The organism is Sorangium sp. So ce176 (assembly GCF_051519835.1).
In the GTDB taxonomy this organism is placed as follows: Bacteria; Myxococcota_A; Polyangia; order Polyangiales; family Polyangiaceae; genus Sorangium; species Sorangium cellulosum_G.
In genome coordinates, this window is sequence record NZ_CP150371.1 from 1,441,006 (window position 1) to 1,553,825 (window position 112,820).

101 protein-coding genes and 3 pseudogenes (2 of these 104 only partly in view) are annotated in these 112,820 nt (G+C 72.2%); 48 read left to right on the forward strand and 56 right to left on the reverse strand.

The window, feature by feature from the left end; all coding sequences use genetic code 11:
- Positions 1-1,035, forward strand: partial view of a GuaB1 family IMP dehydrogenase-related protein gene (locus WMF42_RS05345; protein WP_434045824.1) — the 3' portion only. The gene continues 414 nt to the left of window position 1, outside the view; the window shows 1,035 of its 1,449 coding nt (coding positions 415-1,449); its start codon lies beyond the left edge, outside the window; the stop codon is at positions 1,033-1,035.
- Between the two features lie 109 nt (positions 1,036-1,144).
- Positions 1,145-1,783 (forward strand): lysophospholipid acyltransferase family protein, encoded by a 639-nt coding sequence (locus WMF42_RS05350; protein WP_061607542.1) that lies wholly within the window; start codon positions 1,145-1,147, stop codon positions 1,781-1,783.
- A gap of 140 nt (positions 1,784-1,923) precedes the next feature.
- Here WMF42_RS05350 and WMF42_RS05355 read toward each other — a convergent pair whose 3' ends face one another.
- Complete coding sequence (locus WMF42_RS05355) at positions 1,924-2,391, reverse strand: hypothetical protein (protein WP_061607541.1); 468 nt, start codon at positions 2,389-2,391, stop codon at positions 1,924-1,926.
- Between the two features lie 560 nt (positions 2,392-2,951).
- Here WMF42_RS05355 and WMF42_RS05360 point away from each other — a divergent pair.
- Positions 2,952-3,386, forward strand: a complete 435-nt coding sequence (locus WMF42_RS05360) for a hypothetical protein (RefSeq protein WP_437690616.1) — start codon at positions 2,952-2,954, stop codon at positions 3,384-3,386.
- Between the two features lie 280 nt (positions 3,387-3,666).
- On the opposite strand, the gene WMF42_RS05365 is transcribed toward WMF42_RS05360, so the two are convergent.
- The 3 genes from WMF42_RS05365 to WMF42_RS05375 form a co-directional block, all read right to left on the reverse strand.
- Positions 3,667-4,263 carry a hypothetical protein gene (locus WMF42_RS05365; RefSeq protein WP_155798433.1) on the reverse strand — a complete coding sequence of 199 codons (597 nt, stop codon included), beginning with the start codon at positions 4,261-4,263 and terminating at the stop codon, positions 3,667-3,669.
- Positions 4,264-4,519: 256 nt separating this feature from the next.
- On the reverse strand, positions 4,520-5,392 hold the full coding sequence (locus WMF42_RS05370; protein ID WP_061608638.1) for a formate/nitrite transporter family protein: 873 nt from the start codon (positions 5,390-5,392) through the stop codon (positions 4,520-4,522).
- Positions 5,393-5,579: 187 nt separating this feature from the next.
- A complete protein-coding gene (locus WMF42_RS05375) occupies positions 5,580-6,098 on the reverse strand; it encodes a hypothetical protein (protein ID WP_437690618.1) in 519 nt (172 codons plus the stop codon).
- A gap of 89 nt (positions 6,099-6,187) precedes the next feature.
- Between WMF42_RS05375 and WMF42_RS05380 the strand changes: the two genes are divergently transcribed.
- On the forward strand, positions 6,188-6,574 hold the full coding sequence (locus WMF42_RS05380) for a hypothetical protein (protein ID WP_437690620.1): 387 nt from the start codon (positions 6,188-6,190) through the stop codon (positions 6,572-6,574).
- A 464-nt stretch (positions 6,575-7,038) separates the two neighbouring features.
- On the opposite strand, the gene WMF42_RS05385 is transcribed toward WMF42_RS05380, so the two are convergent.
- Both WMF42_RS05385 and WMF42_RS05390 read right to left on the reverse strand, forming a co-directional pair.
- Positions 7,039-7,233 (reverse strand): hypothetical protein, encoded by a 195-nt coding sequence (locus WMF42_RS05385; RefSeq protein WP_199693707.1) that lies wholly within the window; start codon positions 7,231-7,233, stop codon positions 7,039-7,041.
- 41 nt (positions 7,234-7,274) lie between these two features.
- Positions 7,275-7,868 carry a hypothetical protein gene (locus tag WMF42_RS05390; protein WP_437690622.1) on the reverse strand — a complete coding sequence of 198 codons (594 nt, stop codon included), beginning with the start codon at positions 7,866-7,868 and terminating at the stop codon, positions 7,275-7,277.
- A gap of 489 nt (positions 7,869-8,357) precedes the next feature.
- On the opposite strand from WMF42_RS05390, the gene WMF42_RS05395 reads away from it, so the two are divergent.
- From WMF42_RS05395 to WMF42_RS05425, 7 genes and pseudogenes are all read left to right on the forward strand, one after another.
- The gene (locus WMF42_RS05395) at positions 8,358-8,873 is read left to right on the forward strand and encodes a hypothetical protein (protein WP_437690624.1); all 516 of its coding nucleotides are present in this window, start codon (positions 8,358-8,360) and stop codon (positions 8,871-8,873) included.
- A gap of 288 nt (positions 8,874-9,161) precedes the next feature.
- A complete protein-coding gene (locus WMF42_RS05400; RefSeq protein WP_437690626.1) occupies positions 9,162-9,422 on the forward strand; it encodes a hypothetical protein in 261 nt (86 codons plus the stop codon).
- Between the two features lie 307 nt (positions 9,423-9,729).
- Positions 9,730-14,757, forward strand: a complete 5,028-nt coding sequence (locus WMF42_RS05405; RefSeq protein ID WP_437690628.1) for an AAA family ATPase — start codon at positions 9,730-9,732, stop codon at positions 14,755-14,757.
- A gap of 279 nt (positions 14,758-15,036) precedes the next feature.
- Positions 15,037-15,160: pseudogene (locus WMF42_RS05410) on the forward strand (dihydrofolate reductase family protein); the annotation flags it as partial.
- 221 nt (positions 15,161-15,381) lie between these two features.
- A complete protein-coding gene (locus tag WMF42_RS05415; RefSeq protein WP_437690630.1) occupies positions 15,382-16,263 on the forward strand; it encodes a hypothetical protein in 882 nt (293 codons plus the stop codon).
- Between the two features lie 8 nt (positions 16,264-16,271).
- On the forward strand, positions 16,272-16,460 hold the full coding sequence (locus WMF42_RS05420) for an addiction module protein (RefSeq protein WP_437690631.1): 189 nt from the start codon (positions 16,272-16,274) through the stop codon (positions 16,458-16,460).
- Positions 16,461-16,581: 121 nt separating this feature from the next.
- Entirely contained in the window at positions 16,582-16,737 is a 156-nt protein-coding gene (locus tag WMF42_RS05425) for a hypothetical protein (protein ID WP_155798184.1), read from the forward strand.
- Between the two features lie 405 nt (positions 16,738-17,142).
- On the opposite strand, the gene WMF42_RS05430 is transcribed toward WMF42_RS05425, so the two are convergent.
- Positions 17,143-18,303 carry a glycoside hydrolase family 11 protein gene (locus WMF42_RS05430; protein WP_199693570.1) on the reverse strand — a complete coding sequence of 387 codons (1,161 nt, stop codon included), beginning with the start codon at positions 18,301-18,303 and terminating at the stop codon, positions 17,143-17,145.
- Between WMF42_RS05430 and WMF42_RS05435 the strand changes: the two genes are divergently transcribed.
- Positions 18,293-18,541, forward strand: a complete 249-nt coding sequence (locus WMF42_RS05435; protein WP_199693569.1) for a hypothetical protein — start codon at positions 18,293-18,295, stop codon at positions 18,539-18,541. The two genes, WMF42_RS05430 and WMF42_RS05435, sit on opposite strands and share 11 nt — an antisense overlap.
- Before the next feature lie 148 nt (positions 18,542-18,689).
- Here WMF42_RS05435 and WMF42_RS05440 read toward each other — a convergent pair whose 3' ends face one another.
- From WMF42_RS05440 to WMF42_RS05450, 3 genes are all read right to left on the reverse strand, one after another.
- Positions 18,690-19,361, reverse strand: a complete 672-nt coding sequence (locus WMF42_RS05440) for a hypothetical protein (protein WP_437690634.1) — start codon at positions 19,359-19,361, stop codon at positions 18,690-18,692.
- Between the two features lie 404 nt (positions 19,362-19,765).
- Positions 19,766-21,400 (reverse strand): DUF1552 domain-containing protein, encoded by a 1,635-nt coding sequence (locus WMF42_RS05445; RefSeq protein ID WP_437690636.1) that lies wholly within the window; start codon positions 21,398-21,400, stop codon positions 19,766-19,768.
- A 143-nt stretch (positions 21,401-21,543) separates the two neighbouring features.
- On the reverse strand, positions 21,544-21,966 hold the full coding sequence (locus tag WMF42_RS05450; RefSeq protein ID WP_437690638.1) for a hypothetical protein: 423 nt from the start codon (positions 21,964-21,966) through the stop codon (positions 21,544-21,546).
- An 85-nt stretch (positions 21,967-22,051) separates the two neighbouring features.
- Here WMF42_RS05450 and WMF42_RS05455 point away from each other — a divergent pair, with 85 nt between their 5' ends.
- The 3 genes from WMF42_RS05455 to WMF42_RS05465 all read left to right on the forward strand — a co-directional run bounded on the left by WMF42_RS05455 (position 22,052) and on the right by WMF42_RS05465 (position 24,706).
- Positions 22,052-23,029, forward strand: coding sequence for a hypothetical protein (locus WMF42_RS05455; protein WP_437690639.1), 978 nt, complete (start codon positions 22,052-22,054; stop codon positions 23,027-23,029).
- A gap of 376 nt (positions 23,030-23,405) precedes the next feature.
- Complete coding sequence (locus WMF42_RS05460; protein ID WP_061609544.1) at positions 23,406-24,119, forward strand: hypothetical protein; 714 nt, start codon at positions 23,406-23,408, stop codon at positions 24,117-24,119.
- Positions 24,120-24,304: 185 nt separating this feature from the next.
- Positions 24,305-24,706, forward strand: coding sequence for a hypothetical protein (locus WMF42_RS05465; RefSeq protein WP_437690641.1), 402 nt, complete (start codon positions 24,305-24,307; stop codon positions 24,704-24,706).
- A 43-nt stretch (positions 24,707-24,749) separates the two neighbouring features.
- On the opposite strand, the gene WMF42_RS05470 is transcribed toward WMF42_RS05465, so the two are convergent.
- Positions 24,750-25,712: a LysR family transcriptional regulator gene (locus WMF42_RS05470; protein WP_437690642.1), complete on the reverse strand. Its 963-nt coding sequence runs from the start codon at positions 25,710-25,712 to the stop codon at positions 24,750-24,752.
- 113 nt (positions 25,713-25,825) lie between these two features.
- Here WMF42_RS05470 and WMF42_RS05475 point away from each other — a divergent pair, with 113 nt between their 5' ends.
- Positions 25,826-26,335, forward strand: coding sequence for a DUF4260 domain-containing protein (locus WMF42_RS05475; RefSeq protein ID WP_437690644.1), 510 nt, complete (start codon positions 25,826-25,828; stop codon positions 26,333-26,335).
- A gap of 58 nt (positions 26,336-26,393) precedes the next feature.
- Here the strand turns inward: WMF42_RS05475 and WMF42_RS05480 are convergent, their stop codons facing one another.
- Together WMF42_RS05480 and WMF42_RS05485 are read right to left on the reverse strand one after the other, a co-directional pair.
- Positions 26,394-26,885, reverse strand: a complete 492-nt coding sequence (locus WMF42_RS05480; protein WP_437690646.1) for an SRPBCC family protein — start codon at positions 26,883-26,885, stop codon at positions 26,394-26,396.
- Positions 26,886-26,925: 40 nt separating this feature from the next.
- Positions 26,926-27,015: pseudogene (locus WMF42_RS05485) on the reverse strand (NmrA/HSCARG family protein); the annotation flags it as partial.
- Positions 27,016-27,065: 50 nt separating this feature from the next.
- On the opposite strand from WMF42_RS05485, the pseudogene WMF42_RS05490 reads away from it, so the two are divergent.
- Positions 27,066-27,460: pseudogene (locus WMF42_RS05490) on the forward strand (LysR substrate-binding domain-containing protein); the annotation flags it as partial.
- Positions 27,461-27,530: 70 nt separating this feature from the next.
- Here the strand turns inward: WMF42_RS05490 and WMF42_RS05495 are convergent.
- The 3 genes from WMF42_RS05495 to WMF42_RS05505 all read right to left on the reverse strand — a co-directional run bounded on the left by WMF42_RS05495 (position 27,531) and on the right by WMF42_RS05505 (position 30,535).
- Positions 27,531-28,526, reverse strand: coding sequence for a hypothetical protein (locus tag WMF42_RS05495; protein WP_437690647.1), 996 nt, complete (start codon positions 28,524-28,526; stop codon positions 27,531-27,533).
- Between the two features lie 129 nt (positions 28,527-28,655).
- Positions 28,656-29,177 (reverse strand): hypothetical protein, encoded by a 522-nt coding sequence (locus WMF42_RS05500; RefSeq protein ID WP_437690649.1) that lies wholly within the window; start codon positions 29,175-29,177, stop codon positions 28,656-28,658.
- Between the two features lie 14 nt (positions 29,178-29,191).
- A complete protein-coding gene (locus tag WMF42_RS05505; protein WP_437690651.1) occupies positions 29,192-30,535 on the reverse strand; it encodes a hypothetical protein in 1,344 nt (447 codons plus the stop codon).
- Between the two features lie 956 nt (positions 30,536-31,491).
- Here WMF42_RS05505 and WMF42_RS05510 point away from each other — a divergent pair.
- From WMF42_RS05510 to WMF42_RS05520, 3 genes are all read left to right on the forward strand, one after another.
- Positions 31,492-31,893, forward strand: coding sequence for a hypothetical protein (locus WMF42_RS05510; protein ID WP_437690652.1), 402 nt, complete (start codon positions 31,492-31,494; stop codon positions 31,891-31,893).
- Positions 31,894-32,431: 538 nt separating this feature from the next.
- The gene (locus tag WMF42_RS05515) at positions 32,432-34,303 is read left to right on the forward strand and encodes a DUF4215 domain-containing protein (protein ID WP_437690654.1); all 1,872 of its coding nucleotides are present in this window, start codon (positions 32,432-32,434) and stop codon (positions 34,301-34,303) included.
- A 242-nt stretch (positions 34,304-34,545) separates the two neighbouring features.
- Positions 34,546-35,250, forward strand: coding sequence for a ribonuclease HI (locus WMF42_RS05520; RefSeq protein WP_233561881.1), 705 nt, complete (start codon positions 34,546-34,548; stop codon positions 35,248-35,250).
- A gap of 108 nt (positions 35,251-35,358) precedes the next feature.
- Here the strand turns inward: WMF42_RS05520 and WMF42_RS05525 are convergent, their stop codons facing one another.
- On the reverse strand, positions 35,359-37,587 hold the full coding sequence (locus WMF42_RS05525) for an NADP-dependent isocitrate dehydrogenase (RefSeq protein ID WP_437690656.1): 2,229 nt from the start codon (positions 37,585-37,587) through the stop codon (positions 35,359-35,361).
- Positions 37,588-37,861: 274 nt separating this feature from the next.
- Between WMF42_RS05525 and WMF42_RS05530 the strand changes: the two genes are divergently transcribed.
- Positions 37,862-38,878 (forward strand): peptidylprolyl isomerase, encoded by a 1,017-nt coding sequence (locus WMF42_RS05530; protein ID WP_437690658.1) that lies wholly within the window; start codon positions 37,862-37,864, stop codon positions 38,876-38,878.
- Between the two features lie 29 nt (positions 38,879-38,907).
- A complete protein-coding gene (locus tag WMF42_RS05535; protein WP_233561882.1) occupies positions 38,908-39,300 on the forward strand; it encodes a YkgJ family cysteine cluster protein in 393 nt (130 codons plus the stop codon).
- 18 nt (positions 39,301-39,318) lie between these two features.
- Here WMF42_RS05535 and WMF42_RS05540 read toward each other — a convergent pair whose 3' ends face one another.
- On the reverse strand, positions 39,319-40,767 hold the full coding sequence (locus WMF42_RS05540; RefSeq protein ID WP_434045855.1) for a serine/threonine-protein kinase: 1,449 nt from the start codon (positions 40,765-40,767) through the stop codon (positions 39,319-39,321).
- Positions 40,767-42,398, reverse strand: coding sequence for a 2,3-bisphosphoglycerate-independent phosphoglycerate mutase (gene gpmI / locus WMF42_RS05545; protein ID WP_061609557.1), 1,632 nt, complete (start codon positions 42,396-42,398; stop codon positions 40,767-40,769). The genes WMF42_RS05540 and gpmI overlap by 1 nt, the downstream gene beginning before the upstream one ends.
- Before the next feature lie 238 nt (positions 42,399-42,636).
- Here gpmI and WMF42_RS05550 point away from each other — a divergent pair, with 238 nt between their 5' ends.
- Positions 42,637-43,203 carry a Uma2 family endonuclease gene (locus WMF42_RS05550; protein WP_061609558.1) on the forward strand — a complete coding sequence of 189 codons (567 nt, stop codon included), beginning with the start codon at positions 42,637-42,639 and terminating at the stop codon, positions 43,201-43,203.
- Between the two features lie 41 nt (positions 43,204-43,244).
- The gene (locus tag WMF42_RS05555; protein ID WP_437690662.1) at positions 43,245-45,305 is read left to right on the forward strand and encodes a DUF2169 domain-containing protein; all 2,061 of its coding nucleotides are present in this window, start codon (positions 43,245-43,247) and stop codon (positions 45,303-45,305) included.
- 9 nt (positions 45,306-45,314) lie between these two features.
- On the opposite strand, the gene WMF42_RS05560 is transcribed toward WMF42_RS05555, so the two are convergent.
- Complete coding sequence (locus WMF42_RS05560) at positions 45,315-45,962, reverse strand: hypothetical protein (RefSeq protein WP_437690664.1); 648 nt, start codon at positions 45,960-45,962, stop codon at positions 45,315-45,317.
- Positions 45,963-46,106: 144 nt separating this feature from the next.
- On the opposite strand from WMF42_RS05560, the gene WMF42_RS05565 reads away from it, so the two are divergent.
- Entirely contained in the window at positions 46,107-47,270 is a 1,164-nt protein-coding gene (locus tag WMF42_RS05565) for a DUF2169 family type VI secretion system accessory protein (protein ID WP_437690666.1), read from the forward strand.
- Here the strand turns inward: WMF42_RS05565 and WMF42_RS05570 are convergent, their stop codons facing one another.
- The 9 genes from WMF42_RS05570 to WMF42_RS05610 form a co-directional block, all read right to left on the reverse strand.
- Positions 47,271-47,723: a hypothetical protein gene (locus tag WMF42_RS05570; protein ID WP_437690667.1), complete on the reverse strand. Its 453-nt coding sequence runs from the start codon at positions 47,721-47,723 to the stop codon at positions 47,271-47,273. It lies immediately after the preceding gene.
- A gap of 16 nt (positions 47,724-47,739) precedes the next feature.
- On the reverse strand, positions 47,740-48,357 hold the full coding sequence (locus WMF42_RS05575; protein WP_437690668.1) for an RHS repeat-associated core domain-containing protein: 618 nt from the start codon (positions 48,355-48,357) through the stop codon (positions 47,740-47,742).
- Positions 48,358-48,414: 57 nt separating this feature from the next.
- On the reverse strand, positions 48,415-48,729 hold the full coding sequence (locus WMF42_RS05580) for an RHS domain-containing protein (RefSeq protein WP_061609803.1): 315 nt from the start codon (positions 48,727-48,729) through the stop codon (positions 48,415-48,417).
- Between the two features lie 244 nt (positions 48,730-48,973).
- Positions 48,974-49,984 carry a DUF2169 domain-containing protein gene (locus WMF42_RS05585; protein ID WP_437690670.1) on the reverse strand — a complete coding sequence of 337 codons (1,011 nt, stop codon included), beginning with the start codon at positions 49,982-49,984 and terminating at the stop codon, positions 48,974-48,976.
- An 8-nt stretch (positions 49,985-49,992) separates the two neighbouring features.
- Entirely contained in the window at positions 49,993-52,413 is a 2,421-nt protein-coding gene (locus tag WMF42_RS05590) for a type VI secretion system Vgr family protein (protein ID WP_437690672.1), read from the reverse strand.
- Positions 52,414-52,562: 149 nt separating this feature from the next.
- Positions 52,563-53,747, reverse strand: coding sequence for a Kelch repeat-containing protein (locus WMF42_RS05595; RefSeq protein ID WP_061609806.1), 1,185 nt, complete (start codon positions 53,745-53,747; stop codon positions 52,563-52,565).
- Positions 53,748-53,934: 187 nt separating this feature from the next.
- Entirely contained in the window at positions 53,935-54,402 is a 468-nt protein-coding gene (locus WMF42_RS05600) for a hypothetical protein (protein ID WP_061609807.1), read from the reverse strand.
- The gene (locus tag WMF42_RS05605; RefSeq protein ID WP_233561926.1) at positions 54,399-54,761 is read right to left on the reverse strand and encodes a c-type cytochrome; all 363 of its coding nucleotides are present in this window, start codon (positions 54,759-54,761) and stop codon (positions 54,399-54,401) included. Before WMF42_RS05605 ends, WMF42_RS05600 begins: the two co-directional genes overlap by 4 nt.
- An 88-nt stretch (positions 54,762-54,849) precedes the next feature.
- A complete protein-coding gene (locus tag WMF42_RS05610; protein WP_437690675.1) occupies positions 54,850-55,347 on the reverse strand; it encodes an SRPBCC family protein in 498 nt (165 codons plus the stop codon).
- Between the two features lie 189 nt (positions 55,348-55,536).
- Here WMF42_RS05610 and WMF42_RS05615 point away from each other — a divergent pair, with 189 nt between their 5' ends.
- Positions 55,537-55,995 (forward strand): NUDIX domain-containing protein, encoded by a 459-nt coding sequence (locus tag WMF42_RS05615; protein ID WP_061609810.1) that lies wholly within the window; start codon positions 55,537-55,539, stop codon positions 55,993-55,995.
- 157 nt (positions 55,996-56,152) lie between these two features.
- On the opposite strand, the gene WMF42_RS05620 is transcribed toward WMF42_RS05615, so the two are convergent.
- Complete coding sequence (locus tag WMF42_RS05620) at positions 56,153-56,626, reverse strand: N-acetyltransferase family protein (RefSeq protein ID WP_437690677.1); 474 nt, start codon at positions 56,624-56,626, stop codon at positions 56,153-56,155.
- A 340-nt stretch (positions 56,627-56,966) separates the two neighbouring features.
- Here WMF42_RS05620 and WMF42_RS05625 point away from each other — a divergent pair, with 340 nt between their 5' ends.
- Positions 56,967-57,920, forward strand: a complete 954-nt coding sequence (locus WMF42_RS05625; protein WP_437690678.1) for a hypothetical protein — start codon at positions 56,967-56,969, stop codon at positions 57,918-57,920.
- Positions 57,921-58,094: 174 nt separating this feature from the next.
- Here the strand turns inward: WMF42_RS05625 and mdh are convergent, their stop codons facing one another.
- Positions 58,095-59,036 (reverse strand): malate dehydrogenase, encoded by a 942-nt coding sequence (gene mdh / locus WMF42_RS05630; RefSeq protein ID WP_061609812.1) that lies wholly within the window; start codon positions 59,034-59,036, stop codon positions 58,095-58,097.
- A 128-nt stretch (positions 59,037-59,164) separates the two neighbouring features.
- Here mdh and WMF42_RS05635 point away from each other — a divergent pair, with 128 nt between their 5' ends.
- Both WMF42_RS05635 and purS read left to right on the forward strand, forming a co-directional pair.
- Positions 59,165-60,127 (forward strand): phosphoribosylaminoimidazolesuccinocarboxamide synthase, encoded by a 963-nt coding sequence (locus tag WMF42_RS05635; RefSeq protein ID WP_437690681.1) that lies wholly within the window; start codon positions 59,165-59,167, stop codon positions 60,125-60,127.
- A gap of 56 nt (positions 60,128-60,183) precedes the next feature.
- Entirely contained in the window at positions 60,184-60,432 is a 249-nt protein-coding gene (gene purS / locus WMF42_RS05640) for a phosphoribosylformylglycinamidine synthase subunit PurS (protein WP_061609813.1), read from the forward strand.
- 28 nt (positions 60,433-60,460) lie between these two features.
- On the opposite strand, the gene WMF42_RS05645 is transcribed toward purS, so the two are convergent.
- Both WMF42_RS05645 and WMF42_RS05650 read right to left on the reverse strand, forming a co-directional pair.
- Positions 60,461-61,384 carry a hypothetical protein gene (locus tag WMF42_RS05645; RefSeq protein ID WP_061609814.1) on the reverse strand — a complete coding sequence of 308 codons (924 nt, stop codon included), beginning with the start codon at positions 61,382-61,384 and terminating at the stop codon, positions 60,461-60,463.
- 130 nt (positions 61,385-61,514) lie between these two features.
- Positions 61,515-62,429 (reverse strand): hypothetical protein, encoded by a 915-nt coding sequence (locus tag WMF42_RS05650; protein ID WP_061609815.1) that lies wholly within the window; start codon positions 62,427-62,429, stop codon positions 61,515-61,517.
- Positions 62,430-62,744: 315 nt separating this feature from the next.
- On the opposite strand from WMF42_RS05650, the gene WMF42_RS05655 reads away from it, so the two are divergent.
- Positions 62,745-63,851: a hypothetical protein gene (locus WMF42_RS05655; protein ID WP_061609816.1), complete on the forward strand. Its 1,107-nt coding sequence runs from the start codon at positions 62,745-62,747 to the stop codon at positions 63,849-63,851.
- 132 nt (positions 63,852-63,983) lie between these two features.
- Positions 63,984-66,599, forward strand: coding sequence for a HEAT repeat domain-containing protein (locus WMF42_RS05660; RefSeq protein WP_437690683.1), 2,616 nt, complete (start codon positions 63,984-63,986; stop codon positions 66,597-66,599).
- A gap of 9 nt (positions 66,600-66,608) precedes the next feature.
- Here the strand turns inward: WMF42_RS05660 and WMF42_RS05665 are convergent, their stop codons facing one another.
- Together WMF42_RS05665 and WMF42_RS05670 are read right to left on the reverse strand one after the other, a co-directional pair.
- Positions 66,609-67,241: a hypothetical protein gene (locus WMF42_RS05665; RefSeq protein WP_061608521.1), complete on the reverse strand. Its 633-nt coding sequence runs from the start codon at positions 67,239-67,241 to the stop codon at positions 66,609-66,611.
- Positions 67,241-68,323 carry an AAA family ATPase gene (locus WMF42_RS05670; protein WP_437690685.1) on the reverse strand — a complete coding sequence of 361 codons (1,083 nt, stop codon included), beginning with the start codon at positions 68,321-68,323 and terminating at the stop codon, positions 67,241-67,243. Before WMF42_RS05670 ends, WMF42_RS05665 begins: the two co-directional genes overlap by 1 nt.
- A 79-nt stretch (positions 68,324-68,402) precedes the next feature.
- Between WMF42_RS05670 and WMF42_RS05675 the strand changes: the two genes are divergently transcribed.
- On the forward strand, positions 68,403-68,849 hold the full coding sequence (locus tag WMF42_RS05675) for a hypothetical protein (protein ID WP_061608519.1): 447 nt from the start codon (positions 68,403-68,405) through the stop codon (positions 68,847-68,849).
- Here the strand turns inward: WMF42_RS05675 and boxB are convergent.
- Together boxB and boxC are read right to left on the reverse strand one after the other, a co-directional pair.
- A complete protein-coding gene (gene boxB / locus WMF42_RS05680) occupies positions 68,846-70,285 on the reverse strand; it encodes a benzoyl-CoA 2,3-epoxidase subunit BoxB (RefSeq protein ID WP_434045875.1) in 1,440 nt (479 codons plus the stop codon). The two genes, WMF42_RS05675 and boxB, sit on opposite strands and share 4 nt — an antisense overlap.
- On the reverse strand, positions 70,282-72,015 hold the full coding sequence (gene boxC, locus WMF42_RS05685) for a 2,3-epoxybenzoyl-CoA dihydrolase (RefSeq protein WP_437694210.1): 1,734 nt from the start codon (positions 72,013-72,015) through the stop codon (positions 70,282-70,284). Before boxC ends, boxB begins: the two co-directional genes overlap by 4 nt.
- A gap of 133 nt (positions 72,016-72,148) precedes the next feature.
- On the opposite strand from boxC, the gene WMF42_RS05690 reads away from it, so the two are divergent.
- Entirely contained in the window at positions 72,149-73,030 is an 882-nt protein-coding gene (locus tag WMF42_RS05690; RefSeq protein WP_063815804.1) for a shikimate kinase, read from the forward strand.
- Positions 73,031-73,056: 26 nt separating this feature from the next.
- Positions 73,057-74,748, forward strand: coding sequence for a glycogen synthase (locus tag WMF42_RS05695; RefSeq protein WP_437690688.1), 1,692 nt, complete (start codon positions 73,057-73,059; stop codon positions 74,746-74,748).
- Positions 74,749-74,867: 119 nt separating this feature from the next.
- On the opposite strand, the gene WMF42_RS05700 is transcribed toward WMF42_RS05695, so the two are convergent.
- Positions 74,868-76,085: a DUF3829 domain-containing protein gene (locus tag WMF42_RS05700; protein WP_437690690.1), complete on the reverse strand. Its 1,218-nt coding sequence runs from the start codon at positions 76,083-76,085 to the stop codon at positions 74,868-74,870.
- Positions 76,086-76,282: 197 nt separating this feature from the next.
- On the opposite strand from WMF42_RS05700, the gene WMF42_RS05705 reads away from it, so the two are divergent.
- The 3 genes from WMF42_RS05705 to recN all read left to right on the forward strand — a co-directional run bounded on the left by WMF42_RS05705 (position 76,283) and on the right by recN (position 81,603).
- Positions 76,283-77,068: a hypothetical protein gene (locus tag WMF42_RS05705; protein ID WP_061613333.1), complete on the forward strand. Its 786-nt coding sequence runs from the start codon at positions 76,283-76,285 to the stop codon at positions 77,066-77,068.
- A 238-nt stretch (positions 77,069-77,306) separates the two neighbouring features.
- Positions 77,307-79,871 (forward strand): hypothetical protein, encoded by a 2,565-nt coding sequence (locus WMF42_RS05710; RefSeq protein WP_437690692.1) that lies wholly within the window; start codon positions 77,307-77,309, stop codon positions 79,869-79,871.
- Between the two features lie 34 nt (positions 79,872-79,905).
- A complete protein-coding gene (gene recN / locus WMF42_RS05715) occupies positions 79,906-81,603 on the forward strand; it encodes a DNA repair protein RecN (RefSeq protein WP_061605468.1) in 1,698 nt (565 codons plus the stop codon).
- Between the two features lie 15 nt (positions 81,604-81,618).
- Here the strand turns inward: recN and WMF42_RS05720 are convergent, their stop codons facing one another.
- The 3 genes from WMF42_RS05720 to WMF42_RS05730 all read right to left on the reverse strand — a co-directional run bounded on the left by WMF42_RS05720 (position 81,619) and on the right by WMF42_RS05730 (position 84,668).
- Entirely contained in the window at positions 81,619-83,151 is a 1,533-nt protein-coding gene (locus tag WMF42_RS05720) for an FAD-dependent thymidylate synthase (RefSeq protein ID WP_061605467.1), read from the reverse strand.
- Positions 83,152-83,304: 153 nt separating this feature from the next.
- Positions 83,305-84,123: a type I methionyl aminopeptidase gene (gene map, locus WMF42_RS05725; protein ID WP_061605466.1), complete on the reverse strand. Its 819-nt coding sequence runs from the start codon at positions 84,121-84,123 to the stop codon at positions 83,305-83,307.
- On the reverse strand, positions 84,120-84,668 hold the full coding sequence (locus tag WMF42_RS05730) for a cobalamin ABC transporter substrate-binding protein (protein ID WP_233560968.1): 549 nt from the start codon (positions 84,666-84,668) through the stop codon (positions 84,120-84,122). Before WMF42_RS05730 ends, map begins: the two co-directional genes overlap by 4 nt.
- Before the next feature lie 410 nt (positions 84,669-85,078).
- Between WMF42_RS05730 and WMF42_RS05735 the strand changes: the two genes are divergently transcribed.
- On the forward strand, positions 85,079-85,915 hold the full coding sequence (locus WMF42_RS05735; RefSeq protein WP_437690695.1) for a hypothetical protein: 837 nt from the start codon (positions 85,079-85,081) through the stop codon (positions 85,913-85,915).
- 207 nt (positions 85,916-86,122) lie between these two features.
- Here WMF42_RS05735 and WMF42_RS05740 read toward each other — a convergent pair whose 3' ends face one another.
- The 10 genes from WMF42_RS05740 to WMF42_RS05785 form a co-directional block, all read right to left on the reverse strand.
- Complete coding sequence (locus tag WMF42_RS05740) at positions 86,123-86,413, reverse strand: NifU family protein (protein WP_233562497.1); 291 nt, start codon at positions 86,411-86,413, stop codon at positions 86,123-86,125.
- Positions 86,414-86,583: 170 nt separating this feature from the next.
- Entirely contained in the window at positions 86,584-87,465 is an 882-nt protein-coding gene (locus tag WMF42_RS05745) for a hypothetical protein (RefSeq protein WP_061612281.1), read from the reverse strand.
- Between the two features lie 53 nt (positions 87,466-87,518).
- A complete protein-coding gene (locus WMF42_RS05750) occupies positions 87,519-88,766 on the reverse strand; it encodes a hypothetical protein (RefSeq protein ID WP_437690698.1) in 1,248 nt (415 codons plus the stop codon).
- Complete coding sequence (locus WMF42_RS05755; protein ID WP_437690700.1) at positions 88,763-89,593, reverse strand: hypothetical protein; 831 nt, start codon at positions 89,591-89,593, stop codon at positions 88,763-88,765. Before WMF42_RS05755 ends, WMF42_RS05750 begins: the two co-directional genes overlap by 4 nt.
- A gap of 101 nt (positions 89,594-89,694) precedes the next feature.
- Positions 89,695-90,177: a hypothetical protein gene (locus WMF42_RS05760; protein WP_061612282.1), complete on the reverse strand. Its 483-nt coding sequence runs from the start codon at positions 90,175-90,177 to the stop codon at positions 89,695-89,697.
- Between the two features lie 14 nt (positions 90,178-90,191).
- Positions 90,192-91,031, reverse strand: coding sequence for a DUF4349 domain-containing protein (locus WMF42_RS05765; protein WP_437690702.1), 840 nt, complete (start codon positions 91,029-91,031; stop codon positions 90,192-90,194).
- 224 nt (positions 91,032-91,255) lie between these two features.
- Positions 91,256-91,948 carry a CDP-alcohol phosphatidyltransferase family protein gene (locus WMF42_RS05770; protein WP_437690704.1) on the reverse strand — a complete coding sequence of 231 codons (693 nt, stop codon included), beginning with the start codon at positions 91,946-91,948 and terminating at the stop codon, positions 91,256-91,258.
- A gap of 18 nt (positions 91,949-91,966) precedes the next feature.
- Positions 91,967-92,401 carry a universal stress protein gene (locus WMF42_RS05775; protein WP_061611402.1) on the reverse strand — a complete coding sequence of 145 codons (435 nt, stop codon included), beginning with the start codon at positions 92,399-92,401 and terminating at the stop codon, positions 91,967-91,969.
- Between the two features lie 224 nt (positions 92,402-92,625).
- Positions 92,626-92,991 carry a DUF4398 domain-containing protein gene (locus tag WMF42_RS05780; RefSeq protein WP_061611403.1) on the reverse strand — a complete coding sequence of 122 codons (366 nt, stop codon included), beginning with the start codon at positions 92,989-92,991 and terminating at the stop codon, positions 92,626-92,628.
- Positions 92,991-93,347 carry a DUF4398 domain-containing protein gene (locus WMF42_RS05785; RefSeq protein ID WP_061611404.1) on the reverse strand — a complete coding sequence of 119 codons (357 nt, stop codon included), beginning with the start codon at positions 93,345-93,347 and terminating at the stop codon, positions 92,991-92,993. Before WMF42_RS05785 ends, WMF42_RS05780 begins: the two co-directional genes overlap by 1 nt.
- A 1,139-nt stretch (positions 93,348-94,486) precedes the next feature.
- Here WMF42_RS05785 and WMF42_RS05790 point away from each other — a divergent pair.
- The 6 genes from WMF42_RS05790 (at position 94,487) to WMF42_RS05815 (ending at position 102,159) form a co-directional block, all read left to right on the forward strand.
- Positions 94,487-95,416, forward strand: coding sequence for a hypothetical protein (locus WMF42_RS05790; protein WP_437690707.1), 930 nt, complete (start codon positions 94,487-94,489; stop codon positions 95,414-95,416).
- Between the two features lie 67 nt (positions 95,417-95,483).
- Complete coding sequence (locus WMF42_RS05795; RefSeq protein ID WP_437690709.1) at positions 95,484-95,717, forward strand: hypothetical protein; 234 nt, start codon at positions 95,484-95,486, stop codon at positions 95,715-95,717.
- A gap of 352 nt (positions 95,718-96,069) precedes the next feature.
- Positions 96,070-97,845 (forward strand): serine/threonine protein kinase, encoded by a 1,776-nt coding sequence (locus WMF42_RS05800; RefSeq protein ID WP_437690711.1) that lies wholly within the window; start codon positions 96,070-96,072, stop codon positions 97,843-97,845.
- 111 nt (positions 97,846-97,956) lie between these two features.
- Positions 97,957-98,949 (forward strand): DUF362 domain-containing protein, encoded by a 993-nt coding sequence (locus WMF42_RS05805; protein ID WP_061605314.1) that lies wholly within the window; start codon positions 97,957-97,959, stop codon positions 98,947-98,949.
- A gap of 5 nt (positions 98,950-98,954) precedes the next feature.
- On the forward strand, positions 98,955-100,862 hold the full coding sequence (locus WMF42_RS05810; RefSeq protein WP_437690713.1) for a 4Fe-4S binding protein: 1,908 nt from the start codon (positions 98,955-98,957) through the stop codon (positions 100,860-100,862).
- A 52-nt stretch (positions 100,863-100,914) separates the two neighbouring features.
- Positions 100,915-102,159 carry a hypothetical protein gene (locus WMF42_RS05815; RefSeq protein ID WP_437690715.1) on the forward strand — a complete coding sequence of 415 codons (1,245 nt, stop codon included), beginning with the start codon at positions 100,915-100,917 and terminating at the stop codon, positions 102,157-102,159.
- 25 nt (positions 102,160-102,184) lie between these two features.
- Here WMF42_RS05815 and WMF42_RS05820 read toward each other — a convergent pair whose 3' ends face one another.
- Positions 102,185-103,852, reverse strand: a complete 1,668-nt coding sequence (locus WMF42_RS05820; RefSeq protein WP_061610512.1) for an ABC transporter permease — start codon at positions 103,850-103,852, stop codon at positions 102,185-102,187.
- A 241-nt stretch (positions 103,853-104,093) separates the two neighbouring features.
- Between WMF42_RS05820 and WMF42_RS05825 the strand changes: the two genes are divergently transcribed.
- The 4 genes from WMF42_RS05825 (at position 104,094) to WMF42_RS05840 (ending at position 109,504) form a co-directional block, all read left to right on the forward strand.
- Positions 104,094-105,995: a protein kinase domain-containing protein gene (locus WMF42_RS05825; RefSeq protein ID WP_437690717.1), complete on the forward strand. Its 1,902-nt coding sequence runs from the start codon at positions 104,094-104,096 to the stop codon at positions 105,993-105,995.
- 52 nt (positions 105,996-106,047) lie between these two features.
- Positions 106,048-107,430 (forward strand): CCA tRNA nucleotidyltransferase, encoded by a 1,383-nt coding sequence (locus WMF42_RS05830; protein WP_434045903.1) that lies wholly within the window; start codon positions 106,048-106,050, stop codon positions 107,428-107,430.
- A gap of 334 nt (positions 107,431-107,764) precedes the next feature.
- Positions 107,765-109,147 (forward strand): hypothetical protein, encoded by a 1,383-nt coding sequence (locus WMF42_RS05835; protein ID WP_061610515.1) that lies wholly within the window; start codon positions 107,765-107,767, stop codon positions 109,145-109,147.
- A 144-nt stretch (positions 109,148-109,291) separates the two neighbouring features.
- Complete coding sequence (locus tag WMF42_RS05840) at positions 109,292-109,504, forward strand: hypothetical protein (RefSeq protein WP_233562046.1); 213 nt, start codon at positions 109,292-109,294, stop codon at positions 109,502-109,504.
- 34 nt (positions 109,505-109,538) lie between these two features.
- Here the strand turns inward: WMF42_RS05840 and WMF42_RS05845 are convergent, their stop codons facing one another.
- The 4 genes from WMF42_RS05845 to WMF42_RS05860 all read right to left on the reverse strand — a co-directional run.
- Entirely contained in the window at positions 109,539-110,810 is a 1,272-nt protein-coding gene (locus tag WMF42_RS05845) for a guanine deaminase (RefSeq protein WP_437690720.1), read from the reverse strand.
- Positions 110,807-111,424, reverse strand: coding sequence for an SH3 domain-containing protein (locus WMF42_RS05850; RefSeq protein WP_437690722.1), 618 nt, complete (start codon positions 111,422-111,424; stop codon positions 110,807-110,809). The genes WMF42_RS05845 and WMF42_RS05850 overlap by 4 nt, the downstream gene beginning before the upstream one ends.
- Before the next feature lie 74 nt (positions 111,425-111,498).
- Complete coding sequence (locus tag WMF42_RS05855) at positions 111,499-112,590, reverse strand: formylglycine-generating enzyme family protein (protein WP_437690724.1); 1,092 nt, start codon at positions 112,588-112,590, stop codon at positions 111,499-111,501.
- A 17-nt stretch (positions 112,591-112,607) separates the two neighbouring features.
- A protein-coding gene (locus tag WMF42_RS05860; protein ID WP_437690726.1) for a sulfatase-like hydrolase/transferase crosses the window boundary here: on the reverse strand, positions 112,608-112,820 show its 3' portion. 2,169 nt of this gene lie beyond the right edge of the window; 213 of the gene's 2,382 nt are visible here — the last part of the coding sequence; its start codon lies beyond the right edge, outside the window; it ends in the stop codon at positions 112,608-112,610.

The following is a 112,820-nucleotide window of genomic DNA, read 5'->3' on the forward strand; positions in this document are numbered from 1 at the left end:
CACGCCGACCTGCGCAACCGCGACCAGTACACGCCCGCGTCCGCGCTCATGTCGTCGCGGCTCATCACCATCCCGGCCGGCACGCCGAACCGGACGGCGTTCCTGTTGATGGAGGACGCGCGCGTGAAGGCGGTGCCCGTGCTCGACGGCGACGGGCGGCTCCACGGCGTGCTCACGCGCGACGACGCCGTGCGCCTGGAGCTCCTCCGGCCGACGCTCGACGACCGCGGCGAGCTCATGGTCGCCGCGGCGATCGGCATCTCGGCGCAGGCGGCGCAGAGCGCCGCCAGGCTGCTCGAGATCGGCGTCTCCGCGATCGTGCTCGACACAGCGCACGGCCACCAGCGCCGGATGCTCGAGGCGGTCCGCGCGGTGCGGGGCGCGATCGGCGGCGCCGCGCCGCTCGTGGCCGGCAACGTCTGCACGGCGGAGGGCACGCGGGAGCTCATCGAGGCGGGCGCGGACATCGTGAAGGTGAACGTCGGCCCCGGCGCGATGTGCACGACGCGCATGCAGACCGGCGCCGGCCGGCCGACGTTCACCTCGGTGCTCGCGTGCGCCCGCGAGGCCGCCCGCCACGGCAAGCGCGTCTGGGCCGACGGCGGCGTCCGGCACCCGCGCGACGTGGCGCTCTACCTCGCCGCCGGCGCCTCGCGCGTCATGGTCGGGACGACGCTCGCCGGCACGTACGAGAGCCCGGGCGACGTGATGGAGGACCGCGAGGGGCTGCTCTACAAGGAGAACTACGGCATGGCGAGCGCGCGCGCCGTCGGCGAGCGCACCGCCGATCTCGACCCGTTCGAGCGCGCCAAGAAGGGGTTCTTCCGCGAGGGCATCTCGACGTCGCGCATCTACATCCAGGAGGGGCGCGAGAGCGTCGGCGCCATCCTCATCGAGATGATCACGGGGGTGCAGTCGGCGTGCACCTACGCCGGCGCGGCGAACCTCGACGAGCTCCACGAGAAGGCCGTCATCGGGGTGCAGACGCTGGCCGGCTACGGCGAGGGCAAGCCGCACGGGCTGGAGCGGCGATGACGGCGCGGCGATGACGGTGCGGCGATGACGGCGCGGCGATGACGGAAAGGTGACGTGACATCCACCCCGGCAGCGACAAGTCTCCGGCTGCTTACCGTCGAGGTCATCCATGCCGAGCGATCCTGCCCCGCGTTTTTCAGCCCCCCGCCGCGCGATTCGCCGGTTCATCGGCCAGACCTGGCTCTCCGTGTTCGGCTGGCGCGTGGAGGGCGTGACGGATCTCCCGCCCAAGGCGGTTCTGATCGCGGCGCCTCACACCTCGAACTGGGATTTCCCGTTCACGCTCGCGGTGAGCTACGTGCTCGGCCTCGAGTTCTCCTGGCTCGGCAAGCACACCCTCTTCGAGCCGCCGTTCGGCTGGTTCTTCCGGTGGCTCGACGGCATCCCCGTCGATCGCCGCGACCGGAACAACCTCGTTGCGGCCGTGGTGGACATCCTGAAGCAGCGCGACGAGCTCATTCTGGTCGTCGCGCCCGAGGGCACGCGCTCGCGCACGAAACGTTGGAAGACGGGCTTTTATTACGTGGCGCTCGGCGCCGGCGTCCCGATCCTCCTCGGTTATCTTGATTTCCCCCGGAAACGCGGCGGGATCCTCCACGTCTTCTACCCGACGGGTGATATCGAGGCCGATATGGCGGCGATCCGCCGTCATTACGATGGCGTTGAAGGAAAGCATCCGGGCCGGATGAGCGAGATCACGCTCGGCGCCCGGAGCCCCCAGGCGAACGGGGTAGCGCAGCACCCGTGAGCTCGGGGCCGGCGGCGCCGCGGCGCCGCGGCGCGCGTTGTTGAGCGGCCCGATCGCGTGGATCGGACCCTCGGGGCGGGCCGCGGGCGGCGCGGGTCGGGCTGCTCGCGGCGCGGGTCGAACCGAGCCTGGAGACCGCGTCAGCGCAGGGAGGGCGCGCGCACCGACGAGGCGGGCCCCGCCGTGATCCGCTCCGTCAGGGCGCCGGCGAGCGTCCACTCGTACGTCGAGCGATCCGTGTAGACGACGAAGCGGCCGCCCGTGGCGAGGTTGGCGACCGTGACGCCCATGGCGACGAGCCCCGGCCGGACGAGGATATGGACCTCCTTCAGCTTGCCGGGATTCCGCAGGTGCCACGACGTGAGCTTGGCGCGGACGTCGCTGTCATAGCCGGTGCCGAGCTCGAGATCGTCGAACACGAGCGGGCGCATGCCCGACTCGATGAGCGTCTCCAGGTGCCTGACCGCCGGCTCGATGAGCTCGAGCGTCGCGTACCCCTCGAAACGCCGCGTCACGACGTCGGACGCGGGCGTGCGAACATCCAGGATCCCCCGCGACGTCGACCAGCGATCGCCCCGCGCTCCGAGCCGTGTGTGTGCCAAATCCATCTCGAATTCGAGACCTTAGTCGATGGGCGGCGCTTCGCCATGCGATCCTTGGGCTCCGCGCCGGCCGCCGATTCCGGGATCCGGCCGCGCGCGCAGCCCTCGCCGAGGACGCGCCGCCCGGCGGCCGGGACCCGCGCCGTCGCGACGCCCGGCAGGGAGAGCGCGCGGCGCCGGCGGGCGAGCGCGCCGCGCTGGTGAGGCGGGCGAGGCCGCGGGGCGGGGCGGGCGAGGCCGCGGGGGCGGGGCGGGCGAGGCCGCGGGGGCGGGGCGGGCGAGGCCGCCGGCGGGGCGGGCGAGAGGCCGCGGGGCGGGGCGGGCGAGAGGCCGCGGGGCGGGGCGGGCGAGAGGCCGCGGGGCGGGGCGGGCGAGGCCGCGGGGGCGGGGCGGGCGAGGCCGCCGGCGGGGCTGCCGGCGCGCCCGGTCGCGGTCTCGCGTCGGCGAGCGCCGTCGGCGCGGCCGAAAGCGGCTATGATGCCGCCGCTGATTTGCCGCCGGCCGGTGCCGGCGGCTCCGCGAGGCGTCCTCGCCCGCAGCAGAGCGACGAAGGAGGATCTACCGAGATGACAGGACATGTATCGAAGGTGCTGCGGCTCGCCGTCGTGGCGTTTGCGTGCGCGATGATAGCGGGCTGCGGCGGCCCGCTGCGCTACACGCCGCAGGGCATAGGGAAGGCGCCGGGCGCCGACGCCGTGATCGTGGCCGACGTCAACTTCGACGCGGCCATGACCCGCCTCGACATCACCGCGAAGAACCTTCCGCCGCCGGATCGCCTCGAGGCGACGAGCTCCGCCTACGTCGTCTGGGCGCGCCCGGACAGCGACTCGCCGTGGCAGCGGGTCGGCGCGCTCAACTTCGACGCCGACGACCGCACCGGCAAGCTCAAGGACGTGAGCGTGCCGCTCACCCGGTTCGAGCTCGTCATCAGCCTCGAGAAGAACAGCAATCCCGGGTCACCGTCCTCGGAGCTCGTCTTCAAGCAGGACGTCGAATACTGACGGGCCGCGTCTCCGCCGGACGGGCGGGGCTCGGCGGATGCCTGGTGAGGTACCGGCGGATGCCTGGCGAGGTACCGGCGGATGCCTGGCGAGGCGCCGGCGGATGCCTGGCGAGGCGCCGGCGGATGCCTGGCGAGGCATCGCCGGATGCTCCGCGCGGCGGTGCATGAACCTCGGCCTGGGGTGAACGGACGGCAGCGCTGGGAGGGAGAATGCCTGACCAGCCGCCGCCGGTGGTAGGCGTGGACGGTGGGGCTGCTCTGGGGAGCCCGCGGCGCCGTCAGATCGGCTCGGGCGCCGCCGGCTCAGGCCTCGGCGCCTCGGGCTTCTTCGCCTTGCGCGCCTGCTTGGTCATCGCCCGGAAGTCGTCGAGGACCGGCGCCAGGATGGCTCGGAAGCTCGCGTTCTGGCGGGCGATCGTGCGCGCCAGATCGAGCGCGGCGAGGCCCGGACCGATGACCATCTCGGCGGTGGCGAGGACGTCGTCGTCGAGGTGGCGCGCCAGGTCCTCGAGCGCGTCGGCGACCTTCTGCTCGGCCACGGCGCGCTTCAGGCGCCGCTCGAGCAGCTCCACCTCGAACCGCTCCGGGTCATCGCCGTCGTCCTGGTCCCCGAGCACGTGGAACGATCGCGCGAGCGCGCTGTCCTTGCCGTCCTTCGGGCGCAGGAGCGCAAACAGCTTGGCGAGCGGGGGCCCCAGCACACCGAGGCTGCGGCCGACGCTGCGCTTGCGCCGGCCCTCCTCGAGGCGCTCGAGACCAGGCCAGAGCGATCGGATGGCCTCGATGTGCTGGAGCGTCTTCTCGACGCGCTCCTCGATCTGGGCAGCCGAGAGCTGATCGACGTCCGTGGGGTCTTGCACAGGTTGCTTGGGCATGAACTGACCTCCTTGGTTGTGTGCGCGCCGAAAGCGGCGCGCGTGAATCCAGGGAAGCTACGTGGAGGTCTCTGTCAGAGGCAATCCGCTCGGCGCGACGGAGATTTGCTCAGCCGCCCGAAGGCGCGTCGCAGCAGCGGATGGAGTCATTCGCGAGATACGGCTCGGTAACCCGATCGCCGCCGGTCGCCTCGCAAGCGCCCTCTCGGTCCACCACAGCGGTCGCGCTGACGGCGGTGAGAGCCTTGCGGGCGCGTCAGGCGGCAGTGCTGGTGGAGGCGCGGAGCGGCTCGGCGGCGGGGAGCTCGCGCTCCCTGGCGGCGGGGACGAGCTTGGGGGCGGTCTTGAGGTGGGTGACGTACAGGGTGAGGCCCGTGAAGGTGATGCCGCCGAGCATGTTGCCGACGACTGTCGGGATCTCGTTCCACACGATGTAGTCCATGACCGAGAAGTTGCCGCCCATGAGCATGGCCGAGGGGAACAGGAACATGTTCACCACGGAGTGCTCGAACGTCATCGCGAAGAACAGCATGATGGGCATCCACATCGCCGTCACCTTGCCGCCGACGGTGTTGGAGATCATCGCGCCGACCACGCCTGTCGAGACCATCCAGTTGCAGAGCACGCCGCGCACGAAGAGCGTCAGCATGCCGGCGGCGCCATACTCCTTGTAGCCGAGCGTGCGCGCCTCGCCGATGCCGGAGATGGCCTTGCCGACGGCGCTCGGCTCCGTGGAGAAGCCGAAGGTGAAGACGACCGCCATCATCACGGCGACGGTGACGGCGCCGGCGAAGTTGCCCACGAAGACAAGGCCCCAGTTGCGCAGGACGCCGCCCAGGGTGACGCCCTTGCGGCGATCGATCAGCGCCAGCGGCGACAGCACGAACACACCCGTGAGCAGATCGAAGCCCAGCAGGTACAGCATGCAGAAGCCGACCGGGAACAGCATCGCGCCGATGATCGGGTAGCCCGTCTGCTGGGTGACCATCACCGCGAAGACGGCGGCGAGCGCGAGCAGCGCGCCGGCCATGTAGGCTCGGATCAACGTGTCCCGGGTCGACATGAGGACCTTGGACTCGCCCGCATCGACCATCTTGGTGACAAATTCTGTCGGCGCCAGATAGGACATAAGCTTGGCTTTCCTCCGTGAAGACGTGACTGGCGATAGGACTCGAGCTTGGCGCGCCCGCCCCTGGCAGGCCGCGCCGCGCTGGCCGGCGCTGCCTGGGCGGCAGCGCGAACGGATCGCCCCGGCGTGCGCCGGAGCGATGGAGCTCCGTCGACGTGCCGTGGAATGTAAACGTGGCTGCGTTTCGTCAGTGTTTCCGTCGACGATCGGTATCTGATTTGTCGAGAGGCGAGTCCTGGGGCCGCCCCTCGCTGTGCCCGTAGGCCGCCACGAAGCCGTCCACCAGGTTCTCGAGGAACGGTTGCATCGGCAGCGGCCGGCAGGTCGTGCCCGAGAGCCCGTGCTGGTGGAGGAGCGCCACGAGGAGCGGCGACAGGAACGCGAGCGCGGCCGTGCGCACCGACAGCTCGTCCTCGGGATCGAGGCGCGCCTCGCCGCGGTGCGCGTGCACGCGCAGGCGCTCCTCCATCGCGCGCACCATCGGCTCGAGCACCCCGTCCAGGTAGCCGGGGCCGGCGACAGCGTCGAAGAGCCCCGCCGCCATCCCGGCCGAGAAGAGCTGCCCGACCCCCGTCGGCACCCACACAGCCGCAAGGCGCGACCCGAGCCCGAGCAGCGACTCCCGCAGGCCGAGATCGCCGGGCTCCGCCACCGTCGCGATGTACTGCGCCGCGCTTGTGCGCACCGTCCGCAGCGCCTCGGCCACCGCGCCCGATCGATCGCCGAAGTAGTGCTTGATCGTCGATCGACGGCAAGGCCGAGGCCGGATCGCTCGATTTCCGCTGGCCCAACCAGATGAACCTGCACATCCCGATCCCGAACAAGCGCATGATGATGCTCGTCGCCTGCGTCCCCATCGATGGTCAGCGCACCCGCATGCTCATGACCATGGCCCGCGATTTCATGACGAGCCCACTCTTCGACTTCTTCTTCCACCGCATGAACGCGCGCATCGCCTGCGAGGATCGCGCCATCGTCGAGTCCTCCTTCCCTGTCGAGATCCCCCCGGCCGGCGAGGAACGCTCGGTCCGCACCGACGCCCCCACGCTGATCTTCCGCAAGCGCTACTTCGCCGAGCTGAAGGGCACCTCGAGCGGTACCGACGACGAGCCTTCGGGTCGCCGCGCCCTCCCCATGGTCCGCGGTCCGCTCCCGGTGTCGGGCGGATTCGCGGCTCGATGAGCAGCCTCCTGCCGAGGGCTGCGGCGATGGGATCGTGGAGGAGCTCGACCGACCCGGCTCAGGGCGGCGCCGGCGCAACCCGATTGGGCTTCAGGCCAGGCTGTGGGTCGGTTGCTTTGCGCGCTCCCGATCCTCGTGTCGAGCTCCGCACAGCTAGCTCGGACGCGCTGCTCGCACCAGACGCCTCTTCCCCCAGGAGGCCTAGCTGGAAGGGCTCCACTTCGAAGATGCGCGCACCAATCGTCGCGAGGAGACGCTCCAGTCGCACGAGCCAGGGATCCGTCTGCGCATCGAGAGGATACGAAAGCCCATATGCAGCCTCGAGCATCCCGGAGGGAATCGAGAGGTCAAGCCAATCGGAGCCCGCTTCTTCCCGAACGAACCACGACAGGCAGCCGAGCTCCACATCGTCGAACCTCAAGCACCCCAGGAGAGGCGAATGGTGAAGCACAGGCACAATCGGATCAGAGCCGAACTCGTACCCAGGTGATGCCGAAGCGATCCTCGAGCATCCCGTGGAGGGGCGTCCATCCCGACGGCGCCAGAGGCTGCGCGACGGTCGCGCCAGGAGAGAGCTTCTCCCAGCGCTCGGTGATCTCCTTGGCCGAGTCGCCGCGGACCGAGACAAAGAACGCGTTCTTGCCTTGCTCCCACGGCATGCGGGGAGATGTGACGACGGGCCCGCGCGGCGGGACGGCGATCACAGCCCTGTGTAGATGGTGGCGAAGGAGGCGGCCTCGCCGCGGAGCAGCAAGCCGATCCGCGGGTTCGGTACCTTGAATGTGTGAATCCTGGCGTTGCGCACGTCGAGCACCGCGAAGGCGCCGCCCGGGGTGCTCTCGGCGAGGCCGTTCATCAAGAGGTTCAGCACGACCGACACGCGCTTGGACGACAGCGGCTCCCCGCGAAAATACATCTTGATCACGTGAGGCGTCCCGTCGATGACGAGCCCGAGCTCCGGATTGACGTTGATCTCGAGATCGCCGAGGCGGTATGTCGCCGCGGGCGGCTCGAACCACGTCATCTTCCCGGAGGCGAGGAACTTGCGGTATCCATCGACGACCGACGGATAGATGCGGCGGCGCCGCTCGTCGTGCTGGGCGGCGAGGAAGGTGTCGAGCACGCTGGTCGGCTTTCCGCTCCTGTGCATGTCGACGATCGCCTCTGTCACCTGCCTGTAAAAGTCCGTGTGGAGCTCATCCTTCCGCTCCTTGAACTCCCTGACGCCGGTCAGCTTGGGCGCCCCGGCCTTGAGAACGAAGTCGACAAAGTACGTGAGCGAGATCTTGTCCATGAAGTCTCCTACAAAACGAAGCCGTCCAGCGCGCGCGGCTCGCGAGAGCACGCCGTCCGTCACCCCGTGTTCTTGACGTCTACCACGGATGGCCACCTTCGACCCGTCCGGAAAGGGATCGGTCGGACGGACATTGTCCCAGCTCGCCAGGGCCGGAGGGCGGGGCTCGCGGCCGGATAAACTTAGCAAATTCAACGTGTTGGATGCGCCCCTGCGCCCGGTCGCGCCGGGATCGATCCGGCCCTGCGATGCTGCGACGGAGGGGGCGCAGGCCACGCAAGGAATCGACAGAAATCATCTGTTCTTCGGGGCGCGCCGCGACGAAGAGCCGGGGGATGACCCCCCGGGATGACCCCCCAGGCGTCGCGAGCTCGTCGAGCGACAGTGGTGGAGGACGCTGCCTCCGTGCGACGATGCGTGAGTCGCCGCCCGCGCCGCAAGGCCGGCGGCGGCGTCCAGTACGGCTGGAGAGCTGGAGAGGAGGAGCAGATGACCGATTCAGCGGCGGAGGCTCGGGTCACCGAGGTGGCCAATGGCATCTATCAGCTCCACACCCCGGTGGGGGAGGGCAAAGCTGCGTTCTCGTTCAACCAGTATCTCCTGGTCGACGACGCGCCGCTGCTCTTCCACACCGGCCCGCGCCGCCTCTTCCCGGCGGTGCGCGTGGCGATCGCGCGGGTGATGCCGGTCGAGCGGCTGCGCTACGTTGCGTTCTCCCACTGCGAGTCGGACGAGTGCGGCTTCTCGCCGACGTCGACGCCGGGGTCGTCACGCCGGTCCCCTGGCCGGAAGCCCGGCGCCGCATCCTGGCGGCTGCAAACGGCCGTCGTGAAGCTCTTTATTGCGGAGGCGCCGGGCCGCTGGCCCTCTACCCGTTACGGGACGCGTCGGGTGCGTTTGACACGGTTTCCGTATCTCGTCGTGTACCGAGACGAGCCAACGCGCATTCTTGTCGTGGCCATCGCACACGCAAAACAGAGGCCGGGCTACTGGAGAAAGAGGTGATGTGAGCGCCGCATGCGGTCCCACCGACCTCTGATGGTTGGACGTCCAGTGACGAGCCAGCCCCGGCTCTGCACCCGCGGTTGTAGCGGCGGGCCGCTGCCCCCGGACCTGTGGACGCGCCGGCTTCTACCGCCGCGGTTCGCCGAGCGAGCTCCAATCCAGCGATTCAGGAAACCGGCGCATCTCCACGGCGACGCCGTCCTCGCCCGAGATCATCTCGCCCTGGTCGTCTCAGCCGATGCCGCCCTTGCCCGGCGGCCCCAGCCCGGGGGTGACCGGCCCCGCGCCGTGAAGGAGACGGCGATCGGCTGGTTCGAGGTCGAGGCGGACGAGCCGGTACTCGAGGTCGGCGAACTCGCAGGGGCGCGCCGCGTGGCGGAAGCCGGCCTCGGCGAACTCGTGGTCGTCGGGGTGGATCGTCTGCAGCAGGTCGGCGAAGCGCTTCGGCGCCTGCGTGCGCGGCCGGCGGTGGATCTGCAGGATCCCGTCGTCGAACCTCGATCTCGTCCTCGCGCACGTCCCTCGGAAGACATGGGCTTCACCGCGTGAGGTGCGCGAAGGCAGGGGTGCACGCGAGTGCGAGCGCAACCCCGCGGTGCGGTGATTGGCCGCCGGCGCGGGGGTCCTCGCGGTGAATGCCGGCGCGTGTTGCTGCGTACAGTCGGCGGTGTCCGCGCGCCTCGGGTCGCCGCGGCGGTCGGCGAGGCGGCCGGCGGGGCGGCGATGCGCTGACGCCGATGCTTTACCCGGTCGTGTCGCGTCACGTACGCTCGGGACGTACGCTGGGAAACGGTGGCGCGATCGATGATTCGCGCGGCGGCTGGGCGCGACGATCGACAGGTCACGAGGCACAATCATGGCAGAACTGGGCGCGTACACGTTCACCGCGAAGCTGCACGAGGGCGCGGGCGTGGTGATCCATCGGGCTGTCCGCGCCTGCGACGGCGCCCGCGTGGTCGTCAAGATCGGCAAGGGCGGGCCGCTCGCGCCGGCGATCCACGGCGCGCTGCGGCGGGAGTTCGCGGTGCTGCGATCGCTCGACCTGCCGGGGGTGATCAAGGCGCACGCGCTCGAGACGCTCGGCGACGAGCTCGCGCTGGTGCTCGAGGACTGCGGCGGCCGCTCGCTCGACGTGCTGTTCCACGCCGGCGCCCTCGACCTCGCGGCGGTGCTGGCGATCGGCGTCGAGGTGGCGGGCACGCTCGACCTGCTGCACCGCTATCCGCTGCTGCACCGCGACGTCAAGCCGCACAACATCGTCTACAACCCGTCGACCGGGCAGGTGAAGCTGATCGACTTCAGCCTCGCGATCGCCGGCGGCGAGGACGGGGCGCTGCGCGTCGATGCGGGCGCGGGGATGGCGGGCACTCTGGCGTACATGTCGCCCGAGCAGACCGGGCGGATGAACCGGCCGGTCGACGCGCGCTCGGACCTGTACTCGCTCGGCGTGACGCTCTACGAGCTGGTGACCGGTGTGCTGCCGTTCGACGCCGGCGACGCGATGGCGCTGGTCCACAGCCAGCTCGCGCGCGTGCCGGTCGCCCCGGCGGTGCTGATGCCGAAGGTGCCGCCGGTGCTGTCGGACATCATCATGAAGCTGCTCGCCAAGGCGGCCGAGGATCGCTACCAGAGCGCGGCCGGGCTGCGGGCCGACCTGCAGCGCTGCGCGGCCGCGTGGGCAGCGACGGGGACGATCGAGCCGTTCGCGCCCGGCAGCGCCGACCGGCCGTCGACCCCGCGGATCCCGCCGCGCCTGTACGGACGGCAGCAGGAGATCGACGTCCTGCTCGCGACCTCCGCCGCCGTCGCCGACGGCGCGCGCACGCTGCTGCTCGTGCGCGGGCCCGGCGGCGCCGGCAAGTCGGCGCTGGTCCAGACGCTGGCGGCGCCGGTCGCCCGCGGCGGCGGGTTCTTCGTCGCCGCCAAGTGCGATCAATACGAGCGCGGCGCGCCGTACGCCCCGATCGCCACGGCGCTGCGCGAGCTGTGCCGCACCCTGCTGACGGCCGCGCCCGAGGTCCTCGAGGCGTGGCGGCGCGCCATCGCGTCCGCCCTCGGCAGCAGCGGCAAGCTCCTCACCGATCTGATCCCCGAGCTCGAGCTCATCGTCGGCCCGCAGCCCGAGGTCCCGCGGCTCGGCCCGGCCGAGTCGCAGAACCGCTTCAACCTGATCTTCACCGCCCTGCTGCGGGTCTTCGCCGCCGCCGACCACCCGCTCGTGCTCGCGTTCGACGATCTGCAGTGGGTCGACCCGGCGTCGCTGCGCCTCTTGCAAGAGATGCTGCTCGACGCCGAATGCAGGCACCTGCTGGTGCTCGGCACCTACCGCGACGACGACGTCGGCCGCGGGCACCCGCTGCCGGCCGCGCTCGCCGATCTCCGCGCGGCGGGGGTCGAGGTCGGCGACGTGCCGCTCGGTCCGCTGGCGCTCGCCGACGTCGAGGAGCTGCTGGCGGACACGCTGGTGATGGAGCGGCCGCAGGTCGCCGCGCTGGCGCGGATCGTCGGCGAGAAGACCCACTGCAACCCGTTCTTCATCGGCCAGTTCCTGCTGCTGCTCGCCGAGGACGGCCTCCTGCGCTGGGACCCCGCCGCGCGCCGGTGGGTGTGGGACGAGGCGCAGGTGCAGGCGCGCGACGTCACCGACAACGTCGTCGCCCTCGTCACCAGCAAGATCCGCCGCCTGACCCCCGCGGCCCAGCGGCTGCTGCAGCGGGCCGCGTGCGTCGGCTATCGCTTCTCGTGGCGCGTGCTCGCGGCCGTCGGCGGCGACGACGGCGACGACGCGACCGCGGCGCTCGGCGAGCTGGTCCGCGAGGGCCTGGTGGTGCCGCTCGCCGGCGGCGAGGGCGACGATCTCCACCGCTTCCTCCACGACCGCGTGCAGCAGGCCGCCGACTCGCTGCTGGCGAGCGAGGTGCGGGAGGCGACGCACCTGCGCGTCGGCCGGCTGCTGCGCGACGCGTACCCGGCGGGCGTGCCCGACGAGGCGCTGTTCGAGGTCGTCGGCCACCTCGACCTGGCGCTGCCGCGGATCGGCGGCGACGAGCGGCTCGAGCTGGCGCGACTCAACCTCCGCGCGGGCCGGCGGGCGCGCGCGGCGACGGCCTACCACGCGGCGCGGCAGTACTTCCAGGCCGGCTGCGAGTGCCTCGGCGCCGACCCGTGGGCGCACTGGTTCGAGCTCGGGTTCGCGCTGCGCGTCGAGCTGGCCGAGTGCGCGTACCTGTGCGGGGCGTTCGCCGAGGCCGACGCGCTGTTCGAGGAGGCGCTCGCGCGGGCGCGCTCGCGCGAGGAGCGGGCGCAGGTCTACGACCTCCGCGTCCTCCTGCACGCGGCGATGGGCGACTTCGCGGCGGTGGTCGCGGCCGGGCGCGCGGCGCTGGCGATGTACGGCATCGGCCTGCCCGATGAGGGCCCGGCGCTGCAGGAGGCCGTCGCGGCCGCGTTCGCGGCGGCCCACGAGAACCTCGGCGAGCGGCGGATCGGCGCCCTGCTCGACGCCCCGCCGGCGCGCGACCCGGACGTCGAGGTCGTGATGCGGCTCCTGGCGTCGATGTCGGGGCCGGTGTTCGTCGGCAGGCCGGCGCTGTTCCCCCTGATCGTGCTGCACATGGTCAACCTGTCGCTGCGCCACGGCAACGTCGACGGGTCGGACTACAGCTACGCGGTGTACAGCCTCCTGCTCGCCGGCGTCACCGGCGAGCTCGGCAAGGCCTACGAGTTCGGCGAGCTCGGGGTCAAGCTCAACGAGCGCACCGGCAACCTGCGCACCCGCTGCATGGTGCACTTCTTGTTCGGCACGTCGGTCGTGTTCTACCGCCAGCCGTACGCGGCCGGCGAGGAGTACCGCGATTCGGCGCGTCGCGTCGCGCTCGAGGTCGGCAACTTCGCCTACGTGTCGTTCTACTGCCTGCAATCGGCCGCGCTGGCGCTGATCGCCGACGCCGACATCCGCGGCGCCGAGGCCCGCATCGACGACGTCACGGCGCTCCTGCGGAAGACCCGCGACGTCGCGTCGACGGCGGTGGTCGAGTTCATGCGCCGCGTGGTCGTCAACTTGATGGGCGAGTCGGCGACGAGCGCCCTCGGCGGCGACGGCTTCGATGAGGACGCGTTCGTCGCCCACATGCCGCCCGGGGGGCTCGTGCCGTGGCTCTACGCGGTCAGCAAGCTGCGCCTCGCCTACCTGTACGGCGAGTACGAGCGCGGGCTCGAGCTCGCCGTCCGCGCCCGCGAGCTGCACGAGAGCGGCGCCGGGGCCGGGCACATGTACTCGCCCGAGCAGTACTCCTATTCGGGCCTGGTCGCCGCGGCCCGCTGGGATGCGGCCGGCGAGGCGGAGCGCGAGGCGCTGGCGCAACAGCTCGAGCGCGAGCGCGCGGCCCTGCGGCCGTGGTCGACGAGCAACCCGTCGCAGTTCGTGGCGCTCCAGCACCTGCTGGACGCCGAGGCGGCGCGCCTGGCCGGCCGCGACGCCGAGGCGATCGCGGGCTACGAGCAGGCGATCGCCGAGGCGCAGGCGCGCGGGTTCGTGCTCCACGCGGCGCTGGCGAGCGAGTGCGCGGCGCGGCTGCACCTGCGCCGCAACCGTCGCGCGCTGGCCGGCGCCTACCTGCAGGACGCCCACGTCGGCTTCGCCCGCTGGGGCGCGGCCGCCAAGGCGAGCCAGCTGCTGCTCACCCGCGCCGACCTGCTCGCCCCGCCCGCGCCCGCACGCGCCGGGCACAGCACGGGCCGCTCGACGAGCACCAACCGCGTGGTCGGCGGCGGCTCGCTCGACCTCGAGGGCCTGATGCACGCCGCCCAGGCGGTCGCCGGCGAGCTGGTGCTCGACCGACTGCTCGACCGCCTGATGCGGATCGTCATGCTCCGCGCCGGCGCCCAGCGCGGCTTCCTGCTCGTGCCGCAGGGCGAGGACCTGTCGATCGCCGCCGAGATGCGCACCGCGCCCGACGAGGTCCGCGTCGGCCTCGACCAGCCGATGCGCGCCGACGCCGCCCTGGCGACGTCGGTGGTCCGCTTCGTCGCCCGCAGCCGCGAGGGCGTGCTGCTCGGCGACGCCGGCGCCGAGCCCCGCTTCGCCCGCGACCCCTACGTCGCCAGCCAGCGCCCGCGCTCGGTGCTGTGCCTGCCGCTGCTCCACCAGGGCCGGCTGTCGGGGATCCTCTACGTCGAGAACAACGCGACCCGCGACGCCTTCGCGCCCGAGCGCGTCGAGCTGCTGCAGCTGCTGTCGGCGCAGGCGGCGGTGGCGATCGAGAACGCCCGGCTGTACGCCAGCGTGCAGCAGGCCCGCGAGCAGCTCGAGCAGCAGGTCGAGGCGCGCACACACGAGCTGCAGACCGCGCTCGAGCAGCTCCAGGTGGTCAACGCCGACCTGGTGCACCAGGGCGAGGCGCTGCGTGAGGCCCACGCGCAGACGCGCCGCGAGATCGGCGAGCGCGAGCGGGCCGAGCGCGAGCGGTCGGCGGCGCAGGCGGAGATCTTGCGCGTCCAGGAGGAGCGCCTGGCGGACATGGCGGCGCCGCTGCTGCCGATCACGGAGAGCATCGTGGTGATGCCGCTGATCGGGGTGCTCGACGACGCCCGCGCGTCGCAGGTGCTGGCGACGGCCCTCGAGGGCTCGGTCCGCGCGCGCGCGCAGGTGGTGATCCTCGACATCACCGGTGTGCGCCAGCTCGATGCCGCCCCGGCGGCGATCCTCGCCCGGGCCGCGAGCGCGCTGCGCCTGGTCGGCGCCCAGGCGATCCTCACCGGGGTGCGGCCCGAGACGGCCCAGTTGCTCGTCCGTGACGCCGCCGGGCTCGACGGCCTGCTGACGCTCGGCACGCTGCAGAGCGGCATGGCCTACGCGCTCGCCCATACCCGCGGCCGCGGCTGAGGCGCCGGCGCCGCGGCCGGGGCATTTCGGCCGTTCCCTCGCGCCTCGCCGGCGGCGATCGCGCTCAAGGCCGCGAGGGCCAGGTGGGTTGTCGTGGAGGAGAGGTTCCGATGCATGAGGCCTCCGGAGGTGGCGGGCTGTTCGGCGAATGCGAGCAACAGCAAACCCAGAACGCTGTCGGGGAGTCGACGGCGCGCGGCCGAGCAAGAGCAAGGCGCGTGCGCGGGTGCGGGGGCGCGCGTCGCGCCCGGGAGGCGCGGTGTTCGGAGGTGCGGGGAGCGCTGGGCGGGCCATGGGCCGACGTTGTTCGCGGGGCTATCGAAGGTCGCCGACTTGAAGCTCGTGAGCCGGCTGGAGCTCGGCTCGGGGGGCGGTCGCGATGCGGTATGAGCCGAGAAGGTAGCCATGAGGACTGAAGTCTACGCGCCCGCAGGTCGCCTCCTGCTGTAGCCGTTCCCGCCCCTTGCCGCCCCGGCCGCCGCAGCCGCCGGCCCGGTCCGCCTCCCAGCCGGCGTCGCTGGCCGCCCCCCGTCCGCCATGGCGCCGCCACCCCCTGCGCTGGAGCTCTGCTCGCATTTGCCCGGCATTTCGTGCCGGCATGGAGCGTGCTCGAGGCCGAGCGTCATGCCGACGCTCGAGCACAACGCCCTCGTCGAGATGTTCCGCGAGCACCCGGAGCTCGCGCCCCGCTTGCTCGCGACGCTCCTCCACGTCGAGGTGCCGCCGCACGCGGCGGTCGCGGTCGTCGAGTCGTCGCTCGACCAGCTCATCCCGGTGGAGTTCCGCGCCGATCTGGTGCTCGAGCTTCGCGACGAGAGCGACGCGCTGGTGCTGGCGATGGTCATCGAGGTGCAGCGCGACGTGGACCCGGACAAGAAGTACTCGTGGCCGGCGTATGTCGCGGTCGTGCGCGCCAGAAAGCGCGTTGGCACGATCGTCCTCGTTATCGCGCCGGACGCGGGCGTGGCTACCTGGGCGGCGGAGAACATCGACCTCGGCCTGGGCCGCGGCCACGTCGCGCCGCTGGTGCTCGGTCCGGCGGTGGTCCCCGAGATCACCGACCCGGCCGACGCGGAGAAGGAGACCGAGCTCGCGGTGCTGTCGGCGGTGGCGCACGGCAACGGGCCGAGCGGGCTGACCGTGGTGCAGGCGGCGCTCGCTGCCCTCGGCCGGCTCGACCAGGAGCACGCCATGGTCTATTTTCAGCTCATCTGGAACGGGTTGCGTGAGCCGATGAGGCAGGCTCTGGAGGCATTGGTCATGGAACGGCAGATCGAAGGTGAGGCGACCTTTCCCCCGTTCGTGCAGAAGCTCGTCGATCGCGGCAAGCGTGAGGGCAGGCTCGAGGGCAAGAGGGACACGCTGCTGCGGCTGCTTGCGCGTGCAGGGATCGGGCTCACCGAGGACGAGAGCGCGCGCATCCTGGCGTGCACGGACGTCGCGACCCTCGATCGCTGGATCGAGAACGTCCTCGGGGCGAAGACGGCCACCGAAGTGCTCTCCTGACGGCGGCCGTGGCGGCCGCGCTGATCCAGAGCCTCGACGAGCCCGAGCAGACGACCGAGGAGGTCGAGGCTGCGTGGGCCGAAGAGATCCAGCAACGTCTCGCCGACGTCGACGCCGGGGTCGTCATGCCGGTCCCCTGGCCGGAGGCCCGGCGCCGCATCCTGGCGGCTGCAAACGGCCGTCGTGAAGCTCGTTGAGGTTCTGCCAGCCGCGCTCGCGGAAGCCGAGGAGGCTGCGGCGTGGTACGCGGAACGGGATGCACGCGTGGCGGCACGGTTCGCCGACGAGATCGCCTAGCTGGCCGACGTCCTCCGCGTGATGCCCTGCTGGCCGCGGGACCGCTACCTCGCGCTCGCCCCCAGGTACTGGGCGCGCACCCGCGCCCGGCTCGTTGACGACGAGATGAAGGTCGCCCTCGGGCCGACCACCGTGCCCCCTCCGCTTCCCGCGGAAGAGCAGCGCGCGACGAGCTGACCGAGCCGGCCTCATCGCCCCCATCCTGCACCAGCTGACCGAGGTTGGGGCCGACGGTGCTTCGCGCAGCGCTCACGAACATCGGTCTGTCGCCGATCCCCGGAAGGCCCTGGTCGCTACCCAGGGCCTTCGTCTTTTCGGCGCGCCGCCTGGGCGCGATCTCTACCGCCGCCCCTCGCGCGGGCGAACTTCCCGGCCGCCCGTGCTCGCGCCAGGCGTCACGACGCGAGGGTCAGAGCTCTGCGGATCGAGGTGGCCGTCTGCACGCGTGCGCTGCCCCATCCTGGTCTCCTCGTTTCGCTGGCTGTGAACACGAAGGGGCCACCGCAATACGGCGGAGTCGATGAGTCAGCGCACTTTCTATGTCCATCACCGATTCGCGACGAAGAGCCCATTCCCCTTCGATCAGGGCGTCGCGTTCCAGACGCGACCCGATGCAGTTCCATTGCTACCGGGGTTGAACACCTCGACGGCCATGACCTGATAGGTGGGATCGTCGCTCGCATCCAGATTGTTCATGTTCGGAACAATCCAGCCGGTTTCGGCCCATGCCTTCACGTGATCGGCGAATATGATCTTGTGGTCCTGTCCGAGGGCCTGCTGCTGAGCAGGCTTGCTCCAGTACTGGTAGAAAGTGGAGCGACCATTGATAGAGGGCTGCTGCTGCCGCGTTGAGCGGTACGTGGAATACGTGACCCCATCGCTCACGAAGGTCTTGCCAGAGGTAGCACCCTGGCTGGGATCATAACTCCATCGTTGCAGGATGTAATACTCCACCAGGTGTGCCGCGTTTGAGGTGGGCATACTCTTGTCGTACCCCCAGCCGTACAAAGCGATATAGCTCGCGCCGCTGTCGTTGTTGAGGCGGTAGCCGATCACCCTGCTCTCATCTCCGTAATGCCATCCTGGACCACCGACATAGTTGTAGCCACCGCCCTGCCATGTCACGCTGAATTCGCCATTCGGGTCCACAGTCAAAGATGTCGAGCCGCCATCTTTCCAGTGGGTGAAGAAGAACTCTCCAACGTGGCCCGTTGCGTGATTTGAATTGATCACGGTTTTCTCAGTGTATTGCTGAGTGTAGGCTGAGTACTTGGACAGATCGGGGATGGGTGTGGCCGTCGTGTCCAGCTCAGCATCGTTGGAATAAATGGCAAATCCTGCGATGGTGGGATTGTCTATGCCCTTGATCAGCTCGATGGTGACGCTGCCGTCATTCACCGCAATGTCCGCGAAGGTCTCCGTGTGGCCCACGTCATGACCAACTTCGGCATAAAGATCCAGATCGCTGACGACGGTGTTCCCCTCGATTGCAACGCTGAAACTGCGCGAGCCAGCGCTGTTTTTTGCGATCTCCGCAAAATGCAGTTGCACGGTGAATCTGCCGTTGGCGGTGACCGGGACTTCGTAGCTGAATGAGCCGTAACGCTCTGTTTGATAGAGCTGGCCACCAACGACAGCGTCTTGCGTGCTGTTGGGTGAACCGCCGCGAGCGTATTTGTCCGCCTGGTACTCTACGCCATCAATCGTCGCGCTCGAATTGCTGCCGGAGTTGATGGCGACCACCAGCGCGAGATCGCCGCCAGAAGAACCGGAGCTGCTCGAAGATGAGCTGGAGCTGCTCGAAGCAGAACCGGAGCTGCTCGAAGATGAGCTGGAGCTGCTCGAAGATGAGCTGGAGCTGGAGGATGAAGCGCTGCCAGACGACGATGAGCTGCTCGAGGACCCTGTGGTATTGGTGTCATCGCCACAGCCCGCCAGCGCGACTGACGCGAACGCCAGTATGAGCCAACGGGAGAGTTGATTTTGCTTCAAGTTTGTCATAGATGTTTCCAGATTGCTTGCTGACGGTTGTTGTCGTATGATGTTTTACGGCCTGTGCCGTGGCCCATTCTCTGGCAAATAATGTGTCCCGGGCCATGCTCTCTCTGGAAGAACATGTGGTCCTTCGACTAGATCCATGCGCTATGGAGCGGCCGCGGAAGTTGCCAACAGGTTTGAGGCAGGCCGGACGAGAATCCCATGAGTGGATCGCGTTGAGAGGCGCGTTCCGGCTCTGGGATGTGAGCGGTCGAGGTCGCGCCGCTGCGGAGGGGGTGGCGCAAGGGGGCCGTGGCGGTGAGCGTCGGCTTGGCATGCGTCATCGGCCCACGCTGCGCGCGCCGCTCGTCGCTCTCGCCGGACGCCGCGAGCAACCGGTACATCGTGCGGATGGAGGCGAGGTGGACGCCGCGCGACAGCAGCGTCGCGTAGACCTCCGGCGTGAGCCGCGCCGAGCGCTTCCCGAGCCCGGCGATGCGCCGGTCCTTCGCGTCCTGCTTCGGCTTCCGGCCGGGCTTGCGCCCCGCGAGAGCCTCGCTGCCGTGGAGGGCGAGCTGCTTGCGCCAGGCCGTCAGGAGGGAGCCGTAGATGCCCTCGCGGCGCAGCAGCCGCTCGATGTCTCCGCGCTGGGTGCACGCGGCCGCCTCGCGACCGATGCGCAGCTTCTCCGCCGCCGAGGACTGCCGCCGCTTGCCCGGCGTCGGCACGGTCTCGACGGCAACGCCACTCGGGCGGGAAGCAGTGCCCTGCGCCGCTGGGGCGGGGGTAAGATCGACGGATCGGAGGTGGGAAGGCGTCGGCACGGGTCAGGTCCATTCTCCGCCCTCTCACCATAGATTTCCAGGGGCAGCTTGTCTCACCCGACGTTGGCACAGAGGGAGCGGAAAATGCCACCAGGCTTGAGACAGGCCGGACGAGAGTCCTATGAGTGGATCGCGCAGAGAGGCGCGTTCCGGCTCTCGGACGTGAGCGGCAGAGGTCGAGCCGCGGCGGGCGTGGCGCCGGGCTCGGGCGCGTCACTTGTCGTACCCGTGTGCGTCGACGCCGCGGCCTCGCCGGCAGCGTCGTCCACGGACAGCGGGTTGATGGCTACCGCGGCAGGCGGCCTGCGTACGGCGGGCGGACCGTTCGGGAAGCGCTCAGGATGCGCGGCGTAGGCCGCATCGAGGGCGCCTGCGGCTGGGTACGCGCCAAGCGACGAGACCGCTCAGGAGCTCGCCCTGAGCGCGGCGAACTCGCCTGGATCGTGGATGGTGGGGGGATTGATCCCGCCACCGATGAAGTCGTCCGTCCGGTCGTACATGCCGAAGTGGGTCACCGGCTCCGAACCGCCCCGTGCCGGGAAACCATCCGCGCCTGCCTTGACCCCGAGGGCGTTCATCAAGCTGCAGAAGTACTTGTTGATCGGCGCGTTGGCGAGCGACGGATCGGTCCCCGTTTCTTGGGACATCCCGTCGACCTCGTCCGGAGTGCCGTCGGCACACGTGATCTCGCTGTTGCCGGTCGTGAGATCGGGCGAGCCGTCATCGACGTTCACGGCGCAGCCGGTCTTGAAATAGCCGCCGGCGCTGCCGACCTGGACGATCGGCAGGTTGTTGAGGTTGCGCGCGCAGCCGTCCGACACGTCCTGGAACCAGACGGCCGCGCAGTTGTCGAGGAGCGTCCCGTCGCCCTCGTCGATACCGTTCAGCTGCCCGACGAGGTGGGCGAACTTCCTCGCATAGTAGTCGTCGATCGTGAGGAGCTTGTCGATCGCACCGGGGACGCAGGTGCCGACCATGCCCGCGCTCGCCAAGCGACTCGAGAGACCCGCGCTCTCCTGCGTCAGGCCGAGCCCCTTGAAGGTGTAGTTCCCGGGGTACTTCAGGAAGATGACGGGGTTCGCGTTGCACGCCGCCGCGAGCACGGCGAGGTTTGAACAGAGGTCCGCTCCGTCCAGACTCTCCGAGATTCGCCGCGTCAGCCTGTCGTCGACGCTCGGGGCCGTGCTCGCCAGGTCGATGTTTTCCTGCGTCACACCGAGCGCCGTGGCGAGGGACGCGTCGCACTGCGCAGAAGCCATCACGTTTCCTGTCGAGTGGAGGAGCTCCTTCCAGGCTGCGAGCTTCTGCTTGTCGGCTCGGCTCATGTCGAACCGCTCGAGCGTCTGCAGATCTTCCTTCACGATGTCGAGGATGCTCTTGCCGCGCATCGCCGCATAGGTGTCCGGAGACGGCGGCATCCCCGCCTCGAGGATGCCCGTGAGGCTGCTGAAGGCCTGCGACGCGTTCAGGCCCTTGAAGAGGGTCACGGCGGCGGAGTAGGAGATCGCTGACTGAGCGTTGTCCGTCTGACCTGTCGTGTTCAAGAGCAACGGAGCGCCTTGCGGGCTGAGCTGTCGTGCGATGACGTGATCCAGCGAGGGACCGGTCGGCATGGCCTTGAACTTCGTCTCCTGGGCGAAGCTGAACGGGTCGTCGCTGTTGGGAGTGACCGGGTGGCAAGTGAAGTACGACCCGTTCACCTGCGTGTGGCGATCGTTCCCTTGTCCCCGCGCCAGCGTCGCCGTCCACTCGTTCATCGCGCGGATGCCTCGGGGCATGAGGAGCTTGTCGACGTGAGGCGCCAGGTGCTTGAGCGTCGTCGACTGGAGGTCCGCGGCGGTGAGCGGGCCGTGCGACTTCTTCGGGAACCACCGCGTCGTGATGCAGCCATAGTGCGTGTACATCACGATCAGCCGCCTCGGTGGCGTGGCCGGCTGAGCCATCACGGTGCGGTCGGAGATCGAGCCGAGGAACGGCGCCGCGACGCAAGCTCCGCCCAGCCCCCGGAGGAAAATTCTTCGGTTCATGCGCTTCGACATGGTCGCAATTCTCCTGCCTCAATGGACGCAAACGCCCAGCTGCCACTCGGAGCGCCCTCGGATGCCCGGGGTTGCCACGGCTCCATCATCCATGGAATGCCCGCGGGCCCGTGAACGTATTTCTATTTCGCTCGGCCGGGCGTTCATCGAACGGAAAGGTGCCCCGCCGAGCACGGATCGACGCGGCAACTCGGCACGTCGCGGCAGTCCTCGGAAGCGATCTCGGAACAGGGCGCCGGGGTGCCCTCGCAGTACTGCGAGGGCAAACGATTCGAGGCGCTGCTCTCCGTGGACAACCCGGGGTCGATCGTCGCGTACGCCCGGAGGCGCAGCATGAACCAGAGCACAGCGGCAGGCCGCTTGCGCGTCGCCTGGGAGGCGATGGCGCTGCCCGAGATCCTCTCGCCCTGCTCGTCCCAGCCGATGCCGCCCTTGCCCGGCGGCCCCCGCGTGAAGGTGACGCCCTCGAGTGGCCGCCGCCTCCGCCGCCCTTGCCCGGCGCGCTCCAGCCGCCGCCGGCCCGGTCCGCTTCCCAGCCGGCGTCGCTGGCCGCCTGCGTCCGCCATGGCGCCGCCACCCCCTGCGCTGGAGCTCTGCTCGCATTTGCCCGGCGTTTCGTGCCGGCATGGGGCGTGCTCGAGGCCGAGCGTCATGCCGACGCTCGAGCACAACGCCCTCGTCGAGATGTTCCGCGAGCACCCGGAGCTCGCGCCCCGCTTGCTCGCGACGCTCCTCCACGTCGAGGTGCCGCCGCACGCGGCGGTCGCGGTCGTCGAGTCGTCGCTCGACCAGCTCATCCCGGTGGAGTTCCGCGCCGATCTGGTGCTCGAGCTTCGAGACGAGCGCGACGCGCTGGTGCTGGCGATGGTCATCGAGGTGCAGCGCGACGTGGACCCGGACAAGAAGTACTCGTGGCCGGCGTATGTCGCGGTCGTGCGCGCCAGGAAGCGCTGTGGCGCGATCGTCCTCGTTGTCGCGCCGGACGCGGGCGTGGCTGCCTGGGCGGCGGAGAACATCGACCTCGGCCTGGGCCGCGGCAACGTCGCGCCGCTGGTGCTCGGTCCGGCGGTGGTCCCCGAGATCACCGACCCGGCCGACGCGGAGAAGGAGACGGAGCTCGCGGTGCTGTCGGCGGTGGCGCACGGCAACGGGCCGAGCGGGCTCACCGTGGTCCAGGCGGCGCTCGCCGGCCTCGGCCGGCTCGACCAGGAGCACGCCATGGTTTACTTTCAGCTCATCTGGAACGGGTTGCGTGAGCCGATGAGGCAGGCTCTGGAGGCATTGGTCATGGAACGGCAGATCGAAGGCGAGGCGACCTTTCCCCCGTTCGTGCAGAAGCTCGTCGATCGCGGCAAGCTCGAGGGCATGCGTGAGGGCAAGCTCGAGGGCATGCGTGAGGGCAAGCTCGAGGGCATGCGTGAGGGCAAGCTCGAGGGCATGCTCGAGGGCGTGCGTGAGGGCAAGCTCGAGGGCAAGAGGGACACGCTGCTGCGACTGCTTGCGCGTGCAGGGATCGGGCTCACCGAGAACGAGAGCGCGCGGATCCAGGCATGCACGGACGTAGCGACCCTCGACCGCTGGATCGAGAACGTCCTCGGGGCGAAGACGGCCACCGAAGTGCTCTCCTGACGGTCGATGATGCGGCCCGACAAGGCGATGAGTCAGACGGTCTTTTCCGGCTGACGATCGGCGGGAGGTTGCGCGGGCGCGAGCTCCCTCCACTCCAGCGATTCAGCAAACCGGCGCGTCTCCACGGCGACGCCGTCCTCGCGCGAGATCATCGTGCCCTGGTCGTCTCAGCCGCCGCCGCCCTGGCCCGGCGTGGCCCAGCCGACGTCGCCAGCCCGGTCCGCTCGCGCCTTCGTCCGGTGCAGGGCCCGCACGGTCCTGCGCCGGTCTCCTTGACAAGGTGGGGCAGCCTTCGGATACGCTATCTTTCCACGATGCGTGGGGGCGGCACGAGGAGGTAGGATCGGAGTTCAAGGCGCTCCGGCTCGCAGCCTGCATGCGAAAACGCGAAGAGCTGTCGCGCAGCACAGCTGATGACGACGTCAGGATTGACATGGCACTGACCGAATTCGGTCCTTTCGCGGTGGTGTTCGAGAAGGGGGAGCTGGATGTCCCCGGACACCTCGAACTGCTTCACCTCCACACCCCGGGGGCCCAGATCGTCATCGATCGCGTTGAGCGTGCGCTCTCCGCCGGCGACCCCGCCCGCTGGGTCGCCGCTCTGTTCCGCGATGCGAACTGGCGCCCGCACCTCGTCGGAGCCATCGCGCTCCTTCTGGACCAGAGCGAGACGTTGGACCGCAATTTGCTGTGGTGCGCGATCGATTCGGGGAGCTGGGTCACTCCGCAGCTCATCGTCACCGCTGTGTTCGTCGATCCGAGCTTCCCGGAGAAGGCGCGGGTCAGAGTCGACGAGCAGTGCCCGGTGCTCGTCCCCGCTGGCCTGACGCCCGCAGAGCGTCACAGCGCGACGGGGCCGGATGGCCTGCTCGGCCGCCGTGCCAAGATGTTGGCCAGTATACTCGCGGCATCAGCGTCGATCCGTAGTCTCGAGCGCTGGGCGTCAGATCTTCAGTGCGACGTCCGCATCGAACACCTTCTCAAGGAGGACGAGTGGAACGGGTCGGACAAGATCGTCGCTTCCTGGATGACCAACGTGCGGAGAGCGTTTCTTGAGCGGGGCCACATCTTGGCCCCGAAAGCAACCTGACAAGGGCATGCAGCGGGCGGCGCTTCGCACCGCCGCCGAGGGGGCGACGGCGGAGTAACCCACGCGCAAACCGTCAGGCGGATAGCCCATCCGGCAGCGCCACCACGCACCCCGCATTGGAAGATTCGACGTGCAAGCGCGAAACCACTCTAGCGTGGAGCTCGGCTGAAAAGGACAGCAGAGGGGTGGTCGATCTCGCCAGCGCGAGCTCGGTGCCGATCGTCGGCCTGCCGGACGCTCCGCTGCTCGCCGTGCGCGCGCTCGCGCCGGACTCGTTCCGCGTCGCGCTCGCCACGGGCGAGGGGAGCGGGGCAGTCGAGCTCTGGCAGATCGACGCGACAGGGGCGGCGACGCTCATCGGCTCGTATCCACCGGTGCCCGCGGGGTACACGGTGCAGTCCTTTTTTCCCCTCCGGCATCACGCGCCGGAGGCGACGGGCGCGCTGCTGCAGCTCGGACAGGGGCCGATGGTGCTTCAGGACGTGATCGTCCGACGCGAGATCGGAGGATCGAGCGTGGTGGTCTACGACGAGGCGGATGGTCCGCTCGTACAGATCCACATCTCGGGTCTCGTGACGGGGCCGTGACGCTCCGCCGAGCGCCCCGGCGTCATGAAGGGGCCCTCGCCGCTCAGCCGGAGCTGTGCCTTCGCCGCGTGCCCGGCGGCCGGGCCTTCGCCGCCGCCGGCCGTGTCTCGCGCGCCTGGGTCGCGTAGGCACCAAGCTGCGCGACGAGGTGCTCGAAGACGAGGCGGACGCGGCGCACCGCGCGCAGATCCTCGTGCATGACGACCCAGACGTCCAGGTGGAAGGCGAGCGCGGGCAGCACGCGCACGAGCGGCACCGGCCGCCGGCTGAGCGGGAGCTGGCAGACCCCGATGCCGAGGCCGGCGCGCACAGCGGCGAGCTTCGCGATGTCGCTGTCGCTGCGGAACGCATACTCGCGCCGCGTGGTGACGAGCCCGGCGGCGGCGAGCGCGTCGATGATGGCGCGGGAGCCGTCGGCGCCGATGAGGGCGTGGTCCGGCACGAGCCCCGCGAGCGACGTCGGGGCAGCGCGCGCGGCGAGGTACGCCTTGGTGGCGAAGAGGCCGAGCTCGACGCGCCCGGCGCAGCGCCTCACCAGGCCGGCCTGCGTCGGCTCCGCCATGCGCACGGCGACATCGGCGTCGCGGCGCAGGAGGTCCTCGGTGCGATTCGTGGCGACGAGCTCGATCTGAAGGCGCGGATGCGCCACGAGGAGCGCGGCGAGCATCGGGGGAAGCACCTCGACGCCGACGACCTCGCTGCACGTGACGCGCACGGTGCCGCGGTCGGCGTCGGTGGGGCTCGACACGGCGCGCACGAGGGCGCGCGCGCTCGCGGCGATGGACTCGGCGTAGGGCAGGGTGGCGAGCGCGAGCTCGGTCGGCACCAGGCCGTTCGGCGCGCGGGTGAAGAGCACGACGCCGAGCTGCGACTCGAGCTGCTCGATCTGGCGGCGCACGGTGGGCTGCGCGACGTCGAGGGCGCGCGCGGCGGCGGAGAGGCTGCCGCCGCGCATGACGGCAAGGAAGGCACCGTAGAGGTCCCACGAGGGCTCGGCTGGGCTCATCAAAAGATGATGAGCGGATGGACGCATTTGTACAATGTTCATGAGCGCCCGCAGCGACCATGCTCTCCACGTCGCCGGCACCCGCGCCGGTACGCACGACGAGGAGAACGACAATGACCACCGCCGCGACGCTCCCTGCGCTCGACCTTGCTCCTTCTGCCCGCCGCCCCGCGCCGCAGCCCACCGGCGAGGTCTCGGCGGGCGGGGCCAAGGGCATGCCGCGCGCGCTCCTGCGCCTCGAGGGCGCGCTCGTGCTCGGAGCAGCGCTGCTCGCCTACGGGCACCTGGGCGGGAGCTGGGGATGGTTCGCGGCGCTGTTCCTCCTGCCCGACCTGTCGATGCTCGGCTACCTTGCGGGCCCGCGGGTGGGCGCGGTGGCCTACAACGCGGGGCACAGCCATCTGGCCCCGGCGCTGCTCGCGGCCGCGTCGGTCGCGCTTGGCTCGCCGGCGCTGCTGCTCGGCGCGGCGATCTGGGTCGGGCACATCGGCTTCGATCGGATGCTGGGCTATGGGCTCAAGTACGGGACGGCGTTCGGCGACACGCACCTCGGCCGCGTGGGCTCTCGCGCTCTTTCGAGCAACGATGGTTTCAACGGTCGCCGACCTGAAGACGGCTGCTGAAGTAACCGACCACCCCCATGGCCGCCGCTGCACCCGGGCCCAGAGGCAGTCCCGCCGTTCATGTCCCTTGTTGTGATCGGAGCCGGCCCTCCGCGAGCAGCTCGCGGGTGCGCTTCAGCGTCGACAGCAGGGCGCCCTTGTAGCCCTTGTCGCCGTTCATCCACTCCTGCTCGGCCTGCTCCTCGGGGCCGTTCGGCTCCTTGCCGCGCAGGCCGAGGTAGCAGTAGAAGCGGAGCTGGAGCGCGCCGTCGGCGTCCTCGAACAGCTCGTTGATGATCGCGCCCTCGCGGGGACCGGTGGCCTGGAAGAAGGTGACCTTGCGCTGCGGCTCGAACGTGATGATCTCGCGCAGGTCGTCGCCACCGATCGTGGCTTCACGCACGATGTGAGAAGCGCTCTCCTCGACGACGTCGCAACGGGTGCAGAGGCCCGGCGGGAGGAACTGGCGGGCGTCGCGGGCCTTGAGGACCAGGCCCTCCCACACCTGCGCGCGGGTCAGCTCGGTCTCGCCTTGCGGGTTCACCGGGATGGTGGCTGTCGAATAGATCATGAGGATGTTCCTTGTCGTGAGAGTTGAGGTTTGCCGGCAGTCAGGCCGGGGTCGCGACCTCGGCGGCGAAGTCGCGGTAGGAGCGCAGGGGGCGCCCCAGGAGCGTTGTGAGACGTGCCGCATCGCCGGCGGTCGCGCCGGTAACGAGGATGGTCATGGGGGATCGCTCCGCCGGTAACCGCCGCGGGTGGGGACCGGCCGCGAGGCAAGCTGCGCATCAGCGCGCCTTTGCTCGTCTCGCAGATGGCGATGGGCAAGCTCGCCGCCGGGTTCGCGCTGAAATGCCCGGAGGTCCGGCTCGAGGTCACGACGGAAGATCGTACCGTCGACATGATCGAGGAAGGTTATGATCTGGTAATCCGCGTCAATCCGGCTCCGGATGAAAGCCTTGTCGGGCGGATCCTGTTGCGCGATCGGCTGGTCGTCGTCGCGAGCCGGGCCTCGCTCGACAAGCGGGCCATCTTGCGGTTCCGGCTGTCGTGCTGAGCGCTCGTGTATCCGCCTTCCTCGACCAACTGAAGGAAGCCTTTCCCCTGGGAACGCCTGACGAGCTGGCGGCCCATGTCGGGGCATGAGACGGCTGACCCCGCCGACCTCTACGCCACGGGCGCTTCCTTCCACAACGATCCACGGCAGCGCCTTGCGCTACGGCGGGCCTTTCCTCTCGTCGAGGAGCGCGGCGAGCTCGGTGATGCGCCGGTCGATCTCCTCCTCCGGCGTCGCCAGCAGCCATCCCTCGAAGTCGTCGAACGATCCCTTGAACCGCGTGATGAGCTCGCCGAGGGCCTTCCCCTCCAGCCCCGGCACGAGCCGCATCACCCGCTTGCCGCTGAACTTCGCGTCGATCTGCGCCCGCCGCGCCTCGGCCGCGCGCTCGCGCTCGATCTGCCCGCCGAGATCGGCCTCCGGGAACGCGGCGAGGATCATGGGCAGGTACGACCGCCGGTCCCCGAGGGTGGGCCGCTTGTCGATCCCCCGGTCGCTCAGGTGCTCGATGAACCGCGCCACGGTCGACCGCACGCCGGCGCGCTCCCGCAGCGGGCTCTCGCCCTCGTCGAGGTAGGGCGCCACCGAGAAATAAGGGCTCGCGATCACCCAGTCGAACACCGCCGGCAGCGACGCGAACCCCGCCCGCCACGCGCCGTGATCGAGCCCGAGGAAGCCGCAGATCCGCTCGAAATCGCGCGTCACCTCCAGGTCTGCCCGGTAATTGCCCCCCTCGCGCCGGTACACGTAGGCGAGCCCGCGCTCGCCGTACTTCAGGTCGAAGCGCCGGCAGATCCGCCCGACGAAGTTCCCCACGTCGTTGAAGCACATGAAGCTGTACGCGATGTCGAGGTAGCGCTCCGGCACCGGGAAAAAATCGGTCTGCAGCCCGCGGTACACCGTCGAGAACACGTGCCCCACGGCCCTGGTCTGCGTGACCCCGAGGTCGCGCGCGATCTCGGCGCGCACCTCGCCCCAGTCCGGCCGCGACGCGACGATCACATCCATGTCCCCGAAGTCCGGCTTGTCGCCGTAGTAGCGCGGGATGCGGTACTGCCCCGGCAGCTTGACGTCGAGGTAGCGCCGCACCTCGGCCTCGAGCGCCAGGTACTCGCCCCGGGGCATCCTCGGTAGGTTGAACAGCTTGCCGCCCATCGCCCAGCTCCGGCGTCGCAGTCTACACCGATCCCCGATCGGTCATCCGCCCGCCGCCGCCCGGGTCGCCCTCAGGCTGCCGGAGCCGCCGCCCGCGCCGCCGTGGCGGCCAGGCGCTCGCTCACTTCCTCAGGGCGGGAGCGCGGTGATGAAGTCGCGGATGCACGCGATCTCGGTGTCGCTGAGCGCCGCGCCGCCGAACGGCATCCGGCTGTTGCACGGCGGGGTCGGCGTGACCTTCGTGTAGATCGTGCTGGCGTCCGGGTCGCCCGGGACGAGCACCATGCTGCCGCCGCCGCACGTGGACGCCTGGCCCCGGACCGTGTTCTCCCACCCGGCGGCCAGCGAGAGGCCCGCCAGCTTGGAGCTGTCGTCATGGCAGCCGGCGGTGGCGCACTTCATCGTCACCAGCGCCGGCGCTTCGGCGCACCCGGTCGGCCCCCCGCCAGTCGTGGCGCCGCCGCTGCCGGTCACCGCCTCGGTGCCGGCGCCGACCCCCTGGGTGCCGGCGCCGCCGCTGCCCTGCTGCTCGTCCGGGGGGAACTCGTCGTCGTCGAGGGTCCCAGCGCAGCTCATGAGGAGCGCGCCGCCAGTCAGCAGGGCAGCCGCGGTGAGCGCGGCGCGCCCGTGAAGGGAAGTCATGAACGTCACGTGCTACCTCTCTCTCAGTAGACGTAGGCTCCGGCGAGCCGCAGTCCCAGGTACTGGTCGATGGCCCCGCCCGCGATGTAAGCGTCGCCCTGCTCGGGCTGGAACGACGAGAAGAACCGGGCGTACTCGACGAGCAGGCGCGCCTCGATGCCTGTCGCGACAGGGATCATCACCCCGGCCAGCGCGCCGATGCCCTGCACGCTCGCGCCCGTGAACCGCTCGTAGACCGGGCCCGACGAGAGCGGCAGGATGTACTCGGCGCCCAGCGCCAGCGCGACAGGGCCGACCGGAAAGCGCCCGTCGAGGCCTGCCCGGAACAGGGTGTAGGAGACGTTCGGCACCGTCCTGGCGAGGTCCGCCGGCGCGTCGACCTCGAAGGTAAGGAACCGGAGCCCGGCGGAGATCCCGAGCTGGGACGCGTCGCCGATCGACAGCCGCTCCCGGAGCCCCAGGTTGACGCGCTGGTAGGTGGTGCTGACCGGGGCGCCGCCGCCCACCGCCGAGTTGAGGCCGAGCGCCCGCGCGTACCCCGCGGTGATCCCGAGGCCCTTGAGGACCGCGATGTCCGTGGAAGCGAGCGGGTACAGCTCGCCCGAGACCGAGATCGCGGGCTGCCCGAAGACGCTGTAGGGCCGGAGGTTCTGCGTGCGAGGATCGGAGTAGTCGAACCAGCGGCCGACGAACTCGACGCCGAGCTCGACCGAGAAGAGCGCCGAGCCGGCCTCGTGCGGCACGCGCTTGCCGCCCTTCCCGCCCTCGTCGGCGTCGCTCTCCTCGCCGCCTTCGCCCTTCTCCTCGTCGCCCCCGTCGCCTTCGCCTTGACCGTCGCCCTTCGCCGCGTCCTCCTCGGCGGGCGGCGGCGCGATCTGCGCCAGCGTCGGGCCGAGCAGCTCTTCCAGCGCCTTCTTGCGGTCGTCCCGCGAGCCGCTCAGCGGCACCGCGCTGTCCACGGCGAGGTCGCCTGTGTTCTCGTCGACGTAGACGAGGTGGACCTCTTTCTTCTTCTTGTTGGTCCGCGAGACGCCGTAGATCACCCCTTCCGCCTTCGCGGCCTTGCCTGCCTTGCGGATGCGGTCGATGGCCTTCTTCCGCCGGGCCTTCGACACGAGCGCGTCCCCGACGGGCCTGGTCTGGCCGGCGCTCTTCAGCGACGTCGAGAACGCGTCAGGGTCCACGACCCCGAGCGTCTCCGGCAACAGGGCAAGGATGTCCTCGCGGATGTCATCCGCGCCGGGGCCTTCGATGCGCACCGCGATCGACTTCGACGCCTCGGGGGCGGCGAGCGCGACGGGCGCGAGCGCGAACATCGCGGCGGTCGCGGCGGAGAGCCCGAGCAGGATCCTCCCGCAGAGGCTCATGGAAAGGAGCAGCGTTGTCGTTCTGGTGGGTTTGCGCACGGGCCTCTCGCTAGCGGCAGGGACGTCAACCGGGGCTTGCACGCGTGAGCCTCCAGGGGACCTGGACGAGCTCTCGCGGGCTGCTTCGTTCAGGCGGCCCCTTCGATGCATGGATGAGTTGCTGGCATGGCGTCGCTTTCCAGGGGGATCGTATAGAAAAGTCGTCTATCAACCCAGAGCAGGTCCCGCAGTGTGACGGAACCCGGAGCACCTGATCCCGGCCGGGGCCGATGTGATGACACGGTGCACCCGAGGAGGGGCTGAGCAGCGCCAGCCGCAACATCGATCGCCCCCCACCCAACGTCGCCATCCGGCCGCCCTGCCGGATCTCGGACAACTCCGGTGGACAATACCCTGGATCTCACGACAACCGAAGTCCCGGTGCGCATGACGACCCACACGAGGCGAAGCAAAAGGATACCTGTCGAGGAGAATGTGAACGATCACATGGCCGATGTCAACGCCAATTGATGGGCCCGCGGGGGTACCCCGGGCCCGGGGGAGGGCCAGGCCGGCGGGGCTCCTCCGGCGCGACGCGTGAACAGGGGCGGATGCCGGACCGCGTTGATCGCCGGCCCGCCCGACGCGCTCCAGGCCGGGCAGCGCATCGGCGGTCGGCGCTCGGCGCTGCGAACCTGCGGGCGCCTGGGCACCGCCTCCTGTGCGCGGCGCTCTTGCGCGCGGCGACTCGAGCGCGCGGTCCAGCGCGAGCTCGCCCGCGGCTCCTGCGCTCGCCGGACCTCTCCCAGCTCGGGCGCTGAGGCCGGCCGCCGCCGCGCGCCCACCGGGATCGAGGATGGCAGCGCCTCGGTCGATTCCTGTTGACGCTTGTCATGTGAACGTTCACAATCGGATTCTCCGAGCTGCGATGGCTTGGTTGAGCTTGCTTCTCACATCACCGGAGACCTCGTATGTCCATGAGCATGAAGCTGATGAGTGCGGTGCTGATGAGCGTCGGCATTGGTTTTGCGGGCGCAGCATGGGCCGCGAGCGGGACGGCGGACGTCCCCGGTTCTGTTGCCGAGGGGAAGGATTTTGGCTGCGGTGCAAAAGGACAGAAGGCCTGTCCGATGCAGGGCTGGATGAAGACGGTGATGCAGTCGGCGACCACGAGCGGCGACGGCGCGAAGATCGCGTCGGCGCTGGAATACGTGGCGGCGAAGCCGCCGCCCGGGATGACCAAGTGGGTCGCGATCTCGAAGGATGGCGCGGAGAAGGCCAAGAAGGGCGATATCGACGGCGCCAAGGCGAGCTGCAAGGCCTGCCACGATCTGTACAAGGCGGAGTACAAGTCGAAGCTCCGCGACGCCGCCTTCTGAGGCGCCTCTCTCTGCTATCCGCCTCTTCGCACCTCGCGCCGGGCGCGCGCTCGGGAAATGGACGGCAATCGGAATCTGGCGAGAGCGCCACCATGGACGTGAGTCGAACCGTCCGGGGCGCTGTCGGAGATAAGGCATCTCCTGAGCCGTCTGGCCGCTGGCGTCCTCCCGATTCCATATCAGTCTAGTGCGCTGATCATCGACCGCCTGCGTGTCCGTCAGGCTCGAAACGGGTCCTGGAGGGACATCGCCGTTTCCGCGACACGCGGAGGAGAGCGAGGTGCCAGTGCCAGCGGACGTCTTCAGAAGCGCTCCGTTCACGAGGGGCCTGTCGCCGCTCGTCATCGCTGCTGTCGTGACGGCACACGGCTGCGGCCGTCCCGGCAGATCGTCGGGCCCGGAGGCCGCAGGCGGTGGGGACGTCGCCAGCGGCGGTGGCGGCGGGGATGTCGCCAGTGGCGGCGGGGATGTCGCCGGCAGCGGCGGTGGCGGTGGCAGCGGCGGCGTGCCTTGCGGCGCGGCGGCGGACTGTCCCGGGGTGGACAGCGAATGTCAGCGGCGCACCTGCGAGGGCGGCCGGTGCGGGCTCGACCCCGCGCCGCGAGGGAGGCCCGCGGCCGAGCAGGTCCCGGGCGACTGCAAGGCGCGCGTTTGCGACGGGCAAGGCGCCGTGATCGAGCTCGATGACGAGCGAGACGCCTTTGCCGACGGGGACCCGTGCTCTGCCGACGTCTGCGTCGCCGGCGCGCCGGAGAACCCGCCGGCGCCGGCCACCACGGTGTGCGGCGGGGCCGACGCGCCTGGAGGGCGTTATTGCGATGGATACGGCGCCTGCGTCGAGTGCCTCGCCGCGGGCGATTGCCTGAGCAACGTCTGCGTCGCGAACCGGTGCGTGGCGCCCGGCTGCGGCGACGGCGTGACGAACGGGGCCGAGACGGACGTCGACTGCGGGGGCGCCGACTGCGTGCCGTGCGCGGACCTCTCGGCCTGTCTCGCCGATCCGGACTGCCAGAGCGGGAGATGCAGGGACGGACGGTGCACGGCCTCCTCGTGCAGCGACGGCGCGAAGAACGGGGCCGAGACGGACGTCGACTGCGGCGGTCCGGCGTGCTCGCCGTGCGCCACCGGCGAGGGGTGCGCCGTGGACGGCGATTGCCTGGGCGACCGGTGCTCGGGGACGACGTGCCTCCCGTCGTGCACCGACGTCGCCCGGAACGGCGCGGAGACGGACGTCGACTGCGGCGGGCCGGCGTGCGTCGGGTGCGCCGCCGGCATGCGCTGCGCGGCCGGGCGCGACTGCCTGAGCGGCGTGTGCAGCGCCGCGGGGACCTGCGCCGCGCCCGCGTGCGGCGACGGCATCGTCAACGCCGCCGCCGAGGCGTGCGACGACGGCAACGCGAGCAACACCGACGCCTGCCTCAGGACGTGCGCCGCGGCCTCGTGCGGCGACGGGTTCGTGCAGGCGGGCGTCGAGGGCTGCGACGACGGCAACGCGATCACCACCGACGCGTGCCCGGTGGGCTGCGCGCGGGCCGCGTGCGGCGACGGGTTCCTGCGCATCGGCGTCGAGGCGTGCGACGACGGCAACCGGAGGGCCGGCGACGGGTGCAGCCCCGGGTGCCTCATCGAGGGGTGCGGCGACGGCGCGGTCCGGGCCGGCGAGGAGTGCGACGACGGCGACGCCGACAGCACCGACGGCTGCCCGATCACGTGCCGCGACGCCCGGTGCGGCGACGGCTTCGTGCGGGCCGGCGTCGAGGGCTGCGACGACGCCAACACGTCGAGCGGCGACGGCTGCAGCGCGACCTGCGTCGTGGAGGCGAGCTACACCTGCCGGGGCACGCCCAGCACGTGCACCTACGCGAAGGAGCGCAACTGCGGCGACGCCGCCGACGACGACCTCGACGGCGACACGGACTGCGACGACCCGGACTGCGCGCTGGGCTGCGACGACGCCCCGGGCGCGTGCGCGCCCGGGCAGGTGCTGTGGGTGCAATCGTCCACCGACGTTCCGAGGACCGTCGCGGATCGCTCCGTCGCGTCGAGCGTGCTCCCGGTGGCGTCGGTCGGCGCGATCCGGCGCGTGACGCTGGAGCTCGACATCACGCACGCGTTCGACGGAGATCTCGATATCTCGCTCTCGTCCCCCGCGGGCGCGACGGTCGATGTCTCGAGCGACAACGGAGGCTCCGGCGACAACTACCGCGGGACCGTCTTCGACATGGACTGCGCGACCCCGGTCGCGTCCGCGATGGCGCCCTTCCGCGGGTGCTTCCGGCCGGAGGCGTCGTTCGGAGCCTTCCTGTCCGGACCGGCGAACGGCACGTGGACCCTCCGGGTCGGGGACGACGCCGGCTCCGACGCCGGCACGCTGAACTCGTGGTCCCTCGCCCTCTGCATCGAGCGCTGAGCGTGCGCTGAATCATGCGTTGAATCATGCGTTGAATCATGCGTTGAACGAGCGCTGATGGGCGCTGGGCAAGCGCCGGCCGCCGGCCGCGCCCGCCCGGCCCGGTCCGCCGTGCTCGCCGGGCCCGGTCTGCCGTACCCCCGGCCGTCGATCCATGCCAGGGTGCGCGCGTGCCCTGGGTTCGCGCATCGCTTCGAGGCCAAACCGTCTATGCCCGCGCGGATGCCGCCGGCGCCCTGACCGTGGGGGAGGGGGGCGGCGTCGAGATCCGTTACAAGCCGCACGACGGCCGCAAGTACAAGGCGCGGCCGGACAACCTGACCATCGTCGATCCGAAGGTGCTGCCGGACGACGCCTGCGGCCCCGCCGAGGCGGTCGTGAAGGCGCGCGCCGGCGAGCAGCCCGAAGGGGCAGGGGGCGCAGGCGCCGCGGCGCCGTCCGGGCCGGCGCGCGCGCAGCGCAAGGCGCCGGCGCGGGGGGAGGAGGCCGCCGCGCCCGTGCCGGAGGGGGCCGTCATCGTCTACGCCGACGGCGCGTGCTCGGGGAACCCGGGGCCCGCGGGGCTCGGCGTGGTGATCAACGATGGCGGCCGGCGGATCGAGCTCAGCGAGTACCTCGGCACCGCGACCAACAACATCGCGGAGCTGACGGCCATCCTCCGCGCGCTCGAGGAGGTGGAGCCCGGGCGCCCCATCGTCATCCACACGGACAGCCAGTACTCGATCGGCGTGCTCCAGAAGGGGTGGAAGGCGAAGGCGAACGTCGATCTCATCGCCTCGCTGCGCGCAGCGCTCGACGCGCGGCGGCCGCGCGCGCGCCTCGTGTACGTGCGCGGGCACGCCGGCGTGCTGCTCAACGAGCGCGCCGACGCCCTCGCGCGCGAGGCCGTCCGCGAGCGCGCGTCCCGGCGGATGGTGTACCCCGGCTCCGGCGGCGCCAGCGAGTAGCCCGCCGCCGCGTCGCCCGGCCTCGTCCCTGGTGGAATGTCCCCCGTGGGCTCGCGGCGAGGGTGCGCTCGCCGCGAGCCGGGCGGCTCGGCGGGGGCCCCGCGCGGCTCAGGAGAAGCCGTCGATGGCCGCGTTCAGCGTGGCGCTCGGCCGCATCACGGCGAACGTCTTCCGGTCGTCGAAGTGGTAGTAGCCGCCGAGGTCGACGGGCTTCCCCTGCGCGCCGATCAGCTCGCCGTCGATCGTGGACTCGTTGTCCGTCAGGACCTTGGCGAGCTTGCCGAACCTGGCCGCCAGCTCCTTGTCCTCGGTCTGCCTGGCGAGGGACTGCGCCCAGTAGAGCGCGAGGTAGAAGTGGCTGCCGCGGTTGTCGATCTCGCCCACCTTGCGCGCCGGGCTCTTGTTGTTCTCGAGGAACAGGCCGATCGCCGTGTCCAGCGCCCTGGCGAGCACCTTGGCCTTGGCGTTGTTGGTCTTGCTGGCGAGGTCCTCGATCGAGACCTGCAGCGCCAGGAACTCACCGAGCGAGTCCCACCGCAGGTAGTTCTCTTTCTGGAGCTGCTGGACGTGCTTCGGCGCCGAGCCGCCGGCGCCTGTCTCGTAGAGGCCGCCGCCGGCCAGCAGCGGCACGATGGAGAGCATCTTGGCGCTGGTGCCGAGCTCCAGGATCGGGAACAGGTCCGTCAGGTAGTCGCGCAGCACGTTGCCGGTGACGCTGATGGTGTCCTTGCCCTCCTTCATGCGGCCGAGCGTGAACTTCATCGCCTCCACCGGGCTCTTGATCGGGAGCTCCAGGCCGTTGGTGTCGTGCTCGGGCAGGTAGGCCTTGACCTTGGCGATCAGGTTCCTGTCGTGGGCGCGGTTCTCGTCGAGCCAGAACACCGCCGGGGCGCCCGTGGCGCGCGCGCGGGTGACGGCCAGCTTGACCCAGTCCTTGATCGCGATGTCCTTCGTCTGGCAAGCGCGGAAGATGTCGCCCGCTTCGACCTCCTGCTCCAGCAGGGCGTTGCCGGAGGCGTCGACGACGCGCACCGTGCCGCTCTCGGCGATCTTGAAGGTCTTGTCGTGTGAGCCGTACTCCTCCGCGGCCTGCGCCATGAGCCCCACGTTCGGCGAGCTGCCCATCGTGCGCGGGTCGAACGCCCCGTGCTGCTTGTGGAACTCGAGCGTGGCCTGGTAGATGCCGGCGTAGGAGCGATCGGGGATCGTGAACTTGGCGTCGTAGAGCTTGCCGTCGGTGCCGTACATCTTGCCGCTCGAGCGGATGGCCGCCGGCATCGAGGCGTCGATGATCACGTCCGAGGGCACGTGCAGGTTGGTGATGCCGCGGTCGGAATCGACCATGGCCAGCGTCGGGCGCTGCTCGTAGAGGGCCTTGATGTCCGCCTCGATCTTCGCCTTCTCGTCTGCCGGCAAGCTCTGGATCTTGTTGTACAGGTCGCCGATGCCGTTGTTCGGGTCGAAGCCGACCTTGGCCAGCGTGGCCGCGTGCTTGTCGAGCGCCTCGGCATAAAACACGCTGACGGCGTGCCCGAAGAGGATCGGGTCGCTGACCTTCATCATCGTGGCCTTGAGGTGCAGGGAGAACAGCACACCCTGCTTCTTCGCGTCCGCCACCTGCTCGGCGTAGAACGCGCGAAGGGCCCTGGCGCTCATCACGCTGGCGTCGACGACTTCGCCCGCCTGCACCTTGACGCTCGGCTTGAGCACGGTCGTCTTGCCGCCGGCGACGAGCTCGATCTTCAGCTCCTGCGCCTTGTCCACCACGACCGACTTCTCGCTGCCGTAGAAGTCGCCGCCCGACATGTGCGCGACGTGGCTCTTCGAGTCACGGCTCCACGCGCCCATCGAGTGCGGGTGCTTCTTGGCGTACTCCTTGACGGCGGGCGAGGCGCGGCGATCGCTGTTGCCCTCGCGCAGGACGGGGTTCACCGCGCTGCCGAGCACCTTGGCGTAACGTGCCTTGATCGCCTTCTCCTCCTCCGTCTTCGCCTCGGAGGGATAGTCCGGCACGGCGTAGCCCTGCTGCTGCAGCTCCTTGATGGCGGCCACGAGCTGCGGGATGGAGGCGCTGATGTTGGGCAGCTTGATGATGTTGGCGTGTGGCGTCCTGGCCAGCTCGCCGAGCTCTGCGAGGTGGTCACCGAGCTTCTGGCTGTCCGTCAGGCGCTCGGGGAAGCTGGCGAGGATGCGGCCCGCCAGGGAGATGTCGCGCGTCTCGACCCGGACCCCGGCGGCCTTCGTGAACGCCTCGACGATCGGGAGGAGCGAATAGGTGGCCAAGGCCGGCGCCTCGTCCGTCTTCGTGTAGATGATGGTAGAGTTTTGCGTTTCCACTATTTCCTCGAGGGTTGAACATGCCCGCCGGCGAGTGGAGATCGGTTGGTCCTTGCGTGGGCTCGGGGAAGGCTGTCGTTGCGGCGCTTACCGCGCCGGGATCGCTGCGGCAACAGGCTGGACAGCGCGCGACGCGGCGCGCCGGGGAACGACGCGCGAGGGCCGCGCAGGAGCTGCGCGAGGGCCGCGCAGGGGAGGCGCGCCGCGTCATGCGCGGGCCGCGCCGGGCCGGAAACGCGTGGAACCGGACAGGGTCCAGTGGTAGAGGCGCTCGATGCGCGCACCGCTTCGCCTCGCCCTCGCCGGGCTCGTCGCCGCCGCTGGGCTCGTCGCCCCGCTCGCCCACGCGGTCGTGAGCGAGCGCATCGTCGCCGTCGTCGGCGACCGCGCCATCCTGCTCTCGGATCTGCGGCAGCGGGCCCGGCCGTTCCTCCTGCAGATCCAGGCGCGGGTCCCGCCGGGCGCGCAGCAGGCGGCGGCCGAGTCGCAGGTCCTCCGCGAGCTCATCCAGAAGATGGTGGACGAGGAGCTCCAGGGCCTGGCCGCCGAGAAGGCCAATGTCCGCGTGACCTCGGAGGAGATGGAGAACGCCTTCCGGAACATCGCGGCCGCGGAGCAGACGACGGTCGAGGAGCTGTTCCGGCTGGCGCGCACGAGCTCCGGGCTCACCGAGCAGGAGTACCGCGACGAGATCCGCCGGCAGCTCCTCGAGGGGAAGATGCTGCAGCTCCGCGTGAAGGGCCGCGTGCGCCTCACCGAGCAGGACGTGCAGTCCGCCTTCGACCGGCTCGTGCGCGAGGAGCGCCGGCGGCGCGAGTACCACCCGGCGTGGATCGTCCTGCGCATCCTGCCCGGCGCGAGCGCCGAGGCGGTCGCGGAGCGCCGCGCGCTCGCCGCGGCGCTCGCCGACCGCGCGCGCCGCGGCGAGGATTTCGCGGCGCTCGCGCGGCAGTTCTCGGACGACTCCGCGACCCGCGACGAGGGCGGCGACCTCGGGGTCCGCGCGCCCCAGGGGACGCAGGCCGCGGTGACAGGCCAGCGCGAGGTGATGGCCCCCGAGCTCGAGGCCGCGCTGATGGCGATCGAGCCCGGCGGGGTGGCCGGGCCGATGCGCGCCGGCGACGCGTTCATCGTCATGAAGCTCCTGAGCCGCCAGCCGTCCCGCTTCACGACGCTGGAGGCCGCTCGCCCGGAGATCCTGCAGCGGCTGCAGGGGGAGATCCTGCAGAAGGCGAAGCAGAAGTGGCTCGACGAGCTGAAGCGCGGGACGCACGTGGAGGTCCGGCTCTGACGCGCGCGCGCGGGGGCGGCCGCGGCGAGGTGGTCGTCCCGGAGTGCACGGCGTGCGGCACCTGCTGCTTCTCGACCCTGCCCGAGTACATCCGGGTCTTCGGGTGCGACCACGATCGCATGGACGATCGCGCCCGTGAGCTCACGCATTTCGTCGGCAACCGCTGCTACATGCGGATCGAGGGCGGCCGCTGCGCCGCGCTCACGCTCGACCCGGAGCGCGGCCGGTTCCTGTGCTCGATCTACGAGGTGCGGCCCGACTGCTGCCGCGCGCTCGAGCGCGGCAGCGGCGGGTGCCTCGGCGAGCTGCACGAGAAGCGCGAGCGGCCGCTGATCGCGCTCGACGCGCTCCGCCGCCGCGCCGGCGGGGATGTCGGCTCGGGCGGCGACGGCGGCGCGGGGCAGGGCGGCGGACCGGCGTAGGCGCCGCCTGCCTCGCCCTCAGGGCGAGGCGTCCCTGTCCTCGACCGGCGGCGCGCCCGCGTCGGGCGGGGGGCGATCGATCCGCATGCTCACGTCGAGCGTGACCGTCTGCCCGGCGGACACGGAGATCGTGCGCTTCTCCTCGGGCGCGTTCGGGTGCCGGAACGTGACGAAGTGTCGCCCGGCCTGGAGCGGGATCGGCCGCGCCACCGGCGTCACGTCGATGAGCTCCCCGTCGACGACGACCTCCGCCCACGGCCTCGCGAGCACCTTCAGGTAGCCGCGCTCCTCCGAGCTCGCGCCGGGCTGCCTCGCTTCAGCGCTGGGCGGCCCGACCGCCTCGTGCTCTCGCAGGCCGAGCTCGATGAGCGCGCCGCCCGCGAGGATGAGCGCGAAGATACCGGCCAGCCGGCCCACGTCGGGCGCGATCGACGGCGCGTGGCGCCGCTCGGCCGGCGGGCGGACGGACGGCGCGGCCTGGGGCGGCAGCTCGTCCCCGCCGAGCTTCGCCGCCGCGAGCGCCCTCGTGATGAGCGCGCGCGGCGGCGGGTGGCCGCGCTCGGCGAGCTCCTCGGCGAGGGCGTCCGCGACGGCGCGGCCGTTCTCGTAGCGCTGCTCCGGCTCCTTCTCGAGGCACCGGAGCACCACCCGCTCGAGGCCGCGCGACACGTCGGGCACGAGCGCCCGGAGCGGCTGCGGCGGCGCGCTGCGGATGCGGTGCGCGACGGCCCTGCCCTCGGCCCACCGGTCGTCCTCGCGCGGCGCGATGGACGTGCGCGACGCGCGCGACGCGGCGCTCCCGTCCGCCGGCTCCGCCCTCGGCTCGTCGAAGGGGCGCGCGCCGGTGAGCATCTCGAACAGCACAACGCCGAGCGTGAACACGTCCGCCTGCGGCCCGCTCTCGGCCCCGAGGATCTGCTCCGGCGCCATGTAGTCGGGCCGCGCGAACGTGTCGCTCCCCTCGAACGGCTCGGGCAGCGACGGCAGCCGCCCGTCGAACGCCGCCGCGAACTCGAGGATCTTCACGCCGCCCGAGGGCGTGACGACAACGCGCTCGGGGCGCAGCTCGCGGTGCACGACGCCCCGCTCGTGCGCGTGCCCGAGGCCGCGCGCGATCTCCAGCGCGATGGCCGCCGCCGCGCCCTCGTCGAGGCGCCCCGCCCGCGCGCGCAGCGCGGCGAGCGTCGGCCCGGCGAGCGGCTCCAGCACGAGCCAGATCCGGTCGTCGTCGCGCTGGAAGTCGTGGATGTCGATGATGTTCGGGTGCCGGATGCGCGCGAGGATCTTCGCCTCGCGCTCCAGGCCGGCCGCGAACGCGCTCGCCGCGGACACCGTGGGCTTCAGCGTCTTGATCAGCGCCGCCCGGCCGAGCTCGGCGTGCTCGGCCCTGTACGTCACGGTGAGCGCCCGCGCCGAGACGGCCTCGCGCAGGATGTACGGGCCGAGCTGCCTGTCCGCCGCGCCCACTACCGCTGTCGAACGCGGAGCGAACGCCCCGTCATCGCCGCGGGCTGCTGGATGCCCAGGATCTCGAGCATCGTCGGCGCCACGTCGCAGATGCGCCCGCCCGACCGGAGCGCGACGCCCTGGTCGTGCTGGTTCAGGTAATAGAACGGCACCGGGTTCAGCGTGTGGGCCGTGTGGGGGTTGCCGTGCTCGTCCTTCATCTGCTCGCAGTTGCCGTGGTCCGCCGTGATCATGAGCGCGCCGCCCGCCTCGCGCACGGCGTCCGCGATGTCGCCGAGCCCCTTGTCGACCGCCTCGACGGCGTGGATGGCGGCCTCGAGGATGCCCGTGTGCCCGACCATGTCCGGGTTCGCGAAGTTCACCAGGATGAAGTCGTATTTCCCGCTCTTGATCGCGGCGACGACCTCGCTCGCGACGCCGGCCGCGCTCATCTCGGGCTTCTTGTCGTAGGTGGCGACGTCGCGCGGCGAGGGCACGAGCTTCCTGTCCTCGCCCGGGAACGTCTCCTCGCGCCCGCCGTTGAAGAAGTACGTGACGTGCGCGTACTTCTCGGTCTCCGCGCACCGGAGCTGCGTGAGCCCGGCGCGGGCGATCACCTCGGGGAACGACTCGGTGATCTCGTCCTTGGGGAACGCGACCGGCAGCTTCAGCGCCGCGTCGTACTCGGTCATGCAGTTATAGCAGTGCTCCTGGAAGGCGTGGACCGGCTTGCCGCGGTCGGTGAGGAACTCCAGGACCTCGGGCGGCAGGTTCCGCCGCGTGAGCATCGCCGAGATCTCGCGCATGCGGTCGGGCCTGAAATTGACGGAGAGGCCGACCTCCTCGCCCCACCACTCCCACTTCGGCTCCTTCGAGGCGAAGTCCGCCATGAAGTCGCCCTTGATGCCGCTGTAGTCGCCGATGCGGACGGGCTCGACGAACTCGTCCGTCTTGCCGAGCGCGTACGACTGCTGGATGGCGTCGAACGCGGTGTCGGCCCGCGGCGCGTCGCCGCGCACGATCGCCGTGTAGGCCTTCATCACGCGGTCCCAGCGCTTGTCGCGGTCCATGGCGTAGTAGCGGCCCGAGATGGTGCCGATGACGCCGACGCCCTCGAGCTCCTGCTGGACCCTCTCGACGTAGCCCCACGCGCTCTTCGGCGGCGTGTCGCGCCCGTCGAGGAACGCGTGCAGGACGACCGGGACCTCGTGGAACTTCGCGAGCTTGAACAGCGCGGAGAAGTGCTCGAGCGACGAGTGCACGCCGCCGTCCGACACGAGCCCGAACAGGTGCACCCGGCACTTGCGGTCCTGCGCGATGCGGAACGTCCTGTCGATGATCGGGTTCGAGCCGAGCTTGTTCTCGGCGATCGCGACGTCGATGCGCGAGATGTCCATCAGCGCGATCCGGCCGGCGCCGAAGTTCAGGTGGCCGACCTCGCTGTTGCCCATCTGCCCCACCGGGAGGCCGACGTCGGGGCCGCTCGTCCCGATCAACGTCTTCTGGGCGTCGCGCTTGATCGCGTCGAGGTGCGGCATCGCCGCCAGGGCGATCGCGTTCTGGTCCTTTTCTTCGCGCTCGCCGAATCCGTCGAGGATACAGAGGACGAGCGGGCGGGGGCGTTGACTGGGAGAAGGTGCGGCTTCGCTCATGGCGGCGGAATCTACAACGAAGCCGCGGCGATCGGGGGGGTCGCTCCGGGAATTTCGACCCCGCTCGGGCGCCCGCAGGGCGCGGCCGGCGCCCCTCCGTCGCGAGGGGCGCGGCGGGCTCCGGTCGGCGCGCGGCGGTCGGCACGCGGCGGCGCTGGAGCTCGAATCGTCCAGGGAACAGGGGACAGATCGTCGCGACGTGAGCCGCCCTGTAGGGCGTGCGTGCTAACCTCCGACCATGCCCGACTGCGCTCGTCGCGCCACCTACCAGGATGTGCTTGACACGCCGCCGAACCAGGTGGCCGAGATCCTGAACGGCGTCCTCCACGCGACCCCGCGGCCGTCGCTGTCCTGCCGCAACGTCACGTCGGTCCTCGCCGGCGAGCTCTACCTGCCGTTTCGCCGGGGCATCAAGGGGCCAGGGCGGTGGGCGCTCCTCGTCGAGCCCGAGCTGCACCTCGGCACGGATCCGGACATCGTGATCCCCGACATCGCGGCGTGGCGCCGCGACAGGATGCCGCAGATCCCGATGCGGAACGCGGCCATCTTCCTCGCGCCCGACTGGGTGTGCGAGGTGATCTCGCCGTCCACCGAGGCGCTCGATCGCCGCGACAAGATGGAAATTTACGCGCGCGAGCACGTGGCGCACTACTGGCTCATCGATCCGCGGCTCCGGCTCCTCGAGGTCCACCGCGCCGAGGCCGGGCGGTTCACGCGCGCGGGCGCGTGGGAGGGCGACGTCACCGTGCGCGCGGCGCCGTTCGACGCGGTGGAGATCGAGCTCGGCGTGCTCTGGCAGGAGTAGCGCGGGAAGATCGCGGGACCCGGGCGAGATAAGCTGGCGGCGTGCACGTCTCCTCGGCCTGCCCGCTCCGCGTCGCGTACCTCGTCTGGCAGCCCCGCCCCGAGGCCGCCGCGCTCACCGTGGTCTGCAAGGCGACCTTCACGCTCGAGCCGGGGCTCTCGCGCCTCGCGCCCTCGCAGGAGCCGACGTGGGAGAAGGACGTCCGCTGGGACGACGACCCGCGGGCGAGCCTCCGGGCAGCGAGCGATCTCGCGCCGTTCAAGCGCCGCGTGGACGTGCTCGTCGTCGGGCACGCCCACGCGCCCCACGGGGGCCGCGTGACCTCGCTCGTGACGCGGCTCGCGGTCGGCTCGATCGACAAGCGGATCGAGGTGCACGGGCACCGCGCGTGGACGGCGAACGGGCAGATCACGGCGGCGACGCCGTTCGCGAGGATGTCGCTCCGGTGGGAGCGCGCGGCGAGCGGCCCCGATCGGTGGAACCCGGCGGGCATCCCGCCGAACGCGCCGCCCGACGCGCGCGGGCTCCGGCCTGCGCCGAGCCTGCTGCCGCCGGGCACGGAGCTCCGCAGCCCGGCCGATCCGCTGCCGCCCGCCGGCTTCGGGCCGATCGCGCCGTCGTGGCCCGAGCGGACGGCGAAGCTGCGCCGGCACGCCGCGACGTTCGGGCACGACGCGTGGACGGAGCGGCCGCTGCCGGACGACATCGACACCGGCTACTTCAACGCGGCGCCGCCGGACCAGCAGCTCGATCAGCTCCCCGCGGGCGAGCGGATCGTCCTCGCCCACCTGCACCCGCGGCACCCGCAGCTCGCGACCGTGCTGGAGGCGGTGATCCCGCACGCGGCGCTGCTCCACGGCGACGCGGGGCCGCAGGAGATGCGCCTGCGGTGCGACACGCTGTGGATCGACGCGGATCGCGGGATCTGCACGCTGACGTGGCGGGGGGCGGTGCCGCTGCGGCACCTGGCGGAGGACGTCACGGTGGTGGTGACCGCGGAGCGGCCGCAGGCGGAGCAGGACGTGGCGGACACGCTGCTCCCGCAGGGCGCGCTCGCGGCGCGCGCCGCCGTGTCGGCGCTGGCCGACACCGCCGCGCCGGAGGTGGAGCCGGGGGGCGGCGCCGTGGCGGCGGAGCCGGAGACGACGCTCGTCCCGATGCTGCGCGCGGCGGGGCCCTCGGACGCGCTGCCGTTCGTGGCGCCCGCCGCGCTGGGGGCCCTGCCGTCGACGACCCCGCCGGCGGCCGCGGGCCCTGCCGGGCAGCCGGAGAGCGCCGTGGCGGGCGCCCGCGGCGACGAGCGCGAGGGGCCGGAGACCGCGGCGCCGGGCGCCCTCGCGTCGGACACGTTGACCTCGGGCCTCGCGGTGGCCCCCGCGGAGCCGCTGCCGTTTCATGCGGCGCCCGCGCCGCCCCGGCCGGCGATCCGCGCGAGCGCGCCGGCGCCCGCACCGGAGCCGTCGGTGGACGCGCCGGAGCAGCGCTCTCCGCGCATCACGCCGGCTCCACCGCCGTTCACGCCGGCTCCACCGCCGTTCCTGGGGCAGCTCCTGGCGAAGCCGGCGGCCGAGGCGGCCCCGGATGGCGCGGAGGCTGCGCGCGCCGAAGCGCCGCGCGTCGAAGCGCCGCGCGCCGAAGCGCCGCGCGCCGAAGCCCTGCCTTCGCCCGAGCCGGCCGTGCGACCGGAGGACGTCACGGTGGAGCGCTTCGCGGCGATCTCGGCCGAGATCGCCGAGCAGCGCGCGCCGCGCGCCGAGGTGCTGCGCGCGCACGGGATGAGCGAGCGCGCCTGGGCCCCCGTGGAGCGCCACATCCGCGCCCTGCTGGACAAGGACGCGCGCGCCGGGGGCAAGCTGCGCGCGGCGCACGACGCGGCCTACGTCGCGGCGGTCGAGTCGTTCCGCGGTCCGATCGGCCTGCCGGAGTACGCGCGCATCGCCGTGGGGCTCGAGCGCGGGATGGCCAGCGAGGTCCTCGACGCGCTCGCGATCCAGCGGACGGCGCTGATGCCCATCGTGCGGGTGTGGACGAAGCGGGCCGCGGGCCAGATGGCGCTCTCCGCGGAGCTGATGGCGCTGATGGACAAGCTGCGGGACGAGTGAGCGCGGCGCTCAGCTCACGCCGCGCGGCGAGCGGCCGTCCGGCGCCCCCGGCGCGGCTTCCTCGCCGGCGACCAGCGCGGAGGGCTGCCCGGGACCGCCGGCGAGCGCCTGCCGCGCGCGGAACTCCTCCCAGGAGAGCGGCATCGGCGGATCCTCGGAGTTGAGCCGCACCCGCTCGCCGACGATGTCGACGTCGTCGTTGGCCCGGATCTCCACGCCGCCCGGCGACGCCTCGAGCATCACCTCGCGGGCCGTCGTGCGCGCGCTCCTGCCGGCCTCGCGCACAACGCTCCCGCGCACCCGCTCGTGCAGGCTCCCGCCCACCTCGACGGCCGCGTCCTGCGCGGCCTGGATCCGCAGCGTGTCGCACGAGAGCGAGAGCGTCTTCGCGGCCGCGATCTCCAGCGACGCGCCCGAGAGCGACAGCACCGGCCCCTCGTCGGTCAGGCGGATCGACACGAGGAGCTGCCCCGCCGCGGCGCGGATATGGATCCGCTCCTCGGCGCCCTCCTCGGCGATCTCGATGGAGCGCCCGGAGGCGAGGGGCACCACCCGGGCGGGCGCCGCGAGCGCCGCGCCAGGCGCAGGCGCGAGGGCAGCAGCGGCGGCCTGCGGCGGGGGATCCTGGGGCGGCAGAGGGTCGGGCGCGTCCGGCACGGCCGCAGGGTAGCGCAGGGACGGGCGCCGCGCGCGCTCGGCCGCGGGGGCGCGCCGGTTGTGCCGCCGGGGCGCGCCGGTCCTCGCGCTTGCGCGCGCGCAAGGGCAGGGATACCCGTCGAACGCGAGCCTGCAAGGAGCCCGATGAGCGCAGTGGAGGCCTCCCCGCGTGTGACCCAGACCGTGCGGTGCGCGAAGAGCCACGACGGCAAGCTGTGGATGGTCTGCGTGGCCAAGCGCACGTATTCCTTCGCGGGCGGCCGGGTGACGCTCGCGGACGAGCAGGCGCCGGTCGTCTTCGAGCCCGACATCGAGACCGACCCGCACGACCGCTACAGGGCGCTGCGGGAGGATATGGACCTGTTCCCGCCGAAGCCGGCCACCGACGTGGTGGTGACGGGCCGGGCGCACGCGCCGGGCAAGGTGCGTGAGCTGATGGTCGGCGTGGCGGTGGGCCGGAGCGCGCGCGTGCTGCGCGTGCTCGGCGAGCGCCGGGTGGAGGTGACGCTCGAGGGGCAGGTGCGCTTCCCGGATCCGGCGCCGTTCGAGAGCGTGCCGCTGTCGTGGGACCTGGCCTACGGGGGCTACGACGCGTACGCGCACGACGAGCTCGATCCGCCGCTCCGGCGCAACGGGCGGCGGGTGGAGCGGTCGCCGCGCGAGGAGGGCGTCTTCGCGTACCCGCGGAACAAGATCGGGCGCGGCTACTTCCTCGACGTGGACCGGGACCGGGCGGACGGCGAGCTCCTGCCGCAGATCGAGGACCCGGGGGACCCGCTCACCGCGCCGCGCTTCTTCGTGCAGGCGCCGAAGGCCTGGCTGGACGCGCCGGCCTCGGGCGGGGTCGGCTGGGTGGCGCACACGTGGTACCCGCGGATCATGCGGGGGCTCGGCGCGTTCCTGGAGCACGACCCGCCGGCGAAGCCGATCCGGGAGATGGCGTTCGCGGACGGGGAGGACCTCGGGGGGCCGTTCCGGAAGAACGAGGTGCTGCCGCGGTTCGCGCAGGGCGCGGCGCCTGGGCTGGCCACGGAGCGGCTGCGGGGGGACGAGCTCGTGATCCTGAAGTACCTGGTGCCGGGGCAGCCGGAGGTGCAGTTCGCGCTGCCGGGGGAGGCGCCGGGGATGACGGTGCGGCCGCCGGGGTCGCCGAAGATCTTCACGCCGGAGCCGGTGCTGCAGACGGTGCGGATCGACGGGGAGCGGCGGACTGTGTCGCTGACCTGGTGCGGCGCGGTGCGGCTCGTCGCGCCGCTCGCGGAGGAGCAGCTCGAGGAGACGAAGCTCGGGGTGACGTGGGGGCGGTGATCAACCGGCCAGCGGGTAGGCGATCCCCTGGATGCGCAGGGTCGCCGGGCTGATCTGCAACGTCGACACGCTGTCGATGGCATAGGCCGGAGCGATCAGCGCCTCGATCCGATGGGGGAGCAGGGTATCGAGCACTTCCTGGATCAAGTACGTCGAGAGGACGCGCGCCAGCAGCCCTTCGTCGAGGCGCAGCAGCTCGTCCTGCGATGGCCAGTCGAGCGCCTGGAGCGCGCGGACCTCCCCCGACTCGGCGTCGTAGGGGAGGTCCTTGATGAGCTCCTCCCGGAGCTGTTCGAACTGGCCCCGGATCGCCGCGAGGAACCCGTCGGCTTCGGCCTCGATCCGGCAAGCGTGCGCCGGCAGACCGGGGCAGCCCTGCCCGAAGTTCATCGGCCGGCGGGTGAGCGACCTCGGGTCCGCGGGGCTTCCATCCACGTAGCACCGGAGCTTCATGCGACCTCCTCCAGCATCAGCACGTGATCCTGCCGTCCACGATGCGGCCGTCGGGATGATAGGCGATGTACCCGGACGGGACGAACCGCTCTCCGACGCGGCCGGGGCCCGAGCGGACGCCCTCTCGCAGGAAGAACTCCTCCGGGCTCTCGATGACGGGGATGTTGTTGGTCGCGTTCCCCGGGACGATGCGCGTCGTCTCGATGCTCAGCGGGCCCAGCTCGTTGGCCTTGTCGATCACCTTGCCTGCCTGGGCCTTGGAGAGCCCGCCGAAGCCCACGTCAAGGTCGCTGTCCGGCCTGAAATTGCCGCGGATCCTGCTCCCGCCGAAGACCGCGGACGAGTTGCGCTTGAAGGATTCTGTCATGATCAAGCGCGCCTGCTCCTCCGTGAGCCCAGGAATGTTCTTCACGGCGTGATCGATCTGCTCGGGGGTCGGATTCAGCCCCAGCGTGTCGACAGCCCAGGTCGGCGCCGCGTTGAAGCCGAACTGGTCACCTCCGCCGGCGAGGCCCAGCGGATCCGGGCTGCACCACCACCTCCCCACCTGCGGGTCGAAGTACCGGAACCTCGTGAGGCAAAGCCCCGTCTCGTCGTCCGCGTACTGCCCCTGGAGGCGGAACGGCGACGCCACCGCGCGGCCGGTCGAGCGCTCGCGCCCCGCACCGATGAACGCCTCGGTCTCCCGGCCTCAGGCCGAGTGCGCCGCCGACCAGGCCACCTGTCCGCTCGCGTCGAGCAGCTCCTTGGGCACGCCGACGTGGTCGTTGCGGTAACTGAACACCTCCCCCTGCTCCGCCTGGAGCAGCGGAACGAACGTCCCCGGAGCGTGAACGAAGCAGCGGGAGCCATGCTGGCTGTCGATGTCCGCCGCGAGCACGTCCCCATCCCACAGGAAGCGGACCTCGCGCCGCAGATCGCCGTGCGCGTCGAAGAGCTCCTTCCGCGTCCGCCGCCCGAAGGCGTCGTAGGTGAAGACGACCCGCTCGCCGGAGGGCAGCCGCACCTCTCGCAAGCGATCCCGGCAGTCCCATGCATACTCGGTCCGTCTGGATTCCGGCCCATCTCCCGGCTCCACCTTGGCGATCCGCCGCCCCCGGCTGTCGTAGGCATACAGCGACCGGGCGGCGTGAACGAGCCGGTCCCCTGGTGCATCTCGAGGCCCACGAGCAACCAGCCGTTGATGTCGTGGAAGTTGTGCGCCACGTCCGCTCCTCCTCACCCGACCGGGAAGCGCTCGGCCGCCTCGCTCACGCGACCGGTAAGCCTTCGGTCGCCTCCAGCCGCGCCCGCCGGCGCTCGAACTGCACCAGGCCGTAGCTCACGCTCGCCCGCCAGAGCATCCGCACCTCGGCGGCCTCCGCGTCGATGTCGACCGCGTCGAGCGCCGGCAAGAGCCGCTCGGAGGAGCCGCCCACGGTCACCGTCACCGCCACGGGCGGCGGCGGCGCCTCGAAGAGGAGCGCCTCCCCGCCGGGCCGCATCCCGCCGAGCGCGATGCGCGTGCCGGGCGCGATCGCGTCGAACGTCGTCCGCGGCGCCGCCCTGCTCGCGAGCTTGCTCGCGCCGCCCGGGTCGAACTGCTGGTCGTGCCACACGTGCACCGCGCGCAGGCCGCCCCAGAGCGGGTAGGGCGCGAAGCAGACCGGCTCGGGCCGGTCGTCCCAGCGCCGGATGAGCTGCTCCGGGTGCTCCAGCTGCGGCAGTGGCTGATCGACAGCGCGCGCAGCGTCGACAGCGAACCCATTGCCGTCGAAGTTGTGGGGATATCCGCTCTCGTGCTCCGGCAAGAACGCCTCGCCCCCTCCGTCGTCGTCGTCGAGCCGCACCACCCGCGCCGGCTCCTTCACGACGCCGCCGAAGGCGTTCCGCCAGCTCATCTCCACCCGATCGAACGGGAGCGGCGCGGTCGGCGTGAGCCCGCCGCCGAGCGCGCGCTGCCAGACGCGATGACCGTACGCCACGATCCCCGCGTCGCGCTCGCCGACCCGCAGGACCGCCGTGGCCTCGCGCGCGCGCCCCTCTCTCGGGTACACGAAGCCCGTCGCGCACACCGAGGCGACGCTCTTCTGGAGCATCCCGTCGTGCGGGTACGGCAGCTCCGGGTCGAGCAGGAGCGGCCGCTGCGCGGCCGCCAGGGTGAGCCGGCCGCGCGCGATCCGGTAGGTGACCGCGGCCAGGAAGATCGCCGTCACCCGGTCGTCCTGCTCCGCGTTCGGGATCATCGCCGCGGGCAGGGGCGTGTCGTTCGAGAAGCGCATCGCGGCCGTCAGTTCAGCTTGATGACCCCCGCGGTCACCTGGACCATGCCGCCCCCGTCCATCTCGATCGGCGAGCCGTTCACGGTGACCTTCCCGCCCTTGATCGCGATCTCGCCGTCCTCGATGACCACCTGGCCGCCCTTGATCAGGATCTGGCCGCCCTTCAGCTCCAGCGTCGACCCGTTCACCTGGAAGAGCGAGGTGTCGACCGTCATGGTGCTCGACGCGTTCACGGCGAGGGTCGTCGACTTGAGCGCCTGCACCCCGTCGGCCTTGATCTCCTGCGACGGCGCCTCGATCTTCTGGCTGGCCGAGGATTTCAGCCCCTGAGGCCCTGTCGCCGCCACGGTCTGCTCCCCGCCGACGTTGATCTTCTGGCTCGCGGCGACGCTCAGCTCGTGGGTCGCCAGGTACGCCGTCGTCTGCGCCCCGGTCACGGCGACGTCCTGGGTGCCGGTGACCGTGAGCTTGTCGTTGCCGGTGACGTCGCCCGTGCGGTTGCCGGTGACCTTCTCGTCCTGGTTGCCGGTGATGCTCGCGCTCTGGTTGCCTGTCACGGTGAGCGTCTGGTTCGCGGCGACCGAGACGTTCTGGTTGGCGCCGATGGTGACGTTCTGGTTGGCGCCGACAGTGGTCGACTCGTTGGCGCCGATGATCTCCGAGTTGTTCCCGCCGACCATGGTGCTCCGGTTCGCGCCTGTCGACTCGTTGCGGTTGCTCCCCACCGAAGATCCGCTGTTCGACGCGACCTGCTCGCTCCGGTCGTTGCCGACCTCGCTGTTCCAGTTCATCGGCGTGTGCAGCAGGATCTGCTGGCTGCCGGCTGTGTCGTCGAAGCGCAGCTCGTTGTGGGTGCCGCCGCCGGGGCTCGTCATCGTCTTGAAGGTGCTCACGGTCGGCGCGCCGCCCGGCGGGCGGTTCTGGCCGTTGTAGACGCGGCCCACCACGATCGGCCGGTCCGGATCGCCCTCCTCGAAGTCGACGATCGCCTCCACGCCGACCCGCGGGTGGAACACCGCGCCCTCGCCGACCCCGGCGAACACCTGGTTCACGCGCACCCAGCACGACGACGGCTCCTTCGCGAGCCGCTCGCCGTCCTTGTCCCAGTGGAACTTGACGCGCACGCAGCCGATCTCCGCGCCGGGCGGGCCGCCCACGTGGATCTCGGCCCCCTGCGCGGTCGGCTCCGCGGTGACGAACGCCGTCTGCGTGCCCTGCACGCGCGGCTTTGGCGTCACGCGCGCCGGCCGGAACCGCGACTCGGCGACGCTCCCGTTCTTGCCGCGGCGCGCGCACTCGAACCGCGCCGTGAACGGCACGCCCTGCAGCGCGAACCGCGCCGCGAGCTCCGGCGGCAGCGCGCCCTGCTGCTCGCCGCGCGACTCCACGCGGGTCACCAGGTACTCGCCGTCGTACCGCGACGCCGGGTGATCCAGCGCGAACACGCTCCCCGCGCCGAGCATCCGCGCCGTGCCCTCGCCGACAGCGTAGCTCGCCTCCACGATCAGCCGGTCGAGCTTCGCCTGGGCGAGCGGCCGCCCCTGGTCGGGCGTGTCCGGGTAGCGCCCCGGGTACTCGTGGTCGACGAGGCCCTCGCCGTCCGGCTGGCCCGACGTGGACACGGCCATGTCGAGCGCGGGCTTCTTCCAGTTGTAGTCGACGAGCGACACCTTCCTCGGGCGGAGGCGCGCCCCGAGCTTCATCGTCGCGATCTCGCGGCCGAGCACCCCGGGGCCGAGCGGCGCGAACGGGGCGAGGCGCGCCCGGCCGCCGTCCGTGTCGGCGAGGACGAGGAGGCACGTCCCGTCGCCATGCTCGAAGTGGTAGCTGATCCCTTCCTCCTCGAGCAGGCGCGAGACGAACGCGAGGTCGCTCTCGTTGTACTGCACGCAGTAGGGCCGCGTGGCCACGTCGTCGATGCGCGTGGGGTCCGTCACGCGCCACGCGTAGACCTCCCGCGCCGGCTCGAAGGTGAGCGCGTCGCCCGCGTCGGGCTCGGCCGTGGCGCCGTCGTCGCGGCGCAGCGACGGGTCGCCCTGGAGCACGGCGTCGATGATCTGGCGCGTCGTCTTCTCGAGGAAGATCCTGCAGCGGGTGCGGTGCATCGACCGCGCGAGCGGCGGCGAGAGCACGACGCGGTAGAGCATGCCGTCGTAGATCGGCCCGATCTCCTCCGCCTCGGTGATGATCCCGTGCACCGCGCGGTAGGCCGGTTCGGAGCGCGTTGTCACGCGCAGGGTCGCTCGAGTGCCGATGAGCTCTTCCGGGTCCACCCCGGGGGCCGGCTCGTGGGCGACCAGCACCAGCTCGTAGCGGTACAGGCTCGAGATCGCCTCGCTGCCCCGGAGCTCGACGACCTGCAGGTGTCGCCAGGGCCCGGCCCCTTCGGCAGCGCCCTCCCACGCGAAGGCGAAGTCGACGTCGCTCACGGTGCCGTTCTCCCGTTCAAGGTGGGCTCAGCGTACCCTGTCCGGCAGCCGGCTGGAACCGTGCGGGGTCCACGCTCGCCCGGGGCTCCCGCCGCCTCCGCGCGGCTCCAGGCCCAGCGCCGGCCCTGCTGGCGCCAGGGCGGGTCGGCTCAGGGGCTGCGCATCGGCGCCGGCGTGTAGAGCTCCGCGGTCGGCCAGGTCCTCACGGTCTCGTAGCTGCTGCCTCCTGCCACGAGGACCTGACCGGTCGAGAGCAGCGTCGCTGTGTGCCAGTAGGCGGTGGTGCTCATCGCGCCTGCGTCTATCCAGGTGTTCGTGTCCGGATCGTACAGGTCGGTGCTCGCCAGGGCATGGGAGCCCTCCTCTTCGAGGCCGTCATAGCTGCCCACCACGAGGACCTTGCCGCCCGGAAGCCGCGTGGCCGTGTGCAAGGCGCGGCCATGGCTCATCGAGCCTGCGTCCGTCCAGGCATCGGCCACCGGATCGTACGCCAGCGCGCTGCTGAAGTAGCGGCCCGTTTTCTCGTTGATGCCGCCCGTCACCAGGACCTTGCCGCTGGGAAGCAGCGCCGCCGCGTGCCCCTCGCGTGGCTCGCGCATCGAGCGCCCCGTCGTCCAGGTGTTCGTCACCGGATCGTAGAGCCGCGGGTACAAGCCCTCGCGCAGCACCATGACCTTCCCGTCCCGGAGCACCGTCACGCTATGCAGGTCGCGGCCGACGCCCGCCGCGTCATCGATCGTCCAGGTGTCCGTCGCCGGATCGTACAGCTCTGTGCCATTGCCGCCGCCCACCACCAGGACCTTGCCGTTCAGGAGCTGCGTCGCGCTGTGGCCGTGACGGGCGAGGACCATCGGGCTCACCGCCGTCCAGGTGTCCGTCGCCGGATCGTACAGCTCCGCGCTCGCCAGCGCGCGCTCGAGGGCATCGCGGCCGCCTGTGACCAGGACCTTGCCGCTCTGGAGCCGCGCCGCGGCGTGCTCGAAGCGGACGGCGCTCATCGAGGCAGCTGCCGTCCAGGCGTTCGTCGCCGGGCTGTACAGCTCCGCGCTCGCCCAGTAACGCCAGTCGGTATCCGCGCCTCGTCCTCCCGTCACGAGCACCTTGCCGTTCGCGAGCAGCGTCGCGGTGTGCAGGTGGCGGCCGGAGATCATCGACCCTGCAGGAGCCCAGATCGGATGGGTCCGCAGGGCTTCCCCGCGCGCGCCCACGCGCGGCGCTGCAGAGGCGAGCTCCGGCGAGGCGGCGTCGCCGTCACCACCGGAGCACCCGGAGGCCGCCATGGCCAGGATCGTGAGCGGGAGCCACCAGCGTTGGAGATGCGCGATGAGCTGCATCGATCCATGGAACGCCCACGAGCACAGGAGTCAAGCCACCGCGCAGCGCTCATCGCAACAGCGCCGTGACGACCTGAGCGGACACGCGCGGCTCCCTTGAAGCGGGGACGGTGCGCCGACGGCGAGCGGTGTGGCTGAGGCGGAAGGCGCGTCGATCCGACGCAGCCACCGATGCCCGCCGGCCCCCTCAGGGCAGCCGGAACAGCGGGCGACCGAAGGGCAGGAACGGCCAGGGGATGGCGGCGAGGACGACGAGCAGCGCGAAGAGGACGCCGAGCGCCATGCGCCGGTGCTGCGTCGTGGGATCCGCGGCGCGCTTCGCCCGCGCCGAGGCCACGTGGGCGATCGCCACCGCCACGATCATGCCGAAGGCGTGCTCGACGGCGAAGAAGCGCAGCGCGGCGACGGGCATCGAGGCCTTCAGCGCGGCCAGAGAGCTCGGCGTGACCGGGCTGAGCACGACGTAGAGCAGGACGCCGAGGAGGAGCTGGGCGTCGAGCGATCCGACGAACGCGGCGCCGAGCTTGCGATCGGCCGCGGTCCGCGGCGTGCGCTGGGCCCAGCCCCGGGCCGACCGCACCAGCGCCGCCAGCCCGAGCAGCAGGACGGCCCAGCGCAGCCACGAGTGCAACGAGAGGACGATGGAATAGATCATGGTCTCTGCTTCCCGGCCGCGGTGCCGGCTTCGATGATGTATTGCGCCACGTCGGCGAGATCCGACGTGCGCATGCCCCGGAAGCTGGGCATCGGGGGGACGTCGGTGCGCTTGCGGCCCGGGGTCACGGCCCAGCGGACGATGCCCTCGGGATCCGTCGCATACAGGCTCGCCATCTCGGTGAGCGGGGGCCCGACAAGCTTGGTGGACGGGGCATGGCACGCCGCGCAGTGGGTGGAGAACAGGGCCTTGCCCTGCACGGCCCGGGGCGAGAGGGCGACGCCCTCGTCGGCGGGAGCAGGCCGCTTGCACGCGGCCACGAGCAGGGGCAGGGCGGCGAGGAGCGGCGACCATCTCATGCGGGCGGGCCGGAACGTAGCGCGCCACCGCCCCGGGCGCATGCGACGCGGTGACGCAGGGGATGAAAAGTCCGTGCCCCGCGCGCCGCTATGCCGCGGCGCGCGCCGCCTTCCAGCCGGCCGCGAACGCCTCGATCTGCTCCTTCAGATGGACGCACTCGCGCCGGACGACCCTCGACGCGAACACGTCCTGCATCAGCCTGTCGGCGGCCTTCCCCAGGAAGGGGAGGTTGAGCGAGCCGCGCAGCTCGTCCGAGAGCAACGTCGCGCCGCCGGGCAGCGGCTTCAGCCGGTACTGGGACGAGTGCGGGAAATTGCTCCTCGGCTCCTTGAGATCGGTCTCGACCCAGCCGATCCCCGTCCCTTCCTCCCAGTGGGTCACCCGCGCGCCGCGCGGCTCCGGGGCGCTCCCGAAGAACGAGTGATCGATGATCACGCGCGTCCCCTTGCCCCGGCGCTGGTCGGTCTCGAAGCGCATCGCCACGTGGAAGTCGTTCACCTTCATCAGGCGCTCGAGATCGCTCATCCATGCCCACGCGATCTCGATCGGCGCCTCGAGACGGATGCTCTCCTGGATGTACAGCAATGGACCCTCGCTTTCTCCCGCTGGAGCCGGCGCGGTCACGTTAGCATGCGGGAGCGGCGGACCGCGCCGCGGCCTCACCGGGGGCGCCGCGCTGCGCCGGCTGATCCAAGCGAGCGCCCATCCCGCGCCTTCGCCCGCATCCACCGCTCCCTCCCGCGCGCTTCGGGGTAAGCTGTGGGCGGACTCATCATGGCCCGTTCTCCCATCCCGACCTGGTGCTTCGCCGTGGTGCTGGTGAAGCTCGGCGACCGCTTCCTCCTGGTGCACGAGCGCAAGCACGACCAGCTCTGGTACCTGCCCGCGGGCCGGGTCGAGCCCGGCGAGACGTTCGCGGAGGCGGCGTGCCGCGAGGCGCTGGAGGAGACGGGCGTCCCCGTGAAGCTGCAAGGCATCCTGCGCATCGAGCACAGCCCGAGCGCGCTGCAGGCGCGCATGCGGGTGATCTTCCTCGCGCGCCCCGCCGACGACACGCCGCCCAAGCGCGAGCCCGACAAGCACTCGCTCGAGGCGCGCTGGGTCGCGCTGAAGGAGCTCAGGGCCCTGCCGCTGCGCGGCCCCGACGTCGAGCCGCTCTGCCGCGGCGTGCTGGCCGGGGCGCCGGTGTTCCCGCTGTCGCTGCTCGGCCCCGAGGGGGAGCCGCTCCTCTGAGCGGGCGCGCCCCGCGCGAGGGCGGCCCCGGCGACCGGCGCGGCCCCTGTCTTCTTCGCAGCGGCCACGCTCGATCCACCTGCGCCGAGGGCACACACCGCGGCCGGCGCTTGCCTATCGGCTTGCACCGACTCGCATTGATGGGCGCGGACGACGCCTACAGCTTCAGCTTCATCCCCTGGTGGCTCGCCACGAAGCCGAGCCGCTCGTAGAAGCGGTGCGCGCGCAGCCGCGCCTTGTTCGAGGTGAGCTGCACGCGGAGGCACCCCCGCCGCCGCGCCTCGTCGATGGCCCAGCGCATCATCGCCTCGCCGATCCCGCGGCTGCGCAGGCCCGGGTCCACGATCACGTTCTCGACCTGCGCCACCCGCCCTCCGTGGTTGGCCACGTACTGGATGATGGTCAGGTGGAATGCGCCGGCCACGCGCCCCTCGACCTCCGCCACGAGCAGCGCGTTGTCCGGATCCTCCGCGATGGCCGCGAGCGCCTCCCGGTAGCGCGGATCGAGCGGCGGACCGGGGTGGTCCGTCTTCACGTTGCCCTCGTCGGGGATCGAGAAGAGGTGGACGATTGCCGGCAGGTCCGCCTCGACGGCGCGCCGGATGGTGGGTACGAGCTGCGGCTGGCTCACGCGCGCATTCTGCACCATCGCCCGGCGGCTCCGCGAGGAAAACTCAGGCTCTCGTCCTTCTCCAGGCCTCTGGCATTCTGGTGCATTCCCCTTGAGTCGTCTGGACACGGCCAGTCGTGCCGTGCAGAGTCAGCGCACCACAACGTCGACGCAGAGGACGATGTAGATGCGCGTGATCAATACAGCCGGCATCCCCGCGATCGAGTACCTCAAGACGGATGAGCGCACTCTGCTGGGGCTTTTCAAGGATTTCCGGAAGCACGCGGAGCTCTCGGCTTTCCTGCCAGAGGCTTGCCGCCTGTCTTTGAGGTGGATACGCCTCTCACCGGATCAACGGTTCATGACGCGTGAGCTCCCGACGAGAGGCATGCTCGTCGTCACCGGCGGCTCCGGCGAGGTCATCGGGGAGTCGCCCCGGGAGATCCAGGCGGGAGACGTCGTGCTCGTCCCGCCCGGCGGGCTGCGCGGGCTCGTGGGCGGAGCGCCAGACGGGCTCTCCGCGATATCCATTCATTTCGAGGGAGAGGGCGCCCGCTGGGACACGCCGTGCCTGTGCGCGACGACCGCGCCGGGCGGCCAGGTCGAGGGCCCTCCGGGCGGAGCCGCGCTGGATCGCCTCCTCGAGGAGAACGAGGTCCATGCGCGCGAGTTCGCCGGCAGCCCCCTGATGCAGCTCCTCCGGTCCGAGCGCGCCCGCGGGGACGAGGTGAAGCGGCGGATGCTCGGCGCGCTCCAGATCTGGTCGGACGCGTTCCAGAAGGTGCTCTGCGCCAGGGTCGTGTTCGAGTCGCACCCGGCGGCCAGCGCGATCGCCGAGCGCCACTTGGCCGACGAGGTCGGGCACAACCGCCGGCTCGCGCGGATGCGCGGCCCGTCGCGCTCGCCGTCCTGGGATCGCGGCATCGCCGCGGCGTCGTCCTGGTTCATCGAGCGGATGGGCTCGGCGTCCACCGAGGAGCGCACCGTCCTCGTCCACTTCGTCATCGAGCGCTGCGCCGACATCCTCCTCACCGCGGCCCAGGCGGTCTTCCCCGACGTGGACTATTTCGCCATCCACGCCCAGGTGGACGCCGATCATTTCAGGCTGGGGCACGAGCTCCTGAAGAGCTTCCCCGGCCTGGACATCGCCCCGCTCCGCGGCGCGCTCACCGAGGGGTGGCAGATGATGAACATGATCTGCCAGCGCATCAACGACATCGCCGAGGGCAGCGGCGCGGCGATGGATCTGCCGGCGGCCTGCGATCTTGCCGCCGATTCACCGAGCGAGCTCTCGATGGCTCCTGCCGCGGAGTGAGCTGCGCGGCGCTGTGATGAGGTGAAGAGGGAGAGATGAACCACAGAGGCACAGAGGGCACAGAGGAGAGACAGAGAGGAGAACCTGGTGTTTATTCTCTCTCTCCTCTGTGCCCTCTGTGCCCTCTGTGGTTCATCCTCTGTTCATGATCCCGGGGCGACCCGGGGCCGGGCGCTAGCTCGCGGCCTTGACCACGTTGGTGATGCCCTGAACGCTCTTCGCGCTCTTGGCGAGCATCTCCTTCTCTTCGGCGCTCAGCGGCAGCTCGACGATCTTCTCGACGCCCTTGCCGCCGATGATGACGGGCACGCCCATGTAGATGTCCTTGTAGCCGTACTCGCCGTCCAGGTAGACGGCGGCGGGGAGCAGCCGCTTCTGGTCGAGCAGGTAGCTCTCGGCCATCACGACGGCGCTCGAGGCGGGCGCGTAGTAGGCGCTCGTCCCCATGAGCTGCACGATCTCGCCGCCGCCCTTGCGGGTCCTCGCGATGAGCGCGTCGAGCTTCTCCTTGCTGACGAGCTCGGTCGCGCGCACGCCGTTGATCGTGCACGCCGACGGGATCGGCACCATGTCGTCGCCGTGGCCGCCGAGCACCATCGCGCGCACGTCCTTCACGGACACGTTCGCCTCGCGCGCGAGGAAGAGCTGGAAGCGCGCGCTGTCGAGCACGCCCGCCATGCCGAGCACGCGCTCGCGCGGGAAGCCCGTGCGGCGCTTGAACTCGTACACCATCGCGTCGATCGGGTTCGAGATGACGATCACGAGCGCGTTCGGGCAGTGCTCCTTCGCGCCGTCCGCCACGCTGCGGATGATCGGGAGGTTCGTCGCGACGAGGTCGTCGCGGCTCTGGCCCGGCTTGCGCGGGATGCCCGCCGTGACGATGAGGACGTCGGCGCCGGCGCAGTCGGCCCAGCTCGAGGTCCCCTTGATCGAGGCGTCGTAGCCGAGGACGGCGCCGTTCTGCTCGAGGTCGAGCGCCTTGCCTTTCGCGAAGTCGGTCTTCTGGGGGATGTCGAACAGCACGACGTCCCCGAGCTCCTTGCGCGCGATGAGGGCCGCGAGCTCCCCGCCGATGTTCCCGGCGCCAATGAGGGCGATCTTCTTTCGGTTGGCCATGCGCGGCCCTTTACCACCCCGCCGGCCGGGGACCAACGGGGCTCCCGGGCCGGGCGCGGGGGAGGGAACTCGGCCGGCGCCTTCGAAACCTGTCGACTCGGCCCCGGAGGCCGGGTAAGCCGCGCCCCATGGTCACCGAGGACGATCTGCGCACCGCGCTCGGCAGGGTGCTCGAACGCACCTCGCTCGCGGGCCCCTTCGCCCGCTACGAGGGCAAGGTGCGGGACTGCTACACGACGCCGGACGGCCGGCGCCTGCTCGTCGTCACCGACCGCATCAGCGCCTTCGACCGCGTGCTCGGCACGCTGCCGCTGAAGGGGCAGGTGCTGAACCGGCTCTCGGCCTTCTGGTTCGAGCGCACGCGCGACGTCGCGCCGAACCACATGCTCTCGCAGCCCGACCCGAACGTCCTCGAGGCGATCGAGTGCACGCCGCTGCCGGTCGAGATGGTCGTGCGCGCCTACGTGACGGGCGTGACCTCGACCAGCATCTGGACGCACTACGCCCGCGGCGAGCGCGTCTTCTGCGGCCACCGGCTCCCCGACGGCCTCCGCAAGAACGAGCGCCTGCCGCGGCCCATCCTGACCCCGAGCACCAAGGCGCCGAAGGGCGGACACGACCTCTCCGCCTCGCGCGACGAGATCCTCGCCCTCGGGACGATCGCGCCGCGCGACTTCGACGCCGCCGCCGAGATGGCGCTCGCGCTCTTCGAGCGCGGCGCGCGCCTCTGCGCGGAACAGGGGCTCATCCTCGTCGACACCAAGTACGAGTTCGGCAAGGACCGGAGCGGGAACATCGTGGTCATCGACGAGATCCACACCCCCGACTCGTCCCGCTTCTGGTTCACGTCCTCCTACGCCGATCGCTTCGCCGCCGGCGAGGACCCGGAGTCGTTCGACAAGGAGTACGTGCGCCGCTGGCTCGCCGCGCGGGGCTTCCAGGGCGACGGGCCGATCCCGCCGATCCCCGACGAGATCCGGATCGAGGCGTCTCGCCGTTACATCGAGGCGTTCGAGCGGATCACCGGCGCGGCCTTCGTCCCCGATCTCGAGGACCCGGCCGTGCGCATCCCGCGCAACCTGGGAGTGTAGGTGGGCGCGGCCGCGCCCGTTGTAGCGTCGCGCGAAGAGCGCTTGGAGCAAAGCCAGTGAAAGCCGTCGTCACCGTCCGACTGAAGAAAGAGGTCCTTGATCCGCAGGGCGACGCCGTGAAGCGCGCGCTCACCTCGCTCGGGTTCCCGGGCGTCAAGGGCGTGCGCGTGGGCAAGCTGATCGAGATCGAGCTCGATCCGTCGCTGGGCAGCGCGCCCGATCTCGAGGCGCGGCTGAAGAAGATGGCGGACGAGATGCTGGCCAACACGGTCATCGAGGACTACGAGGTCACGCTCGCGCCGTAGGCCGTGGCCCGTGGCGCGCGCGCGCGGCTCAGGCCTCGGGCGCGACGAGCTTCTTCGACCAGAGGATCGCGTCCTTGCGGGCGCGGCCGACGACGAGGTGGCGCGCCAGCACGGCCGAGCGGCGGAAGCCGTTCGCGAGCAGGGCGGCGCACAGCTCCTGGTCGTCCGCGGGCGCGAAGGTGAACGTGCTCACGGCCCTCTCCTGGACGAGGCGCTCGCAGAGGGCGCCGATCGCCGCCGTGGTGGCGAGCCGCTCCGACTCGTGGCGCGGCGAGGAGAGGATCTCCAGGAACGAATTGCCGAAGCACGACTGCATCTCCCACGCCGCGTGGAGGCTGAAGCCGCCGCGCGCGGACAGCGCGTAGCCCGTCCGCACCGCGTCGCGCCCGAACGGCTCGAAGCCCGTGAGCGCCTGCCCCGCCCGCTGCGCGGCAGCGACGGCGCGCCGCAGCTCCGGGCCGCTCGCCGGCGCGATCTTGATCGCGGGCAGCGGCCGCCCCTCGCTCTCCCGGAGCAGCCGCCGCGCGCGGGCGACCGTGCGCTCCGCGAGCAGCACCGCCGGTGAGCCCGCCTTGCCCTCGCCCTCGGCGCCCTCCTCATCGTCGCCCTGCTCGCGCATCTGCGACGACATCTCGGACACCACCGCCCCGAGGATCCACGCGTCGCTGCGCTTGTAGAAGCCGGGGATCGACCCTTCCCGGACGAACCCGAGGCGCGTCCACGTCGGCACCTCGTCGCGCTCGACGAGGGTGAAGATCTTCTCGACCCCCTCGCGCTTCGCGGTCGACAGGACGAAGCTCCGCTTGGACGGGGTCGGCCCGGCGCGGAAGTCGATGATGCGGAGCGTCCGGTGCCGTCGATTGACCAGCAGGCAGAGCGAAACAGCGTCGTTCCGGAACAGGAGCTCGTCGACACCGCTGCTCGACGTCGAAGACAGGTTTGTCGCTGCCATACCCCTCGTGCTCGGCGCGGGCGTGATGCCTCGGGTCACGCCGCCATTGCAGACTTGCAAATTGCAAATCTGAAATGCCCGTAGCAGCCGGCGCCGACAGCGTCAACGATCCGCGCGCGCGGCGGGCCGTTCAGGGGGGCGTGGCGAGCCGGCTCGCGTCCGCCGGCTTGACCCCGAGCGCCAGGAGCGCCTCCTTGAGCTTGGCGCGCTGGAGGGAGATGCGGGTCGGCATGCCGCCCGAGATCTTGAAGGTCTCGAGGAAGTTCACGCCGCTGTCGAAGCGGGCGGCGAACGTGATGCTGTCGTTGTCGACGACGACCGAGATGGGCGCGCGCTCCTGGCCGATGAGGAGGAGCAGCGTCTTGTCGTACGACCCGCCCCGCTGCGAGGCGTCGACGAGGACCACGCCCGGCTCGACGCGCTCGTAGCGGAGCGCGATCCGGCGGGTCTCGGCTTCCATGGTGGCGAGCTCCGCGCCGGCCTGGTCGATGGGCGTCCAGAGCGACGGGTCGGAGAGGCCTGAGGCGAGGTGCCGGACGATGAGGCCGAAGAGGGCCTGATCGCGGGGGCGGGCGCGGAGGGCGCGGTCCATGCGGGTGGCGGCCGGGCCCGGGACGCCGATGCGGGTGTCGATGGCGCGGGCGTCGTCGTCGCAGCCTGGGTACGGCTCGACGCCGCCGCGCATCCACTTGGCGCCGCTGGCGAGGCCGTCGAAGTCGACGTGGCAGACGAGGGTGTCGACGCGCCCGGCGCGGGCGACGACCTCCGGGGTGATCATCTCCGGGCAGGCGCCGTGCTCCGCCTTGGTCGACAGGACGAAGCGGGGGTCGCCCGCGAAGCGCGCGTGGTGGGCGCTGTCGTGGTGGTCGACCCAGGCGGCGAGCCGCGGCCCGAGCTCCTGGATGAGCGGGAGCGTGACCGTCTCGAAGCTCTTGCCCCCCGCCTCCGAGGCGAAGGCGATGTCGAGCACGGCCACGTTGCCGCGCAGGTCGCGCGCGCGCGGGAGCTTGCGGGGGGAGGCGAAGGCGAGATCGAATCCGTGCATGGCGTGGCTTCCCGGGGAGTCAGGTGAGGTCCAGCCGGGTTGCCTGACGTGTGGCGGCGTGTCGGCGGGCGCCTTGCTCAATACACCCGAAATGCCTGAAGCGCCGCGAGGTAGGACCTTTCTCGGGCGAGGCCTGAATGATCCGCTAGGATAATCCGACCAACGGCAGGGACGGCTCGGCGCGCCGGGCGGTCCTGCAGTACGCCGCCGCGCCCGCCGCGCAGGAGGCCGGCGGTTCCAGGGAGACGCGACACGAGTGGACCGCGCGTGCGTCGGCACCAGCGCGGGGCTGCTGGGCTACGTCGGAGGAAGTGGATGAGAAGCGACGTTCTGGGACTTGGTCTTCTGGCTCTTGGGGCGGTGCTCTGCGGCGCGGGGCTCCCGGGCGCGGCGGCCGTCTCCGAGGCGAGGGCAGAGCCCGCCCAGGTGACGGTCTCGGCCGCGCAGGCGACCGGGGCGACCGCGCAGGTGACCGGGGCGACCGCGCAGGCGGCGGTGTCGGGGCCGACCTGCAAGCTGAAGGGGACGGCGCCGGTGAACAAGGGCGTCCGGCTCCACGACGCGCCGAGCGGCGGCCGGACGATCGCGAACTTCACCGGCGCGCTGGTGCCGATGACGCTGAGCGCGATCCCGGCGGACCCGGCGTCGGGCCGGGCGAGGCTGAGCACGTCCGACGGCTCGCCGACGCTGCGGATCGACGGCTACATCGCGCCCACGGACATCGCGGTGTTCACGACGCGCGACATCCCGGTCATCAGCGGGCACATCTGGATCTCGAGCGCGCAGAAGGTGAAGATCGTCGCGGCGACGGGCGACTCGCTGCGCGCGGAGCTGTCGATCTCGGGGTCCGAGGGGCAGACGGCGAGGGCCTCGGCCCCGTGCGACGCCTTCGCGCTGCAGCGCGGCGCGCCCATGAAGATGGAGGTCCCCGGCAGCGCCCGCGGCTACCTGATGAAGACGTCGACGATCGAGCTCTTCGATCGCCCGAACGGCGACGTGATCTTCACGCTGAAGATGCTCGAGGGGACGGCCCAGCTCTTCTGGAGCACGGAGGCGAAGGCCGGCTTCGTCCACCTGATGTCGCGGGGCGATCTGACGGTCGACGCCTGGGGGCGGCTCAAGGATCTGGAGCCGCTGAAGAAGGGCGAGCTGATGGACCAGTACATCCCGCCGACGACCGCGGTGGCCGGGGCGCAGCTCGCGCTCGACAAGGCGCCGCCGATCGTGAAGGCCACGCGGTCGATCCCGATCCGCGCGCGGCGCGACGAGAAGGAGAGGCCGGTCGGCGAGATCGAGGCCGGCGCGGAGATCTACCTGCTCGAGACGGTGGCCGGCTGGACGAACGTGCTCCCGAAGGCGCTCGGCATGACGCCGCCAGACGAGGGCGGCTTCTGGATCCCCGCCGCGGAGACGCCGAAGTAGCGAGGACGCGGCGGCGCGCGGCGGGGCTCCTCGACCGACGCGCCGCAGCGAGGGCGCGGGCCTCCGTGGCGCCCTGCTCGAGGGGTTCAACTCTCGAGCGCACCGCGGCGCCAGGCGACTACGATGCCCGCCATGAGCAGAACGCGGTTTCGTTCCCGGTGGCTGCGCGCGAGCGTCACGGCTGGCGCGGTCGCGGCCTCGTCGACATGGCTCGGCGACGCCGCCGCGCAGATCGCGCCCGTGGTGCTCCCTCAGGCGGCGGGCCAGCAGGCGCTCGCCGTCCGCATCGACGCGCGCGGGATCTCCGCCCGCGCCTGTCCCTCGGCGGCGGCATGCGCGCCCGACGGCGGCAAGGCCCTCGCCGTGCCGTCCGAGGTCGCGCCGCTGCTCGGCGGCGCGCGCGTCGCGCCGGTCACGCTCGCCGACGGCAGGCACCTCGCGAAGATCGAGGCGCCCGCCTCGGGCGCGCCGTCCGGCGCGCGCGAGGGCGGCGTCGCGAGCGGGTCGTGGGTCATGCTGCTCGCCGCGCCGCTCGCGGGGAAGGGGACGGAGCCGCTCGTGCTCTGGAGCGGCTGGACCGGCGTCGCCGCCGGGGAGCACGGCGAGGGGCGGAGCGACGCCGTCGTCGTGGAGCCGCTCGGCAGCGGCAGCCGCGTGCTCGTCGGGCAGCTGCGCGACGACGTGACGATCTGCGGGCGTCCGGCGCTGGTCGGGGCCAGCGAGGTCGATCCCCGGACGATGACGCTCCTGAAAGGGGCGAGCTTCCAGAACCTCCCGGCCGAGGAGCGGCGCGCGGCGGGCAAGGTGGCCGCGGAGCGCCGCGAGGCCGACGCCGCGGCGCCCGGCTTCCGGCTGCTGCGCCCGACCGCGGCCTCGAGCGCGGTCGGCAAGCGCTTCGCGGAGATCGCCGACGGCGACCCGAAGACAGCGTGGTCCGAGGGCAAGGCGGGCGCGGGCCGGGGCGAGTTCGTCTCGTTCTCGTCGGCGGACGAGGTCGGGATCACGGGCCTCGGCCTGCGCATCAAGCCGGTCGACGGCGTGGAGGGCGGCGCCGCGCCGCGCACGCTCTTCGTGGCGACGCCCGATCGGCTCTTCCATGTGAGCCTCCCCGAGGACGCGTGGGTCAAGGAGTCCGCCGGCTACGAGGTGAAGCTGCCCGAGGAGATCAGGGCCTCGTGCGTCGCCGTCGTCCTCGACGAGGCGTTCGCGCCGCGCGGCGCGCAAGCGGGGGAGCGGGGCTCGCCGTCCGCGCCGGAGGTGCGCGTCACGATCGCCGAGGTCACGGCGCGCACGGCGTTCGACGGGCAGGCCCCTGCGGCGCTCGTCGGCGCGCTCGCAGGCGGCGGCGAGCGCGCCAGGGCGGCGGCGGCGCTGCTCGCGCGCAGCGGGCCGGAGGCAGCAGAGGCGGCGATCGCCGGCTACGACAGGCTCGACCCCGCGGGCAGGCAGCTCGCGGCGGGCGTGATCGACACGGCGCCTTGCGCGGTGCAGATCCCGTTCTTCACCGCGCGGCTCGCGTCCGGGGCGGCGGCGGCCCCGCCGCGGGGAGCCCGCCGCGCCGCGCCGCCCGAGCCCGATCCCGAGCTCCACCACGCGCGCGATCGCATCCGCCGCTGCGGGCGCGCGGCCGCGCCGGCGCTCGCGGAGATCGTGAAGGGCGGCGGCGCGGCCGCGGCCAGGGTGGCGGCGGCGCGCGAGCTCGCGCTCGTGGCGCCCGCCGAGGCGGTGCTGGCGCTGCTCGACGCCCTCGCGGCGGCGCGCGGCGCGACGCGCAAGGAGCTCCGGGCCGCGCTCGCGCTGGCGGCGCGCAGCGAGCGGGCGGCCCCCGTGGTCGAGGAGGAGGTGCAGCTCGATCGCCTGCGCGCCCGCCCCGAGGACGCGCAGCTCGACCTGCTCCGCGCGCTCGGGCCGTCGCTCGGGCGGGTGAGGGGCGGCGGCGCGGCGTTCCAGGCGCTCGCCTCGGCGGCGGGCGCCCCCTTCGAGCGGCGCTACCTGCTCCAGGCGCCCGCCGCGGCGCTCGCGCGCGCGGGCGAGGCGCCGGCCGAGGCCTACCTGCGCGCCTCGCTCCGGAAGGACGCGGACGCCCACGTCCGCCTCCGCGCCGCCGAGGTCGCGGCGGACGTGCCGTCCCTCGCGCCGGACCTGCTCGCGGCGGCCTCCGATCCGGACGTGCGCGTGCGCGAGGCGGCGGTCGTGGCGCTCGCGCGCGCGGCCTCCGCCGGGGCGAAGCTGCCGGCAGGCGCGGCCGAGGCGCTCGCGGCGCGGCTCGCCTTGGACCCGTGGACGTTCATCCGCGGCGGCGCTGCGCTCGCGCTCGGCGCGATGCCCGCGGCGCCTGCGAGCGACAGGGCGCTCGTCGGGGCGCTCGCCGACAGGTCGCCCGAGGTGCGCCGGCACGCGCTCGACGGCCTCGGCGCGCACCGGGCGACGGCGCACATCGAGGCCGTGCGCGACAGGGCGGAGGACAAGGAGGAGGACGTCGAGGTGCGCGCCCGGGCCATCCTCGCGCTCGGCGCGATGTGCGACGCGAGCTCGGTCGACCTGTGGACGCGGCTCGCGCTGCAGGCGAAGGCGCCGATGGGCGAGCGCGATCAGCGGCTCGGCTCGGCGGCGCTCGCGGCGCTCGGGGCCGTGCGCCCGGCCGATCTGCCCGCGCGCCTCGAGCCGCTCCTCGACAAGGGCACGCCGCACGGCCTGCGCGAGGCGGCGCGGGCCGCGCTCTCCGCGGCGCCGCAGTGCCGCCGGTGAGAGCGCGCGTCACCTCGCGCCGCGGCCGGCTCGCCGCGGCAGCACGGCGCGCGCGCGCGCGATCCACTCCATGAGCGAGGCGGCGTCCTGGGGGACGGCGTCGATGTCGGCGTCCTCGACGACGCGCACCATGGCGGCGCCGTCGCCCGGCATCATCCCCTTCGCGGCGAGCATCGCCTGCGCCCGGAGCGGCGAGAGCTCCTCGGTCGCTTTTTCTCCGAGGAGCGCGAGGATCCATCCCTCGAGCGCCGGCACGGCCACGCCGCCGATCACCTCGGGCGGCGCGGAGAGGCTCGACGACACGCGCCGGATGCCCTCCGCGACCGCCTCGCGGCGCGCCGGATCGCGGTCGATGTCGCGCGAGAACGCGAGCACGTCGCACCCCGCCTCCATCGCGTCGAGGGCGGCGCCGAGCACGTGGCGCGTGTCCTCGTGGGCCGCGCCGCGCGCGCTGTACTTCCGGATGGTCTTCCACTCGCGGGCGCCGCCGACGACCCACCCGCTCGGCTGGACGCGGGAGAGCAGGGTGAAGAGCACGCCGGGGCGCTTGTCGGACTGGAAGGCGGGCGCTCCGGCGCGGCTGCCGAGCTCGTTCTCGCCTTCGCCGACCAGGAAGACCCTGGTCTTCTCGGGCGGCTTCATCACGGCCGCGGGCCTCCTCCGAGCAGCGGCGCCTCGTCCGCGCCGTTGGCGTAGCTGAGCCAGAGCTCGCCCAGCGCGTACACCCTCGCGCGATCCTCGAAGCCCGGCGTGCCCAGGATGCGCGCGGCCTTCATCCCCTGCTCGCCCGCGCGGGTGACCACCGTGACCTCCTCCGGCTGGAGCTCGTTCACGACGAGCGGGCTGTGCGTCGCCAGGAGGACCTGGGTCTTCTCGGAGAGGATGCGCAGGGCGCGCATCACGTCGGCGATGCGCGCGGGGTGGAGCCCGCGCTCGGGCTCCTCGACGAGGAGCAGGGGCGTCGGGTCGAGGTGCGGCAGCGCCGCGAAGGCGAGGTAGTAGAGCATGCCCTCGCTCATGAGCGCCGCCGGGACGACCGCGCCGCCCTCGAGCTTCACGCCGATGGCCTTCGTGGTGGGGCTCGGGTTTCCGAGGTGGACGCTCCTCACGCTGGGGAACAGGCGCGTGAGCTCCTCGTTCAGCTCGATGTAGGCCGGCAGGTCGCGGCTGATGATGGCGTCGTAGACGGCCGGCAGGCCGGCGCCGCGCTCGTCGGCGAAGCAGAGCGGCTGCCCGTCGGGGATCAGCGGGTGCGGGGACCGGAGCGCGTCGGGGTCGAGGCGGAGCACCTGGGTGCCGCGCAGGGCCTGGACGATGTCCGGCGCGGGGCGTTCAGGGCCCGCCCCGCCGGTCGTGACCTCTTCCTCGTCGGCGTCGTCGAGCAAGGAGGGCGGCTCCAGGTCCCTGGGGAACGACGTTGTGCGCGCCCGCCCCTCGGCGTCGAGCTCCACGCGCCACGTCGTGCTCGCCGCCGACAGCTCGAACACCGAGCCGCCCGGGCCTTTGCTCGCGCTCGCCGGGGCGCCGCGCCCGAGCGTGTCCGGCGCCGGCGCCCCGAGCGCCCGCTCGAGGACCGAGGAAAGGGTCCGCAGCGCCCGCAGCACGGTGCTCTTGCCGCTGTCGTTGGGCCCGATGATCGCGTGCAGCGGCGTGAGCTGCAGCGTCGCGTCCTGAACGCACCCGTAGCCCTGGATGCGGAGCTGCTCGACGTAGGGTCGTTCCATCGAGGTCGACGCCAGCATACCTGCGCGCCCGCCGGCAACAAACTTGGCCCATCCTCGTCCGCCCCTCTACGCCGCGGGCATGCGCCGCCTCTCGCCGATCGCGCTCCTCCTCGTCGCGCTCGCCGTCCCCGTCGCCGTCGGCCTCGGCGCGCGCGACGCCAGCGCCAGCGTCGCCTACGAGTCGCCTTACACCTTCGAGCAGACCTTCGGCACCGCGCTGCGCCTCGTGCGCGTCGATCTCGGCTTCAAGCTCGTCGAGAAGGACGCCTCAAACGGCTACCTGCTCTTCGAGTACCGGAGCCCGGAGAGCGGCGGCAGGGTGACGCAGGGGGCGATCGAGATCGTGAACGGCCGCGCCGGCGTGCACGTCGCCGTGCAGCTCCCCGCGATGCCGCAGTACCATGAGCAGGTGCTCCTCGACGGCCTCGTGAAGAAGCTCGTCGCCGAGCACGGCGACCCGCCGAAGAAGGCGCCCCCGCCGCCCGCCGACGCGGGCGCGCCCTCCCCCGACGCGGGCGCCCCCTAGCCGCAGCGCCGCACGTACTCGAAGTCGACCGGCCTGCCCTTGAGGCCCTTCGTCGGCGCCGCGATCCAGTTCGCCATCTGCTTCGGATCGAACACCGGCTTCTCCATCAGGCTCATCACGTACGCCTCGTCGGCCGCGGTCGGCAGCCACTCGTCGCGCCGGCGCTCCCACGCCTCCTTCGAGATCGGGTTGCCGTCGACGTCGAAGTGGAGCCCCGCGTAGATCCCCGAGCTCCGGTGGAAGCGCCGGCTCGGCAGCCTCAGCCTGAACGGGACGCCGGACTCCTCGATCACCCGGTTCATCTTGTCGATCCCGCGCTGCGAGTCGGTCACGTACTCGTCGCGCAGCACCTCGTTCATCGCGTTCCGGAGCGGCACCTCCTCGCGCCGCCACCCGGACAGCGCGCCCCCGGCCGCCGCGATCGGCACCTCCATCGCAACCACGCCCTCGAGCGCCCGGTGATCGTCGTACGACTCCTCCTTCGCGCGGCCCTTCACGCTCGACGCGAAGAACGACGCCGCGTTCGACGAGATCTCCCCGCCGAACAGATCCAGCGACAGCGAGTACCAGAGGTTCAGGTACTTCTGCATCGTCGGCAGATCGATGCCCCCCTCGGCGCGCGCGTCCTCGTTCTTGTTGCGCTTCATCAGCTCACACGTGCGCTGGCAGATGCGGAGCAGCCCCGTCTCGCCGACGAACATGTGGTGCGCCTCCTCGGTCAGCATGAACCGCGTCGTGCGCGACAGCGGATCGAAGCCGCTCTCCGCCAGCGCCAGGAGCTGGTACTTGCCGTCGCGATCCGTGAAGTAGGTGAACATGAAGAACGAGAGCCAGTTCGTGCACGGCTCGTTGAAGGCGCCCAGGATCCGCGGCTTGTCCGGGTCGCCGCTCCGCCGCTCCAGGAGCGCCTCCGCCTCCTCGCGGCCGTCGCGGCCGAAGTGGCTGTGCAGCAGGTACACCATCGCCCAGAGGTGCCGCCCCTCCTCGACGTTCACCTGGAACAGGTTCCGCAGGTCGTAGACGCTCGGGCAGCTCTGGCCGAGCAGCCGCTGCTGCTCCACGCTCGCCGGCTCCGTGTCCCCCTGCGTCACCACCAGCCGGCGCAGCATGTTCCGCAGCTCCCCCGGCACCTCCTGCCACGCCGGCTCGCCCAGGTGATCGCCGAAGCCGATCTTCCGATCGGGCACCGGATCCGCGAGGAAGATGCCCCAGCGGTATTCCGGCATCTTCACGTAGTCGAAGTGCGCCCACCCCTCGTGATCGACGCTGATCGCCGTGCGCAGGTACACGTCGTCCGCCTGGAAGCCCGCGGGCCCTGTCTCCCGCCACCAGTCGATGAACTTCGGCTGCCACGCCTCGAGGGCTCGCTGGAGCTTCCTGTCCGACGCGAGATCGACGTTGTTCGGGATCCGGTCCGAGTTGATGACTGCGCTCACGTCCGCCTCCAGTCGAATTCGGGGCGCTCCGGGCGCCCGTACACGGTCAGCGCGCCCCGCGGTCCCACCGCGTTGGGGCGCTGGAAGATCCAGTTCTGCCAGGCCGACAGCCGGGAGAAGATCTTCGTCTCCATCGTCTCCGGCCCGCAGAAGCGCAGGCTCGCCTCCATCCCGGTCAGCGCGTCGGGCGACAGGCTCACCCGTTCCTCGATCGCGAGCCGCACCTCGTCGTCCCAGTCCATCGCGTCCGGCGTGAAGGTGCAGAGGCCCTCCTCCAGCGCCTCCTCGGCGGACAGGAGCCCCGTCTTCTCCTTCAGCGCCAGGGCGCGCTCCGGCGCGGCAAGGAAGCGCGACGCGAGCCGCGTCAGGCCGTTCGACATCACGAGCGGACCGAAGTTCAGCGCGCTCAGGGCGATCGCCGCGGGCTCCGCGCCGTCCTCCCCCCCGTCCAGCATGTAGGACCGGTCCGCGGCGAGGGCGAGCTCGAACAGGCTCCCCGCGAAGCACGAGCCCGGCTCGATCAGCGCGAACACGCTGCGCGCCGTCAGGTCGAGCCGCTTGAGCACGCGCCGCATGTGGAGCAGGACCTCCTTCACGAACCAGTCGTCCCGGTTCGCCCACAGCGCCTCGTCCGCGGCCCGCACCGCGTCCGGCGAGCCGCTCGTCCTGAGCAGGACGAGGCCCACCGCGGGGTGGTTGAAGCGGAGGTCGAGCAGCGCGTCGTCGAGCTCGCGGAACGCGCGCAGCGCCCACAGGTCCGCGCCCGCCCGGCGCATCCCGGCCGCGTCCGGCGGCTCGCTTCCGTCCGGCCCGAGCACGCGGATCTCCGCCGTCCGCGCGGCGCTGTCGACCCTCAGCGAGACGTGGCGGTACGCGCTGGTGGAGACGTCGCCCTTCTCCTCGCGCCGCGCCTCGAGCGGCGCGAGCTTCACCCCGGGCCCCTCCCTGTCCGGCGTCGACGCCGCGAGCTCGGCGGCGCGCTGGGCCACCGCCTGGTCGAAGCGGCTCTTCGGGATCGCGCTGTCGACGAGGCCCCACGCCTGCGCGCGCTTGCCGCGCACCCCTTCGGCCAGGGTCGAGAAGACGTCCGCGATGTCGCGCCGCACCTTGCGCTTGTCCACGAGCCGCGTGAGCCCCCCCGTCCCCGGGAGCACCGCGAGCAGCGGCGTCTCCGGGAACGACACAGCGCTGCTCCCGTCGTCGCAGAGGAAGATCTCCTCGCACGCGAGGGCGAGCTCGTACCCCCCGCCCGAGGCGACGCCGTTCAGCGCCGCGAGGTAGCGCTGCCCGCTCTCGGCGCACGCCTCCTCGAGCGCGAGCCGCGTCTCGTTCGTGAACTTGCAGAAGTTGACCTTGAAGGCGTGCGTCGACGACCCGAGCATGTAGATGTTCGCGCCCGCGCAGAAGATCCGCGGCTGCGCGCTCGTCACGACCACCGCCTTCACCTCGGGGTGCTCGAAGCGCAGCCGCTGCACGATGTCCGCGAGCTCGATGTCGACCGCGAGGTCGTAGCTGTTCAGCTTGAGCTGGTAGCCGGGCCGCATCGGCGCTTCCTCGTCGACGTCCATCGCCACGCGCGCGATCGCCCCCTCGAACGAGAGCTTCCAGTGCCTGTAACGGCCCGGCTCCGTCTCGAAGCGGAGGGGCGCGCCCTCGCCGGGCGAGCCCTCGTCCCGGGCCCGGGTCTGCGGCGCTGCCGCCGCGGAAGGAGGAGAGGTGGTCGCTTCCATGCGCATGAGCCCACCACCTGGGAGCGCCTTCGTCAAGCACTATAGTGCTTGTTGATCCATGGTTCATGAAATATAGTGCATTGTCAGGATGCCGCCCCGCGAGCCGAGCCGCCAGACAACGCGTGGACAGACCGTGCGCGGAGCGCGCGCAGGGCGAGCGCCGGAGGCAGCGGCAGAGGACGCCGCGGACGTCGACAGCGGCGCGCCGCCGATCCTCGAGCACCTGGCCGGGCGGCTCCGGCAGCGGCGCCAGGAGCTCGCGCTCACCTTGCGCGAGCTCGCCGGGCTCGCCGGGGTCAGCGAGCGCTTCCTGGTGCTGCTCGAGAGCGGCCGGGCGAACGTGTCCGTTGTGCGGCTCGAGGACATCGGCCGCGCCCTGGGCACCTCGGCCGCCGCGCTGCTCTCGGCTGGCGAGCTCGTCGGTCACGAGGCGTCGCGCGGCCTGGCTCCCGGCGAGGCGGAGGGCGGGTCGGGCGGCGCCCTCGTCGCGCTGCTCGGCCTGCGCGGGGCGGGCAAGACAACGATCGGCGGCCGCGCCGCGGCCCGGCTCGGGGTGCCCTTTCTCGAGCTCGACGGCCTCGTCGCCTCGCGCGCGGGCATGAGCCTCGCGGCCCTGTTCGAGATCCACGGGAACGCGTACTACCGGCGGCTGGAGCGCGAGGAGCTCGCGCGGCTCGCCGACGCGCGCGCCCACGGGATCGTCGCCACGGGCGGCGGCCTGGTGACCGATCCGGCGACCTTCGAGCGGCTGAGGCGCTGCGCCGTGACGGTGTGGCTGCGGGCCAGGCCCGAGGACCACTGGCGGCGCGTGGTCGAGCAGGGGGACGCGCGCCCCATGGCCAACCGGGCCGACGCCATGAAGGAGCTCAGGGCGCTCTTCCTGGCCCGGCGCGCGCTCTATGAGCAGGCCGACTTCGTGGTGGACACGTCGGCGCTCGGTCTCGACCGCTCTGTCGATCGCGTGGTCAAGATCGCCCGTGAAGCTGGTAGAAGGGACGCGACGCGCTCGCCGTGAGCCGGGGCGCGCCCCTTCCCATGTCCATGCCGCGCCTGAAAATTCTCTTCGTGGTGTCCGAATGCGTCCCCTTCAGCAAGACGGGCGGCCTCGCCGACGTTGCCGGCGCGCTGCCGATCGCGCTCGCCGCAGCCGGCCACGACGTGCGCATCGTCATGCCGGCCTACCGGGTCGCCAAGCGCTACCTCGCCCGCCAGATCGAGGCCGCCGAGCGGAAGCTTGGCGGCAGCCAGACCGTCGCTGCGCCCGCCGTCGTCGCGGCCGAAGCCGGCGCCCCGGCGATCGCCCCGGCCGACGCCGCGCTCGCCGCCGCGCCCGCGGACGCCGCGCCCACCGCTGCGGCGACGGACGCCGCGCCCCCCTTCGCCGCGGCGCAGGGCGGCGACGGCGCGTCTCCGGCCGAGATCTTCATGCCGCGCCGCCTGCCGTCGCCGCTCGGCGTGCCGCTCGGCAGCGGCGAGGCGTGGATGGGCGTCTGGGAGACGTTCATCGAGCCCGGGACCCCCGGCGCGCCCGCGCCCCGCGTGTACCTGCTCGAGCACGACGTGCTCTACGATCGCGACGGCATCTACGGCGACGCGCACGGCGAGTTCGGCGACAACCTCGCCCGCTACGCGCTGCTCTCGCGCGGCGCGCTGCAGCTCTGCCACGCGCTCGGCTTCTGGCCGGACATCGTCCACGTCCACGACTGGCAGTCCGCCCTCGTGCCGCTCTACATCAACGTGCTCGAGCACCGGTCGCCGCTCGCGCGCGCCGCGACGGTGCTGACGATCCACAACCTCGGCTACCAGGGCTGGTTCAACAAGTTCCAGCTCCCCACGACGGGGCTCGGCTGGGACCAGTTCCACAGGTTCTGCCTGGAGGCGCACGACAGCATCAACCTGCTCAAGGCCGGCATCTACAACGCCACGCTCGTCTCCACGGTCTCGCCCCGGTACGCGCAGGAGATCCAGACGTGGGAAGGGGGAGAGGGCCTCGACGGCGTGCTCCGGGATCGCGGCAGCGACGTGATCGGGATCCTCAACGGCATCGACGACTCCATCTGGAACCCCGCGACCGATCCCCACATCGCGGCGACGTTCTCCGCCGAGGATCTGAGCGGCAAGGGCCTCTGCAAGGCGGCGCTCCAGCGCGAGATGGGCCTCGAGGAGCGCCCCGACGTCCCGCTCCTCGGCCTCATCAGCCGCCTGGCGACCCAGAAGGGGATCGACATCCTCGCGGGCGCGCTCGACCACATCCTCTCGCTCGACGTCCAGCTCGTCATCCTGGGCTCCGGCGAGCGCTGGGCCGAGGACCTCTTCTCGCGGATCTCCGGCGCGAGCGATCGCTTCCGCGTCTACGTCGGCATGAACGAGGGCCTCGCCCACCGCATCGAGGCCGGCGCGGACCTGTTCCTGATGCCGTCGCGCTATGAGCCCTGCGGTCTGAACCAGCTCTACAGCCAGCGGTACGGCACGCTGCCGGTCGTGCGCGCCGTCGGCGGCCTCGACGACACCGTCGAGAACAACGTCACGGGCTTCAAGTTCGAGGAGATGTCGTCGATGGCGCTCGGGAACACCGTCGCCTGGGCGGTGCACCTCTACCGCGCCGACCCGGCGTACTTCCGGACGATGCAGCTCCGGGCGATGAAGAAGAACTTCGGCTGGTCGCACGCGGCGCGCCAGTACGAGGCGCTCTACCGTCTCGCCATCTCCCGCCGGACCGGCCGCCCGATCTGATCGCGCCCGCGCCTCCCGGAGGAGGCGCTGTGCGCTCGGCGCGCGCCCCCGGAGGGACGCGCGCCGCGATCAGCGCGCGCGGGCGGCGCCTCCCTGCCGGGAGCGACGCCCCGGGCGCGTCACTCCTTCTCCGGAGCGGGCGCGGCCGGAGCGGCCGGCTGCGCGGTCCCGGCGGCCTGGGCCTTCTCCGCCTGGGCCTTCGCCATGAGCGAGCGGGAGAGCGCCCGGTGCTTGCCCTCGATCAGCGACACGAAGCCCGTGACGACCGGCAAGTACAGCGAGGGGGAGCTGATCCCCTTGTCCGTCAGCTTGGGCTCCGCCGCCTTCATGTCGCGGAGGAAGTTGTCGAACGCGGGCACCATGATCTTGGACCACGGGTCGGTCTGGTTCGTCGAGCCGTGGGTCTTGAGCGCCGCCGCGGACGTCTCCAGCTTCTGGAGGGCCGTCTTCACCGCCGCGGGATCGACGTTCTTGCTGGCGAGCATCACCATGAGCGCGCGCGCGTCCTCGAGGGCGGCGATCGCCGCCTTCTGGCCCTCGTCCGCCTTCGAGAGGTCGGGCAGGTGCGACGCGTGCCACGCGGACACCGCGAGGCCGAGCTTGTCGGAGTGCGCGTCGAGCTTCTCGAAGCCGGCGAGGAGCTTCGCGTGGAGCTCCTTGCCCTTGGCGAAGCTGTCCTTCTTGTACTCCTCGCGCTGGTAGTAGTTGGCCGCCGTGGCGATGTTCTTCGCGAGCTCGCTCGCGAACGGCGCGTACTCGGAGAGCGCCGCGTCGACGTCCGGCATGGCCGGCTCCTTCAGGCTGAGGGCGACGGTGCAGGCGCGCGCGTTGCGCTCGTAGGGGGCGCGCGCGCCGATGTTGATCGGCCGGCGCTCGCCGGGCGCGCCCTTGGCAGCGGCGGCAGCGGCCGCCTTCGGCGCGGCGGCGCCGGGCGGCAGGGCGGTCGTCTTGGGCGCGGCGGCGCCGGTCGTCGGCGTGGGCGGCTTCGCGGGGAGCAGGCTCTTGGCGTCTCCGGGCTTCGCCTGATCCTCGAGGCCGAAGCTCGGGATCTTCTTCTCGCTCGGCTCGTCCTTGCCGAGGCTCGCGAGGTACGCGTCGCGGGCCTGTCTCAGCGAGAGCGTCCCGAAGTAGCAGGCGTCGACGCGGTACTCCTTCATCGACTGCGGGTCGACCTTCGCGATCGGCGACACGGGCGTCCGCAGGTTCGCCTTGCCCTTGTTCGCCGCCGCGGAGCTTGCCGGCTCCGGCTGCGGAGGAGGCGGATCCTCCTTGCAACCGGCAGCACCGCTGGCGACGAGCACGAGCGCGATGGAACAGAGAGACCTGACGGAAATCATTCGGTGTGCCTCCTCGGCTGGCGCAGGAACGGGGCGCATCATGCCTAAGCCGGCGGCGCTTGCAACACTGGCCATTGGCGGGAACTTGCGGCCCTGGTCGGGAAAACCCCGGCTCCAGCCCCAAACACCCCGGGTCGCCGGGTTCTTCCTGGCCTCCGCTATGGCTGATGGAACGATCAGGGTCTAAGGTCCGCGGCGTGAAGCTGAGAAGCCTGACCCTCGATGAGCTGACCATCGACGACGAGCGCTCGTTCCGGCACGTCGCGCTCTACGACGATCTCAAGCAGGCGTTGCGGCGCGACGGGTACCGCTTCCGCGTGCCCGAGGTCGAGGCGAGCTGGGATCGGGTCGTCTTCCTGAACCTGACGTTCTGGAGCCAGAGCGAGCAGGGCGACCTGATCCCCGGCGAGCACATCGCCGCGGACGTCGTCGCGCACGTCGCCTGGCACCACCTCGCCCACCGCGCCCTCACGCCCGCGGGCGCTCCGCCCAGCGCGGAAGCGCTCCTGCTCGCCGAGGCGATCGCGAGCGCGTTCGACCTGTACCTCGTGGGACGGCTCCTCGGGCACGCGCCGAGCGCCGATTTCCTGGCCACGCAGGTCCCCGCGATGGCCGAGGCCGCCGAGGCGTCCGGGCTCTCCGACGCGGGCTTCGAGGCGCTCCTGGAGAGCGTCGCCGCGGATCCGGAGCGCGCCTTCGAGGACCTCCGCGCCCTGCTCTTCGACGTGACCACGGCGCTCCTGCCCTGCGATCGCCTGAGCCGCGCGGCCGAGATCCTCGCCGGGTTCGACGCGCACCGCTTCGCGCCGCTCCTGCACCACTACGAGCTGTCGAACTGGATCCTGTCGACCCGCGCCCCCGGGCTCCCGCCCGCCCCCGATCCGGCCGTGCGCACCGTCGACGCGGCGCTGCGGAGCGCGGAGGTCTCGCTGGCGTGGCTGGAGCAGCGCTGGGTGCGCCCGCCCGCGCCCCTCGGGCCGTGATCGCCGCCACGCCCTCCACGTAGGGCGGAAGCACGGCGGAGAGCCGGCCGGAGCTCGCCTGGAACATCGGACGGAAACGTCGGCCGAACGGCGCGGTCGGGCCTTCCCTTGAGGTCGGCCGCCCTGGTCGCCAGCGAGAAAGATTGCGCGTCCTGACGAGCTGCGCGATTCTCTTCTCAACGTGCAACTCGCCTGCTCTCTCTGCAGGGCTTACGTGGAGATCGGCGTGGGACGCGAGATGCGTCCGTCTCTGCCGTTTGTCTGCAAGTCCTGCCGCGCGAAGAGCAAGCAGGCGGCGTCCGACAGGGCAGGGGGCACCGACTCGCGCCCTTCTCCCTCGGGCGTCCCGAGCTCGGCGAGCGGACGCGACCGGCGCGAGCCGCCGAGCGAGCCGGAGCGCTCGCGACCGTCGTCGGCGCGCGCGCTGGAGCCGGACCACGGGCTTTCCGGCGACCTCCTGGACGCCGAGTCGACGCTCCCGGGCGCGGGCATCCAGCGCAGGACGGAGCCCGCCGGCGGCCCCGGGCGGCGCGCGGGATCGGTCCCGGCCGGGCGCGCGCGAGGGCTCACGCTGGCGGAGCGGATCGCGCAGCAGGACCTGGGCGACGAGCCGGGATCCGGCGAGCGGGCGCCCTCGCTGGACGCGCTCGACGTCGCGGCGGAGGCCTCGCTCGAGCACGCGGTGGTGACGCCGGACGGCGGGCTCGGGCGGCGCGAGATCCTGATGCGGTCGCGCACGTTCGCGGGCGCCCCCTGGGATGACGCGCGGCGCGGGGGCTCGGCGCCGCCGATGAGCGGCCGGAGCCCGTCCGCGCTCCCCCCGGCCGACTCCGATCCCGTCTCGATCCAGGACCTCGCGCAGATGCTCTCCCCCGGCGTCGAGCCGCCGTCGCTCTCGTTCGGGTCGGACGCCCCCGAGGACGATCGCGCGAGCCGCCCCGCGCCGGCGCAGGAAGCCGCGCCGAGGCTTCGCGCGGGGGCGCCCGCGCCGGTCCCGGTGCGACCGCCGGCGCGCCGCGAGCACCGCGCGCCCGCGGGGCGGCCGCGGTCCGCGACCGCCGCCCCGCGCGCGGGCGTCTCCTCCCGGCCCATCACGCCGCCGTCGGAGATGCCGCCCGCGCCGCTGTCCGAGCTCCCGCCGGCGCCGCTCTCCATCGACGAGGGCCGGCCGTCGTCTCACCGCTCGTCGCCCGAGCTCCGCCTCCAGGACGTCCAGGCGATGGCGGCGCTCGCCCCGCAGCCCATGCCGTCCGCGCGGCGCGCCCGGTCCGGCCCCGGCGTGCAGCCCGCCGACCCCTCTCCGGCGGATCTCGCCCTGCTGGGATCGCTCACCCCGCCGCCGTTTCCGGGTCCGCCGCCGCTCCCTGCCACGGAAGCGTCGCGGCGCGAGCGCCCGAGGCCGGGGGCCGCGGAGGCGACGGGCGCCGCCGGGGTGCCTCGCGAGCCGGCGAACAACGACGAGCGGCCCTCGCGCGAGCCGCCGACGCGCGCGAGCAGCGCCCCCAGGGGGGCCTCCCGCGCGGGGGGCGACCGCATCAGCCAGCCCGACCTCTTCAGCGAGTTCAGCGAGCCCGACGTCCGCGGGCGCGCCGGCCGGAAGGAGGACTCCGGCCTGATCGACCTGCGCAGCATGGCGCCGCCGCCCGGCGCGGAGGGCGGGGAGCGCCGCAACGAGCACCGGGCCGACGAGGAGATCCTGAGCATCAGCGGCGGGATCTTCGAGGGGGCTGCCGCGGCGCGCAGCTCGTCCCCTTCGTTCCCTGCGCAGCCCATCGATCCCGACCTCCAGGCCGCGGAGGAGGACACCACCTCTGCTTCCGGTTCCGGGGAAGAGACGCCGGTGCGCACCTCGATCACGGCCGGCTCCCTCGTGTCCGAGGGGCTGCGCGCCCTCTCGACGCCGACGTCGCGCCAGTACCTGGCGATCACCGGCTGGGTTGTCGTTGTGTTCGTCGTGTTCGGCGCCGCGCTGTACCTGGCGCAGGCCCGGGGCCGATCGTCCAGCGCCGCGACGGCCCAGGTCGCATCCGCCGCCAGCGCCGGTGCGCTCGTCGCGCCGCCGCCGGACCAGGCGCCGCCGGCGCCCGCCCCCCCGGCTCAGGCGGAGCCCATCGCCGAGCGGGAGCCGTCGCTCGACGACGAGCCTGTCGCGGCCCCGCCGGCCGCCGCCTCCGCCGTCGCGGAGCAGGCGCCGCCCGCGCCCGAGCCGAGCGCCGCGCCGCCGCCCGAGCCTGCCGCGCCGCCGCCCGAGCCGGCGGGGACGGCCCTCGCGGCCGCGCCGTCGCCGAGCGCCGCGCCGTCGCCGAGCGCCGCGCCCCCGGCGGCCGCCGCGCCGTCGCCGAGCGCTGCGCCTGCGGCCGCAGCGCCGTCGCCGAGCGCCGCGCCCCCGGCGACCGCCGCCCCGCAGGCGAGCGAGAAGCCTCAGGTCGCCGAGAGGCCTGCCCCGGCCGCGGCGCCGAGCGCTCCCGAAGGCGCGAAGCCTGCGGGGAAGCAGCCGCCGCCGCCCGCGCCGCTCCTCCCGGCGCGGGACGCCCCGGCCCGCTTCGATCAGAGCGCGGCCTCGAGCGCCCTCGCGTCCGCGGCGGCGGCCGCCGCCGGGTGCACCGGCGAGGGCCTCACCGGCACAGCCCGCGTGGCCGTCACCTTCGCGACCTCGGGCAAGGTGATGTCGTCGCGCGTGGAAGGGGGCGACCTCGTGGGCACGGCCACGGCCGCATGCATTGCGAATGCGTTCCGAAATATCTCGGTGCCGCCCTTCGAAGGAATTCCGGTCACCGTCATGAAGCAGGTGAAGATCCGCTGACGACGGGCCGAAAGCTTCCTATCCTCCCGCCGCTGTGCTGGTAGCGCTTCGGGTCAAGAACTTCATTCTGATGGATGCCCTCGAGCTTCGGCTCGAGCCTGGCTTCAACGTGCTCACCGGCGAGACGGGCGCGGGCAAGTCCATCGTCGTGGGCGCGCTCTCGCTGGTCCTCGGCGGCCGCGCGAGCGCGGAGCAAATTCGCCCCGGCGCCGACGAGGCCGAGATCGAGGCGCTGTTCGACGTGCGCAGCTCCGATCGCGCGATGGCGATGCTCGACGCCGCGGGCATCGCGAGCGGCGGCGAGGTGGTGGTCCGCCGCGTCGTCCAGGCGACGGGCCGATCGCGCGCCTACCTGAACGGCCGCCTCTGCACCGCGGGCGAGCTCCAGGCGCTCGCCCCGGAGCTCGCCGACGTCGCCTCGCAGCACGAGAGCGTCGCGCTCACCGATCCGTCGACGCACCTCGGCTACCTCGATCGCTTCGGCCGCCTCGTGCCGGCGCGCAGCGAGCTCGCGGCGGACGTCGCCGAGCTCGAGGCGCTCACCGCGCAGCTCAGGGCCGCCCGCGAGCTCGAGCGCGGCCGCGGCGAGCGCGAGGCGTTCCTCGCCTTCCAGCTCCAGGCCATCGACGCGCTGTCGCCGCGCCCCGGCGAGCTCGCCGATCTCGCGGCCGAGCGCAACCGGCTCCGCCACGCGGGCCGCCTGCACGACATCACGCGGCGCGCGGCCTCCCGCCTCGACCAGGGCGACGACGCGATGTGCGACGAGCTCGCGCGCCTCGCCTCCGAGCTCCAGGCCGCCGCGGAGATCGACCCCGCCCTCGACCCCGTCGCCCGCGCCGTCGACGCCTGCTGGACGGAGCTCAGCGAGGCGGCCCGCCAGATCGCCCGCTACGCCGAGCGCGCCGAGGCCGACCCGGATCGCCTCTCCGAGATCGAGGACCGCATGTACCGCCTCGAGGGCCTGCTCCGGCAGCACGGCCCCACGATCGAGGACGTGCTCGCCACGCGCGCGCGCCTCGCCGGTGAGCTCGAGCAGCTCGCGGGCGTCGAGAGCCACGTCGCGGACCTCGAGCGGCGGCGCGACGCCCTGCTCGCCGTCGCCGCCGAGCGCGCCCGCAAGCTCTCGGTGAAGCGGCGCAAGGCCGGCGAGAAGCTCGGCGTCGCGATCTCCGGGGAGCTCGCCGAGCTCGGCATGGGCGGCGCGCGCGTCGTCGTGGACGTCGCGCCGCACGGGGGCGACCGCGCCGAGCTTGTCGTCGACGGCGCCCGCCTCGGCCAGGACGGCATCGACCGCGTCGAGTTCCTCATCTCGCCCAACAAGGGCATCGAGCCCCGCCCCTTGCGCCGCATCGCCTCGGGCGGCGAGCTGTCGCGCGCCCTGCTCGCCCTGAAGCGCGTGCTCGCCGAGTGCGGGCCGGCCGGGCTCTATGTCTTCGACGAGGTCGACAGCGGCGTCGGCGGCGCCGTCGCCGACAAGATCGGGCGCGCGATCGGCGACGTCGCGCGCCACCACCAGGTGCTCTGCATCACCCACCTGGCGCCCATCGCCGCGTTCGCCGACGCGCACTTCGTCGTCGCCAAGGAGAACGCGGGCGGCATCGCCAAGAGCTCGGTCGCGCGCGTCGACAAGAAGGACCGCATCGCCGAGGTGGCGCGCATGCTGTCGGGCGCGAAGGTCACCGGCGCGTCGCTCAAGGCCGCGACGGAGCTCATCGAGGCGGCGCGCCTCTGACGCGCCCCTCGCCTCTCAGCTCCGCGCGAGCGCGTAGTCGTTCAGGTCGACGCGGATCATGTCCTTGAGCCACGGGTGCACCGTGATCGCTGTGCGGTAGAGCCCCTGGGCGATGCGCCGGTAGCTCGTGTGCCCCTGCTTCGCCGAGCGGAGCTCGATCACGTGGAAGAGCTCGCGCAGGTTCAGCGTCCAGAGCGTCCTCACGCGGAAGCCGAGCGGCACCGCGTACTGCGCCTCGAGGGGGTAGCGCTCCTCCGTGGCGTGCCAGGCGTCGCGCGCGGCGAGCATCGCGTCCTGGTAGGCCTCGGCGTGGCCGAGCTCCGAGAGCGCCTGCGGCGTCTCGAAGCCGAGCCGGCAGGTGAGCCGCTGCGTCGCGGGCGTCAGCATCCGGTGGCGCTGCAGATCGCGGTACGCGCCGTAGTCGAGCATCAGCTCGAAGGTCATGGTCGACGCCTCAAACGCGCGCGGCGGGGCGTCGTACGGCCCGCGCTTCGCGCACGCCGCCTGCGCGATGGCGATGAGCTCCGGCAGGGTCGCGCGTCGGAGCGCGTCGCCCAGGTTGTAGGCGTGCACGCCCGGGTCGCTTCCCTCGTACGCCAGCGCCAGCGCGACGCGCTCCAGGGCGTCCTTGTCGTAGCGCACCAGCCGGACGGGCTGGTTGATCACCATCGTCGCGCTCACGCCCTCCTCCGGCGGCGTGTAGACCCGCCGCATCGCCGCGGCGATCGTCGCCTGCAGCTCCTTCCGGAGCTCGTTCGGCGCGGCGTACTTGACGAGCGTCGGGGTCACAGCGAGCGCCGCCGCGTGCATCTCGCGGCCGACCCTGCGCACCTCCTCGAGCGGGTGCGACATCATCTTGGTGAGCAGGATCTCGAGCGCCCGCGCGTTCGCGGTCAGGCCGATGTTCGTCCGCGTCCCCGCCGGCAGGAGGCCGCGCAGGAGATCGCACGCCTGCGAGCGCAGCGCCGCCTTGTAGGCGCCGTCCGACATCTTCGCGGGCTTCGGCTCGCGCGCGCTCAGCCGCTCGGTCACCTTCGGGACCAGGTCGAGGTACGCCGCGAAGAGCCGCTCGCACGAGGCCCGGTACCTCGCGGCGTGCTCGGCCTCGATCTCCGGCAGGTCGACGAACGCGTGCTGATCGAACACGACGTAGCGCGTGCTCTTCTCCGTGTAGGAGCCGAGCCGCAGGTCCTCGATCACCTTCGACGCGACGATGCTCACGTTCTCGATCGCGAGGTGCACCACGGCGTGCTCCGCGACCGACGCGTGGCCGTAGCCGACGACCCACTTCTCGTGGAAGCTCCGCGCCTTGTCCGACGCGAACGCGAGCCCGCGCTGCGGCCGATCGTCGGCCTCCGGGGCGACGTCGAGCTCCTCGTCGCCGAGCAGGCGCGCCAGGTTGGTGCGCAGGTCATCGCGGCTGCGCGAGTAGTACGCGAACAGGACGGCGATGACCTCCTCGGGCAGACCCGACAGCGAGAAGACGTCGGCCGTCAGGCTCGACACATACGGCGCGATTCTGGCACGCGACGTTTCGTCCAAGGCCATGGCTGCTTCTACCCCTAATCCTGCGCCGATCGGTCGACAAAACTCCGTTTCCGATCGCCGTCTCCGGTCCACCGCGCCCCCGCTGGCCGGGGTCGGCCGTCGCGCGTCGCGCGGCGCGCTCGCCCGGCGCGGCGGCGGGCGGCGCGCTGCGCGTCAGAGCGCTCGCGCCGCGGAGACGGCGAACGGATCGGGGAAGATCTCGCTGTTCGCGAGCGACCTGCTCCGCCGCGTCAGCACCTCGCAGCCGCTCTTCGTGACGACGATGGTGTGCTCGAACTGCGCCGACAGCGAGCGATCGGCCGTCAGCGCGGTCCACTTGTCTTCCTGGACCTCGACCTCGTAGGTGCCGAGGTTGATCATCGGCTCGATGGTGAAGCACATGCCGGCGCGGAGCCGGGCGCCGCTCCCGTACTTGCCCACGTGCGAGACCTGCGGCGCCTCGTGGAAGCGCCGCCCGATGCCGTGGCCGACGAAGGCCCGCACCACCGAGCAGCCCTCGGCCTCTGCGAACTCCTGGATCGCGGCCCCGATGTCGCCGAGGCGCGCCCCGTCCCGGACCTGGGCGATGCCGAGCTGCAGGCTGCGCCGCGACACCTCGGTCACGTGCTTCGCCTCCGGCGACGGCTTGCCGATGTAGAAGGTCGCGGACGTGTCCCCGTAGAAGCCGTTGTAGATCGTGGTGACGTCCACGTTGATGATGTCGCCCGGCTCGAGGACGCGGTCGCACGGGATCCCGTGGCACACCACCTCGTTGATCGAGGTGCACACGCTCTTCGGGAACCCGTGGTAGTTCAGCGGCGCTGGGTAGCCGCCGCGGCGGAGGGTGTCCTCGTGGACGAAGGTGTTGATGTCCTCGGTGGTGATGCCGGCGCGGATCATCTCGCCGACGCCGAGGAGCGTCTCCGCCGCCATCTGCGAGGCGACACGGAGGGCGTCGACTTCCTTGACCGTCTTGATGCTCACGTTGCTCACGGCGATGACAGCTCCCCGAGGACGACGGCCTCCTTGACGGCCGCGGTGACCTCCGCTGTATCAGGTGAAAGGTGCCAGTGGAACTCCGGCTCGCCTGCCTCGCCGGCGAAGCGTCGGATGAAGGCGATGAAGGTGAGCCCCCGGAGCCGCGCGTCAACCGCCTTCGCGACGCCGAAGGCGCGGCTCGTCGGGCGGATGTGGAGCTCGAACGCCCGGTCCGCCACCCGGGGCGTGGCCAGCGGCGCGTCGATGATGTGGACCGCGAGGTGGTAGGTGCTCTGCTCGCCGATCGAGTCGACCGTCACCGTGCTGACGCGGACCCGCGCGACGACGTCCGCTGTCTGCGCCCGCTCCCGGAGGAACCGGTCCGACCTCGGCGAGGGGCCGTCGAGCGAGAAGCCCACGGCGGCGGGCTCGATGTTGTCGTCGAAGACCTCGGGCGCGTGCCCCTCCCAGGTCGGCAGGCCGGAGAGCGGATCGACGGCCGTCGTGGGGCGCTCCTGACCGGCGACGCAGCCGCCGGCGGGGCCAACGATCGCCAGCACGGCGAGCGCGAGGCGCAAAGGAGCAACACCGGCGACGGAAATCATCCCTGGGACCGGAGCTCGTAGCACGTTGACCCGGCCCTGTCAGGACTTGACCCACATCGGTGACACGCGCTGCCGAGGCCGGTTTGTCCGATTCCGCCGCAGTTCGCCATCGTCGCAGCTCCCCCTTCGTTCCCCTCGCGCGCTCACGCGGCGAGGTCCCCTCCGCCGCCCGCCCCGCGCTCCATCGATCCCGCCGAGCGATCGTCCAACGCCCTGACGTGGGGTCGACCCCGGTCGGTGCGGGGATCCTATTCTCCTGTCCTACCGCTGGTGCTAGCGTTCCCGGGCTTGCCGGGCGGGGCGTCCTAACTTTTGCGATGGCAGAGCGCGCAGGGACTGGGCCTGCGCCGGCTTGGAGGAAGAACATGAAAGCGAAGAGGCTCCTGGGAGCGGGGTTGGCCGTGGGGCTGGGCCTTGCGGCGATCACGAGCACGGCCGTGGTGGCTGCCCAGCCGAAGCGGGGGAACGCCGCGGCTCCCGCCCGGCCCGCCGATCCGCCGGCGACGAAGAAGACGATCGCGCTGACCCCTCCAGGCATCCAGTGGGGGATGAGCACCAAGCAGGTCGCGGCGGTCATCGACAAGATGCTCGATGAGGCCTACGTGCCCCGTTACAAGGCGACCTCGCCCGGCGTGAAGATGAGGGCGCTCGACGCCGAGCTCGCCGAGGAGAAGAGCGCGTTCCGCCGCAGCCGCATCGACTTCGGCAAGCTGCCGACCGGCATCGACGCGACGCCGCTGAAGGGCGAGTACACCTACCTCAACAAGGAGTCGATGATGACGCTGATCCGCGACGGCGGGAAGCGGCACTTCTTCTTCATCCAGGACAAGCTCTGGAAGATCATCGACGAGCACGCGCTCGGCGAGGGCAACCCGCGCGGCAAGGACTTCATGTCCGCCGTCACCAAGCTCGCGAGCACCTTCGGCCTGCCTGGCCGCGTGACGCCGCCCGACCCGGACAAGGGCCGCTACGTCACCGAGGTCGACTGGAAGGATGCGGCCACGCGCTTCCGCGCGATCGAGCGGGGCGACGCCGAGATCGCCTTCGCCTACGAGGATCTCGTGACGCTGAGCAGCCTCGAGTCGCTCCGTCCCAACAAGCCCACCGACGCGAACGCCATCGACCCCTCGGTCGCCTCCGCCATCCGCAAGGACGAGGCGCCCCCCGCCCCCCCGCCCGACAAGGCCGGCAAGAAAAAGTAGCCCTCCGCTCCGCGGCTCCCCCCGAGCCGCCCCCCTGGGGCGGCTCGCCCCCTCATCAATCCCCCCTCCAGTCGTCTCCCGAGCGGCGCTCACCCGCACAGGAGACGGGTCCAGATCGGCGTCTTCGGCGCGCAGGCGTACTCCTGTACGCCGAGCACCGAAGACGTCGAGATGGGCCCGCCTCCGCAGCGGGTGAGCGCCGCTCGCTCAAACCAGGGAGGCGCCGTCGGGGACGCGCATGCCGTTCGTCACGACGACGCGCGCCGACGGCGCGACCGAGAGCACCGCCGGCTCGATCACCGCGCGCGCGGTGAGCATCGCCCCCGGGCAGCCGGAGCATGCGCCGGCCAGGTGGAGCGTCAGGTGGTCGGGCTCGACGGCCACGATGTAGAGCTCACCGCCGTCGGCTCGGATGAGCGGCGCGATGACCTCACGGCAGACCTTGAGAAGCTGATCGATGGAAGCCGGCATGGGGGTGAGCTCGGCAGCGCGAGCCATCGCTGCAGCCTAGCACGGCCTCGCTCGATCAGGCGATCGCCCCGCCGCCGTCGCTGCGAGGCGGAGGCCTCGGCACCGCGGGGCGGAGACCCCGGCACCGCAAGGCGGAGGCCCCGGCACCGCGGGGCGCGCCCGGCGCTCGCGCCCACGCGCCGGTTCGGCGCTCGCGCTCAGAGCGTCGACACGAGCGCGGCGACGCCGGCGTCCGCCGCGACCTCCGGCGTGCGCTGCGCGGCGGCGCCGAAAATGCGACCGGCGATCTCGACCGTGCCGCTCCACGGACCCGAGGCGGTCTTCGCCGGCAGGTCCAGCTTCTCGAGCGCCTCGGTGTTGACATCGGGCGTCACCGGTCCGCCGTACGCCTTCGCGCCCTTCCACGCGAAGACGTAGAGCAGCGGGGTCGACTTCAGCCCGTCGCGCTTGGCGATGTCGGCGATGTCGCGCTTGGCCGCCTCCTGCAGCCGGTACGCGTAGGCGCGGAACGACCAGCCCGTGACGAAGAGGCCCTTGAGCTCCCCGCCGCCCGCCCGGACCGGGTGCACGGCGACCCACTGGAGATCCGGCCCGTTCCGCACGCCGCGCATCTCCTGCATCTCGCCGAACGCCTCGACGACGCCGCTGTTCGGCTCGAGCACCTTCCTCAGCTCAGGGAACGAGGCAAGGACGGACCTGTTGGCCAGCATGTCCGGATCGGCCTCGCTGCGCAGCACCGTGCCGCTCGGGTCGGCGAACGAGAAGAAGGTGCTCTTCGCGAACTCGAGCTCCTTCACCGAGGCGCGCGCGCCGGCGATCGCCCGCTGGAGCCCGAGCAGGTTCGCGCCCGGGTCGGTGTCCACCAGCGACGCGAGCTTCTGCGAGCCCGCCGGCAGGCCCGTCCGCACCTGGCCGACGTCCTCCGCGATGACGGGCGCGAGCTTGGCGCAGAGCTCCGCGGCGTACTTCTGCGACGCCTTGCCGTCCTCCTCGCACGCGCCCGCGAGGGAGGCGGCCAGGGCGCACGCGAGCACGAGCGGCTTGCTTTCGCTTCGAGCGAGGGGTGAAGAGCGCATCATCGAGAACGACTCTCCAAGGGGAGCGGAGTTCCATCGACCGGGATCATCGCTCCTCAAAGGGTTTCGGGGGTTACAAACACGATCTCGACCCGGGCGTTGCGGGCGCGCTCGCTGCCGCGCGGGTCGACGACCGGGGCCGCGGCTCCGGCGAGGAACGGCGCGATGGGCTGCACGGCGGGAGGGGCGCCCGCGGCGTGCGCCGGGCCGAGGGCGCGGACGACGGCGTCGGCCCGCGCCGCCCATGCGGGCTCTTCCTTGGCGCTGACGTCCCTGTCCGTGTGGACGACCACAGCGACGGGGAACGAGGGGTGCGCCGCGGCGACCCGCGCGAGCTCGCGCAGGCGCGCCTCGCCGGCCTTGGTCAGGGCGTTGCCGGCGAACAGACCGCGGAGCGTGACAACGATGCCGCGGTCGTCGCGGGCGGGCGACCACGTGCCCGCGGCCGAGAGCTCCGCGAGGAGGGCGTCGCCGACGCCGGGCGCGCGGGTCACCGGCGTGGCGGCGCGGCGCGCCGCGGTCAGCGCGGCGAGGCAGCCCGCCCGCGCGCGGGAAGCCTGGTCGATCGGCGCCGGGATGGCGCGGCCGGAGCCGACAGTCTCCGCGAGATCCGCGTCGAGCTTCGTGATCGCGGCGGTCGCCTCGTCGAGCTGCGCCACGAGCGCGGCGTTGCCGGGCTGCGCGCTGGTGGGCTGGGCGTTGCCAGCCTGGGCGCCGGCGGGCGCCGCGTTGTCCGCCGGCGGGCTCGCGGGTTGCGCCGGCGCGATCAGGAGGCGCGCCGCGCCGCACAGCAGGCGGGCCTGGAGCGCGAGCGAGCGCGCCGCGGCGAGGCGGGCCTTCTCGCGATCCGGGTCGGCCTTGCCCGAGGGGACCACGGGCTGCGCGTCGCGGGCGACCTTGATCCGCATGTCGAGCGCGTCGAGCTCGGCCGCGACGCGCGCCTGCTCCGCCTCGAGGCCCGCGAGGGACGCCTCGGCGGTCGAGCCCTGCGCCTCCGCCTCGGTCTCGGCCGCCTCGGCCCGGGCCACCCGCGCGAGCGCGAGCGCGAGCGCGTGCGCGGCGACGGCCTGCTCGCCGAGGATCTGCGCCCCGGCCTGATCCTTTCGCTCGAGCGCGGCGAGCGCCTCGCCGCGCAGCTTCTCCGCCCGGGCGAACGCGCCCGGCGCGAGCCGCTTCGACTCCGCCGCGGCCGCCCCGGCGCGGACGTGATCGAGCTCGTCGAGCACCGCGGGCCGCGGGATCGGCGCGCACGCGGCGAGGAGCGCCCCGAGGGCGGCGACGGACGCGAGGCGGCGCGCGCTCACGGCGTGCCCTCCTTGCCCGCCGGAGCCGCCTCACCAGCGCTCCCGGCGCCCCTGGCCCCGGCGCCCTGCGCGGGCGGTTGCGCGACGCGCGCCTGTCGCGCCCCGGTCTTCCCCGGCGCCGCCCCCCTGGAAGCCGCCTTCTTGCCGGCCTCGATCCGCTGCGCCTCGACGCCGCTCGCGGCCCTGGTCGCCTCGCGCGCCTCGGCTTCGAGCCGCTCCAGCTCCGCCGCGGCGCGGCCCCGCCGCGCCTGCGTCTCTTCCAGCAGCGCGCGCGCCCGCTCCAGCTTCGTCTCGACCTCGCGCGCCCGCCTGGCCGCCTCCACCGCCGCCGCCTCCGCCGCGGCGGCGCGCAGCAGCGCCCTCGCCCCCTCCGCCCACTCGAGCGCCAGCGCGTCGAGCCGCCGCGCGTTCGTCGGGTCGCCCGCCGCCCGCGCGCCGTGCGCGCGCTGGAGCGCCTGCTTCGCCTGCGCCACCGGCTCGGCCACGACCTTCGCGGCGCTCCTCGCCGGCGCTCGCGCAGCGGCCGGCTCGACGCGCGGCGCCTCGGCCGCGGCCCTGTCGCCGGTGACGGCGAGCTTGTCGCCGGCCGCGCTCTTCTCGCCCTCGCCCGGCGCGGGCGTCTGCGCGGCGCGCGCCTCGATCTCGCGGAGGATCTGCATCGCCTTCGCGCCGTCGCCCGGCGGCGGCGCGGGCACCGTCGCGAGCGGCCGCTCTCCCTCGCCGTGCGCCAGGGCGCCGCCGCTGCCGAGCGATGCCGCCAGGGCGAGGAGCAGCGCGTGGGTCGACCGGCGTCGCCGCGCGTCGCGGAGGATGGGGCGGGAACGCACGTCCGCCAGGTAGCAAACAGGGCTTCCGCGAGCAAGCGCGGCGGCCTTCCGCCCCTCGCGCTGCGCGGCAGCCGCCGGCGCCGCGCGCGGCCGGGCGCGCGTCACTCGGGCAGGAAGTTGCGCAGGGCCCAGTCGATCTGCTGCTGGTTCCGCTCGACCAGCTCCTTCCTGCCGCCCGCCTCGTGGAGGAAGACCCGATCGTCGTTGACGAAGACGGTGAGGTAATAAAGGTGCGCCTCCTTCCCCTCGTCGTGCCCGAAGCGCATCTGGACGCCCGGCAGGCCGTTCCGGCTCTTCACGTCGGCCTTGCCGAGCAGCGCGTAGCCGCCGCCCTCCCGCAGCCGCTTCTCGATCACGCGCGACCAGAAGGCGAGATCGCCCTCCGGCTCGTTCTCGAAGGCGCGGATCCCGAGCACCACCCCCTCGGCGGTTGTCGCGCGGTACTCGTCGTCGCCGTAGCGATCCCCGAGGTCGACGAAGCCCGGCGGGGTCGCGGGCACGAAGGGCCGGCCGCAGCCGGGCAGCGCCGCCGCGCCGGCGAGCGCGGCGGCGAGGACGAAGGCGTGGCGAAGGGAGTTCATCATCGGAAGCGCCCAGGTCACAGGTTGAGGAGCCTCGAGAGGCCGAGCTCGTTGAGCCAGTCGATCGGGAGCCGCGGGCCCGACGGCATGATCGTCTCCGTCGAGCGCGGCTGGAAGGAGACGGTGAGGGTCGAGAACGCGACCCGGTCGCGCAGGTACTTGAGGCGCCCCTCGAGGCGATCGAGCTCGCCGGCGACGCGCGCGAGCTCGCGCTCGAGCTGGATCGACTCCTCGACCTTCACCGCCTTGTCGAGCAGCTTCTCCAGCCGATCGCGCACGGCCCTCGCGTTGCGGATGCGGACCCCGAGGTCGAGGAACTCCTCGGTGACGTCCTCCGCGACGACGTTGCGCTGGAGCATGTCGCCGAGCCCCTCGAGGCGCTTCAGCGCCTCGTCGAACCGGGCGGCAGGGACGCGGATCGTGATCGTCCGATCGTCGCGGCGGGCGAGGAAGCCGCCGAGCTCCTGCGCGAGCGCCTCGACCTTGCCGAGCGACGCGCCCACCTCGAACACAGCCATCGTGATCTGCGCGGTGTAGATGAGGAGCGGCGCGGGCGACGCGCTCACAGCGGCGGCGGCCTGCGCCGCGCCCTGCGGGGCGGCGCCGGTCGGCGTCGTCGCCGCGGGCTGCGGGGCCGGGCCGGCCGGCGCCGGCCTGGCCGGCCCCGCGGCTTGCGCGGTGGGGCGCGGCGGCGGTGGCGCTGGCATCGCCGCGGGCGTCGGCGTCGCCGGCGGCGCAGCCTTGGCGAACTCCGCGGTGGCCACCGTCGTCTCGTGGTCGACCGACAACGACTCTTCGATCGCGTCGCCCCGGGGCATGCCCATCGTCGGGTGCTGCGGCGGCATCCCTGTGGCCATGGGCTGCGGCGCCATCATCGGCATCGGCGCGCTCGCGGCGTCGCCCGCGCTGGAGCGGCTGGATGCGCAGGCAGAAGCGCCTGCGAGCAAGGCAAGGAGAGCCCAGGAGGGCAGCGTTCTTCGCATGGTTCCTCGGAGCGTGGAGCCGGTGACAGGCGCAGAACGCGCTGCCTCGGTCGACCTTACACCAGGGCGCGGGCGCCGCGCCCCGGGCGAGCGTCGGCCTAGGCGCCCGCCTCGGGCGGGATCTTCGCCGGTCCCGGCGCGCGCCGGAGCTGCCGCGCCCAGTACGAGACGCCAGCGGCCGCGCCCGCGCCCGCCGCGGCGGCGAGCATCGGGGCCAGCGCCGCGGGCAGCGCGATCGCGGCGAGGACCGCCGCGAACTGCACCGTCGTGGCGAGCTTGCCCGGGATGTTCGCGCTCGCCGTCGAGAGGCGCGCGCCGCGGAAGCGGCGGCTCAGCGCGATCCAGAGCGCGAGCGGCAGCTCGAGGATCTCGCGGGCGAGCAGCGCCGGGATGCCCCAGAGCGGGAGCGCGCCGCTCCGGAGGAGCGTGCCGACCACCGTCAGCGCGAACACCTTGTCGGCGATCGGGTCGACGAGCGCGCCCATGCGGGTCACCTGACCGGAGCGGCGGGCCAGCCAGCCGTCCAGCACGTCGGTGAGCCCGGCGCAGCAGAGGACGGCGAGGGCGGGCGCGGGGTGCGTGGCGACGAACGGGAACAGCGCCGCGAGCGGCAGACGGGCCAGGCTCATCAGGTTCGGCGGGAGCGCGAGATCGCGTGCAGACAGGGGCGGCATTGCGAGGAGTCCCATGCGTCGCAGGTGCGCCGCGGAAGCCGGATGGTCCTGGTCCACGTCGAGCGCGGTCGAGCCGGGCCGCGCCTTGGCCGGCAGCAGCGCCGGCCTGACATCCACGAGGCGATCCGCGCGGGATCAGCCGGCGACGCGCACGGTGAGCACAGGGACGCTGCTCTTGCGGATCACCTTCTCGGCGACGCTGCCGAGGAACAGGTGCGAGATCCCCCGGCGGCCGTGCGTGCCCATGACGATCATGGCCGCCCGCTCGTCCTCCGCGGCGGCCAGGACCTCGTTCGCCGGATCGCCGTTGCGCAGGAGCGCCCGGAGCCCCCCCGTCTGCGCCGCGAGCTGCTGGATCGCGCGCGACGCGGCGGCGCTCACCTCGGCGTGGAACCCGGGCATCAGCGCCGGCTCGAGCCCGGGGTACGTGTAGACCGGGAGCTGGTAGACGTGCAGCAGCACGACCTCGCGCCCGAGCTTCGCGCCGAGGTCCTTCGCGAGCTCGATGGCCCTCAGCGAGGCCTCCTCGAAGTCGACGGGGACCAGAATCACGTTCGCGCCTTCCTTCATCGCGCTCTCCTCGCCCGCGGGAGCGGGTGTCCCTTCGATCGTCGCCGCCGCCGGGACGCTTTCGCCGCCGGCGGATGCGTGCCGCGCGCATCTTGGATCCAAACATGGGGCGATCCCAGGACAAACTGCGCCGTCGGGCCGGCGCTGACGCCCGGGGCGGTACGCCGCGCGCGGCGGCGGCCGCCGCGATCCGCCGCGGCTCCGGCGGCGCGTCGCCGGAGCGTCTACGGCGCGTTGCGGCGCGTCTGCGGCCTTCGCGCGGCGGTGAGCCGCGCGCGCACGAGCGCGCTCTGGTTCGCGCGCACGAGCGACGAGAGCAGCGAGCACTGCGCCCGGCGCCGCGCGACGTAGGCGGCGTCGCTCGCTGTCGCCGAGCGCGGGCGCTCGCGCTGCTCGCGCTCGGCGACAGCGAGCGCCTCCTCGGCCTGCCTCAGCTCGGCGATCGCGAGCGGCGAGAGCGGGCTCTCCTGCGCCTGCACGACGGCCGCGCGCGCCGTGAGGAGCTCGGGAGGGGGCGCGGCCGCGCTGCTCGCGCAGCCCGCGAGCGCGAGCGCCATCGCGAGCGGGGCGGCGGCGCGCTCGCGGCCCACTACTCCTTCCCCCCGGCGAGCGTGCTCGCCTGGTCCAGCGTGCGGCCCGCCGCGTCGCGAAGGCCGTCCTCCTGCACGAGGAGCCTCGCGAGCTCCGCGTCGACCTCGGCCCTGCGCAGCAGCCAGCGCGCGCCTTCCAGGTCGCCCACCGAGATCCGCCGCCGCGCCTGGGCGAGCTCGCTCCTCGCCAGCGCGAGGTGCATGGCCGCGCGCCGGTCCGCGCGCGCGCCCTCCCGCTCGGCCGCGCGGATGGCGGTCCGGGCGCGGGCGAGCTCGGGCGGCGACGCCGGCGGCCGGAACGCGGCGCACCCGGCGAGCTCCAGACAGGCGATCACGAGCGCGGTTCTGGCGAGCATTTGCGTGGATTCCCGATCTCGCGGCGCGCCGGTGGAACCGTTGCTCCCGGCGGCGCGCCCGGGACGTGGTGGTGCATCGAACAGGCCAGCGCGCTCGCTGCGCGTGAGCTTCCCGCTGTGATGGGGGCGTTCCGCTGTGTGGTTCCAGCGGACGCGTGCTCCTGGTTTTCATGGACACGCACCCCCTGGCGGCAGCGTCCGGAGACGAGCTCACGCCCTGTCCGTCGACCGTCCTACCTCGCGGCGCCGTCCGCGGAATGGCGCCGTTTCCGCCGGCCTCATCGAACGCCACCCGTCCCCCGCCGGTATCTTGCTCTCACGGGGCAGCGGACGGCTGCGGCGACCTCGCGTGTCGTCTCCACCGATTGCGCAAACGGTTGCGTAGTTGCGCATTGGACGACGGTGCCTTCGGCCTCGCGTTCGACGACGCCCATTCCTCGCGTCCCGTGACGTGCTCGTCTTCGACAGCCCTCACGGCAATCTTCCATCGGAGTGGTCAGCTCGGCGCGACAGCCGCAGCGACGCCCTTGGCGACAACCGCCTGTCAGGGACGCGGAAGCGCCGGTCAGGGACGCGGAAGCGCCGGTCAGGGACGCGGAAGCGCCGGTCAGGGACGCGGAAGCGCCGGTCAGGGACGCGGAAGCGCCGGTCAGGGACGCGGAGCGCGCCGGCAGGGACGCGGAGCGCGCCGGCAGGGACGCGGAGCGCGCCGGCAGGGACGCGGAGCGCGCCGGCAGGGACGCGGAGCGCGCCGGCAGGGACAACGGACCCACGCTGTCACGACCGGTGGTGTACCCGCCAGGGACAGGGGGCACGCTGCCAGGGACAACAGGTCACCTGCCAGGGACAGGGGGCGCGCTGCCAGGGACAAGGGGTCACCCGCCAGGGACAACCCGGCGCGTGACCTCCTGTCCCTGGAGCCGTGTACCCCAGGCACGGTACGTGGATCCTTGTCGGCCTGTCACGAAGCTCCCGCGTCTCGCGCGCTTCGATGCCCGCTTCGCGCGGCGCGCAGGGCGAGAGAACGGGAGTCATCACGTCAATGGGAAGGGGAGCCCGGTCCAGGGCTCCCTGGAATGGATGCCCGGGATGGCTCGTCCGGACAGGATGGCCGGCGCAGCGACCCAGGGGAGGTCGACATGTCGAAGAAGAGCGATATCGAGCGGTGGTCCGAGGTCGTGCAGAGGATGAACGCCGGTGATCTTCCAGCGCTCACGGTGCCCTTGCACGTGCTCCTCGGGGAGGCGGTGGATGTGGCGAAGTTCTTCGAGAAGTACTGGAAGACCCAGACCGATGCCCAGAAGCGGGTGACCCGCCTGGGCCTCGAGTCCGCGGTCCCGAAGGACAGCAAGAAGGGAGATGCGGCGCGCCTCGGGCCGAGGACGGCGGAAGAGATCCTCTCGCTGCAGCGCTCCACGCAGGAGGCGCACACGCGGTATCTCCTGACCGTCGAGAAGAACAAGAGCCCCCGCGAGCGGGGGAAGTTCTTGCTGGGGGAGATCGGGGCGACCTTGAGCTTCTATTTCGACGATGGCGTCGAGGACGACAAGGACGAGATGCTGGCCCGGATCGACGCGGCGCACGCGGGGGATCCCGACACGGCGGACGCGCTGGCGAGCGCGCTGGACGATTATGCGCTCCTCGGCGAGAAGCACCGCGACGCGCTCGATGGGCTCGGCGGCTTCCGGGCGGGCTACCTGGACGAGGCGCGCGACGTGGCGGCCGAGCTGCGGCGGCTGCCCGCGCAGGCGGAGGCGATCTCCCGGCAAGCGCAGGAGGCCCTGCTGCTCCGCAACAAGCTGGCGGCGCTGCTGGTCGAGCGCATGGGCCTCGTGCGGTCCGCGGCGCGCTTCGTGTTCCGGGGCCAGCCGGAGATCGTGCGCGAGGTGACGAGCGCTTACGACCGCCGCAAGCGCGCCGCAGCCCGCCGGGCCAAGGCGCAGCCCGGCCCGGCAGCGACGCCGGCGTCACCGTCGCCGGCGGCGCCCTCGCCAGCGACGTCCTCGCCGGCGATGCCCTCACCGGCGATGCCCTCACCGGCGGCGCCCGCCGTGCCCCTCGGGGGCTGAGCCGCGGGGGCTCCCTTCCCCGGACCGTGAGCTACCTGGCGCGGGCTCGCGGCGGTACGCTGCCACCATGAGCGCGCTGCGGGCAAAGGTTCAGGGCGGCCGGCTGGTGCTCGACGAGCCGACGAGCTTCGCCGAGGGTACCTTGATCGATCTCGTCGTGGCCGACGACGACCTGGACGACGCGGAGCGGGCTCGCCTCGATGAGGCGCTGGAGAGATCGCTGGCGAGCGCGCGCGAAGGGACGATCGACGCAGGCGATCTCCTGGCCGAGATCGCGCGCCTCGAGCCGGCTTGCGGATAAGCGAGCCCGCATCCGGCTCACGAAAGAGGCAGCCCGCCAGACGAGGGAGGCGGCCGCATGGTGGATCGAGAACCGTCCGGCCGCCCCTTCGCTGTTTCGCCCTGCCTGGGCGGTCGCCGCGGCTCACCGTGGAGTGAGCTGCGCTGCTGGCCTCCGTCCACGGGGCCGTCCTGCGCGTCGTGCAACGTCCGCCGCTCCGGGGGCGTCCACAGTGATCGGCATGGCTCCGGCGCCGGAGCCCACCGCCTGACGCGGATCGCCCGGCTCTGCGAATAAAATCCCGCAGCCCGCCGTCTCCCGCCTGCCGGCTTTTTTCTCTGCGCGCGACCCTTCCGCTACCCTGGCAACCGCCGTGCCGATCGTCGACCCGAACCTCCGCACCACGATCGTCCACGCATTCGCCGTCACGGTGGCGGACCCGTCGAGCCTGGTGCGCACCACGTCCCGGGGCGGGACCGACGATCCCGACAGACCCAGCCGCGACCCCTCCATCCTCCCGGATGTCGGCCAGCTCGTCGGCGGGCTCTACCGTCTCGGACGCCTCCTCGGGAAGGGCATGTTCGGCAAGGTGTACGTCGCCCAGCGCGTCGACGTCCCCGAGCACCAGGTCGCCCTCAAGCTCATGCCCCGCTCGCTGTACGCGATGCGGAACGTCGAGCGCGAGCTCGTCATGCTCGCCACCGTCGGCCACCCGCACGTCGTCCAGCTCAAGGACCACGGCATGAACGCCGACTACGTGTGGCTCACCATGCCCGTCTACGAGGGCGAGACCCTCGCGCAGCGCCTCGAGCGCAGCCCCCTCGGCATGCGCGAGGCGCACGACATCTTCCTCGCCGTCGCGCGCGGGCTGGAAGCGCTCCACGCGGCCGGGCTCCGGCACCAGGACGTCAAGCCGGACAACATCTTCCTCGCGAGGTTCGCCGGCCGCGTCCACCCCATCCTGCTCGACCTCGGCGTGGCCGCGGAGCGCGAGGCCTCCTTCTGCGCAGGCACCGCGCTCTACGCCTCGCCCGAGCAGATCCACGCGCTGAACGGCTTCCCCGGCGTCGTCCCGCTGACCGAGAAGATGGACACGTACGGGCTCGCCACGACGCTCCTCTACTCGCTCGTGAACCCCAGGGACTTCCCGGGCGAGTCCGCGCAGACGCGCACCGAGCTGGTCAAGTCCCACGAGATCCGCGCCGACAGGCCGCTCGCCGACAACGCGCTGCCCGACCTCACCGGGCGCCCCCGCCAGATGTTCCAGGAGGCGCTCAAGCGGTGGCTCGCGATCGACCCGCGCGAGCGCCCGACGATGACCCAGCTCGCCGAGGAGCTCGACGTGCTGCTCGAGCCGGAGCGCGAGGCCGAGCGCGAGGCCGAGCGGCTGCGCATCAAGCAGAAGACGTCCTACCTGCGCGTGCGCATCGCCGCCGGCGCGATGACCCTCGTCGGCTGCGCGGTCGTGCTGCTCGGCGTCTCGAAGCGCGAGACCCTGCGGCTCGCGAACGAGCTCGATCGCGCGCGCCAGGTGGGGGCCGAGTCGTTCGACAAGCTCGACACCTGCATCGCGTCCCACCAGATCGCCCAGTCCGACATGACCGCGTGCCGCAGCGCCCGCGAGCAGGACCGCGCGGAGTTCAACGAGACGCTCGCCAGCCTGCAGAAGAGCGGCACCGCGACCGAGGCGGAGCACGCGCGCCAGATCCAGTCGCTGCACGCGACCCACGCGGCGCGCCTCAAGACCTGGGAGGACCGCGCCGCGGAGGCGGAGAAGGCGAGCCTCGCCGACCGCGAGCGGCTCGCCGAGGCCGAGAAGGCGCGCGCCGCGCTCGTCACCGAGCGCGACGAGGCCAGGGCCCTCGCCGAGCAGCGCGCCGCCGAGCTCGCCGCCGCCACGCAGGCGCGCGCCGCCTGCGACACCGAGCGCGTGAGCTGCATCGCCGAGCGCGACCGCTTGAGGACCGAGGCGGCCGATCCCTACGAGGCGCCGCCCTCGCCGGGGAAGCCGGCGCAGACCGCCGCGAGCGGCGCGCCGCCGCAGGCGCCGCCGCCGGCGAGCGCAGGCGCCCCGGCCGCCGCCACGGGCACGCCGGCGGCGCCGGCGAGCCCAGCGGCCTCCACGCCGTCCACCGCCGCTCCTCCTTGAGCGCCTCCGCTGGAAGTCGGTGGAGGCGATGGACGTCGCTGTGGCCGGGCCGCCTCTGCTTGTGGCGACAGGCTGGGGAGGCTATCCGTAAGGCCAGGGAAGGCGAGGGCCATGAGTGACATCTCTCGACGTGAAGTGCTGCGTCGGCTGGGCGCAGCAGGCCTCGTCCTCGGGGGCGCGGCCGGGCTCGCGGCAGCCCGGTGGGATCGGGGCGGCGCCGCCGCTGTCGCGGCGGAGCGCCCGCAGACGCGGGATTACCGGCTCCGCGACGTGTCGGACGGGGTGCCCCAGCTCGTCGTCGCCCGCGCGGGCGTCGAGGCGCTCGCCGAGGGCAGCCCGGACCCGGCCGCCCTGGTCCGCAAGGCCGTCGACGCGCTCGGCGGGATGCGCCGCTTCATCTCGCGCGGCGACGTCGTTGTCGTGAAGCCGAACATCGGCTGGGATCGCACGCCCATCCACGCGGCCAACACCAACCCGAAGGTCGTGGCCGAGGTGGTGCGCCTCGCGTACGACGCCGGCGCCAAGAGCGTCATCGTGACCGACGCCTCGTGCAACGAGCCGAACCGCTGCTTCCAGCGCTCCGGCATCTGGAAGGCTGCGTACGACGTCGGCGCCGAGGTCGTCATCCCCGCGGCCCACCGCTTCCGCGGCATGCGGCTGAAGGGCGAGGTGCTCGACGACTGGCCCGTCTACACGCCGCTCGTCAACGCGGACAAGGTGATCAACGTCCCGATCGCGAAGCACCACAACCTGTCGAAGTACACAGCCGCGATGAAGAACTGGTACGGGGCGCTCGGCGGGCGGCGCAACCGGCTCCACCAGAACATCGACGTCTCCATCGCCGATCTCGCGACGTTCATCCAGCCGACGCTCACCATCGTGGACGCCGTGCGCGTCCTCATGCGCAACGGGCCGCAGGGCGGGAACGTCGCCGACGCGAAGGACATGCACACGATCATCGCGACGACCGACCAGGTCGCCGCCGACGCGTACGGGTGCCAGCTCATCGGCCGCAAGCCCGAGGAGATCCCGTACATCAAGATGGGCCACGAGCGCGGCCTGGGCACGATGCACTGGCAGAACCTGCGGCTCGCCGAGGTGTAGTACTCATGGCAAATCCCGATCCGACGCCGGCCCCGCCGGCGCATCGTTCGGCCGCCGCTGCAGCGGCGGCGGCGCCCCCGGCTGCGGCGGCCGCGCCTTCCACGACAGCAGCGGCGCCTGCCGCCGCGGCGGCCGCGCGCGTGGCCCCGTGGACCGCGCTGCTGCGCAGGGCGCGCGCGATCGTCCGGCCCGCGCCGAAGCGCCGGCACGGCTCGGGGCTGCCGGCGCGCAAGACGATCCAGGTGCTCGTCTGGGTCCGCCGCGCCGTGCAGGCGGGCTGCCTCGGGCTGTTCCTCTACTTCCTGTTCCAGACCGGCTTCCGCGGCTCGTTCGTGTCGTCCGAGGCGCGCGTCCGCCTGCCGCTGCCCGTCGAGGGCTTCCTCCTCGCCGACCCGTTCGTCGGCGCGATGACGCTGCTCTCGACGCACACGGTCTACCGGGGCCTGCTCTGGTCGATCGGGATCCTGGCGCTGACGCTCGTCGTCGGGCGCGTGTTCTGCGGCTGGATCTGCCCCTTCGGGACCCTCCACCACTTCTTCGGGTGGATCTTCCCCTCGCGCTACGGCAAGGGCGGCAAGCGCGTCGAGGCGAACAAGACGTACACGCGGCAGCGGGTGAAGTACTACCTCATGTACGCCTTCCTCGCGGCGAGCGCGGCCGGCAGCGTGATCGGCGGGCTGTTCGATCCGATCTGCGTGGCGGTCCGCGCGATCGGCCTCGCCGTCATCCCGGCCGTGCAGTACGTCGTGAGCGTGGTGACCGGCGCCGCGACAGGGACCGGGAGCCGGCCGGTGCAGTTCGCCGCGGACCACGCGCAGGACTTCCTCGCCTCCAGCGTGTGGCAGACGAAGCAGTTCTACTTCCACCATGCGTGGTTCGTCGGGATCCTGTTCGTCGCGATCCTGTTCATGAACCGCTTCATCCCGCGGTTCTGGTGCCGCGTGCTCTGCCCGCTCGGCGCCTTCCTCGGCGTGTTCGCGCGCTTCGCGCTCTTCGGGATGCAGAAGGACCACGCGAAGTGCACCGACTGCAACCTGTGCCTCGTGCACTGCCAGGGCGCCGACTCGCCCCAGGGGGGCGTGAAGTGGCGGCAGGACGAGTGCCACATGTGCCTCAACTGCGAGAACGCGTGCCCCGAGGACGTCATCAAGTTCCGCTTCCTCCCGAACCGGACGAGCGCCCTCGTGAAGCCCGACACGGGCCGCCGCACCGCCCTCGCGACCGCCGCCGCCGGCGCGGTGATCATCCCGACGGCGCGCATCGCCGACGTGCTCGACGCGAACTACGACCACCGCGTCATCCGGCCGCCGGGCTCGGTCGAGGAGCGCGAGTTCCTCGAGCGCTGCATCCGGTGCGCCGAGTGCATGAAGGTGTGCCCGAACAACGCGATCCACCCCGCGTTCTTCGAGGCGGGCATCGAGGGGATCTGGACGCCGATCGTCATCCCGCGCATCGGGTACTGCGAGCACTCGTGCGTCCTCTGCGGCGACGTCTGCCCGACCGGCGCGATCCAGAAGATCACCGAGGAGCAGAAGATGGGGATCGGCCAGAAGCCGATCTCGATCGGCACCGCGTTCTACGACCAGGGGCGCTGCCTGCCGTGGTCGATGAGCGTGCCGTGCATCGTCTGCGAGGAGTTCTGCCCGACGTCGCCCAAGGCGATCTGGGTCGAGGAGGTCGACATCCCCAAGCGGGAGCCGGTCGCCGCGGAGCACGGCAAGGAGCCGCCGATGAAGATGGTCCACGTGCAGCGTCCGCACGTCGATCCTTCGCTGTGCATCGGCTGCGGGGCGTGCGAGAAGGTGTGCCCGGTGCAGGACAAACCGGCGGTCTACGTGACGAGCGTCGGCGAGACCCGCTCGAAGACGAACGTCATCCTTCTCGAGGACACGGACTACAACAAGGCATCTTGACCCGGGCGCGCGCCTGCTCCGCGCGGCGGGATCACGGCAGGAGGCAGCTCGGGTGCGCACGCTTCGCTTCTACGGAACCCTCTCGTTGGCCGCGGCCTCGGCCCTGTGCGGCTGCGGCGAGCCCTTCACGGCGGGCCCCGCGTCCACCTCGTCGACGTCGTCGACCTCGGGGACGGGCGGCGCCGGCGCCGGGGGGGGCGCGGGCGGCGAGGGCGGGGTCCTCGCGACGTCGTCCAGCACGTCGACCTCGGGAGGGAGCGGCGAGGGCGGCTGCAGCGCCTGCAGGGACGGGGAGTTCTGCACGGCCAGCGAGACCTGCGTGCGCTGCAGCGACCGCAGCGGCCCGCTGTCGTACGGCGCGCTGGAGGAGATCGATGTCGACGGGACATCGCCGGCGTTCCCGCGCGTGCGCGTCGAGCCCGCCGCGGGGGGCCAGGGCGGCGCGGGGGGGCAGGGCGGCGCGGCCGGTGACGGCGGCGCGGGGGGCCAGGGCGGCGCGGCCGGTGACGGCGGCGGCCAGGGCGGCGCGGCCCGGGCAGACCTGCGGCTCGTCTACGTGGCGGGCTTCGGCTCCGCGAGCGACCGGCAGATCGCCACGGCCACCGGTCGGCCGTGGACCGGGGGCGAGGCCGTGGTGAGCGCGTTCGTCAACTCCGCGCAGGCGGAGTCGGGGCCGCTCCTCTTGCCCGTGGACGCGTTCTCGCCGCGCGACGGGTTCCCGCCGGGCTCGCTGCTCCTCGACCGCTTCCTCGCCGGGCCGGGCAGCCCGCGGGACCTGATCATCGCGGATGCGCTCGAGGCGACCAACGCGGTGCCGTTCGACACGCTCAACCGGGACGCGGGGAGCTACTCGGTGGCTGTCGCCCACGCCGCTCGCCCTTACCGGTACTGGTTCATGATCAAGCACCAGGACGACGGGGGGACCACGAGCCGGCTCGTCACCATGCGCGCCCACGACGCGGAGGCGCAGGCGCTCGACATCACCCTGCCGGGCAGCTGCCCGGCGCAGGGCGACGACCTCGCCCCGTGGGTGACGCCGGACGGCGGCGTGCTCTTCTTCCAGGCGCTCTACAGCCCGCGCGGCGACTGCGCGGCGGCGTCGGTGCTGCGGAGCTTCTACGTGAAGCTCGGCCCCGACGGGCTCCCGGTGGCCGGGCAGACGGCGAGGATGCTGCTGTCGAACCTGGATCCGTCCCACGCCGTCATGACGCCGTCGCTCTCGCCCGACGAGTGCACGCTGTACCTCGCCTCGGACAAGGACGGGGCGCAGAAGCTCTACTCGGCGCCGCGGCGGTAGCTCCCCGCGCCTCCCGGGGGGGAGATCACTGCGCGCGGAAGCCCTCGGCGGGGCGGAGGCGGGCGGCGTAGAGGCTCGGGACGATCGTGGCCGCGAGGCAGATCAGGATGGCGATGGCGCCGGTGATCAGGAACTCCTGCGGGCGCGCCTGCACGGGGAGGCGAGAGATGAAATACACCTTCGGGTCGAGCGGGAAGCCGTAGACCAGGAGGCCCTTGCACACCGCCACGCCGAGCAGGAGACCGAGCGACGTGCCGGCGACGCCGATGATGGCGCCCTGGTAGAGGAAGATGCGCAGGATGGCGCCGTCGGTCGCGCCCATCGCCTTCAGGACCGCGATCTCCTTCTTCTTGTCGAGCACCACCATGATCAGCGTCGCGATGACAGTGAACGCGGCGACCACGATGATGAGCGCCAGCACCGCGCTCATGCCGATCTGCTGGATGCGCAGCGCCGTGAAGAGGCCGTGGTTCAGCTCCTCCCAGTCCATCGTGTAATAGAGCCCGTTGCTGAGGAGGTTCGTGATCTCGCGCGCGATGGTGCTGGCGTTGTCGATGTCGTCGACCTTCATCTCGACGCCGGTCACCGTGTCGCCGTGGTCGTAGAAGGCCTGCGTCTCGTAGAGATCGGCGTACGCCAGCTTGGTGTCGTACTGCTCGAAGCCGGCCTCGAAGATCGCGATGACCCGGAACCGCTTGGCGACCGGCGGCTTGATGGCGCCGTTCGAGAACGAGAAGCCGATCGTCGGCGAGGTCACGGTGACGCACTCGCCGATCTCCAGGGACAGGTTCTTCGCGAGCACGGCGCCGATCACGATGCCCGGCATCCTCGCGATCTGCTCCTTGTCGGCGCAGGGATCGGGGTCGACCTCGGGGGGCAGCTCGTCGTCGTCGGGGAGCACGCTGCCGTAGCCGCCCTCCGGCTCGATCGAGCCGCGCGGGGCGCCCGCGGCGACAGCGACCTCGGCGTCGTCCACCGCCTCGCCCGCCGCGCCCTCGTCGGCCCCGGCGTCCGCCGCGCCCTCGAGATCGGCCGCGCTCGGGTCGGGCTCGGCCCCGGCGTCGCGCGCGGCGGCGGCGCGCTCGTCCTCCTGGATGCGCGCCTCGTACGCCTTCAGGAGATCGATCTCGCCGCCGGCGCCCGGCGGCTCGAGCGCGCCGGTCACGCCCGCGTCCGCCTTCACGGCAGGGACGTCCGGCAAGGACGGCGGCGCCGCGCGCTCCGGAGGCTTCGCGCCGGGGCGGCGCAGGCCGGCGAGATCGCCGCCGGGGAGGATGTGGCGCGGCAGGTCGAGCACGGGCGCTGCGGCGCCGTCGGCGCCCACGCCGAGGCTCCTGGCCGGGTCAACCCCCTTCACGAGGACGCCGGTCGCCGTGGCGTCGCCGTGCGTCAGCATCATGGGGTTGATGCTGAACGGCGCGACGCCGACCACGCCGGGCACCTTGGCGACCTGATCCATGATCGAGCGGTACTCCCGGAAATCCGTGGAGTACTTGATGACGAGGACATGGGCGTTGACGCCGAGGACCTTCTCGCGGAACTCCGCCTGGAAACCCCCGGTCACGCTCATCACGGTCGCGAGCGCCGCGACGCCGAGCGCGACCCCGAGGATCGCGAAGATGGTGCCGACCGAGATGAACGCGCGCTTCTTGGAGCCGAGGTATCGCAGCGCGACCTCGATGGGGTAGCTCATCGCGGTGCCCTCCTAGCAGAACGCGGCGCGCGCGGCACGCTGGGCCTCGGCGCGGCGCGGCGCGGCGCGGCGGTCGACGAGACGAGGCGGTCGACGAGACGAGGCGAGACGAGGCCTGCGGGCGGTTGGACTTTCGCGCGCGGCGTTCGCTGGGCCTCGCTTCCCGGACCGAACGCCTGCTAGAATCCAGCCCTGCCGCAGACGGCGGCATGTGGCGTGTACCTCTGCCCGCGAGCTTTTCATGAGCGCCACCAAAAACGAGCACCACACCGCGCGCAGCAGGGTCTTCACCGAGGACGAGAGCGCGCTCGAGGAGGCGCCGGTGTCGCGTCCCACCAGCCCGTCGGTCGGGGTGCGCTCGTCCGGCGTCGGGGCCGCGAGCATGCCGTCCGTGGAGCCCGGGAGCGCCGGCGACGGCGCGCAGGTGGACGTCGAGGTCCGCCCGTCGTCGAGGCCCTCCAGGTCGGGCTGGGTCGAGGGGCCGGCGAGCGAGGCGCCGAGCTTCGCCGCGCCGCCGCCGCTGCGCCAGAAGACCCCGCGCTTCGTGCGGCAGAGCGAGCCCGACGCCGACGAGGTCGGCGGGCGCACGAGCGCGGCGCCGGTGAGCGAGGCCGAGCCGTCGCTGGAGATCCCGCCGCCGGACGAGGTCGAGCCGCGCGAGCGGCGGCCGCCCGGCGCCAAGGACCCGTACATCGGGACGACCTTCGACCACCGGTACAAGATCGACCGGCTGCTCGGCGAGGGGGGGATGGGGTACGTCTACCTCGCCCGCCACAAGGTGATCGACAAGCGCGTCGCCGTGAAGGTGCTGCGCGCGGAGCTCGCGCGGGACCGCGAGATCTTCGAGCGCTTCGTGCAGGAGGCCCGCGCCGCGTCGAGCATCGGCAACCCGCACATCGTCGACATCTCCGATTTCGGCGACCTGCCGGACGGCTCCACGTACTTCGTGATGGAGTACCTGGAAGGCGTGAGCCTGGCGCAGCTCATCGACTCGCCGAACGAGCTGCCGATGGACCGCATCTGCCACATCGCGCTGCAGCTCTCCGCGGGGCTCGCGGCGGCGCACGAGGCGGGCATCATCCACCGCGATCTCAAGCCGGACAACGTGTTCGTTGTGCCGCGCGGCAGCGATCCGAACTTCGTGAAGATCCTCGACTTCGGGATCGCGAAGGTGTCGACCAGCACGACGACCAAGCTGACGCGCGCGGGCGCTGTGTTCGGGACGCCGCACTACATGTCCCCGGAGCAGGCGGCCGGCGCGCCGATCGATCACCGGACCGACATCTACTCGCTCGGCGTGATGCTCTACGAGCTCGTGAGCCGGCAGCTCCCGTTCAACGCCGACAACTTCATGGGGATCCTGACGCAGCACATGTACAAGGCGCCGGTCCCCATCCGCGCGCTCGTCGGCGGGCCGGACTGCCCGCCCGGGCTTGAGGCGGTGATCCTGAAGTGCCTCTCGAAGAAGCCGGAGTCGCGCTACCAGACCATGAGCGAGCTCCACGAGGATCTCGAGCGCGTGAAGGGCGGCGGGGTGCCGGGCGCTGTCGCGGAGATGATGGCGCGGTCGGGCGGCTTCAACGTGCCGCACGACTACTTCAAGACGTCGAAGGTGATCGTCCCGGCGACGCCGCCGTCGCCCCCGCGCTCGCCGTGGCCGCGCTACGTGTGGGTCGCGGGCGCGGCGGCCGCGGTGGGGATCGTGACGGCGATCTTCGTGATCGGCGGGAGCGGGTCCGCCAGCCACAACGCCGCGCCGCCGCCGAAGCCGGCGGTCACCGAGGCGCCCGCGGCCAGGCAGGCGCCCGAGCCGCCGCCGGTCCCGAAGACGGTTGTCGCGCTGGCCGCGGTGCCGGAGACGGCGGTCGGCTACCGCAACGGCGTGGAGATGAGGCTGCCGGCGAGCATCGACGTCGAGCAGGGGCAGACGGTCACGATCGACATCCGCGCCGAGGGGTACGTCCCCAGCACGGTGGTGCTCGACGGCACCGAGCCGAGCAAGCTGGTGAAGCTCGTCGAGGTCGACGACAAGGGCGGGCAGAAGGTGAGGCCCGGCGGGGGCAGGCCTCCGGCGACGCCGGCGACGGCCCGCACGCCGAAGGGCTCGGACGTCCGGGATCCCTGGGCCAAAGAGAAGAAGTGAGCGCCCGCGCGGCGCGTGGCCCGCGCTGCGGGCTTCGTGATAAGCCGCGGAGGTGACCCAGGTCGATCACCTCATCACCCTCGTCCCCGAGGACGTGCTCGGCATCTGTCGCCGCCTCCGCGAGCGCGGCAAGCGCGGCTGGATCGTCGGCGGCTGCGTGCGCGACCTGCTCCGCGGGGAGCCCGCGAAGGACTGGGACGTCGCGACCGACGCGCGGCCGGATGAGGTCGTGGCCGCGTTCCGGAAGGTGATCCCGACAGGCATCCAGCACGGGACGGTGACCGTGCTCGTGCGCGGCGTGCCGTACGAGGTCACGACGCTGCGCGGGGACGGGACGTACACCGACGGGCGGCGGCCGGACCGGGTCGAGTTCGTGGACGACATCACGGCCGACCTCGCGCGGCGGGACTTCACCATGAACGCGATCGCGCTCGATCCGGTGGACGGGCACCTGATCGATCCGTTCGGCGGCCGGAAGGACCTCGACGCGAACGTCATCCGCGCGGTGGGGGACCCGAACGAGCGCTTCGCGGAGGACGGGCTGCGGGTGCTGCGCGCAGCGCGCTTCGCGGCGACGCTGGAGGGGTCGATCGAGCCGGAGACGGAGCGGGCCATGGGTACGGCGCGGTCGCACCAGACCTTCCGCTGCGTGAGCGCGGAGCGGGTGCGCGACGAGTGGCTCAAGGCGATGCGCGCGCGCCGGCCGAGCGTGGCGTTCGAGATCATGCGCCGGACGGAGCTGCTCGCGATCACCTGCCCGGAGATGATCGAGTCGGTCGGGTGCGAGCAGAACCGCTGGCACGCTTTCGACGTGTGGGGGCACGCGATGGCCTGCCTCGACGCGTGCACGCCGGAGCCGATCCTCCGCGTGGCGGCGCTGATGCACGACATCGGCAAGCCGCGGACGCGCGCGTTCTCGGACAAGACGCTCGATTACACGTTCTACGAGCACGAGCGGGTCGGCGCCGAGATGGCCGAGCCGATCCTCGCGCGGCTCCGGTTCTCGAACGACGAGCGGGCGCGGATCGTGGCGCTCATCCGACACCACCTGATCTGCTACGACGAGACCTGGACGGACGCGGCGGTGCGCCGGTGGCTCCGGCGGGTGACCCCGGGGCTCGCGCCGGATCTCTACGAGATCGGCGTGGCGGACGCGCTCGGCAAGGGGCGCGACGCGTCGGAGGACATCGCCTCGATAGGGCGTCTCCGGGCGCGCGTGGAGGCGATGCTCGCGGCGGGAGCGGCGCTGTCTGCCAAGGATCTCGCCGTGAACGGGAGTGTGCTGATGAAGGAGCTCGGCATTCCGCCCAGCAAGCTCGTCGGGGAGATCCTGGAGCGCCTTGTCGAGCTCGTCACGGAGGAGCCCGAGGCGAACACGCGCGAGCGCCTGCTCGCGGCGGCGCGCGATCTCGTCGCGTCGAAGGCCTCGTCGTGAGCTTCGCGCTTTGCAGGTAGTTCTTACGTAAGGAGCGCGCGCGGGTGCGCGGCGCTCGTCGCGTGTACCCGAGGGTGGTCTCGCCGGGCCGTCCGGACCCCTTGTGTCGTGCGGCGCGCCCGTCCACCCGCGCTCGGCCATGTCCTCGCTCCTTGGGGGAGCCTGTCCCAGATCGCGAGTCGATCGTCGCAGACAAGGCACATGGGGCGACAGCGGTGGGGGGTTGTCTACCCCCGGTCGCATTCAAATAATTCATGCTGATCGCATCCGTGGAGACGTGCCTCTGGTAGCATCCGTCGTTGCGCACTGTTGCGCCCCCCATTGGGAGGTCATTTTGAAGCTCTCGACGAAGAAGCTTGTTGGGCTGGTCGGTTTGGGTTTTCTCGCGTCGGCGGCGGCCATCGGTGGGTGCTCCGGCGGGGATGGTGGGGCGAGCTCCGGCAACAACGGCTCAGGCAGCGGGAGCGGCAGCGGTGGCGGGAGCGGCGGCGGGAGCGGCGGCGACGACACGACCGGGCCCGGGCTCGGGAACGGCGGCGGCGACTTCACAACACCCGACGCCGGTGGGCTCGACGAGGACACGGCGTGCGTCGCGACCAGCTTGCAGGCCGATTACGAGCAGCGTCCGGCCGACATCATCTTCATCATCGACAACTCCGAGAGCATGACGGAGGAGATCGAGAGCGTTCAGCGGAACATCAACCAGAACTTCGCGTCGATCATCGACAGGAGCGGGATCGATTACCGCGTGATCATGCTCTCGAGGCACGGCAGCTCGTCGGTGGAGCAGTCCGTCTGTATCGAGGCGCCGCTCGGCAGCGGGAGCTGCTCGCCGGTGCCGTCGACGCCGAACTCGAACCCACCGCATTTCTATCAGTACAACCTGGAGGTCGGCAGCCTCGACTCGCTCTGCCTGGCGATCGACACCCTGAAGGGCGCGATGCCGCCGCGGGGCGAGGCGACGTCGGCCGGGTGGTCGCAATGGCTGCGGCCGGATTCGCTCAAGGTGTTCGTCGAGATCACCGACGACGGCACCGACTGCTCGACGAAATCTCTCGGCACGAACAAGACGGCCACCGACGACGGCGATATCACGCTGTACGATCTCGACGACGATCTGCCGGAGAACAAGAACGTCGCGGGGGGCACGAAGTCGGCGGAGGCGTTCGACGTGGCGCTGACGTCGGCCGCGCCGGAGTACTTCGGGACGCCGAGCGCGCGCAACTACATGTTCTTCAGCTTCGTGGGCATCAAGGAGAACAACCCGGTGACCGCGCCCTGGCCGCCGGACCAGCCCGCCACCTGGGAGCAGTGCCGCCCCGGCTCGGTCGACCCCGGGACGACGTACCAGAGCCTCAGCGTCATGACCGGCGGCCTGAGATACCCGATCAACCAGTACGACACCTACGATGCCGTGTTCCAGGCGATCGCGGACAGCGTGATCTCGGGCGCCAAGCTGTCGTGCGAGATCGAGGTGCCGAAGGCGCCAGACGGGCACTCGATCGATCTGGACACGGTGCGGATCGAGTACACGCCGAGCAACGGCGGGCAGAAGCAGACCTTCACCCAGGTGAAGAGCCCCGAGGAGTGCAAGGCGACGTCGTTCTACATCGAGGAGGGGCTCATCCGGCTGTGCCAGGAGACGTGCTCCATGGCGGTGCAGGACAACACGGCGAGCATGAACCTGCTGTACGGCTGCTGGGTCGATCCGCTCTGAAGCGAGGGAGCGCTCGCGGGCGACGCCGCGTGGCGCTCGCCGAGCGCCACGCGGCGCCCGGCTGACCGGCGGCCTCTTCGGGGAGAACGCGGGAGCCGGGCGCCTGCGCCTGCTACCCTGCGCGATGGACAGATGCGGCTCGATATGACGTGCCGTGCCGGCCACGGCGGCAGCGAGGAGCCCGAGGCGTTCACCCTGGGCGAGCGGCGCGTGCGGGTGACCGAGATCCTCGACCGGTGGCCGGGCGTCGATCACCTCTACTTCAAGGTGCGGGGGGACGACGGGGCGCGGTACATCCTGCGGAGGGATTTCGAGATCCTCGTCTGGGAGCTCGAGGTCTACGAGGCAGCCGAGTAGGGGCGGCCCCGGACAGGGAACAGGTGCTTGCGGGTCAGGGGTAGATGGGCTTGCCGCGGACGAAGGCGCGCTGGACGACGGCGGTCTCCGAGGCGAAGACGAGGTGATTCAGGACCTCCGACTCGGCGAGGACGTGCTCGGGGAAGCGGACGGCGATGAAGTCGGCCTCCTTGCCGGCGTCGAGGCTGCCGATGACGCGGCCCAGGCCGACGGCGTCGGCCGTGCCCTGCGTGGCGACGACGAACAGATCGGCAGGCGTCAGGCGGTCGCCGAGACAGACGGCGTTGTCGAAGGCGCTCGACATGCTGCGGCGCATGTCGAAGCTGCGGCCCGCGCCGACGTCGCTGCCGAGCGCCACCGGGACGGCGCGGGCGCGCGCGTCGCCGAGGCGCATGCGGCCGCTGCCGAGGAAGAAGTTCGAGTCGGGACAGTGAACGACCGAGGAGCCCGTCTCCGCGATGCGATCCCACTCGCGCGACGAGAGATGAATGCTGTGCGCGAGGAGGGTACGGCCGGTGAGCAGGCCGACGCGATCGTAGACGTCGAGGTAGTCGCGCGCCCACGGGTGCTCTCGGCGCGTCGCCTCGGCCTCGGCCGGGGTCTCCGCGACGTGCGTCTGCACGAGGAGGTCGTGATCCTGGGCGAGCCGCGCGGCGGCCTCCATCAAGGGGCGCGAGCAGCTGGGGGCGAAGCGGGGCGTGATCGCGAACTCGAGCAGGCCGTGGCCCTCGCCGTCCCAGCGCTGCACGAGATCCCGGGCCGCCGGGATGGCCTCGTCGCGAGGGACACAGAGCGCCTCGGGGCAGTTCTGGTCCATCAGCGTGAGGCCGGCGATGCCGCGCAGGCCGGCGTGCAGCAAGGCGCGGAAGAGCTGGTCGGTCGCCCCGGGGCACGAGCTGGAGAAGACGACGCAGGTGGTCGTGCCCGACGCGCGGAGGCGCGCCGTGAACTCGGCGGCGACGAGGGCAGCGTAGCCGTCGTCACGGAAACGGGCCTCCTCGGGGAAGACGGACCGCTCGAGCCAGTCGAGCAGCGCGCCGCTGGCGCTGCCGATGATGCGGGTCTGCGGGAAATGGATGTGCGCGTCGATGAAGCCGGGCATCAACACGGCCGGGCGCAGATCGAGCACCGGGCCGCGGAAGGCCCCCGGGGCGAACGGCAGGGCCTGAGCGATGAGGCCTGCCTCGTCGACGACGAGCAACGCGTCGTCCAGGAAGCGGACGGCGGAGCCGCCCGCCGGCGCGGCGGCCGGCGTGAGCAGGCGCCCGCGGTAGGCGCGCGGCGACCGGTGGCTCCGCGCGCTCATCGGACAGCGATCTCGCTCCGGCGCGCCCAGCCCATCACCATGCTTCCCCCCTGGTGCTTGGCGACGAGCACCCACCCGCCCGACTCGCGCACGACCATCACGAGCTCGCCGGCGGCGATCGCGCCGACCCGGGCGCCGTCCGCCCGCGGCTCCTCGACGAGCGCGACGCCGCGCGACGCGATGCCGAGCTGGAGGCGCGCGGGGGCGCCGGGCTCGTCGCCCTCCTCGTCGAAGCCGGGCGGGTCGTCCGAGCGCGGGTCGTGAGCGCCCGGGTCGCCGTCGAGCGGGAAGCGGGGGTGCGCGCGCGAGGCCTCCTCGTCCAGGGAGCGACGCTCCAGGAGATGCGCGAACCGGCCGGCGCCCTGCATCGGCGGGCGCTCGCCGGCGAGGGCGCGCAGGAGGAGCGGCGCCGTCGGGGTCAGCGCGATGGCGGTGGCGGCGAGCAGCACGAGGCCGGTCAGCCGGTCCAGCCGGCGCGCGGGCGGCGCCGCGGGCGCGTCGCCGGGCGGCGGCGCCGCCAGGGCTGCGGGGCGCGCGCCGGCGTGTCGCGTCGAGGCGCCGCGCGCGTCGCGGGGGCCGGGCGAGGCGCCCTGTCCGGCGGAGGAGTCGTCCATCAGCGCAGAGGATACGCGCTGGGGCGAGCCAGGTCGACCGCGCGGCGCCTCGACGCGAGGGGCCGGCGGGCGCGTCAGCGGAGCTCGCGCGGCAGCGGGGCGGCGGCCGGGTCGCCGGTGACGGCGCGCTCCGCGGGCGCGGCGCGCGCCGCGTCGTGGTCGGCGCAGCAGCGGAAGCCCTGCTGATAGAACATGTGGTTCTCGTCGTGCGAGCGCGTCGAGGGGCGGCAGCGCGTGCGGACCGGGCCCCAGTAGCCGCCCTTCAGGATGGAGGGGCGCTCGCCCTCGCGGACGGAGCGGGTCCACTCGTCGATGTTGCCTGTCATGTCGTGGACGCCGAACGGGCTCCGGCAGCGGGGCTGCGCGCCAGACGGCTTGCCCTGCCAGAGCCGATCCATCTCGGCCATGGCGGCCGGGCCGCCCCGCGGGCGGAGCGCTGTCTCGATGTACGGCTTCCACGGCTGGTCGACGACGCAGGCCTCGGGGTCGCGGACATAGCCGTAGGGATAGGGGCGCGCCTCCTCTCCCTCGCAGGCGAAGGTCCACTCCGCCTCGTCGCAGAGGCGCTTGCCCTCCTCGGCGCAGAGCTCGGCCGCCTCGTAGAACGAGACGAGGATGACCGGATAGACGCCCTTCTGGTTGGGATACTCGTAGCGATCCATGCAGAAGTGCATCGGCCTCGTGTCGAGATCCCTCGACATCAGGAGCCATCGCTCGCGATCGAACTCGGCGCAGCGCTCGGGGTAGTCCCGGCTGATCCAGTGCTTGCAGGTGGTCCGCTGCATCTCGTCGATGGTGCGGAGGTCGCCCTGGGCCTTCGGCGCCGGGTCGAGCTTCATGAGGCCGGAGACCTCGACCATGCCCGTCGGGCAGACGCCGCGGTTGCCCTCGATCTGGTCGGTCGCGTCGCGCGACGCGACGGGCGACGACGCGATCTGCCAGTGGCGGTCGCGCACGAGGCGCCACTCGAACCGGAGCCGCCGCGGCAGCGCGCCGGTGATGGCGCCCGCGCTGAGCGTCAGCGGCACCGACGGCGCGCTGGCGAGCCGCACGACGAGCAGCGCGAGCGAGGCGAGGCCCAGGGCGAAGCCGACAGCGATCGCGGCGCGCAGCGCCCTCGCGCGGGCAGGCGCGGGCTTCCGCGTCGGATGGGCAGATCGGTGCATGCTCCCTCGCAGTAACTTTACTGCGCGGGAGACTCGAAGGCAGACAACTTTTCTCGGAGGCGCGCGGCGTCGCCGGGGCGCTCGCCGGAGAGGTCGCGGGTCTCGCGGGGGTCGCCCTCGAGATCGAACAGGAAGAGCCTGTCGCGCTTCTTGCGGTGCGCCACGATCAGCTTGAGGTGGCCGTCGATGAGCGCCGAGCGGCGGGCGGTGCGGGCGAACACAGGCCCGCG

Excerpts from the sequence above, each read along its gene's own strand:
- WMF42_RS05350 (WP_061607542.1), top strand. The coding sequence starts at position 1,145 with ATGCCGAGCGATCCTGCCCCGCGTTTTTCAGCCCCCCGCCGCGCGATT.
- WMF42_RS05740 (WP_233562497.1), bottom strand. The coding sequence starts at position 86,413 with ATGGCTCGCGCTGCCGAGCTCACCCCCATGCCGGCTTCCATCGATCAG.
- WMF42_RS05450 (WP_437690638.1), bottom strand. The coding sequence starts at position 21,966 with ATGGCGGACGCAGGCGGCCAGCGACGCCGGCTGGGAAGCGGACCGGGC.
- WMF42_RS05660 (WP_437690683.1), top strand. The coding sequence starts at position 63,984 with ATGAGCAGAACGCGGTTTCGTTCCCGGTGGCTGCGCGCGAGCGTCACG.
- gpmI (WP_061609557.1), bottom strand. The coding sequence starts at position 42,398 with ATGAGCGAAGCCGCACCTTCTCCCAGTCAACGCCCCCGCCCGCTCGTC.
- WMF42_RS05550 (WP_061609558.1), top strand. The coding sequence starts at position 42,637 with ATGCCCGACTGCGCTCGTCGCGCCACCTACCAGGATGTGCTTGACACG.
- WMF42_RS05700 (WP_437690690.1), bottom strand. The coding sequence starts at position 76,085 with ATGATTTCCGTCAGGTCTCTCTGTTCCATCGCGCTCGTGCTCGTCGCC.
- WMF42_RS05415 (WP_437690630.1), top strand. The coding sequence starts at position 15,382 with ATGCCGACGCTCGAGCACAACGCCCTCGTCGAGATGTTCCGCGAGCAC.
- mdh (WP_061609812.1), bottom strand. The coding sequence starts at position 59,036 with ATGGCCAACCGAAAGAAGATCGCCCTCATTGGCGCCGGGAACATCGGC.
- WMF42_RS05720 (WP_061605467.1), bottom strand. The coding sequence starts at position 83,151 with ATGGCCTTGGACGAAACGTCGCGTGCCAGAATCGCGCCGTATGTGTCG.
- WMF42_RS05510 (WP_437690652.1), top strand. The coding sequence starts at position 31,492 with ATGAGCATGAAGCTGATGAGTGCGGTGCTGATGAGCGTCGGCATTGGT.
- WMF42_RS05605 (WP_233561926.1), bottom strand. The coding sequence starts at position 54,761 with ATGAGATGGTCGCCGCTCCTCGCCGCCCTGCCCCTGCTCGTGGCCGCG.
- WMF42_RS05625 (WP_437690678.1), top strand. The coding sequence starts at position 56,967 with ATGACGCGTGAGCTCCCGACGAGAGGCATGCTCGTCGTCACCGGCGGC.
- WMF42_RS05670 (WP_437690685.1), bottom strand. The coding sequence starts at position 68,323 with ATGGAACGACCCTACGTCGAGCAGCTCCGCATCCAGGGCTACGGGTGC.
- WMF42_RS05455 (WP_437690639.1), top strand. The coding sequence starts at position 22,052 with ATGCCGACGCTCGAGCACAACGCCCTCGTCGAGATGTTCCGCGAGCAC.
- WMF42_RS05405 (WP_437690628.1), top strand. The coding sequence starts at position 9,730 with ATGGCAGAACTGGGCGCGTACACGTTCACCGCGAAGCTGCACGAGGGC.
- WMF42_RS05650 (WP_061609815.1), bottom strand. The coding sequence starts at position 62,429 with ATGCACGGATTCGATCTCGCCTTCGCCTCCCCCCGCAAGCTCCCGCGC.
- WMF42_RS05380 (WP_437690620.1), top strand. The coding sequence starts at position 6,188 with ATGAACCTGCACATCCCGATCCCGAACAAGCGCATGATGATGCTCGTC.
- WMF42_RS05695 (WP_437690688.1), top strand. The coding sequence starts at position 73,057 with ATGCCGCGCCTGAAAATTCTCTTCGTGGTGTCCGAATGCGTCCCCTTC.
- WMF42_RS05775 (WP_061611402.1), bottom strand. The coding sequence starts at position 92,401 with ATGAAGGAAGGCGCGAACGTGATTCTGGTCCCCGTCGACTTCGAGGAG.
- WMF42_RS05470 (WP_437690642.1), bottom strand. The coding sequence starts at position 25,712 with ATGAGCCCAGCCGAGCCCTCGTGGGACCTCTACGGTGCCTTCCTTGCC.
- WMF42_RS05595 (WP_061609806.1), bottom strand. The coding sequence starts at position 53,747 with ATGCAGCTCATCGCGCATCTCCAACGCTGGTGGCTCCCGCTCACGATC.
- WMF42_RS05790 (WP_437690707.1), top strand. The coding sequence starts at position 94,487 with ATGTCGAAGAAGAGCGATATCGAGCGGTGGTCCGAGGTCGTGCAGAGG.
- WMF42_RS05365 (WP_155798433.1), bottom strand. The coding sequence starts at position 4,263 with ATGCCCAAGCAACCTGTGCAAGACCCCACGGACGTCGATCAGCTCTCG.
- WMF42_RS05585 (WP_437690670.1), bottom strand. The coding sequence starts at position 49,984 with ATGCGCTTCTCGAACGACACGCCCCTGCCCGCGGCGATGATCCCGAAC.
- WMF42_RS05635 (WP_437690681.1), top strand. The coding sequence starts at position 59,165 with ATGGTCACCGAGGACGATCTGCGCACCGCGCTCGGCAGGGTGCTCGAA.
- WMF42_RS05665 (WP_061608521.1), bottom strand. The coding sequence starts at position 67,241 with ATGAAGCCGCCCGAGAAGACCAGGGTCTTCCTGGTCGGCGAAGGCGAG.
- WMF42_RS05810 (WP_437690713.1), top strand. The coding sequence starts at position 98,955 with ATGGCAAATCCCGATCCGACGCCGGCCCCGCCGGCGCATCGTTCGGCC.
- WMF42_RS05840 (WP_233562046.1), top strand. The coding sequence starts at position 109,292 with ATGACGTGCCGTGCCGGCCACGGCGGCAGCGAGGAGCCCGAGGCGTTC.
- WMF42_RS05460 (WP_061609544.1), top strand. The coding sequence starts at position 23,406 with ATGCGAAAACGCGAAGAGCTGTCGCGCAGCACAGCTGATGACGACGTC.
- WMF42_RS05355 (WP_061607541.1), bottom strand. The coding sequence starts at position 2,391 with ATGGATTTGGCACACACACGGCTCGGAGCGCGGGGCGATCGCTGGTCG.
- WMF42_RS05425 (WP_155798184.1), top strand. The coding sequence starts at position 16,582 with ATGCCCTGCTGGCCGCGGGACCGCTACCTCGCGCTCGCCCCCAGGTAC.
- boxC (WP_437694210.1), bottom strand. The coding sequence starts at position 72,015 with ATGGAAGCGACCACCTCTCCTCCTTCCGCGGCGGCAGCGCCGCAGACC.
- WMF42_RS05445 (WP_437690636.1), bottom strand. The coding sequence starts at position 21,400 with ATGTCGAAGCGCATGAACCGAAGAATTTTCCTCCGGGGGCTGGGCGGA.
- WMF42_RS05475 (WP_437690644.1), top strand. The coding sequence starts at position 25,826 with ATGACCACCGCCGCGACGCTCCCTGCGCTCGACCTTGCTCCTTCTGCC.
- WMF42_RS05505 (WP_437690651.1), bottom strand. The coding sequence starts at position 30,535 with ATGAGCCTCTGCGGGAGGATCCTGCTCGGGCTCTCCGCCGCGACCGCC.
- WMF42_RS05710 (WP_437690692.1), top strand. The coding sequence starts at position 77,307 with ATGCGTCCGTCTCTGCCGTTTGTCTGCAAGTCCTGCCGCGCGAAGAGC.
- WMF42_RS05395 (WP_437690624.1), top strand. The coding sequence starts at position 8,358 with ATGACCGATTCAGCGGCGGAGGCTCGGGTCACCGAGGTGGCCAATGGC.
- WMF42_RS05600 (WP_061609807.1), bottom strand. The coding sequence starts at position 54,402 with ATGATCTATTCCATCGTCCTCTCGTTGCACTCGTGGCTGCGCTGGGCC.
- WMF42_RS05495 (WP_437690647.1), bottom strand. The coding sequence starts at position 28,526 with ATGGGCGGCAAGCTGTTCAACCTACCGAGGATGCCCCGGGGCGAGTAC.
- WMF42_RS05435 (WP_199693569.1), top strand. The coding sequence starts at position 18,293 with ATGGCGACCACCAGCGCGAGATCGCCGCCAGAAGAACCGGAGCTGCTC.
- WMF42_RS05655 (WP_061609816.1), top strand. The coding sequence starts at position 62,745 with ATGAGAAGCGACGTTCTGGGACTTGGTCTTCTGGCTCTTGGGGCGGTG.
- WMF42_RS05785 (WP_061611404.1), bottom strand. The coding sequence starts at position 93,347 with ATGCTCGCCAGAACCGCGCTCGTGATCGCCTGTCTGGAGCTCGCCGGG.
- WMF42_RS05735 (WP_437690695.1), top strand. The coding sequence starts at position 85,079 with ATGAAAGCGAAGAGGCTCCTGGGAGCGGGGTTGGCCGTGGGGCTGGGC.
- WMF42_RS05360 (WP_437690616.1), top strand. The coding sequence starts at position 2,952 with ATGACAGGACATGTATCGAAGGTGCTGCGGCTCGCCGTCGTGGCGTTT.
- WMF42_RS05480 (WP_437690646.1), bottom strand. The coding sequence starts at position 26,885 with ATGATCTATTCGACAGCCACCATCCCGGTGAACCCGCAAGGCGAGACC.
- WMF42_RS05795 (WP_437690709.1), top strand. The coding sequence starts at position 95,484 with ATGAGCGCGCTGCGGGCAAAGGTTCAGGGCGGCCGGCTGGTGCTCGAC.
- WMF42_RS05760 (WP_061612282.1), bottom strand. The coding sequence starts at position 90,177 with ATGATGAACTCCCTTCGCCACGCCTTCGTCCTCGCCGCCGCGCTCGCC.
- WMF42_RS05385 (WP_199693707.1), bottom strand. The coding sequence starts at position 7,233 with ATGCCGTGGGAGCAAGGCAAGAACGCGTTCTTTGTCTCGGTCCGCGGC.
- WMF42_RS05765 (WP_437690702.1), bottom strand. The coding sequence starts at position 91,031 with ATGGCCACAGGGATGCCGCCGCAGCACCCGACGATGGGCATGCCCCGG.
- WMF42_RS05390 (WP_437690622.1), bottom strand. The coding sequence starts at position 7,868 with ATGGACAAGATCTCGCTCACGTACTTTGTCGACTTCGTTCTCAAGGCC.
- WMF42_RS05850 (WP_437690722.1), bottom strand. The coding sequence starts at position 111,424 with ATGGACGACTCCTCCGCCGGACAGGGCGCCTCGCCCGGCCCCCGCGAC.
- WMF42_RS05565 (WP_437690666.1), top strand. The coding sequence starts at position 46,107 with ATGAGCGCAGTGGAGGCCTCCCCGCGTGTGACCCAGACCGTGCGGTGC.
- WMF42_RS05845 (WP_437690720.1), bottom strand. The coding sequence starts at position 110,810 with ATGAGCGCGCGGAGCCACCGGTCGCCGCGCGCCTACCGCGGGCGCCTG.
- WMF42_RS05805 (WP_061605314.1), top strand. The coding sequence starts at position 97,957 with ATGAGTGACATCTCTCGACGTGAAGTGCTGCGTCGGCTGGGCGCAGCA.
- WMF42_RS05675 (WP_061608519.1), top strand. The coding sequence starts at position 68,403 with ATGCGCCGCCTCTCGCCGATCGCGCTCCTCCTCGTCGCGCTCGCCGTC.
- WMF42_RS05745 (WP_061612281.1), bottom strand. The coding sequence starts at position 87,465 with ATGATGCGCTCTTCACCCCTCGCTCGAAGCGAAAGCAAGCCGCTCGTG.
- WMF42_RS05645 (WP_061609814.1), bottom strand. The coding sequence starts at position 61,384 with ATGGCAGCGACAAACCTGTCTTCGACGTCGAGCAGCGGTGTCGACGAG.
- WMF42_RS05855 (WP_437690724.1), bottom strand. The coding sequence starts at position 112,590 with ATGCACCGATCTGCCCATCCGACGCGGAAGCCCGCGCCTGCCCGCGCG.
- WMF42_RS05615 (WP_061609810.1), top strand. The coding sequence starts at position 55,537 with ATGGCCCGTTCTCCCATCCCGACCTGGTGCTTCGCCGTGGTGCTGGTG.
- WMF42_RS05570 (WP_437690667.1), bottom strand. The coding sequence starts at position 47,723 with ATGAAGCTCCGGTGCTACGTGGATGGAAGCCCCGCGGACCCGAGGTCG.
- WMF42_RS05370 (WP_061608638.1), bottom strand. The coding sequence starts at position 5,392 with ATGTCCTATCTGGCGCCGACAGAATTTGTCACCAAGATGGTCGATGCG.
- WMF42_RS05530 (WP_437690658.1), top strand. The coding sequence starts at position 37,862 with ATGCGCGCACCGCTTCGCCTCGCCCTCGCCGGGCTCGTCGCCGCCGCT.
- WMF42_RS05825 (WP_437690717.1), top strand. The coding sequence starts at position 104,094 with ATGAGCGCCACCAAAAACGAGCACCACACCGCGCGCAGCAGGGTCTTC.
- WMF42_RS05820 (WP_061610512.1), bottom strand. The coding sequence starts at position 103,852 with ATGAGCTACCCCATCGAGGTCGCGCTGCGATACCTCGGCTCCAAGAAG.